The sequence below is a fragment of the Streptomyces anulatus genome (assembly GCF_014650675.1).
Taxonomy (GTDB): Bacteria; Actinomycetota; Actinomycetes; order Streptomycetales; family Streptomycetaceae; genus Streptomyces; species Streptomyces anulatus.
Map to the genome: position 1 here is coordinate 227,056 of NZ_BMVK01000006.1, position 115,343 is coordinate 342,398.

97 protein-coding genes, 1 tRNA gene and 3 pseudogenes (1 of these 101 running past the window's edge) are annotated in these 115,343 nt (G+C 71.1%); 38 read left to right on the forward strand and 63 right to left on the reverse strand.

Annotation, left to right across the window (positions count from 1 at the left end):
• The 8 genes and pseudogenes from IE272_RS17485 to IE272_RS17515 all read left to right on the forward strand — a co-directional run.
• A protein-coding gene (locus tag IE272_RS17485) for a hypothetical protein (RefSeq protein ID WP_190007229.1) crosses the window boundary here: on the forward strand, positions 1-865 show its 3' portion. The gene continues 1,280 nt to the left of window position 1, outside the view; 865 of the gene's 2,145 nt are visible here — the last part of the coding sequence; its start codon lies beyond the left edge, outside the window; the stop codon is at positions 863-865.
• A 26-nt stretch (positions 866-891) separates the two neighbouring features.
• Entirely contained in the window at positions 892-2,517 is a 1,626-nt protein-coding gene (locus IE272_RS17490; RefSeq protein ID WP_190007230.1) for a class I SAM-dependent DNA methyltransferase, read from the forward strand.
• Positions 2,510-3,688 carry a restriction endonuclease subunit S gene (locus IE272_RS17495; protein ID WP_190007231.1) on the forward strand — a complete coding sequence of 393 codons (1,179 nt, stop codon included), beginning with the start codon at positions 2,510-2,512 and terminating at the stop codon, positions 3,686-3,688. Before IE272_RS17490 ends, IE272_RS17495 begins: the two co-directional genes overlap by 8 nt.
• The gene (locus IE272_RS17500; protein ID WP_190007232.1) at positions 3,685-6,957 is read left to right on the forward strand and encodes a type I restriction endonuclease subunit R; all 3,273 of its coding nucleotides are present in this window, start codon (positions 3,685-3,687) and stop codon (positions 6,955-6,957) included. The genes IE272_RS17495 and IE272_RS17500 overlap by 4 nt, the downstream gene beginning before the upstream one ends.
• Positions 6,958-7,100: 143 nt before the next feature.
• Positions 7,101-10,358 (forward strand): hypothetical protein, encoded by a 3,258-nt coding sequence (locus IE272_RS17505; protein ID WP_190007233.1) that lies wholly within the window; start codon positions 7,101-7,103, stop codon positions 10,356-10,358.
• A gap of 165 nt (positions 10,359-10,523) precedes the next feature.
• Positions 10,524-10,839 (forward strand): annotated as a pseudogene (locus tag IE272_RS38730) (haloacid dehalogenase); the annotation flags it as partial.
• A gap of 224 nt (positions 10,840-11,063) precedes the next feature.
• Positions 11,064-11,324 (forward strand): helix-turn-helix transcriptional regulator, encoded by a 261-nt coding sequence (locus IE272_RS17510; RefSeq protein WP_229897334.1) that lies wholly within the window; start codon positions 11,064-11,066, stop codon positions 11,322-11,324.
• 1,490 nt (positions 11,325-12,814) lie between these two features.
• Positions 12,815-12,937 (forward strand): annotated as a pseudogene (locus tag IE272_RS17515) (3-hydroxyacyl-CoA dehydrogenase family protein); the annotation flags it as partial.
• 89 nt (positions 12,938-13,026) lie between these two features.
• Here the strand turns inward: IE272_RS17515 and IE272_RS17520 are convergent.
• The 9 genes from IE272_RS17520 to infC all read right to left on the reverse strand — a co-directional run bounded on the left by IE272_RS17520 (position 13,027) and on the right by infC (position 23,032).
• A complete protein-coding gene (locus tag IE272_RS17520; protein WP_032793900.1) occupies positions 13,027-13,557 on the reverse strand; it encodes an NUDIX domain-containing protein in 531 nt (176 codons plus the stop codon).
• A gap of 86 nt (positions 13,558-13,643) precedes the next feature.
• A complete protein-coding gene (locus IE272_RS17525) occupies positions 13,644-14,993 on the reverse strand; it encodes an NsdA family TPR-like regulatory protein (RefSeq protein WP_190007234.1) in 1,350 nt (449 codons plus the stop codon).
• Between the two features lie 417 nt (positions 14,994-15,410).
• Entirely contained in the window at positions 15,411-17,924 is a 2,514-nt protein-coding gene (gene pheT / locus IE272_RS17530) for a phenylalanine--tRNA ligase subunit beta (RefSeq protein WP_190007235.1), read from the reverse strand.
• Positions 17,924-19,063, reverse strand: coding sequence for a phenylalanine--tRNA ligase subunit alpha (pheS, locus tag IE272_RS17535; protein ID WP_050359452.1), 1,140 nt, complete (start codon positions 19,061-19,063; stop codon positions 17,924-17,926). The genes pheT and pheS overlap by 1 nt, the downstream gene beginning before the upstream one ends.
• Positions 19,064-19,179: 116 nt before the next feature.
• Entirely contained in the window at positions 19,180-20,358 is a 1,179-nt protein-coding gene (locus IE272_RS17540) for a sensor histidine kinase (protein WP_050359453.1), read from the reverse strand.
• A gap of 172 nt (positions 20,359-20,530) precedes the next feature.
• Entirely contained in the window at positions 20,531-21,376 is an 846-nt protein-coding gene (locus IE272_RS17545; protein WP_050359454.1) for a TrmH family RNA methyltransferase, read from the reverse strand.
• Positions 21,377-21,509: 133 nt separating this feature from the next.
• The gene (gene rplT, locus IE272_RS17550; RefSeq protein ID WP_007457565.1) at positions 21,510-21,893 is read right to left on the reverse strand and encodes a 50S ribosomal protein L20; all 384 of its coding nucleotides are present in this window, start codon (positions 21,891-21,893) and stop codon (positions 21,510-21,512) included.
• Positions 21,894-22,000: 107 nt separating this feature from the next.
• Complete coding sequence (gene rpmI, locus IE272_RS17555) at positions 22,001-22,195, reverse strand: 50S ribosomal protein L35 (protein ID WP_003970213.1); 195 nt, start codon at positions 22,193-22,195, stop codon at positions 22,001-22,003.
• Positions 22,196-22,315: 120 nt separating this feature from the next.
• A complete protein-coding gene (gene infC, locus IE272_RS17560) occupies positions 22,316-23,032 on the reverse strand; it encodes a translation initiation factor IF-3 (RefSeq protein WP_190007303.1) in 717 nt (238 codons plus the stop codon).
• A 370-nt stretch (positions 23,033-23,402) separates the two neighbouring features.
• Here infC and IE272_RS17565 point away from each other — a divergent pair, with 370 nt between their 5' ends.
• The gene (locus IE272_RS17565) at positions 23,403-23,765 is read left to right on the forward strand and encodes a DUF1844 domain-containing protein (RefSeq protein ID WP_018959482.1); all 363 of its coding nucleotides are present in this window, start codon (positions 23,403-23,405) and stop codon (positions 23,763-23,765) included.
• Between the two features lie 88 nt (positions 23,766-23,853).
• On the opposite strand, the gene IE272_RS17570 is transcribed toward IE272_RS17565, so the two are convergent.
• From IE272_RS17570 to IE272_RS17580, 3 genes are all read right to left on the reverse strand, one after another.
• Complete coding sequence (locus tag IE272_RS17570) at positions 23,854-24,567, reverse strand: MIP family channel protein (protein ID WP_050359455.1); 714 nt, start codon at positions 24,565-24,567, stop codon at positions 23,854-23,856.
• 117 nt (positions 24,568-24,684) lie between these two features.
• Positions 24,685-25,413 (reverse strand): SseB family protein, encoded by a 729-nt coding sequence (locus tag IE272_RS17575; protein ID WP_056703151.1) that lies wholly within the window; start codon positions 25,411-25,413, stop codon positions 24,685-24,687.
• A gap of 96 nt (positions 25,414-25,509) precedes the next feature.
• Positions 25,510-26,115 carry a TetR/AcrR family transcriptional regulator gene (locus IE272_RS17580; RefSeq protein WP_190007236.1) on the reverse strand — a complete coding sequence of 202 codons (606 nt, stop codon included), beginning with the start codon at positions 26,113-26,115 and terminating at the stop codon, positions 25,510-25,512.
• A 65-nt stretch (positions 26,116-26,180) separates the two neighbouring features.
• Between IE272_RS17580 and IE272_RS17585 the strand changes: the two genes are divergently transcribed.
• A complete protein-coding gene (locus IE272_RS17585) occupies positions 26,181-27,131 on the forward strand; it encodes a DMT family transporter (protein WP_190007237.1) in 951 nt (316 codons plus the stop codon).
• Positions 27,132-27,162: 31 nt separating this feature from the next.
• On the opposite strand, the gene mycP is transcribed toward IE272_RS17585, so the two are convergent.
• A complete protein-coding gene (mycP, locus tag IE272_RS17590; protein WP_190007238.1) occupies positions 27,163-28,347 on the reverse strand; it encodes a type VII secretion-associated serine protease mycosin in 1,185 nt (394 codons plus the stop codon).
• A complete protein-coding gene (locus IE272_RS17595; protein ID WP_056703143.1) occupies positions 28,344-29,165 on the reverse strand; it encodes a hypothetical protein in 822 nt (273 codons plus the stop codon). Before IE272_RS17595 ends, mycP begins: the two co-directional genes overlap by 4 nt.
• Positions 29,166-30,512: 1,347 nt before the next feature.
• Here IE272_RS17595 and IE272_RS17600 point away from each other — a divergent pair.
• On the forward strand, positions 30,513-31,715 hold the full coding sequence (locus tag IE272_RS17600) for an amino acid deaminase/aldolase (protein WP_057661714.1): 1,203 nt from the start codon (positions 30,513-30,515) through the stop codon (positions 31,713-31,715).
• Positions 31,716-31,742: 27 nt separating this feature from the next.
• On the opposite strand, the gene IE272_RS17605 is transcribed toward IE272_RS17600, so the two are convergent.
• Positions 31,743-32,708, reverse strand: a complete 966-nt coding sequence (locus IE272_RS17605) for a DUF2510 domain-containing protein (protein WP_190007240.1) — start codon at positions 32,706-32,708, stop codon at positions 31,743-31,745.
• A gap of 49 nt (positions 32,709-32,757) precedes the next feature.
• Entirely contained in the window at positions 32,758-33,693 is a 936-nt protein-coding gene (locus IE272_RS17610; RefSeq protein WP_050359463.1) for a LysR family transcriptional regulator, read from the reverse strand.
• 70 nt (positions 33,694-33,763) lie between these two features.
• Between IE272_RS17610 and IE272_RS17615 the strand changes: the two genes are divergently transcribed.
• On the forward strand, positions 33,764-34,969 hold the full coding sequence (locus IE272_RS17615; RefSeq protein ID WP_190007241.1) for a TDT family transporter: 1,206 nt from the start codon (positions 33,764-33,766) through the stop codon (positions 34,967-34,969).
• On the opposite strand, the gene IE272_RS17620 is transcribed toward IE272_RS17615, so the two are convergent.
• The 4 genes from IE272_RS17620 to IE272_RS17635 form a co-directional block, all read right to left on the reverse strand.
• On the reverse strand, positions 34,908-35,618 hold the full coding sequence (locus IE272_RS17620) for a helical backbone metal receptor (RefSeq protein ID WP_190007242.1): 711 nt from the start codon (positions 35,616-35,618) through the stop codon (positions 34,908-34,910). The genes IE272_RS17615 and IE272_RS17620 overlap by 62 nt on opposite strands.
• Positions 35,619-35,822: 204 nt before the next feature.
• Positions 35,823-36,368, reverse strand: coding sequence for a helix-turn-helix domain-containing protein (locus IE272_RS17625; RefSeq protein ID WP_050359465.1), 546 nt, complete (start codon positions 36,366-36,368; stop codon positions 35,823-35,825).
• A 163-nt stretch (positions 36,369-36,531) separates the two neighbouring features.
• Positions 36,532-39,153 carry an ABC transporter permease/substrate binding protein gene (locus tag IE272_RS17630; RefSeq protein WP_190007243.1) on the reverse strand — a complete coding sequence of 874 codons (2,622 nt, stop codon included), beginning with the start codon at positions 39,151-39,153 and terminating at the stop codon, positions 36,532-36,534.
• Positions 39,146-40,222, reverse strand: coding sequence for a quaternary amine ABC transporter ATP-binding protein (locus tag IE272_RS17635; RefSeq protein ID WP_190007244.1), 1,077 nt, complete (start codon positions 40,220-40,222; stop codon positions 39,146-39,148). Before IE272_RS17635 ends, IE272_RS17630 begins: the two co-directional genes overlap by 8 nt.
• A gap of 319 nt (positions 40,223-40,541) precedes the next feature.
• On the opposite strand from IE272_RS17635, the gene IE272_RS17640 reads away from it, so the two are divergent.
• Complete coding sequence (locus tag IE272_RS17640; RefSeq protein ID WP_032794038.1) at positions 40,542-41,450, forward strand: 5'-3' exonuclease; 909 nt, start codon at positions 40,542-40,544, stop codon at positions 41,448-41,450.
• Between the two features lie 51 nt (positions 41,451-41,501).
• Positions 41,502-42,353 (forward strand): siderophore-interacting protein, encoded by an 852-nt coding sequence (locus IE272_RS17645; protein ID WP_190007245.1) that lies wholly within the window; start codon positions 41,502-41,504, stop codon positions 42,351-42,353.
• A gap of 271 nt (positions 42,354-42,624) precedes the next feature.
• Here the strand turns inward: IE272_RS17645 and IE272_RS17650 are convergent, their stop codons facing one another.
• Complete coding sequence (locus IE272_RS17650; RefSeq protein ID WP_190007246.1) at positions 42,625-43,386, reverse strand: MerR family transcriptional regulator; 762 nt, start codon at positions 43,384-43,386, stop codon at positions 42,625-42,627.
• A 115-nt stretch (positions 43,387-43,501) separates the two neighbouring features.
• Between IE272_RS17650 and IE272_RS17655 the strand changes: the two genes are divergently transcribed.
• The 5 genes from IE272_RS17655 to IE272_RS17675 all read left to right on the forward strand — a co-directional run bounded on the left by IE272_RS17655 (position 43,502) and on the right by IE272_RS17675 (position 47,763).
• Entirely contained in the window at positions 43,502-44,467 is a 966-nt protein-coding gene (locus tag IE272_RS17655) for a hypothetical protein (protein ID WP_073745390.1), read from the forward strand.
• Positions 44,464-44,901 carry an ABA4-like family protein gene (locus tag IE272_RS17660; protein WP_007458008.1) on the forward strand — a complete coding sequence of 146 codons (438 nt, stop codon included), beginning with the start codon at positions 44,464-44,466 and terminating at the stop codon, positions 44,899-44,901. The genes IE272_RS17655 and IE272_RS17660 overlap by 4 nt, the downstream gene beginning before the upstream one ends.
• A 113-nt stretch (positions 44,902-45,014) precedes the next feature.
• Complete coding sequence (locus tag IE272_RS17665) at positions 45,015-45,599, forward strand: sigma-70 family RNA polymerase sigma factor (protein WP_032794045.1); 585 nt, start codon at positions 45,015-45,017, stop codon at positions 45,597-45,599.
• Positions 45,596-46,348, forward strand: a complete 753-nt coding sequence (locus tag IE272_RS17670; RefSeq protein ID WP_190007247.1) for an anti-sigma factor — start codon at positions 45,596-45,598, stop codon at positions 46,346-46,348. The genes IE272_RS17665 and IE272_RS17670 overlap by 4 nt, the downstream gene beginning before the upstream one ends.
• Before the next feature lie 47 nt (positions 46,349-46,395).
• Positions 46,396-47,763: a cryptochrome/photolyase family protein gene (locus IE272_RS17675; RefSeq protein WP_190007248.1), complete on the forward strand. Its 1,368-nt coding sequence runs from the start codon at positions 46,396-46,398 to the stop codon at positions 47,761-47,763.
• Positions 47,764-47,834: 71 nt separating this feature from the next.
• Here the strand turns inward: IE272_RS17675 and IE272_RS17680 are convergent, their stop codons facing one another.
• From IE272_RS17680 to IE272_RS17700, 5 genes are read right to left on the reverse strand one after another with little or no spacing between them, the layout of a single operon-like run.
• Complete coding sequence (locus tag IE272_RS17680; protein ID WP_057661730.1) at positions 47,835-48,638, reverse strand: DUF1295 domain-containing protein; 804 nt, start codon at positions 48,636-48,638, stop codon at positions 47,835-47,837.
• On the reverse strand, positions 48,635-49,987 hold the full coding sequence (locus IE272_RS17685) for a class I SAM-dependent methyltransferase (RefSeq protein ID WP_190007249.1): 1,353 nt from the start codon (positions 49,985-49,987) through the stop codon (positions 48,635-48,637). The genes IE272_RS17680 and IE272_RS17685 overlap by 4 nt, the downstream gene beginning before the upstream one ends.
• On the reverse strand, positions 49,984-51,249 hold the full coding sequence (locus IE272_RS17690; protein WP_050359475.1) for an SAM-dependent methyltransferase: 1,266 nt from the start codon (positions 51,247-51,249) through the stop codon (positions 49,984-49,986). The genes IE272_RS17685 and IE272_RS17690 overlap by 4 nt, the downstream gene beginning before the upstream one ends.
• A complete protein-coding gene (locus IE272_RS17695; protein WP_190007250.1) occupies positions 51,246-51,968 on the reverse strand; it encodes a DUF1365 domain-containing protein in 723 nt (240 codons plus the stop codon). Before IE272_RS17695 ends, IE272_RS17690 begins: the two co-directional genes overlap by 4 nt.
• Positions 51,965-53,266 (reverse strand): NAD(P)/FAD-dependent oxidoreductase, encoded by a 1,302-nt coding sequence (locus IE272_RS17700; protein WP_190007251.1) that lies wholly within the window; start codon positions 53,264-53,266, stop codon positions 51,965-51,967. Before IE272_RS17700 ends, IE272_RS17695 begins: the two co-directional genes overlap by 4 nt.
• A gap of 310 nt (positions 53,267-53,576) precedes the next feature.
• Between IE272_RS17700 and IE272_RS17705 the strand changes: the two genes are divergently transcribed.
• The 3 genes from IE272_RS17705 to IE272_RS17715 all read left to right on the forward strand — a co-directional run bounded on the left by IE272_RS17705 (position 53,577) and on the right by IE272_RS17715 (position 55,866).
• Complete coding sequence (locus tag IE272_RS17705; protein ID WP_073745408.1) at positions 53,577-54,224, forward strand: fasciclin domain-containing protein; 648 nt, start codon at positions 53,577-53,579, stop codon at positions 54,222-54,224.
• A 115-nt stretch (positions 54,225-54,339) separates the two neighbouring features.
• Positions 54,340-55,299, forward strand: coding sequence for an ADP-ribosylglycohydrolase family protein (locus IE272_RS17710; protein ID WP_190007252.1), 960 nt, complete (start codon positions 54,340-54,342; stop codon positions 55,297-55,299).
• A 129-nt stretch (positions 55,300-55,428) separates the two neighbouring features.
• Positions 55,429-55,866 (forward strand): SPW repeat protein, encoded by a 438-nt coding sequence (locus IE272_RS17715; protein ID WP_073960257.1) that lies wholly within the window; start codon positions 55,429-55,431, stop codon positions 55,864-55,866.
• Positions 55,867-56,069: 203 nt separating this feature from the next.
• On the opposite strand, the gene IE272_RS17720 is transcribed toward IE272_RS17715, so the two are convergent.
• From IE272_RS17720 to IE272_RS17775, 12 genes are all read right to left on the reverse strand, one after another.
• On the reverse strand, positions 56,070-58,910 hold the full coding sequence (locus IE272_RS17720; protein ID WP_190007253.1) for a DEAD/DEAH box helicase: 2,841 nt from the start codon (positions 58,908-58,910) through the stop codon (positions 56,070-56,072).
• A 45-nt stretch (positions 58,911-58,955) separates the two neighbouring features.
• Positions 58,956-59,897, reverse strand: a complete 942-nt coding sequence (locus tag IE272_RS17725; protein ID WP_190007254.1) for a diacylglycerol kinase — start codon at positions 59,895-59,897, stop codon at positions 58,956-58,958.
• A gap of 19 nt (positions 59,898-59,916) precedes the next feature.
• Positions 59,917-60,882 (reverse strand): twin-arginine translocase subunit TatC, encoded by a 966-nt coding sequence (gene tatC / locus IE272_RS17730; protein ID WP_050359482.1) that lies wholly within the window; start codon positions 60,880-60,882, stop codon positions 59,917-59,919.
• 51 nt (positions 60,883-60,933) lie between these two features.
• Positions 60,934-61,230 carry a Sec-independent protein translocase subunit TatA gene (tatA, locus tag IE272_RS17735; RefSeq protein ID WP_007458039.1) on the reverse strand — a complete coding sequence of 99 codons (297 nt, stop codon included), beginning with the start codon at positions 61,228-61,230 and terminating at the stop codon, positions 60,934-60,936.
• Positions 61,231-61,448: 218 nt separating this feature from the next.
• Entirely contained in the window at positions 61,449-61,646 is a 198-nt protein-coding gene (locus IE272_RS17740; protein ID WP_007458041.1) for a hypothetical protein, read from the reverse strand.
• An 84-nt stretch (positions 61,647-61,730) separates the two neighbouring features.
• A complete protein-coding gene (locus IE272_RS17745) occupies positions 61,731-62,042 on the reverse strand; it encodes a hypothetical protein (protein ID WP_179890713.1) in 312 nt (103 codons plus the stop codon).
• Between the two features lie 22 nt (positions 62,043-62,064).
• The gene (locus tag IE272_RS17750; RefSeq protein WP_007458045.1) at positions 62,065-63,021 is read right to left on the reverse strand and encodes a helix-turn-helix transcriptional regulator; all 957 of its coding nucleotides are present in this window, start codon (positions 63,019-63,021) and stop codon (positions 62,065-62,067) included.
• Positions 63,022-63,034: 13 nt separating this feature from the next.
• Positions 63,035-63,988 (reverse strand): helix-turn-helix transcriptional regulator, encoded by a 954-nt coding sequence (locus tag IE272_RS17755; RefSeq protein WP_007458047.1) that lies wholly within the window; start codon positions 63,986-63,988, stop codon positions 63,035-63,037.
• 162 nt (positions 63,989-64,150) lie between these two features.
• On the reverse strand, positions 64,151-64,525 hold the full coding sequence (locus IE272_RS17760; protein ID WP_050359483.1) for an FKBP-type peptidyl-prolyl cis-trans isomerase: 375 nt from the start codon (positions 64,523-64,525) through the stop codon (positions 64,151-64,153).
• Positions 64,526-64,568: 43 nt separating this feature from the next.
• A complete protein-coding gene (locus IE272_RS17765; protein WP_050359484.1) occupies positions 64,569-65,507 on the reverse strand; it encodes an FKBP-type peptidyl-prolyl cis-trans isomerase in 939 nt (312 codons plus the stop codon).
• 149 nt (positions 65,508-65,656) lie between these two features.
• Positions 65,657-67,018, reverse strand: a complete 1,362-nt coding sequence (pafA, locus tag IE272_RS17770) for a Pup--protein ligase (protein ID WP_032794056.1) — start codon at positions 67,016-67,018, stop codon at positions 65,657-65,659.
• 9 nt (positions 67,019-67,027) lie between these two features.
• Positions 67,028-68,287: an MFS transporter gene (locus tag IE272_RS17775; RefSeq protein WP_056703099.1), complete on the reverse strand. Its 1,260-nt coding sequence runs from the start codon at positions 68,285-68,287 to the stop codon at positions 67,028-67,030.
• A gap of 135 nt (positions 68,288-68,422) precedes the next feature.
• Between IE272_RS17775 and IE272_RS17780 the strand changes: the two genes are divergently transcribed.
• Positions 68,423-69,457, forward strand: a complete 1,035-nt coding sequence (locus IE272_RS17780) for a LacI family DNA-binding transcriptional regulator (protein ID WP_050359486.1) — start codon at positions 68,423-68,425, stop codon at positions 69,455-69,457.
• A 54-nt stretch (positions 69,458-69,511) separates the two neighbouring features.
• Here the strand turns inward: IE272_RS17780 and prcA are convergent, their stop codons facing one another.
• The 6 genes and pseudogenes from prcA to arc all read right to left on the reverse strand — a co-directional run bounded on the left by prcA (position 69,512) and on the right by arc (position 75,393).
• Positions 69,512-70,324: a proteasome subunit alpha gene (gene prcA, locus IE272_RS17785; protein WP_050359487.1), complete on the reverse strand. Its 813-nt coding sequence runs from the start codon at positions 70,322-70,324 to the stop codon at positions 69,512-69,514.
• A gap of 56 nt (positions 70,325-70,380) precedes the next feature.
• Positions 70,381-71,226, reverse strand: coding sequence for a proteasome subunit beta (prcB, locus tag IE272_RS17790; RefSeq protein ID WP_026290809.1), 846 nt, complete (start codon positions 71,224-71,226; stop codon positions 70,381-70,383).
• A pseudogene (locus IE272_RS17795) lies at positions 71,178-71,370 on the reverse strand (endonuclease domain-containing protein); the annotation flags it as partial. The gene prcB and the pseudogene IE272_RS17795, both read right to left, overlap by 49 nt.
• Positions 71,371-71,530: 160 nt before the next feature.
• A complete protein-coding gene (locus tag IE272_RS17800; protein ID WP_003970166.1) occupies positions 71,531-71,749 on the reverse strand; it encodes a ubiquitin-like protein Pup in 219 nt (72 codons plus the stop codon).
• Positions 71,750-71,879: 130 nt separating this feature from the next.
• The gene (dop, locus tag IE272_RS17805; RefSeq protein WP_190007255.1) at positions 71,880-73,391 is read right to left on the reverse strand and encodes a depupylase/deamidase Dop; all 1,512 of its coding nucleotides are present in this window, start codon (positions 73,389-73,391) and stop codon (positions 71,880-71,882) included.
• A 235-nt stretch (positions 73,392-73,626) separates the two neighbouring features.
• Entirely contained in the window at positions 73,627-75,393 is a 1,767-nt protein-coding gene (arc, locus tag IE272_RS17810) for a proteasome ATPase (protein ID WP_032794065.1), read from the reverse strand.
• A 240-nt stretch (positions 75,394-75,633) separates the two neighbouring features.
• Here arc and IE272_RS17815 point away from each other — a divergent pair, with 240 nt between their 5' ends.
• A complete protein-coding gene (locus tag IE272_RS17815) occupies positions 75,634-75,945 on the forward strand; it encodes a ferredoxin (RefSeq protein ID WP_050359489.1) in 312 nt (103 codons plus the stop codon).
• Positions 75,946-75,997: 52 nt separating this feature from the next.
• Here IE272_RS17815 and IE272_RS17820 read toward each other — a convergent pair whose 3' ends face one another.
• The 3 genes from IE272_RS17820 to IE272_RS17830 all read right to left on the reverse strand — a co-directional run bounded on the left by IE272_RS17820 (position 75,998) and on the right by IE272_RS17830 (position 79,002).
• A complete protein-coding gene (locus IE272_RS17820) occupies positions 75,998-76,579 on the reverse strand; it encodes a hypothetical protein (RefSeq protein WP_056703096.1) in 582 nt (193 codons plus the stop codon).
• A 181-nt stretch (positions 76,580-76,760) separates the two neighbouring features.
• On the reverse strand, positions 76,761-77,678 hold the full coding sequence (locus IE272_RS17825; protein ID WP_050359490.1) for a tRNA (adenine-N1)-methyltransferase: 918 nt from the start codon (positions 77,676-77,678) through the stop codon (positions 76,761-76,763).
• A 73-nt stretch (positions 77,679-77,751) separates the two neighbouring features.
• Positions 77,752-79,002, reverse strand: coding sequence for a site-2 protease family protein (locus tag IE272_RS17830; protein WP_050359491.1), 1,251 nt, complete (start codon positions 79,000-79,002; stop codon positions 77,752-77,754).
• Positions 79,003-79,179: 177 nt separating this feature from the next.
• On the opposite strand from IE272_RS17830, the gene IE272_RS17835 reads away from it, so the two are divergent.
• Complete coding sequence (locus IE272_RS17835; RefSeq protein WP_229897335.1) at positions 79,180-80,025, forward strand: RecB family exonuclease; 846 nt, start codon at positions 79,180-79,182, stop codon at positions 80,023-80,025.
• Positions 80,026-80,034: 9 nt separating this feature from the next.
• Complete coding sequence (locus tag IE272_RS17840; RefSeq protein WP_003970158.1) at positions 80,035-80,706, forward strand: response regulator; 672 nt, start codon at positions 80,035-80,037, stop codon at positions 80,704-80,706.
• 90 nt (positions 80,707-80,796) lie between these two features.
• Here the strand turns inward: IE272_RS17840 and IE272_RS17845 are convergent, their stop codons facing one another.
• The 3 genes from IE272_RS17845 to metH form a co-directional block, all read right to left on the reverse strand.
• Positions 80,797-82,395 carry an ABC transporter substrate-binding protein gene (locus tag IE272_RS17845; RefSeq protein WP_050359492.1) on the reverse strand — a complete coding sequence of 533 codons (1,599 nt, stop codon included), beginning with the start codon at positions 82,393-82,395 and terminating at the stop codon, positions 80,797-80,799.
• A 322-nt stretch (positions 82,396-82,717) separates the two neighbouring features.
• Positions 82,718-83,428: an HAD family hydrolase gene (locus IE272_RS17850; RefSeq protein ID WP_050359493.1), complete on the reverse strand. Its 711-nt coding sequence runs from the start codon at positions 83,426-83,428 to the stop codon at positions 82,718-82,720.
• A gap of 145 nt (positions 83,429-83,573) precedes the next feature.
• Entirely contained in the window at positions 83,574-87,086 is a 3,513-nt protein-coding gene (gene metH, locus IE272_RS17855; protein WP_050359494.1) for a methionine synthase, read from the reverse strand.
• A gap of 239 nt (positions 87,087-87,325) precedes the next feature.
• On the opposite strand from metH, the gene IE272_RS17860 reads away from it, so the two are divergent.
• The 6 genes from IE272_RS17860 (at position 87,326) to IE272_RS17885 (ending at position 94,994) form a co-directional block, all read left to right on the forward strand.
• Positions 87,326-88,090 carry an IclR family transcriptional regulator gene (locus tag IE272_RS17860; protein ID WP_032752890.1) on the forward strand — a complete coding sequence of 255 codons (765 nt, stop codon included), beginning with the start codon at positions 87,326-87,328 and terminating at the stop codon, positions 88,088-88,090.
• A 406-nt stretch (positions 88,091-88,496) separates the two neighbouring features.
• A complete protein-coding gene (locus tag IE272_RS17865) occupies positions 88,497-89,288 on the forward strand; it encodes an MIP/aquaporin family protein (RefSeq protein WP_007455801.1) in 792 nt (263 codons plus the stop codon).
• A 44-nt stretch (positions 89,289-89,332) separates the two neighbouring features.
• Positions 89,333-90,877: a glycerol kinase GlpK gene (glpK, locus tag IE272_RS17870; protein ID WP_007455803.1), complete on the forward strand. Its 1,545-nt coding sequence runs from the start codon at positions 89,333-89,335 to the stop codon at positions 90,875-90,877.
• Positions 90,878-90,891: 14 nt separating this feature from the next.
• Positions 90,892-92,502 carry a glycerol-3-phosphate dehydrogenase/oxidase gene (locus tag IE272_RS17875; RefSeq protein ID WP_050359495.1) on the forward strand — a complete coding sequence of 537 codons (1,611 nt, stop codon included), beginning with the start codon at positions 90,892-90,894 and terminating at the stop codon, positions 92,500-92,502.
• Positions 92,503-92,645: 143 nt separating this feature from the next.
• A complete protein-coding gene (locus IE272_RS17880; protein ID WP_190007257.1) occupies positions 92,646-93,704 on the forward strand; it encodes an LLM class flavin-dependent oxidoreductase in 1,059 nt (352 codons plus the stop codon).
• 237 nt (positions 93,705-93,941) lie between these two features.
• Positions 93,942-94,994: a PAC2 family protein gene (locus tag IE272_RS17885; protein ID WP_050359496.1), complete on the forward strand. Its 1,053-nt coding sequence runs from the start codon at positions 93,942-93,944 to the stop codon at positions 94,992-94,994.
• An 80-nt stretch (positions 94,995-95,074) separates the two neighbouring features.
• On the opposite strand, the gene IE272_RS17890 is transcribed toward IE272_RS17885, so the two are convergent.
• The 5 genes from IE272_RS17890 to IE272_RS17910 form a co-directional block, all read right to left on the reverse strand.
• Entirely contained in the window at positions 95,075-98,140 is a 3,066-nt protein-coding gene (locus IE272_RS17890; RefSeq protein WP_190007258.1) for an NPCBM/NEW2 domain-containing protein, read from the reverse strand.
• 124 nt (positions 98,141-98,264) lie between these two features.
• The gene (gene mshC / locus IE272_RS17895; RefSeq protein WP_050359498.1) at positions 98,265-99,494 is read right to left on the reverse strand and encodes a cysteine--1-D-myo-inosityl 2-amino-2-deoxy-alpha-D-glucopyranoside ligase; all 1,230 of its coding nucleotides are present in this window, start codon (positions 99,492-99,494) and stop codon (positions 98,265-98,267) included.
• A gap of 122 nt (positions 99,495-99,616) precedes the next feature.
• Positions 99,617-100,456, reverse strand: coding sequence for an SCO1664 family protein (locus IE272_RS17900; RefSeq protein ID WP_057661748.1), 840 nt, complete (start codon positions 100,454-100,456; stop codon positions 99,617-99,619).
• Positions 100,420-101,010 (reverse strand): DUF3090 domain-containing protein, encoded by a 591-nt coding sequence (locus IE272_RS17905; protein ID WP_032793426.1) that lies wholly within the window; start codon positions 101,008-101,010, stop codon positions 100,420-100,422. Before IE272_RS17905 ends, IE272_RS17900 begins: the two co-directional genes overlap by 37 nt.
• Positions 101,011-101,080: 70 nt before the next feature.
• Positions 101,081-101,803 carry a histidine phosphatase family protein gene (locus IE272_RS17910; RefSeq protein ID WP_056703081.1) on the reverse strand — a complete coding sequence of 241 codons (723 nt, stop codon included), beginning with the start codon at positions 101,801-101,803 and terminating at the stop codon, positions 101,081-101,083.
• A 215-nt stretch (positions 101,804-102,018) separates the two neighbouring features.
• Between IE272_RS17910 and IE272_RS17915 the strand changes: the two genes are divergently transcribed.
• The gene (locus tag IE272_RS17915; protein ID WP_050359501.1) at positions 102,019-103,011 is read left to right on the forward strand and encodes a magnesium and cobalt transport protein CorA; all 993 of its coding nucleotides are present in this window, start codon (positions 102,019-102,021) and stop codon (positions 103,009-103,011) included.
• A 28-nt stretch (positions 103,012-103,039) separates the two neighbouring features.
• On the opposite strand, the gene IE272_RS17920 is transcribed toward IE272_RS17915, so the two are convergent.
• Both IE272_RS17920 and IE272_RS17925 read right to left on the reverse strand, forming a co-directional pair.
• On the reverse strand, positions 103,040-103,828 hold the full coding sequence (locus IE272_RS17920) for a hypothetical protein (RefSeq protein ID WP_050359502.1): 789 nt from the start codon (positions 103,826-103,828) through the stop codon (positions 103,040-103,042).
• Between the two features lie 226 nt (positions 103,829-104,054).
• A complete protein-coding gene (locus IE272_RS17925; protein WP_007455828.1) occupies positions 104,055-105,104 on the reverse strand; it encodes an LLM class F420-dependent oxidoreductase in 1,050 nt (349 codons plus the stop codon).
• Between the two features lie 138 nt (positions 105,105-105,242).
• Here IE272_RS17925 and IE272_RS17930 point away from each other — a divergent pair, with 138 nt between their 5' ends.
• On the forward strand, positions 105,243-106,226 hold the full coding sequence (locus tag IE272_RS17930; protein ID WP_050359503.1) for an aldo/keto reductase: 984 nt from the start codon (positions 105,243-105,245) through the stop codon (positions 106,224-106,226).
• On the forward strand, positions 106,223-108,574 hold the full coding sequence (locus IE272_RS17935) for a helix-hairpin-helix domain-containing protein (protein WP_190007259.1): 2,352 nt from the start codon (positions 106,223-106,225) through the stop codon (positions 108,572-108,574). The genes IE272_RS17930 and IE272_RS17935 overlap by 4 nt, the downstream gene beginning before the upstream one ends.
• Before the next feature lie 88 nt (positions 108,575-108,662).
• Here the strand turns inward: IE272_RS17935 and IE272_RS17940 are convergent, their stop codons facing one another.
• Positions 108,663-109,328, reverse strand: a complete 666-nt coding sequence (locus tag IE272_RS17940) for a hypothetical protein (protein WP_190007260.1) — start codon at positions 109,326-109,328, stop codon at positions 108,663-108,665.
• Between the two features lie 47 nt (positions 109,329-109,375).
• Here IE272_RS17940 and IE272_RS17945 point away from each other — a divergent pair, with 47 nt between their 5' ends.
• Positions 109,376-109,564: a DUF5703 family protein gene (locus tag IE272_RS17945; RefSeq protein ID WP_003970138.1), complete on the forward strand. Its 189-nt coding sequence runs from the start codon at positions 109,376-109,378 to the stop codon at positions 109,562-109,564.
• 70 nt (positions 109,565-109,634) lie between these two features.
• Here the strand turns inward: IE272_RS17945 and IE272_RS39220 are convergent, their stop codons facing one another.
• From IE272_RS39220 to IE272_RS17960, 3 genes are all read right to left on the reverse strand, one after another.
• Positions 109,635-110,444: a chaplin gene (locus tag IE272_RS39220; protein WP_056703075.1), complete on the reverse strand. Its 810-nt coding sequence runs from the start codon at positions 110,442-110,444 to the stop codon at positions 109,635-109,637.
• 139 nt (positions 110,445-110,583) lie between these two features.
• A complete protein-coding gene (chpH, locus tag IE272_RS17955; RefSeq protein ID WP_003970136.1) occupies positions 110,584-110,817 on the reverse strand; it encodes a chaplin ChpH in 234 nt (77 codons plus the stop codon).
• 153 nt (positions 110,818-110,970) lie between these two features.
• Positions 110,971-112,305 (reverse strand): M20/M25/M40 family metallo-hydrolase, encoded by a 1,335-nt coding sequence (locus IE272_RS17960; RefSeq protein ID WP_056703072.1) that lies wholly within the window; start codon positions 112,303-112,305, stop codon positions 110,971-110,973.
• 183 nt (positions 112,306-112,488) lie between these two features.
• On the opposite strand from IE272_RS17960, the gene IE272_RS17965 reads away from it, so the two are divergent.
• Positions 112,489-112,576, forward strand: a tRNA-Leu gene (locus IE272_RS17965).
• A gap of 62 nt (positions 112,577-112,638) precedes the next feature.
• A complete protein-coding gene (locus tag IE272_RS17970; protein WP_190007261.1) occupies positions 112,639-113,577 on the forward strand; it encodes an RluA family pseudouridine synthase in 939 nt (312 codons plus the stop codon).
• A 12-nt stretch (positions 113,578-113,589) separates the two neighbouring features.
• Here IE272_RS17970 and IE272_RS17975 read toward each other — a convergent pair whose 3' ends face one another.
• Both IE272_RS17975 and IE272_RS17980 read right to left on the reverse strand, forming a co-directional pair.
• The gene (locus tag IE272_RS17975; protein ID WP_007448769.1) at positions 113,590-114,219 is read right to left on the reverse strand and encodes an MBL fold metallo-hydrolase; all 630 of its coding nucleotides are present in this window, start codon (positions 114,217-114,219) and stop codon (positions 113,590-113,592) included.
• Positions 114,219-115,304 (reverse strand): S-(hydroxymethyl)mycothiol dehydrogenase, encoded by a 1,086-nt coding sequence (locus IE272_RS17980; protein WP_007448768.1) that lies wholly within the window; start codon positions 115,302-115,304, stop codon positions 114,219-114,221. Before IE272_RS17980 ends, IE272_RS17975 begins: the two co-directional genes overlap by 1 nt.
• Positions 115,305-115,343: the final 39 nt, after the last annotated feature.

The window sequence follows — 115,343 nt, forward strand, 5'->3', positions numbered from 1 at the left end:
GAGAGCCGACGGACGCCACGAGCCCCGCAACGGCGAGATCCTCGCCGCGACCGGACTCCGTGACCGGCCCGGCACCGCCTTCGCCCCCCAGCACCGCACGGCCGCCCGTCGCTATACGCGCGCGGTCGTGGAGCGTCCGGCCCGTATCTCGGACCTGGAACTGCGTCTGGCCCAGCTCGCCGACAAGACGCGCCTCGAACTCTCCCTCACGGCCGAGCTCAAGGCGCACGCCGTCCTGCGTCCCGAGGAGCGTCCTTTCCGGCGCACGAGTGTGTCGGTCCTCGTCAAGCAGCGACGTCTGCGTCGCCTGCCCGGTCACCGCATCGCCTCGGAGCATCTGACCGTCGACGGCCACTACCCCGTGCTGACCCCCGACGAGATCACCTTCGGCGCCGGAGGAGCCCGCCGTATCGATCGAGGAGTGCTCCTCACCGCCTACGAGCACGCCGAGTTCACCCAGCCCGGCGACGTGGTGGTCACAGCCACCCCGTCGTTCGGCGCGTGCGTGGACGAAGAGGGCCTGTCGGTGGTCGGCTTCCCGGCGCGCGTGCTGCGGGTACGGCCCGACGCCGACCGCCCCGTACGGCCGCGCGTCCTCGCCGCGCTGCTCCGGGCCGCCGCGGCGGAGTACGCGCGGGTCGGTGGAGCGGTCCGGGCGGCCCGCCGCATCGAGGACCTCCCCATCCCCGACCTGGACCAGGAGGAAGCCGACCGGTACGAGGCCCTCCTCGCCGAGATCAGCCGCCGCACTGCCCTGCTCCGGCAGCAGACCGCGGCTCTGGACGACCTTGCCGCGCTGACCGCCGCCGGCCTCACCGACGGCACCCTTACGCTCATCGAACCGCCCGCATCCTTCCGTTCCTGACCTCTCTCAAGGAGACCCGAGACCCCATGCCCCCCCGGCAGAAGAAGCCCGTCGACCAGGTGGAACTGTTCACCGCCTCGACCGCGAAAGAGATCCAGGCCATCCTCTGGAAGGCCGCCGACAAGCTGCGCGGCTCCATGGACGCCGCCCAGTACAAGGAGTTCGTCCTCGGCCTGATCTTCCTCAAGTACATCTCCGACGCCTTCGACGAGCGCCGCGAGCAGCTCGCCAAGGAGCTCGCCGACGACGGGATCTCCGAGGATCGCCTCGCGGAGTTCCTGGAGGACCAGGACGAGTACACCGGCCACAACGTCTTCTGGGTCCCCGAGACCGCCCGCTGGTCTTGGATCGCGGCCAATGCCAAGAGCAAGGGCGTCGGTCTCCTCCTCGACGAGGCCATGGACGTCATCATGCGGGCGAACCCCTCGCTGACCGCCGTCCTCCCGAAGATCTTCAACCGGGACAACGTCGACCAGAAGCGGCTGGCCGAGCTCGTCGACCTCATCAGCGACGCCCGCTTCGGCGGCGGCAACGACGACAAGCCGGCCCAGGACGTGCTCGGCGAGGTCTACGAGTACTTCCTCGGTAACTTCGCCCGCGCGGAGGGCAAGCGCGGCGGTGAGTTCTACACGCCGAGCAGCGTGGTCCGTCTCATCGTCGAGATCCTGGAACCGTACGAGGGCCGGGTGTACGACCCGGCCTGCGGCTCCGGCGGCATGTTCGTCCAGGCTGGCAAATTCATCGAGTCGCACCGCGGTCGCGGCCACAAGTCCGACATCGCGGTTTACGGTCAGGAGCTCAACGAGCGAACCTGGCGACTGGCCAAGATGAACCTCGCCATCCACGGCATCGACGGCGACCTGTCCTCCCGCTGGGGCGACACCTTCGACCAGGACCGACACCCGGACCTCAAGGCCGACTTCGTCATGGCCAACCCTCCGTTCAACATCAAGGACTGGTCGAGAAACGAGAACGACCCGCGCTGGAAGTACGGGGTCCCGCCGAAGGCCAACGCGAACTACGCATGGCTCCAGCACATCCTTAGCAAGCTTGGCGAACGCGGCACAGGCGGCGTCGTTCTCGCGAACGGCTCGATGAGCAGCCAGCAGAGCGGCGAGGGCGAGATCCGGCGCGCGATGGTCGACGCCGACCAGGTGGCGTGCATGGTGGCCCTGCCGTCTCAGCTGTTCCGTACGACCCAGATCCCAGCCTGCCTGTGGTTCCTGGCCAAGGACAAGGGCCCGCAGGGACCGAAGCGCCTGGCCGACCGTCGCGGGGAGATCCTCTTCATCGACGCGCGTGGCTTGGGCGAGATGGTCGACCGCACGGAGCGCGACCTGACGGCAGCCGACCTCGCGAAGATCGCGGATACGTATCACGCATGGCGCGGGACCCACTCGGCGCGCGAGGAAGCGCTGCCGTACGCGGATGATCCGGGATTCTGCGTCTCGGCTGACCTGGCAACAGTTCGTGAGCATGGCTATGTGCTGACGCCAGGACGGTACGTGGGAGCCGTCGACGTGGAAGAAGAAGATGCGGAGGCGGTCGCGGAGAGGATCGCGAAGCTGACGGAGGAGTTGTACGGGCTCTTCGACCAGTCGGACGAATTGGCTAACACGGTCCGCGAGCAGCTGGGAGCGTTGGATGTCTGAGTGGTCGAATTATACTGTTGGCGAGGTAGCCAAAGTATTCGATGGCCCACACGCCACACCCAAGAAAACGACCGAAGGCCCTTGGTTTCTTAGCATCTCCAGCTTGGTTGAAGGGCGGCTCGTCTTGTCGGAGTCGGCCCATCTCTCCGAGGAAGACTTTGCTAAGTGGACTCGCCGGGTGACTCCGGAGCCGGGCGACATCCTTTTTTCGTACGAGACACGTCTCGGTGAAGCCGCCCTCATGCCTACGGGCGTACAAGCGTGCCTGGGACGACGCATGGGGCTACTCCGACCTAATCGGTCGCTTGTGGTTCCCCAATTTCTTCTCTACACCTATTTGGCTCCAGCATTCCAGGAGACTATCAAAGCCCGAAGGATTCACGGGGCTACAGTCGACAGAATCCCTCTCGTTGATTTGCCATCGTGGCCACTAATTCTCCCGGGGGTGCCGGAACAAAAGGCCATTGTCGCCGCGCTTGGAGCACTAGACGGAAAAATTTCCGTCAACGAGCGCATCGCGTCCACGGCCGAGGAACTAATACTGACTACCGCGTCAAGCGTGCGCTGGGATCGCCGTGTTCGACTTGAGGAGATCTGCTCGTTGGAAAAAGAGCAGTCCTCTCCACAGGAGATGAGTGTGGACATCGTGGAACACTACAGCCTCCCGGCTTTCGATGCGGGAAGAGGTGCGGAACGCGTATCACCGGCTACCATCAAGAGCAATAAGTTCTTGGTCAAGAGGGCCGCCGTCCTCCTTTCTAAACTAAACCCGGAAATTCCTCGCGTCTGGAATATTAAACCTGCTCCGAATATTCCCGCCCTGGCTTCAACTGAATTCTTGGTTCTGACACCAAAATCCGGATTGTCGACACATGGCCTCTGGTCCGTGGCAGCGCAACCCGATTTCCGCACTGCGCTGGCATCAAAAGTTACGGGAACCTCAAAGAGCCATCAACGGGTTCGCCCTGCCGAAGCGCTCTCAACAGAGGTGGTAGATCCGCGTCAGTTTGGAGAAGATGGGCGGAAAATCGAAGTTCTGGCTCACAGAGCAGAACTTGCCCGTAGGGAGAACCGTGCCCTCGCCACCCTTCGCGACACCCTCCTCCCCCAGCTCATGTCCGGCCGCCTTCGCGTCAGAGACGCCGAGAAGATTGTCGAGGATCACGCATGACGCCCCACGGTGAGCACGAGTACGGCACGGACAACTTCCGCCCGCTGGAGATCGACTGGGAGCACCTCGCACTCGAAGAGCTGCTGGAGCTCGACTGGCCGAAGGCCGAGGGCAACGAGTTCGCGCCCGGTTCCGGTCACCGCTCATCCTGGGACGACCTGATCCTCTACTCCGATCTCCGCGAGGCGATCGAGCGGCTGAACCCCGCCCTCTTCCCCGACGCCGTGCGCGACGCCGTCGCGACCGCCGCGACGCCGGCCTCCCAGGACGCGTACGAGGAGAACCGGACCGCGCACGGCTTCCTGACCGGCGGCATCCGCTCCGTCTCCTACGTCGACGCCCTCGGCGCCGAGCACAACCCGACGATTCGTATCGTCGACCTCGACGACGCGGACGCCAACACCTACCGCGCTGTCCGCCAGGTCACCGTCATTGACGGCGAGCGGAACCGTCGCTTCGACCTCGTCCTCTATGTCAACGGCCTGCCGCTCGCCGTCATCGAGCTGAAGCGGGCCGGCGACGAGGACGCCACCCTTGAGACCGCGCACGCGCAGATCAGCCGGTACGCCGAGGAGTTCCCGACCGCGTTCCGGTACAACGCGGTGGTCGTCCTCTCGGACGGGATAACCGCCAAGTACGGCACCCCGTTCACGCCGTACGAGCACTTCGCGCCGTGGAACACCGACGAGTTCGGTGCCCGCGTGGAGACGCTGGAGAGCGACGGCCTGGCCGAGACGGGGCAATCCCTAGCGCTGCACGGGCTCTTCGCGCAGCCCAGGTTCCTCTCGCTCGTGAAGTCCTTCATCAACTTCGTGCCCGCCAAGCGCATGAAGCGGATCGCCAAGCCCCACCAGTACTTCGCGGTCACCCGCGCCGCCGACGCCGTCCGCGACGCCGCGGCCAGTGACGGCAGAGCCGGCGTGGTCTGGCACACCCAGGGCTCGGGCAAGTCCGAGGAGATGGTGCTGACGACGAACCTCGTCAGCCGGGATCCGCTCCTGCACAATCCCACCGTCGTGGTCATCACCGACCGGAACGACCTCGACGACCAGTTGTACTCCACCTTCCTGGAGAGCGAGGTCCTGCCCGAGGGCCCTCGGCAGATCACCACCCGCGCCGAGCTGCGCGAGGAACTCGCCGCCAAGCGCACCGGCGGCATCCTCTTCACCACGCTCCAGAAGTTCGGCAGGACCAAGCAGGAGAAGGAGTCGGGAACCGACCACCCGCTCCTCTCCGACCGGCGAAACATCGTCGTCGTCGTCGACGAGGCCCACCGCAGCCACTACGACAACCTCGACGGCTACGCCCGCCACCTGCGCGACGCGCTCCCGCACGCTACGCTCCTCGCCTTCACCGGCACCCCGATCTCCGAGGCCGACCGTGACACCCGCGATGTCTTCGGCGACTACATCGATGTGTACGACCTCAAGCGGGCGGCCGACGACGGCGCGACCGTGAAGGTCTACCACGAGAGCCGCGTCGTCCAGCTCGTCCTCGACCGGGACGTCGATCCCACCACCATCGACGCCGAGGCCGACCGCATCACCGACGGCCTGGACGACACCGAGCGCCAGCGCGTCGAGCAGCTCGTCGCCACGATGAACGCGATGTACGGCGCGCCGGCCCGTATCCGCGATCTGACCGCCGACCTGGTCGAGCACTGGGAGGCCCGCCGCGAGCGCATGAAGGCGTTCGTCGGGGTATCCGAGGAGCCCGGTGGCGCGGCCGGCAAGGCGATGATCGTCTGTGCCACCCGTGACATCTGCGTCAGCGTGTACGACGCCCTGCGCGAGCTGCGTCCCGAGTGGCACAGCGACGAGGTCGACAAGGGCTCCATGAAGATCGTCTTCTCCTCGGACTCCCGCAAGGATCCCGAACGCCTGCGCACCCACGCCCTGCGCGGCTCCCAGCGCAAGGCCGTCATCAACCGGGCCAAGGACCCCGACGACGCGCTGGAACTCCTCATCGTCAACAACATGCTCCTGACCGGCTTCGATGCCCCGCCGATCCACACCATGTACCTGGACCGCCCTCTCAAGGGCGCCAACCTGATGCAGGCCCTGGCCCGGGTCAACCGGCGCTTCCGCTCGAAGCAAGACGGCCTCCTCGTCGGCTACGCCCCGCTCACCGAGAACCTCCAGCGTGCGATCGCCGAGTACTCCGAGCCCGACCAGGAAGACCGGACACTCGGTCAGGACATCGACCGGGCGCTGGACGAGCTGCGCAACGAGTACGAGATTCTCGACGGCATCCTGCACGGCTGGGACTGGCGTGGCCGTCTCGCCAAGCCCTCCCAGCGGGCGTTCATCGAAGCGGCCCTCAGCACCGCGAACCACCTCCGCGACCCGCGCACACCCGGCAACAACCCGGAGACACTCGACAACCCCAACGAGACCCTGAGCCGCCGCTTCCGCGAGCACGCCCACCGCTTGGAGCGCTTCTTCGCGCTCGCCGGCTCCTCCGCCGACATCGGCTCCCGGTTCCCGGACCAGCCGCAGTGGAAGCGAGACATCCAGTTCCTCGTCGAGGTCCGCGCCTACATGGCCAAGCTCGACGCCATGGACCGCGAGGCACGCGGCCTGCCGGTGGCCCGCGACGTCGCCCTGTACCTCGCCCAGCTGACCTCGGCCGTCGTCGAGACCGGCGGGGTGACCGACCTCTTCGCCGAGGCCGGCCTGGAGACGGCCGACCTGACCCACCTCAACGACGCCCTCGTCGCCCAGCTCCAGAAGAGCGACACGCCGCACCTGGCCGCCGAAGCGCTGCGTCGCCTCGTCGAGCAGAAGATGCGCGAGGTCACCCGGCACAACATCGTCCGGCAGACCGCGTTCTCCGACCGCCTCCAGGACCTCATGGTCAAGTACATGCGGCAGCAGCTCACCAGCGCGGAAATCATCGCCAAGCTGGTCGAGATGGCCAAGGAAATCGCGAACGACGCGAAGCGCGGCGACCAGTTCGACCCTCGCCTGAGCAACGACGAACTCGCTTTCTACGACGCCGTCGCCGACCTCGGCTCCGCGCGTGAACTGATGGGCGACGAGGTTCTCTCCGGCATTGCCCGCGATCTCGTCGTCCAGATCCGCAAGAATCTCAAGCCCGACTGGATCGCCCGCGAGCCGGTCCGCGCCAAGCTCCGCAGCACCATCAAGCGCCTCCTGGCCAGGCACGGCTACCCGCCGGCCCAGGCCCCCGCGGCTATCGACCTCGTCCTGAAGCAGATGGAGCACTTCGCCAACGAGTGGGCCGCCGACGGAACCGCCGGCGCCTGACGTCCTGGCCGAAGCGCCCGTCCTCCTTCGAGGCCGCCGCCGGGACCAGGTGGTACGGGCTTCCCGACGCCGTACCACACGTGCTCTCGCGACGACCGCCCTGATCTCCACGAACCGCACGAGCTGCCGCCGGAGGAACGCAGATGCCCCAGATCGACACCCGACTCATACAGACAGCGGTCATGGGCGGCAAGGACGGCGATCGCCCCGTGATCCTCCCTGAGGAGGCACACAACCTCGACGAGTTCCGCCGTCAGTACGGCCAGACGAACTTCTGGTGCGGCACGCTCCTGGGCGGCTGCGGCGAGAAGCTGATGACCAAGAGGTACGAGACCAAGGTCTGCCACTTCGCCCACCACCCGGACCGCTACGGCACCAGCGCCGAGTGCCACAGGACCTCCGAAGGTGCCGACGGCGCCGACCACCTGTTCATCAAGCAGCACGTGAAGAACTGGCTCACCGGACAGGGCCACGCAGCCGAAGCATCTCTCCGCACCCTTGGCACGGGACCTGGCGACGCCGTCGATTTCTGGCTGCGGGCGACGGAGCAACACCTGCGCTTCGAGCTCCGGCCCGAGGACTACCGAAGGTGGCGCAAGGCCGCTGAGAGCCTGGGTGCCCGCGAAGGACATGTGGAGTGGGTCTTCGGACCAGAGAGCACGATCACCCACGACATGGTCGCGCGCCAGGGATACGCGCTGCGGGTGCGATGTGAGACGAAGGGGACCGACCGGCGGGTTCTCATCGGAACCGTCACCGCGGACCGGCCGGTCGTGTGGGAACCTCTCGCCACGTGCCGGATGACCAGAGACGGCATGGTGACCCCGGCCCTGGAAAATCTGCGTTCCGCCGGAAAGATACGTGTCGGCGGTATGCGCAACGCCCCGCTCCCCACGAGTCTCCCCATGACCGGAGCCCAAATCGTTTTCGCTGTCGACGGCGAGGCAGCGGAACCAACAAATTCGCCGTTCGAGGAGAAGGGCCGCCGTCTCTACGCCGGTTACTTGAAGCCCACCGCCAAACGGATCATCCGGGGACTGCTCTCACTCCCCGCCGACACGCCGCCGCCGTCCGACGACTTCGTCTACCAGCTCTCCGGTGCCGTACGTCTCCTGCTCACCGACCCCATCGGGACCGCGCAGGCTTACTGGGCGATCCGAGCCGACGTGGTAACGCAGCTGAACGGCCTGGACGCGGAGCGCACCGGATTGTGGCGCCCGAGCGTCGCGCTCGACGCGCCTGTCTCTGCGCCCGCCCCCGCGCAGCGGCAAGCCAGCGAGGAGAGGCCCCCTGCCGCTTCTGCACAACAAATAAGAGGTGGTGTACGCAGTCGGCAGGCGACGGCTCTCCGTAAAGGGTTAGTCATGGTCGCACGTCGGGGCGGTACGACCACATGGCAACAACTCGCCCAACGGATCGACCCTGGGCTGCGTCATCTCTCTGACAACTCACTGCGCAATCTGCTCGTGGAAGCAGATCACCCGGTGAGCGAGAACGCGGTGCCCCTGAGCGTCCTGGTCCTGACACCCGGAGGGCAGAAGAAGTTGCCTTACCTGAGTGCGGTTCTACGGGCCCTCGGTATCGATGCCCCCGTGTCTGAAGCCGAGCTTCAGCGATGGAGTACGGAAGCGATTCGCCGGATCCACACCTCCTACGAGCATCGCAACACCTCGCCCCTGAAGGCGGAATCTCCCTCCGTCTCCCCCATTACCACGCGTCTGCCGAATGAAGCCAATCGGGAAGACGCGAACCAGAAGCTGCGGCTCCTGCGCGAGAAGATCGAGGAGGTGCGCCAAATCGCAGCTCGTGGGGAAGGAGATCGGGCGGCACGCCTCACCACTTCCCTCAAAGCTGGGGAGACCCATCTCCATCACTACACCGACGCCTGCAAAGACGCCCACGCACTCCGCCGATGGCGCGAGACCAGCAGGCAGTTGCTGCGCAATCTTGAAGACTTGGTCGGCCAAGCCTCTGCGCTTCAAGCTTCAGCCGTTCATCCTTCTACTCCCGCACCACCTGCCGCCCCTCACCCGCCGGAGCGGCCCGAGTCTCCTCCGACCGAACATCTCGAGGCGGCGCACAGCACGGATCAGTCGGCATCGCTTCTGCCGCGAATGAGTGAATCCTTCATCGCAGCCAAGGCGTCCGGGGACGTCACCTCTGTACGCCGCATCGAGAGGGAGGCGATTGCTCTCGCCGGCAGCAAGGCGTCCGCACAGACGAAGCTGCGGGCACGAGTCCTGAGCGACGAGATGCGCACCTGGATCAAGGCACGGGAGTCCGAGGAAGCGCTTGAATCCATGCGCACAGTCTTCGAGACCTTGCCCTCCCCTGGCGATCCCAGGGAAGCGGCGCGGCTCCGGAGCGCCCTGGAACATGTCAACGCCCTTCGCCAGCTGTCTTCCGAAGCGCTGACGCAGGACCTCTCAGACAGCTTCAGCGATCTCGAACATCGTTTGCACGCTGCGCAGACGGCCGCGGAGCAATCGGCCCAGCCTGCCCCGGCGGGGGTAAAAGCGGAGAGGTTGAAGGACAACGGCAGCGATCAGAATGTGGCACTCGCCGATTTCACCTGGCTGGTCAGCGAGATCGAGGCAGCGCGGGAGGCAGACGACCTCGAGTCGGTCGAAGCCGCGCGCAGACTCGCCGGCCCGCTGTACGCACGCCACCTCTCTCCGGAGGACCGGGAGCGGTTCACTCCGTTCATGCGAGAAGTCAAAGCTTGGTGCGGCGCGCACCGGTCACGCCCCGAAACCGTGCCCGTGCTGAAGGCGATCAGGCAGTTGTTCACGAAATTGGACATGGCCCGTAGCACGGCGACGGTGTCGGAGATCGGGCTCGTACTCGACACGGTGCGAGAACTGCGGCACAAGATGGACGCACCCCTACCCTCAGCGGATGAAAAGCGCCTCGTGCGTTGGGAAGCGCGTCTGCGGCAACGATCGCTCAGAGAGCGAACTACGGCCCTTCGTGAGGCCGCGCCGGACCGTACGTCCAGACGGCGTCCCGGCGCCGTCGCTGGCCAGGCTTCATCGCGGCCAGAACGGTTGTCTCTCGCGGCGATCGAGCGGCTGGCCGCTCCGGCCCGTGAGGTCCTGATGGACGCCGCTCGCGCAGGAGGTGCGGTTCTGACCTGGGGAGACCTGCGAGCGCGGCTGAAGGAGCCGCTGCCCCATCTACACCCCGATGACCAGGGTGAACTCCTTGTCGCGGTCGACCGGGACACGCCACAGGATGAGCCGTTGCTGACCACGCTGATGGCGAGTGCGGACATCTCGCAGCACTGGCTGTATCCGCACGTCCGGTTCAGCCTCCACCGTCCGCGGATCCCCGAAGAGGAGCTGGCGGCCCACTGGGCGCGGGAGGTCCTGAAGCTCCGGCAGATCTGGCGGCATCGGTAGGCCAGGGCCGGGGTGTTCCCCTCTCAGCCACGGGAACGGACTTGGCTCAAGGACGGCCCGATGCTGCGTGTCGTCCTGAGCGCCAGTTCGTTCCGGCGGCCGTCTCCCACCGGGGGGGCGGCCCGCGCGTCGGGCCAGGTTTCGGCCGACAAATATGAACGCCCCATGATTCGTGCGGTGGTCTTCGACGTCGGTGAGCGTCTGATGGACGCGACACGGGAGTATGGGACGTGGGCGGACTGGCTGGGGATGTATCAGCGCACACGCGTTCACAGCAGTGCTCACGCGCGGGCTGGACTACCGGAAGGTGTTCCAGGAGCTCCGGCCCGGCTTCGATCCCAACGCCGAGCGCGAGACGCGCGCCGCGGCAGGGCAGCCCGAGTACCCCGACGTCCGCAACAGCCCCGCCGCCCTGCGCGCGGACGGGCTGTGGCTGGGCATCGCCGGTGCCCAGGTGGAACGACCCGCCGGTCTCCTCCGTGGCCGAGCGGCCGGCGGCGATCCAAGGCGCGGAAAACGGCTGAGTTCGCCAGGGCCCAGGCGTAACGATGCTGGGCAGGACTTTGCTCGCCGCCTGGGCGAAGCATGTGAACCGCATCGAACTAGAAATATGAGACCCCCGCTTACCACAAAAGCACGGTACGCCCAAACCGTGACTCGTCAGGGACTCTTGCAGTCGGTCGATTCGACAGGCAGGTGCGCACCATGGACGAGAGCAAGAACTGCATGCCGGAAATGGCATTCCTCACATTGCACAAGGCGGTGGTCTATCTCGGCATCTCTCCCAACAACCTCTACGTGTGGCGCCATCGCCGACAAGGGCCGCCCAGCTTCCAGATGGGCCGACGCGTGATGTACAGGATTTCCGCGCTTGACGAGTGGGTGGACCGGCAGGAAATGGCGGACTCTCGATCGAATCCTGCCTTGAATCCGCTGAACTGCAAGCCGCTGCGTCGCACATCGTGACGTCCACGGCAGCACAGAGCATCGACTCCAAACCGACATCAATTCCTACTGCCACAGCGGGATATGACCTGTCGCGAAGAAGCGTTCCCAACACCGTCAAGCACCCGGAACGCATCATTAGCACAGGTAGGAGGCCCTCATGGCAGGCTACATCGAGGATCGTTGGCTCAAGAAGAGGCCGGACAAGGCGACCGGCAAGCGCGAGCGTACTTCCATGTGGGGGAAGGGGAAGCGGTACCGAGTCAAGGGCATTCCTGGTATTCAGGACAGGTCCTTCGAAACAAGCGAAGACGCCAAGCGCTGGCTCGCTGAGGCTCAGACGGACTCCAGCAGGGGCGACTTCGTCGACCCACGGAATGGTGCCATCTTGCTCGCCGATTACATCACCGACCACTGGTGGCCCAGTCGAACGGATGAGCCGTCAACTGCGGGCCCCATGCGGAGCCGGATCTGGAACCACCTGATTCCCCTGCTCGGCTCGTATCCTCTGCGCGAGATCGACGCCTCGGCCCTTCGCCGGTTCAGGGCCGACCTGCTCTCTCGAGTCGAGGAGTCTTCTGCCGAGATCATATGGATACACCTCACCACCATCCTGAATGCCGCAGTTGATGACAAGCGCCTGCTGAAGAGCCCCGTCGCTGCCCACCGATCGATCAAGCGGCCCAAGCCGGTCGGCAAGAAGGCGAAAGCGTGGTCTCGAACCACGGTCGACGCGGTGCGGGACGGACTACAGGAGCGGTACCGAATCGCCGTGGACCTCGGGCTCGCACTCGGAGTTCGCCAAGGCGAGGCGCTCGGCCTCGCGGAAGAGGACTTCGACTACGGGGCGGAGGGGGTCCACATACGGCGCCAGCTCCGCTGGGACGGGAAAGGGCGGCCGTACTTCTGCCTCCCCAAGGGCCGAAAGACCCGTGATGTTCCCCTTCCCCCGAACCTCGCCCGCCGCGTTCGGCTCCACTTCCAGCTCTTCCCACCGGTCGAGTGCACCCTGCCGTGGCGTAATCCTGAGACGCCGGCGACCGAGTTGGAAGAGCGTCAGCGCAAGCCGATCACCGTGCGACTCGTGCTGAGCACCTCCCACGGACTTCGTATCACTCCCGGGACTTGGAACGAGCGCAGCTGGAAGCCCGCTCTCGTAGCCGCAGGGGTCCTGCGCCAGGTCGGCGAGAAGGCGGAGAGTTACGGTTCCCGCGTCCGACTCCACCCCGTCTACGAGCGCTCACGGCCGGACATGTTCCACGTCCTGCGCCACACCTTCGCGAGCGTGCAGTTGGAAGCCGGCGAGTCCATCGTGAGCGTGGCGACCTGGCTGGGGCATTCCTCCCCGAAGGTCACGCTCGACTACTACGCTCACTTCATGCCTGGCGCGGGCTGGCCGCGATGGACACATGGCTCGTCTGATGCAGGATCGAAAGTCCCTGGAAAGTCCCTGGCGCTGGCAAAGCCGCCTCGCAACCGACGAAAGCGCAGGTCACAGGGATGTACGCGGCGCCGACCAGTTGTACGCCGAGTACAAGGAGCCGCTGTACGCCGCTCCCCCGCTGCTCCAGCGGATGGTCGACGCGGGCCGCCTCGGCCGCAAGACCGGCTCGGGCTTCTACCCGTACGCCTGAACCTCCCCTTTCGTATCGCTGTCAGGAGCCGGTCCCGGTCACCCCGGGGCCGGCTCCTCGCGTGTACAGGACGCCGGTACGGGGCCGGGTCAGCCCAGTCTCAGGTGGTGCAGCATCAGCAGGGCCGCCGCCATGTTCGCGGCGGGCACCTCGCCCCGGGCGATCATGTCCGGGACCACCTTGAGCGGTATCCACTCGCGGCGCGAGGACTCGAAGCCGTCCTGCGGGGGGCCGGTCCAGTGCGCCTCGTCGGACCAGTACAGGTGGTGGCGGGCGTCGGTGAGGCCGTTCGACGGTTCCACGGTGAGCAGCGGGCGCAGCTCGCCGGGGCGCCAGCCGGTCTCCTCCTCCATCTCGCGGGCGGCCGCCGCGGCGATGTCCTCGCCGTCCTCGACGACGCCCGCGGCCAGTTCCCACCCCCAGCTGTCGGTGATGAACCGGTGTCGCCAGAGCAGCAGCACCTCGTTCGCCTCGTTGACGACGGTGGCGGCCGCGACGGGTCGCAACCGGATGACGAAGTGGTCGAGGTGGCTGCCGTCGGGGAGCTGGACGTCCGCCAGATTCACCCGGAACCACGGGTTCTGATACACATTCTGTTCGCTTAAGTTCGTCCACTGCACGGTTCTGCCGCCTTTCGACATGTTGGGGTCAACATGCCAGCAGGCTCGGTTGTCAGGGGGAACGAACGACGGGGCGTCGGCAGAGCTCACAGAGGCACGCGGAGCGCCTCGTCGATGAGGTCGGTGGTCCCCACCGCGTCGGAGCAGCCGCTCGCGGCCAGTTCGCGCCGGACCTGCCGCAGCCGGTCGCGCAGCCGCTGGGACTCCATTCCCCGGGCCCTCATCGCCATTTCGGCAGCTGTACCGGCCGCGCGGTCGGGCTCGCCCTGAAGCAGTTCGATATGACTCAACATCGCGAGACGGTGCACGCGCCCCCGGTCGTGCGCCGGGGCGCGCACGGCGGAGGCCGCGTGCTCCCGGGCGGCGGGCAGGTCCCCGAGACCGAGCAGCGCCTCCGCCACCTGGACGTCGACCAGGCCCGGCTGGACGTACCCCGTCTCGTCCGGCTCCCGGCCGGTGTGGATCCGGCCCGCCTGGGCCTCGGCCCGCCCGATGCAGGCCCGGGCGCTCGCCGCGTCGCCGAGCCGGGCGTACGCCTTGGCCTGCATGGCGTGCAGGTCGGCGGCGAGGGCGGGGGTGATGTGATCGCCGGCGGCCCGCAGCGCGGCCTCGGCGAAGGCGATGGAACGGCGGTGGTCGCCGAGGAACAGCGACTGGGTGACCAGCAGGGCGATCACATAGCCGCCGAGCCCCCGGTCGCCGCTGGCCTTGGCGAGCCGCAGCGCCTGGTGGAAGTAGCGCTGGGCGAGTCCATGGGCGTCGGAGTCGTAGGCGCAGATGCCCGCCACCGCCACCAGTCCCGCCGTCGCCCGGTGCAGGCTCCGGCCCAGGGCGTCGCTGTAGCCGCCGCGCAGCAGCGGCGCGGCCTCCGCGTTGAGGAAGCGGACGATCCGGGACCTGGTCGCGATGCCGCCCGTCTTGCGGTACATCTGCTCGTAGTGGTCGCGGGCCGACTTGAGCATCGCTATGTCGGCAGGACCGACCCGGCCCGGTCCCGGCCGCGATACGTCGGTGTCCTCCGGGGGGTTCTCCCACTCCCAGACCGGCATCACCGCCGGAGTGCCGGTGACGGCGGGCACGGTGGCCAGGTGCGGGCGCCGCTGTTCGTCGGAGCGCCACAGGGCGGTGGCCCGCTCGACGAACCCGGAGAGGGAGGCGCCCTCGGCGCCGGTGTCCGCCCCCGGCCCGGCGAAGGCGCCCATCCCGACGTCGTCGAGCCCGACGGCCCGCCCCAGACGCCCGGCCAGCACCTCGCAGATCAGGTCGGGCACCTGCCCGCGCGGGCGCTGGCCCTTGAGCCAGCGGGAGACCGCCGTGTGTTCGTACCGCAGGCTCAGCCCGCGGGTCTGGCCCGCCCGGTTGACGTGACCGGCGAGGCCCGCACGGGACACACCGGCCTCCTCGATCAGGGCTTCGAGCAGGACATTGGGCTCCATCGTCCCCCCAGGTGCGTGTCGCAATGAGCCTAGTGGAGCACGATTCACACGGGGTGTGAACGGAATGCCCGAACCCTCCTGCTGTGCGCTCTGCCGCGCGGCTCCCGGGCTCGGTTGAATGAGCTCCCTCGCAAGAGGCGGCCGGGTCGTCGGCTCCCCCTCGTAACGGCCAACGACCCGCACCCGCGCCGTCCGCGCTGCTGACCTGCCCGACACTCCGAGGCAGCGCGGACGGCGCCCGGACCGCACGGCCCACTGACCGACGACGAAGGAGGGTGGCTGCGGAACGGAGGCCGGAACCGCGTTCCTCCCGGTTCCTGCTCCTGGTCCGGCGTGTGGTCCCTCCGCCGCTCGGCGGGATGGAGAAGGGGCGTATCCGGTGGCCGGATACGCCCCTTCTCAACGCCGTGGCACGGGCTACGCCCCGCGCAGCACCGCGCCCGTACGCTCGGCGGCCAGGGCCACCGCGCTGTCGCGGGCGGCCGACGCCTCCTCGACGGTCAGCGTGCGGTCGGCGGCGCGGAAGCGCAGCGCGTACGCCAGGGACTTGTTGCCCCCGCCGATCTGCTCGCCGGTGAAGACGTCGAACAGCCGCAGCGATTCGAGGAGTTCACCCGCGCCCTCGCGCAGTGCCCGCTCCACGTCGGCGGCCGGGACGTCCCCGGCGACGACGAGCGCGACGTCCTGGGTCGCCACCGGGAAGGTGGAGATCCCCGGCGCCCGGAGCGCCCCGTCGACGGCCCGCTCCAGCACGTCCAGCTCGACCTCCGCGGCACAGGTCCGCTCGGGCAGGTGGAGCGCCTTGATCACGCGCGGGTGCAGTTCGCCCGCGTGTCCGAAGAGGGTCTCCTCGCCGTCCACGGTGACGTACAGCGCGGCGCAGCGGCCCGGGTGCCACGGGGCGTGCCGGTCGGCGCGGACGATGACCTCCACACCGGCCTCCGCGGCGATGGACCGGGCGGCCTCGACCGCGTCCGCCCAGGTCGCCGGGGTGCCCTTGCCCCACCAGCCGGACTGCTCGCGGGCGCCCGCGAGGACGACGGCGGCGCGGCGCGGCTGACGCGGCAGGGCCGCGTCCAGACCGGCGATCTCCTCGTCGGTGGGACGGCGGTCGACGGGGAGCCGGACTGCCGCGGTCTCCTCGCCGGTCGGCCGGAAGACCAGACCGGTCTCGAAGAGCGCCAGGTCGTGGCTGCCGCGGCCGTCGTTGCGCCGCAGGGCGCCGAGGAGGCCCGGCAGCAGCGTGGTGCGCAGCGCCGGCTCCTCGTCGGAGATCGGGTTGACGAGCTTGACCGTGCGGCGACGGGCGTCGTCCGCCTCCAGGCCCAGCTGGTCCAGGACCGCGTCGCCGATGAACGGGTAGCTCAGCGCCTCGACGTACCCGGCTCCGGCCAGCACCCGGCCGATGCGGCGGTGCAGCCGCTGGCGGTCGGTGAGACCGCGGCCCGAGGGGGGCGTCGGCAGGGTGGAGGGCAGGTTCTCGTAGCCCTCCAGCCGGATGACCTCTTCGGCGAGGTCGTTCGGCTCGTTCAGGTCGGGCCGCCACGACGGGACCGTGACGATCAGCTCGTCCTGCCCGTAGACGTCGCAGCCGACCTGCTGGAGGCGGCGGACGACGGTCTCGCGGCCGTACTCCACACCGGCCACCCTGTCCGGGTGGTTCGCCGGCATCGCGATGGTGCGCGGCGCCGACGGGGAGGTGATCTCGGTGACCCCGGCCTCGGCCGTGCCACCCGCGAGGAGGACCAGCAGGTCCACCGTGCGCTGCGCGGCAGCGGCGGCGGCCTGCGGGTCGACGCCGCGCTCGAAGCGCTTGGACGCCTCGGAGGACAGCTTGTGGCGGCGCGCGGTGCGGGCGATCGAGATCGCGTCGAAGTGCGCGGCCTCGATGACGACCTCGGTGGTGAGGGCGTGCTCGCCGTCCGCGTCGGCGATCTCGGTGTTGGCGCCGCCCATGACGCCCGCGAGGCCGATCGGCCCCCGGTCGTCGGTGATGACCAGGTCCTCGGCGTCCAGCACGCGCACGGTGCCGTCCAGCGTGGTGAGCTTCTCGCCCTGCGCGGCGCGGCGCACGCCGATCGTCCCCTCGACCCGGGTGCGGTCGTAGGCGTGCAGGGGCTGACCGAGCTCCAGCATCACGTAGTTGGTGATGTCGACGGCCAGCGAGATGGGCCGCATCCCGGCCTTCTGGAGGCGACGCCGCATCCAGATCGGGGAGCGTGCCTCCGGCTGGAGACCGGTGACGGTGCGCGCGGTGAACCGGTCGCAGCCGATCGGGTCACTGATCTTGACCGGGTAGCCGTACGCGTTCGGCGCGGGCACGTCCAGGAGCGCCGGGTCACGCAGCGGCAGCCCGTACGCGATGGCGGCCTCGCGGGCGACACCGCGCATCGAGAGGCAGTAGCCCCGGTCCGGGGTGACGGCGATGTCGAGGACCTCGTCGATGAGCTGGAGCAGCTCGATCGCGTCGGTGCCGACCTCGTGCTCCGGCGGCAGCACGATGATGCCGTGCGTGCCGTCGTCGCCCATGCCGAGCTCGTCGGTGGAGCAGATCATGCCGTGCGAGGTCTTGCCGTACGTCTTGCGGGCGGCGATCGCGAAGTCGCCGGGCAGGACCGCGCCCGGGAGGACCACGACGACCTTGTCGCCGACCGAGAAGTTACGGGCGCCGCAGACGATCTCCTGCGGTTCGCCGGTGCCGTTGGCCGTGCCGACGTCGACCGTGCAGAAGCGGATGGGCTTCTTGAAGCCCTCCAGCTCCTCGATGGTCAGGACCTGTCCGACGACCAGGGGGCCCTTGAGGCCCGCACCGATCTGCTCGACGGTCTCGACCTCGAGGCCGACGGAGACGAGCTTGGCCTGGACGTCACGGCCGGTCTCCGTCGCCGGCAGGTCGACGTACTCCCGCAGCCAGGAAAGCGGGACGCGCATCAGATCTCCATCCCGAACGGCCGGGTGAACCGGACGTCACCCTCGACCATGTCTCGCATGTCTTCGACGTTGTGGCGGAACATCAGCATCCGTTCGATGCCGAACCCGAAGGCGAATCCGCTGTACTTCTCGGGGTCGACGCCGCAGGCGATGAGCACCTTGGGGTTGACCATGCCGCAGCCGCCGAGCTCGATCCAGCCCTCGCTGCCGCAGGTGCGGCAGGGCCGGTCCGGGTTGCCGACGGACTCGCCGCGGCAGACGTAGCAGACCATGTCCATCTCGGCGGACGGCTCGGTGAACGGGAAGAAGTTCGGCCGCAGCCGGGTCTTCATGTCCGGCCCGAAGAGCGCCTGGACCATGTGGTCGAGGGTGCCCTTGAGGTCGGCCATGGTGAGGCCCTCGTCGACGGCGAGCAGCTCGATCTGGTGGAAGACCGGGGTGTGCGTGGCGTCCAGCTCGTCGGTGCGGTAGACCCGGCCGGGGCAGACCACGTAGACGGGGGGCTTGCGCTCCAGGAGCGAGCGGGCCTGGACCGGCGAGGTGTGCGTACGCAGCACGACGCCGGACTCGTCGCCCTCGGTCGCCTTGCCGTCGGGCGTGGTGCCCTGCACGAAGAAGGTGTCCTGCATCTGGCGGGCCGGGTGGTCGGGCACGAAGTTCAGGGCGTCGAAGTTGAACCACTCCGCCTCGACCTCGGGGCCCTCGGCGATCTCGTAGCCCATGGCCACGAAGACGTCCGCGACGCGCTCCATGATGGTCGTCAGGGGGTGGCGGGCGCCGGCCGGGGTGCGGTCGTAGGGCAGCGTGACGTCCACGGCCTCCTCGACGAGCACCCGGGCGTCCCGCTCGGCCTCCAGCTCCGCCTGGCGGGCGGCGAGCGCCTTGGAGACGGCTCCGCGGGCCTGGCCCACGCGCTTGCCCGCCTCGGCCTTGGCCTGCGGGGGCAGGGCGCCGATCTCGCGGTTGGCGAGGGACAGCGGCGAGGTACCTCCGGTGTGCGCGGTCTTCGCCTGGGCGAGCGCGTCGAGGTCGCCGGCGGCGGCGAAGGCGGCGAACGCCTCGTCCCGCAGGCGCTCGATCTCTTCCGGTTTCAGTGCCTCGACCTCGACTGGGTCGTACGACTTGTTCGGTGCCGACATCTCTTCCCGTGCTTCCGATTGGCTGGTGGCGCGACCCGGCTCGACGACCGCAGGACGCAAAGGTGCCAAAGGTCGAGTCTAAAGGCCGCAGGACGGTCGGGGCGCCCGCGGGCTGCTCACACCAGGTAGGCGGGCATGCTCACGGGCAGAATAAATCGGAACTCGGCTCCGCCGCCGGGCCCCCGGTCGACGGTGATGGTGCCGCCGTGGGCCTCGACGATGCCCTTGACGATGTAGAGGCCCAGGCCGGTGCCGCCGCGCTTGCTCCCCCGCCAGAAGCGGGTGAAGACACGGCCCATCGACTCCTCGGGGATGCCGGGGCCTTCGTCGCTCACGGTGACAGCCGTTCCCGTCTCGTCGTTCGCCCCCGGCGCGGGTGCCGGGGCGATCTCAATGGTGACGGTTCCCTCGCCGTGGCGCACCGCGTTTTCCAGGAGGTTGCCGAGGACCTGGTCGACCTTGTCGGGGTCGGCCCACAGGTCGGGCAGGGGCCCCCGGGCCCGGACGCGGAAGCGGTCGGGCGCCTGGCCTCCCGCGGTGAGGGCCTGGATGTGGCGGGCGACGGCGGCGGTGATGTCGACGGGCTGGCGGCGCAGCTCCAGGCGGCCGGAGTCGATGCGGGAGATGTCGAGCAGCTCGGCGATGAGCCGGGTGACCCGGCCGGCGTCCGCGTCGACGGTCTCCAGCATCAGCCGCTTCTGGTCGTCGGTGAACCTCTCCCACTTGGCGAGCAGGGTGGCGGTGAACCCCTTGACCGAGGTCAGCGGGGAGCGCAGCTCGTGGGCGACGGTGGCGATCAGTTCGGCGTGGCTGCGTTCGGTACGCCGGCGGGCCTCGGTCCCGCGCAGCGACACGACGACCCGGCGCACCGGTCCGGTCGGCCGCTCGCGTACGTAACGGGCGGAGACCAGCACCTCACGGCCGCCGGGCAGCAGCAGGTTGCGCTCGGGCTGGCCGTTGCGGGTGGCGAGACCGCCGTACGGGTCGGTCAGGGCCCACCAGCGCTTCCCCTTGAGGTCCTCCAGCGGGAGGGCGGTCTCCAGGGGGCGGCCGATCGCGTCGGCGCGGGACGTGGCGGTGATCCGGGCGGCGGCGGCGTTGAAGCAGACGACGTGCCCGCTCTCGTCGGCGACGACGAGACCGTCGGGAAGGTCGTCCGGGTCGATACCGGGGACATCCTGGCCGAGGCCGGAGCCGAGGCCGTCCGGACCGGCCGCCGACCCGTCCGGCTTCTCTTCCGCAGCGCGCGGTGCGGTGGTGTGCGCCGGTCGCGGCGAGCTCATGCCGACAGCCATCTTCCCGTATCCCCACCTCTCGAACCGGTGCAGTGGGCCCCCGAGTTCGTCACCCTACTAGTCGTCGGTGAACCGGCGACACCCTGTGGGGGCGCGGAGGGGAGTGCGCCGGTGGGAGGGGCGCGGGAATGGCCGGGATCGTGTGCTGGCGGGCCCCGGGAGCGGCGCGGTGTTACGCGTCGGGGGCGCGCCGGGGGCGCTGCGCGCGGGCGGAGGCGTACAGGCAGACGGCGGCGGCGGTGGCGAGGTTGAGGCTCTCCGCCTTGCCGTGGATGGGGACGCGGACGACGGCGTCGGCGAGCGCGCGGGTCTCCTCGGGGAGCCCCCAGGCCTCGTTGCCGAAGACCCAGGCGGTGGGGCCGCCCATGGTGCCCGCGTCCAGCTCGTCGTCCAGGTCGTCGGCCCCGGCCCCGTCGGCGGCGAGGATGCGCACCCCGGCGTCCCGGAGGCCCTGCACGGCCTGCTCGACGGGGACGCCGACGGCGACGGGCAGGTGGTAGAGCGAACCGACCGAGGCCCGTACGGACTTGGGGTTGTAGAGGTCGACCGAGGCGTCGGTCAGGATCACCGCGTCCGCGCCCGCCGCGTCGGCGCAGCGCAGTACCGTCCCGGCGTTCCCGGGGTCCCGTACGTTGGCCAGAACGGCCACCAGGGTGGGCTTCGCGGCGAGGATCTCCTCGAACGGGGTGTCCAGGAAGCGGCAGACGCCGATGAGTCCCTGCGGGGTGACGGTCTGGGAGACGTCGGCGAGGACGTCGTCGTCGGCCAGGTGCACCCGGGCGCCCGCGGTGTGGGCGGCCTCGACGATGTCGGCGTACCGGTCGGCGGCCTCGGGGGTGGCGAACAGCTCGATGAGGGTCGGCTCGCCGTCGCCGCCCCGGTGGGCGGCGGCCTCGCGTACGGCCTGCGGCCCCTCGGCGATGAACCTGCGCTCCTTGCCGCGGAAGTTGCGGCGGGCCAGCCGGCGGGCGGCGGCGACTCGGGGGGAACGCGGGGAGATCAGTTCGGGGGTGCCCATGGTCGGCGGCGAGCCTCTCTGCGTACGGCTGTGGCGGTGTGGGGTGTCGTCGGCGGGGTGGGTCAACGCACCGGACCCGCAGGCGGCGTGCGCCTGCGGGTCCGGTTCGCTTACCTGGAAGGGGGTGCCTGGATCAGGCGGCCTTCGGGGCGTTGACGTCGCTCGGGAGGGCCTTCTGAGCGACCTCGACGAGGGCGGCGAACGCGTTGGCGTCGTTGACCGCCAGCTCGGCCAGGATCTTGCGGTCCACCTCGATGTTGGCGGCCTTCAGACCCTGGATGAGGCGGTTGTACGTCATGCCGTTCTGGCGGGCAGCGGCGTTGATGCGCTGGATCCACAGCTGACGGAAGTCGCCCTTGCGCTTCTTGCGGTCGTTGTAGTTGTAGACCAGGGAGTGGGTGACCTGCTCCTTGGCCTTGCGGTACAGGCGCGAACGCTGACCGCGGTAGCCCTTGGCCGCTTCGAGAATTGCCCGGCGCTTCTTGTGGGCGTTGACTGCCCGCTTGACGCGTGCCACTTGTTAACTCCTTGTAGCGGGGCCGTGGGTGTCTTCACACGGCCCGGAAACGAATTGGTCCCGGTGTGATCGAGGTCGTGCCTCCGGGGCGAACCGGAGGCCGAGCCTCACTTGCCGAGAAGCTTCTTGATCTTCTTGGCGTCGGCCGGAGCCACGACGACCGTGCCGGTCAGCGAGCGGGTCTTCTTGGACGACTTGTGCTCGAGCAGGTGGCGCTTGCCGGCCCTCTCGCGGAGCACCTTGCCGGAGCCGGTGATCTTGAAGCGCTTGCTGGCACCGCTGTGCGTCTTGTTCTTCGGCATCGCGCCGTTCTCTCCTCGTCAGTGGCGCCCCTCACGGTGCGGGGCACCGGACTGCAGGGGCGTCAGATCTCTATGGGATTCCGGGGGGACCCGGGGCCGCCTGGATGGCAGCCCCTGAGGTCACGCCTCGGAAGGTGTCTCGGCCGGAGCCTCGACCGCTTCGGCCGGAGCCTCGACGGTGTCGCCCTCGGACGGAGCGTCGGTCGTGCCCTGACGCTCGGCCTTGCGGGCGGCCTGGGCCTCACGGGCCTCGGCCATGGCTTCGGTCTTCTTCTTGTGCGGGCCCAGAACCATGATCATGTTCCGGCCGTCCTGCTTCGGGTTGGACTCGATGAAGCCCAGGTCCTCCACGTCCGAAGCGAGACGCTGGAGCAGTCGGAAGCCCAGCTCGGGGCGGGACTGCTCACGACCACGGAACATGATCGTGATCTTGACCTTGTCGCCCTGCTTGAGGAACCGGACGACGTGACCCTTCTTGGTGTCATAGTCGTGCGGGTCGATCTTCGGCCGGAGCTTCATCTCCTTGATGACCGTGTGCGCCTGGTTCTTGCGCGCTTCACGGGCCTTCATGGCCGACTCGTACTTGAACTTCCCGTAGTCCATGAGCTTGCACACGGGCGGACGGGCTGTCGCCGCCACCTCGACCAGGTCGAGGTCATACTCCTGTGCGAGTTCCAGGGCCTTGGCAAGCGGAACAATCCCGACCTGCTCACCGCTGGGACCGACAAGTCGGACCTCGGGAACGCGAATCCGGTCGTTGATGCGGGGCTCGGCGCTGATGGATCCTCCTCGGTAGCACCACGCGACCGCCTGGCGGACAGCCGCGTAACGTCTTATAACGTCAAGACCAACCGAGCCGGAACCGCAAAAATGCCCCGGACGGGACACAGGCGGGGCTCCAGGAACTACCGGAACACCGCCGCGGTCAACCGCGGGGCGCATCGGACGGCTCCATCGTCCGTACGGAACGATGGGGACCGTCTGACCGGTGACCCGCCGTCCGGTGAGGACGGTCAGGTGGGAGATCGGAGCCTCCACTTGTGGGCCGGGCACATAGATGTCCGGCCGGTCGTTACACAAGGTTAGCAGCCCGGCCCCGGGCGCGCTAATCCTGTGTCTCCCCCGGTATCGCCTCTCCGTCCGCCCCGTCCGGCCCCGAAGGGCTCCCGCGCGCGGGAGGGCGGTGGCCTGGCCTTATCGTGTGGGCATGAGTGACGCGACCCCCAGCAGTGAGAACCCCGGCTTCGACGACATGGCCCGCGACATCGCGGAGGTCCCCGCGGTCGAGGTGATCGTGACGGTCGCCGTCAACCTGATGAGCGCAGCCGCCGTGAAGCTCGGCCTCACCGAGGAGGGTGAGGAGCACAAGGACCTCGACGAGGCCCGCAAGCTGGTCCAGGCGCTGGCCGGGCTGCTGGACGCGAGCGCCACGGAGATCAGCACCTTCCACGCCTCGCCGCTGCGCGACGGCCTGAAGTCCCTCCAGCTCGCCTTCCGCGAGGCCTCGCTGGTGCCGGACGAGCCCGGCCACGGCCCCGGCGAGAAGTACACCGGCCCGGTCTACGGCTAGCCGCCGCCCCTTCCCCGTACGCCAGGAAGCCCGCCGTCCCCCCTTGGGGCGGCGGGCTTCCGCGCGTGCGGCCGGCCGGAGCGGTTCCTCAGATGGCGTCCTCGGTCTCCGCGGGCAGGACGTTGGGGTAGGGGTGGGTGAGCCGGTGGGCGTAGGCGGCGATCGCTCCGCCGACCAGGGGCGCGACGATGAACAGCCAGAGCTGGGAGAGGGCGGCGCCGCCCGCGAAGAGCGCCGGGCCGAAGCTGCGCGCGGGGTTGACCGACGTGCCGGTCAGCGGGATGCCCACCAGGTGGATCGCGGCGAGCGCCAGACCGATGGGCAGCCCGTCGAAGCCGGTGACCGCCACCTTGTGGGTCACCGCGAGGACCACGTAGACGAGCAGGAACGTCAGGACCACCTCGGCGAGGAACGCGCCGCCGATGTTGATGCCGACGGCCGACCGGTCGTCGTAGCCGTTGGTGCCGAACTCGCCGCTGGTCTCCAGACCCGGGATCTGCTTCGCCAGCAGGAACAGCAGGGCCGAGCCGACGATCGCGCCGAGGAACTGGGCCACCCAGCGCTCGACGGCCGTACGGATGTCGATCCGGCCGGCCACATACATGCCCAGCGTCACCGCGGGATTGACATGGCAGCCGGAGATCGGGCCGAGCGCGTAGGCCAGTGCGAGGAGGGTGAAGCCGAAGGTGAGGGCGATGCCCACCGTGCCGAGGTACTCGACGGCGACCACCGCGGACCCCACGGCGAAGAACACCAGCAGCAGGGTGCCGAGGAACTCTGACGCCACGATCCGCTTCTGCATGGAACCACCTCGCGAGCTTGATCGGTTGGTCGGATTTATCCGAATTCCCGACAATTCTCACGGCGGCGGGCGCTTCGCGCGCGTCGGACCGGGACCGGCCCGGAACGGCCCGGGACGTCAGCGGGCGAAGAGGGGCTCCCCCGGTGTGGCCGTGCCGGCCGGGAGAACGGCCAGGTCGAGCCCGCTCACCAGCCGGGCCCGCAGCACCTCGCTGACCGACAGCGCGTGGGCGATGCGGCGGGCCGCGTCGGCGGGCACGGCGTCCGGGGCGAGGACGAGCGCGAGGGTGCCGTCCGCGCTGCCGGGCCCGAGGTGGGCGCGGACCACGGCGGGGTCGGCGGCCACGGCCTCCCGTACGGCCTCGATGACGGCGGGGTCCTGGAGCGGGTCGGTGCTGGTGCGGTTCTCGGCGAGGGCCAGGAGGGCCTGCCCGCTCAGCTCGAAGGCGACGGGCCCGGCGAGGTCCAGCACGACGGTGTCGGCCTTCTCGTGGGCGGCGGCCTGGAGGGCCTGGTGCAGCGGTACGGCGACGGGGCGCGCCTCCGGGTCCCAGAGCGCCAGCGCCGCGGTCGAGGTGAAGGCGGGGAGCGCGCGCCGGTCGCCGGCCCGGAGGGTGGGCACGGCCATGTCGCTGGTCTTCTCACGCCGGAGCCCGTTCTCGTCCTCCTCGACCTCACCGAGCACGGCGACGACGGGGACCAGGAGCCGGGCGTCGCGCAGGGCCGTGAGGACCGGGCCGACGGCGCTCCGGTCGCGGGACCACGCGTCCAGGGCGCTGGTCAGGGCGGGGGACGCCGAGCCGTCGTCGTCGGAGAAACCGGGGTCCGGGATGTTCTTGAGCTCCACGGGACGAGGGTAGTGCCTGGGGTCCCGCCGCCCGCCCGCAGGTGGGGCCGGGCGCGGCGCCGACGCTCCGGCCGCCGTCGGGAGCCGGGTGCGGGCTCAGCGTTCCGCCGCCTCGGCCAGCAGGGCTTCCGCCTCGTCGCGGGCATGGGCGACGGGGTCGGGGAAGACCTTCAGACCGTGGGCGACCAAGGCCCCTTCGTGCAGCAGCATGAGCGTCCGGCCCAGCCGGTCGGCGGCGTCGGGACCGAGGCCCTCGACGTCCCGGGCGAGCCGGGTGAACAGGTCCAGCATCCACTGCTTCTGGCCGGTGATGACCGCGTGCGCCGGGTGGGCCGGGTCGCTGATCTCCGCATGCGCGTTGACCATGCTGCAGCCCTTGGAGCCGTTGTCCGACATCCAGGCGCGCGAGGCGTCGAAGACGGCCCGGATCCGGGCGCGCGGCGCGGACGGCGCGGCGTCCAGGCGCTCGGCGAGGAAGGCACGCCAGCGTTCGTCGCGGTCGGCGAGGTACTCCACGACGATCTGCTCCTTGGAGCCGAATCGGTCGTAGAGGGTCTTCTTGGTCACCCCGGCCTCGGCGGCGATCAGGTCCACCCCGACGGCATGCATGCCCCGGTCGTAGAAGAGCCGCCCGGCGGCCGTCAGGGCCCGTCGCGCGGCAGGGGTCATGGTGATCCGTCGCAACTCCTCCGAAGTGCCCATGGCCACGAGTATACCGATCTGTATAGTCGAGAGCAGGTATACCGATCTGTATAGCGAGGTGCGTCATGAACGTCCTGCTCCCGGTCGCCTTCGTCCTGTGCTGGAGTTCCGGGTTCATCGGGGCCAAGCTCGGCGCCGGCGGCGCGTCCGCCCTCACGGTCCTGATGTGGCGGTTCCTGCCGCTGACGGTCGTCCTGGCCGTGGTCGCGGTGACCGTCGCGCGGGCCTCCTGGCGGGGCCTGGGGGTACGGGACGTGGCCCGGCAGGTCGTAATCGGCGCGCTGTCGCAGAGCGGCTATCTGCTGACCGTCTACTACGCGATCCAGCTCGGGGTCTCCACGGGCACCACGGCCCTGATCGACGGGGTCCAGCCCCTGGTGGCGGGGGCGCTGGCAGGGCCGCTGCTGCGGAGTCACGTCACCGCCCGGCAGTGGCTCGGCCTGTGCCTGGGGGTGAGCGGGGTCGTCGTGGTCACGACGGCCGACGCCTCGGCCGCCGCCGGGGTGGCCGGGTGGGCCTACGCCCTGCCGTTCATCGGCATGCTGTCGCTGGTGGCGGCCACCTTCCTGGAGAGCCGTTCCGCCACCCGGGTGGCCCCTTCGGTGTCGCTGACCGTCCACTGCGCCGCCAGCACCGTGATCTTCACCGCGCTCGCCGTCGGCACGGGGACCGCGCTGCCGCCCGCCGAGCTCGCCTTCTGGGGCGCGGTCGGCTGGCTGGTGGTGCTGTCCACCTTCGGCGGGTACGGGCTGTACTGGCTGATCCTGAGGCGCTCGGGCGTCACCGCGGTCAACACGCTCATGTTCCTGATGGCCCCCGTCACGGCGGTCTGGGGAGCCCTGATGTTCGGGGAGCCGTTCGGCACCCGGACCGTGCTCGGCCTGGCCCTCGGCCTGGTGGCGGTGGTCGTGGTGCACTGCGGGGCTGCCCCGCGCGGCGACGGGCACGCCGGTGGTCCGGCTCGGGATCCGGCCGCCCGCGGGCGGACGGACGCGGTGTCGGGGGCGGCCCGGTGAGACGGTGCGGGCCGGTCGGGGCGCGGTGCGCTCAGCGGCGGCCGGGGGCGCCGTTCCGGCCGCGCCACAGGACGACGGCGACGGCCAGCAGCGCCGCGCCGAGGCCGCCGGCGAGCGGGGCGGCCCAGTTGGCCGTCGCGTCGGCGGTACGGGCCGGGGCCGGGCCCTCGCCGAAGTAACGCCCCCGGTGTCCCGCCGGGGCGGCCTTGGCGTCCAGGTCGGCCGGGCGCAGCCGGGTGCCCGCCTCGATGGCCTCCGCCGGGTCGACGATGCCGTAGCCGCGGGCGTCGTCGCGGCCCTCGGCGGGGGCGTCGCGGGCGGTGTCGGCGAGGAGCTTCTTGATCTGGGCCGGGTCGAGGCCGGGGTGGGCGGCACGGACCAGGGCGACCGCGCCGGAGACGAACGCGGCGGCGGCCGAGGTGCCCCACTCGATGTAGTAGTGCCCGTCCGGGTTGGCGACCACGATGTCGTCGCCGGGGGCGCTGACGGTGGCGTACCAGCGGCGGGTGGAGAACGAGGCGTGCGTGCCGTACTCGTCGACGGCGGCGACCGCGATCACTCCGGGGTAGGCGGCGGGGTAGGAGATCCGGTCCCCCTTCTCGCCGCCGTTGCCCGCCGACGCGACCACCGGGACGCCCTTGGACAGGGCGTACTGGATGGCCGCGTCCTCGCCGGGGTCGGGGTGGGCGGACTTGCTGTCGTCGCCCAGGGAGAGGTTGATGACGTCGGCGCCGTTGTCCGCGGCCCAGCGGATGCCGTCGGCGAGGGCGGTGCCGCGGGACTTGCGGGCCTTGGCGCGGGCCGGGTCCTTGGACTCCAGGATGACCCGGACCGGCAGGATCCGGGCCTCGGGGGCGATGCCGAGGACGCCGTCGGAGCGACCGGGGCCGTTGCCGCGTCCGGCGATGATGCCGGCCATCGCGGTGCCGTGCAGGGCCCAGGAAGAGTCGCCGCGCGCGGCGCCGAAGCCGACGAGGTCCTTGCCGGGGAGCACCTGGCCCGTCAGGTCGGGGTGGGCGTCGTCGACCCCGGTGTCCAGGACGGCGACGGTGACGCCCTGGCCCCGGGTGGTCTTCCAGGCCCGGTCGGTGTGCATGGCGTCCAGGGCCCACTGCTGGTCGCGGATGGCGTCCGCGTGGGCGGGCGCGGCGGGGGTGAGCGCGAGGACGGCGGCGGCGCAGACCGCGGCGATGACGCGGTGGGGGCGTCGGGTCATCGGGGCTGCTCCGTGAGTTCGGCGACGGTCGTGCGCAGTCCGCGCTCCACCCGGTCCGCGATGCCCTTCGCCTCGTGGCCGAGCCCGGCCTGGGCGACGTCCGTCGTGGCTCCCGCGACCATGGCGGCGGGCGCGGGCTGCGGGTCGGCGACGGTGCGCCCGTCCGCGAAGCCGGAGACGGCGAGGACGACGACCGGGATCTCGGTGAGCGGGTTGACCGTCCAGCTGGCGCGCTGCCCGTCGCCGAAGGAGGCCGCGGTCGTGCCCTCGGGAGCGTACGTACGGGGCATGAGGTCCTTGCGCGCGCCGAGCCCCTGCTCGGTGAAACGGGTCCGCAGGGCCTGCATGCCCGGGGCGTCCGCCTCGGTGAAGACCAGGCCGACGGTGGTGACGGCGGAGCGGGTTGCGTCGGTGTAGGTGGCGCGCACCAGCCGTTCGCAGCCGACGGAGCGGAGCGTGGTCAGGAGCAGCGGGTCGAGCCCGTCCTTGCAGGTGCTGTCGGCGGCGACGGCGATCCGGGTCCAGGTGCGGTGGGTGCCGCCGGGCCCCGCGCCCTTGCCCTGGAGGGTGCGCGGGAACAGCGTGTCGACCGGGACGCTGTGCCAGGCGCTGCGTGCGGCGGTGTACGGGTTCCGGGTGGTCTCGGCCGAGGAGTCGCCGGTCAGCCAGGCTCCGGTGGCCGCCCCGCCGATCAGTCCGAGGCCGAGCACGACGCAGGCGGCGGCCGCGACGGTACGCCACCGCTGGCGGGGCCGGACCGGGCGCAGCCGGGTGGTGGTCTCGGCAGGGGTCTCCGGGTAGCCGTAGCGGACCGGCATCTGGTAACCGCCCGGGGGCGGCGGAACGGCTCCCGGCGCGGGCGTCAGGTCGACGGCCCCGACGGGCCTGCGCCGAGTGGCGGCCGGCGGACCGGGAAACACCGGGCTCGCGGCACCCGCGGGGTGCGGGCCCGGGGACGCCGGGTTCGGGCCCGTGGCGGGCGGGTTCGGGCCCGTGGGGGGCGGGCCCGGAGGTGCGGGGCGTGCGGAACCCGCCGAGGGCGGGCCCGGGTGCGTGGGGGGTGCGGAGGGCGGCGCGGACGCGGGCGTCCCGCCAGGTACGGGCCGCTGGGCCGGCGGTGCCTGCGGGACGGGAGGAGCCGGTGGGGCCACCCCGGCGGAAGGGGCAGGCGCGGCCGGGGCAGGAGTTGCCGGGCGGGCCGGGTGGGGTGGCGGATTCTTCCGGGCCTGCGGGACGGAGCGGCGCGGCGCGGCCTGCTGGGCCGGTGCGGCCGGTGGGGCTGCAGCGGCCTGCGGGGCGGAAGCTGCCTGCGGGGTGGGGGCTGCCGGTCGGGCGGAAGCGGTCGGACCGATCGGCGGGGCCTGTTGGGCCGACGGCGCCGGCGCGGCGGGGGCACCCTGCGGAGCGGCTGCCGGGCGGGCCTGCTGGGCCGGTGCGGCAGGGCGGGTCGGCGGAGCCTGCCTGGGCGAGTAGGCCTGCAGGGCCGACGGGGCCGGCGCGGCAGGAGCACCCTGCGGGGCGGAAGCGGCCGGCCGGACAGGTGCGGCAGGACGGGTCGGCGAGACCTGCGGGACCGGTGCGGCAGCACCCTGCGGAGCAACTACCTGGCGGGCCTGCTGAGGCGGTGCGCCCGAGCTGGCCGACGAGGCCTGCGGGGCCGAGGCAGCCGGTGCGGCGGAAGCCCCCTGCGGGGCGGAAGCGGCAGGACGGGTCGGCGGGAGCTGCTGGGGCGACGGCGACGGTGTCGACGCGGCCGGGGCACCCTGCGGAGCGGCTGCCGGGCGGGTCTGCGGGGACGGTGCGGCCGGCGGAGTCTGCGCGGCCGGTGCGGTCGAAGCCCCCTGCGGAGCGGCTGTCGGCCGAACCTGCTCGGGCGGTGCGGTCTGTGAGGTGGGCGAGGAAGCGGGGGCCGCGGGCGTCGCGGGCGGGGTGGTCGGGCGGGGCGGCACAGGGGTGCGCTGTGCTTCGGTACTCATCCGGCCCCCTGCTTACACGTCCTCGTACCGACCACGGATCACCGCCGCTGACAGGCCCGTTGGTGCTCGCGTGCACGTCACTCTACGGGCTGCGGGCGGGCGGCGGGGAACGGGACGCCCCGGTCGGCGGAGGATCTGTCCCGATCGTCCCCCTACCCAGCCGTAGCGGCACTCTGGCAAGCTGCGGCCATGACTGCCCGCGCCGCTGACCGGACCCGCTACAACCGGGCCACCGCCCATCTCGACGCCCCGATCGCGATCGTCGATCTTGAGGCGTTCGACGCCAACGCCGACGATCTGGTGCGGCGAGCGGCCGGGAAGCCGGTCCGGGTGGCGAGCAAATCGGTGCGGTGCCGGGCCCTGCTGGAGCGGGTGCTCGCGCGTCCCGGGTTCGCCGGGATCATGTCGTACACGCTGGCGGAGTCGCTGTGGCTGGCGCGGGCCGGGTTCGACGACGTCCTGCTGGCCTATCCGTCGGCCGACCGGTCCGCGTTCGCCGAGCTGGCCGCCGATCCCAAGCTCGCCGGCGCCGTGACCGTGATGGTCGACGACCACGCGCAGCTGGAGCTGATCGACGCTTCCCGGGCGGGCGGGCGGGAGGAGATCCGGGTCTGCCTGGAGCTGGACACCTCGCTGCGGATGCTGGGCGGCCGGGTCCGGATCGGGGCGCTGCGCTCGCCGCTGCGATCCCCCGCGCAGCTCGCCGAGCTGGCCCGCTCGGTGGCCCGCAGGCCGGGCTTCCGGCTGGTGGGCCTGATGGCGTACGAGGGGCATGTCGCCGGGGTCGGCGACGCGCTGGCGGGGCGGCCGCTGCGGTCCCGGGCGATCCGGCTGATGCAGTCGGCCGCCCGCAGGGAGCTGGCGGTGCGCCGGGCGGAGGTGGTGCGGGCGGTCCGGGCGGTCGCACCGGACCTGGAGTTCGTGAACGGCGGCGGCACGGGCAGTGTGCAGCACACGGCGGCCGAGACCGCGGTGACGGAGATCGCGGCCGGTTCGGGGCTGTACGTGCCCCGGCTGTTCGACAACTACACGTCGTTCACCGGCCGGCCTGCGGCCCTGTTCGCGCAGCCGGTGGTGCGCCGGCCCGGCGTGGGCGTGGTGACGGTGCTCGGGGGCGGCTATCCGGCGTCCGGCGCGGCCGGCGCCGACCGCTCGCCGGTGCCGTATCTGCCGGAGGGGCTGCGCTACGACGCGCAGGAGGGCGCGGGCGAGGTGCAGACGCCGCTGCTCGGCTCCCCCGCCGACGACCTGCTGATCGGCGACAAGGTCTGGTTCCGGCACGCCAAGGCCGGGGAACTGTGCGAGCGCTTCGACGCGCTGCACCTGATCGAGGGCGACCGGGTCACGGCGAGCGTTCCGACGTACCGGGGCGAGGGGCAGACCTTCCTCTGACCCCGGGCCGGCAGGAAACGCGAGGCTTCAGGGGCCGATGGATGCTCCCACGCCACCGCTCGTCGCGCTGTCGCCGAGCGGGCGGATGCCCCGGGTGATCGTGTCCATCAGGGACAGCGGCAGGCCGGGGACCCCGGCGTCGAAGGCGAACCGGACGATCACCGGTGTCTCGGTGCCCACCGAGGAGGGGAAGGCGAGGGACTGCACGAACCCGCCGGGCCCCTTGCCGGTGGTGACCTGCCAGCGCACCAGGTAGCCGGTGCGGCCGGCGACGGTCAGCTCCTGGGCCTTGAGCACCTTGTTGGACGTGATGCCGCCGTGGGTGCGCCGGCCGAGGTCGTCCTCCTCGTAGGCCTTGTCGGCCGCGGTGACGATGTCGGCCTCGGCCAGGGTTCTGGCATCGGTCTCGCCGCCCCGGGCGGTGCGGGTGGTGACCGTGCCGTGGTAGCAGAACGACGCGCCTCCGGGGCAGTCGTAGGACTGCTCGGTGCGGATGGTGGGGGCGTCGTCGGAGGTGCTCTCCGGCTTCTCCCAGCCCTGGGGCACCGGCAGGGTGATCCCGTTGAGCTGGTCGACGAGGACGGCGGGGTCCTCGTCCGGGTCGGCCTCGGCGGAGGACGAGGCGGTGGCCGTGGGGGCGGTGACGGGGGCCGGGGAGGAAGCGGTCGTCGTCGGAGCCGCCGGCGTACCGCCCTCGTCGCGGCCCAGCAGCACGGCGCCGGCGACGGCCGCGCCCAGGACCAGCACCCCGGAGAGCGTGATCGCCAGGACCTTCGTCCGGCTGCCCCCGCCGGATCCGTCGTTCGGACCGCGCTGGTGCGGGAGCGGAAGCGACGGCGGGCCGAACGCCGCGGGTGCGGGCGGCTGTTCCGGTGCGGCGTGGGCGGCGGCGAGCGGGCGGGTGTGCACGGTCCAGGCCGTGCCGTCCCACCAGCGCTCGAAGCCGGGTGCGCCCGTGTCCGGGTACCAGCCGGGCGGCGTCGCGAAGCTCATGCCCCCACTCTAGGGTCCGGCTCCGACACGGCGGCCGGGGTTCGCGGGGTCAGGCATCGCGTCCGGTCAGGGACAGCAGATCGCGGGCAGGACCGGTGGGGCGGTGGCCCCCGGGCCAGACGGCGCGCAGTTGGCGGCGCAGCCGTACACCCGCGATGGGGACCTTGACGAGGCGGCGGGACGACAGTTCCTCGCCGAGGGCGAGTTCGCTCAGGACGCAGGGTCCCGCGCCGCTCTCCGCGGCGCCCTTGACCGCCGTGGTGGAGGAGAGTTCCAGCAGGGGCTGCGCCAGCCCGCCGTGCACGGCGAGCGCCGCGTCCAGGACCTGGCGGGTGCCGGAGCCGTGCTCGCGCAGGATCAGCGGGGTGGCGGCGAGTTCGGCGGGCTGCAGCGGGGTGCGGCGGCGGGCCCAGGGGTGGCTGGGGGCGACCACGACGACGAGGCGGTCGTGGGCGATGACGGTGCCGTCGAGGCCCTCCGGTATCGACAGGCCCTCGACGAAGCCGAGGTCGGCCTCGCCGGTGACCAGGCGGCGGGCGACGGCCGCGGAGTTGCCGACCAGGAGCGAGACCGCGGTGTCCGGCCGCTCCCCGCGCAGGGCGATCAGCCAGCCCGGCAGCAGGTATTCGGCGATCGTCATGCTGGCGGCGACCCGCAGCCGGGAGTCGCGGCGGTCGCGCAGCGCCTGTGCGCCGGCGTCGAAGGCCTCCGCCGCCTCGACGACCCTGCGCGCCCAGTCGGTGACCAGCGCGCCCGCGTCGGTGAGCCGGGAGCCGCGCGGGGAGCGGTCCAGGAGGGCGACGCCGAGCTGTCGCTCCATGGACCGGACACGGCTGGAGGCGGCGGGCTGGGTGATGCCGACGTCCCGGGCGGCCCGCCCGAGGCTGCCGTGCCGGGCGACGGCGAGGAGCAGTTCCAGCGCCCCGAGGTCGGGGACCCGGTGGGAGAGGGGAACGTGGGGTGCGTGTGCGTCGTCGCCGGCCATAAAGCCAGCTTATGACCTCATAGGAACGGAGTCCCTGGTGGGCGGGGGGCCGTCCGCGAAGAATCGTGGCATGGCCATCTTTCCGCAGACCCGGACCGCCGCCCCGCCGCCCTCGGCCGCTCCGTCCCCGCGCCCGGAGTCCCCGCGCCCGGCAGCGGTGGCGTCTTCCGGCTCGACGCGGCTGCCGTTCCTCCGGCACATCGGCCCGAACTGGTACGCGAGCGTCATGGGCACCGCGATCGTCGCGAGCGCCGGCGCGATGCTTCCGGTGGACGTTCCCGGGCTGCGCGCCGCGTGCACCGTCGTCTGGGCGCTGTCGGCCCTGCTGCTCCTGGCCGTCCTCACCGCGCGGGCCGGACACTGGCTCTGCCACCGCGACCAGGCCTGCGCCCATCTGCTGGACCCGGCCGTCGCCCCGTTCTACGGCTGTCTGTCGATGGCGCTGATGGCCGTCGGCGGGGCCACCCTGACGGTGGGCCAGGACGTGGTGGGCGCGCGGGCGGCGCTCGCGGTGGACGTGGTGCTGTTCGTCGCGGGCACGGTGATCGGTCTGGTGGCCGCGGTCGTGGTGCCGTATCTGATGGTCGTACGCCACCGTCCCGCACCCGGGACCGCGTCGCCGGTCTGGCTGCTGCCGCTGGTCGCCCCGATGGTGTCGGCGTCCCAGGGCGCGCTGCTGGTGCCCCATGTCTCCGCCGGGCAGGGGCGCGAGGCGCTGCTGCTGGCCTGCTACGCGATGTTCGGCCTGTCGCTGCTGGCCACGCTGGTGGTGCTGCCGCTGGTCTTCTCCCGGCTGGTCCACCACGGTCCGCTGCCGCTCGCGCTGACCCCGACGCTGTTTCTGGTGCTGGGGCCGCTCGGGCAGTCGACGACCGCGGTCAACCAGCTGGCCGACGCCGCCCCCGGGGCGGTCGGGGCCCCCTACGCCTCCGCGTTCGGCGCGTTCGCCGTGCTGTACGGGGTGCCGGTGATGGGCTTCGCGCTGCTGTGGCTGGCCCTGGCGACCGCGATGGTGGTGCGGGCCGCGCGGAACGGGATGGGGTTCGCGATGACGTGGTGGGCGTTCACCTTCCCCGTCGGCACGTGTGTGACGGGCGCGGCGGGTCTGGCGCGGCACACCGGTCTCGACGCGCTGACCTGGCTGGCGGTCGCGCTGTACGTGGCCCTGGTCGCGGCGTGGGCGGCGGCCGGGACGCGGACGGCGCTCGGGGTCGTCAGCGGAGCGCTGACGGCAGCACCCGTGCCGCCTCGGCCAGCGACGGCCCGTACCACGTGAGCAGCCGCCCGTCGACGAGTGCGGCGGGCAGGGCGGGGAAGGCCTCGGGCCCGTCGTCCGCGGTGAAGCGATAGGGCTCGTCGGGCAGCACGATCAGCTCGGCCCCGGAGGCGTTCAGTTCGTCGAGCGGGATGCGCGGGTAGCGCTCGGCGTGGTCGGCGTACACGTTGCGGACGCCGAGGCGGGCGAGAAGGTCGCCGGCGAAGGTGTCGTGGCCGAGAACCATCCAGGGCCTTCGCCAGATCGGTACGGCGGCGGGGCGCGGCCTCCCGGAGGGCGCGGGCAGCGCGGCCCAGGCGGCCTCGGCCTCGTCCAGCCAGCGGGGCCGGACGAGCCCGCAGCCGTCGACGAGGACGCGGTGCAGTTCGGCGAGGGCCTGATCCAGGGTGCGGACCTCGGTGACCAGGACGTCGAGCCCGGCCGCCCGGAGCGCGTCGAGGTCGGGGGCCCGGTTCTCCTCCTCGTTGGCAATCACGAGGTCGGGGGCGAGGGCGGTGATCGCTGCCACGTCCGGGTTCTTCGTGCCGCCGATGCGGGCGGCGGTGAGGTCCGCGGGGTGCGTGCACCAGTCGGTGACCCCGACGAGCAGCCCGGGTGCGGTGACGGCGACGGCCTCGGTGAGCGAGGGGACCAGGGAGACGACGCGCACGGACGGGCCTTTCGCGGAGAAAGAGGAGGAGGGGGCGGGGGCGGGGTTCGCCACCGGACGGACTCGCCACGGGGTGGGCCCGCCACGGGACGGGCTCGGCCCTGTACGGACTCGGCCCCGGCGTACGGGCCCGGCCCCGTACGGGCTCGCCGCCGGGCGGACTCGCCACCGTACGGACTCGGCCCCGTACGGACTGCGTACAGCTCAGCGGCGCGAGTCGAACGTGGCGTCGATGTGTTCGGCCACCGCGACGACCAGGAGCCGGGTGCCGGGCACGGTGGCGCGCCAGCGGTGGCGGACGCCGCCGGAGAGGAACAGGGTGTCGCCGTGCTCCAGGCGGTGGACCTGGCCTTCGGCCTCGACGTCGACGGCGCCCTCGACGACGTACATCAGTTCGTCGTTGCGGTGCTGGAACTCGCGCCCGAGGTCCGGTTCGCCGCTGAACTCCAGGGCGCTGAGCTGATGCCTGCCGCGCACCAGGCGGCGTACGCCCTCGCCGTCCTCGGCCCGCACGACGTCCACGGCGCGCGCGGAGTCGGCGGCGGCCCGCAGCCGCCCGGTGGTGGTCTCCAGCGCATCGGCGACCCGGTCGAGGGAACGGGCGCTGGGGCGGGCGCGCTCGTTCTCGATCTGGCTGAGGAAGGGCACGGAGAGGCCGCTGCGCGACGCGACCGCGGCCAGCGTGAGTCCCAGGGTTCTGCGCCGTCGGCGGACGGCGGCGCCCACCCGCGGTGTGTCCTTGTCGTCCATGTCCCGGCTCCCTCCCGCCTACGCCATCCTCCCGGTTGCCAGCACCTTACGCACATGGTTGCGCACGACGTCCGGTAAACGACCCCCGGGCAGCCGGAAGGGGTGGCCCCGCCCGAAGGCGGGGGCCACCCCTTTCGACCTGTGCTTTCGTGCCCGTGGGCCCCTACTGGGGCGCCACGGTGTCCGCGATGCCCGGGTTGTCGTCCATCCAGGCCTTCACGGCTTCCTCCTCGTGACCCACGCCGCGCTTCTGGATCTCGTTCTCCAGTCCGCCGAGCTGCTCCTCGGTGAGCTTGAAGTCCTTGAACCACTTCGTCAGCTGCGGGTACTGCTTCGGGAACTCCTTGGAGGCGATGGTGTGCAGCCGGTCGCCCTCACCGAACGCCTTCTTCGGGTCCTTCAGCTTGGTCATGCCGTACTCGTTGTACGCCCAGTGCGGGGTCCAGAGCAGGACCGCGATGGGCTCCTTCTTGGCGTACGCGCGCTTCAGCTCGGCCAGCATGCCGGGCGTGGAGGAGTCGAGGACCTCGTACTCCTTGTCCAGGCCGTAACTCGGCAGAACGTTCTTCTTGAGGTTCTCCATGGTGGCGGTGCCGGGCTCGATGCCGACGATCCGGCCCTTGAAGTCGGAGCCCTTGCCCTTGAGGTCGTCGAGGGTCTTGACGTCCTTGACGTAGTCGGGGACGGCGACCTCGATGGAGGTCGGCCCGTACCAGGAGCCGATATCGGTCAGCTTGTCGCCGTACTTGTCCCAGTAATTCTTCTGGGTGTACGGCAGCCAGCCGTCGAACTGCACGTCGATCTGGCCGCGTGACATCGCGGCGTACATCGGGCCGACCTCGAACTGCTTGAGGTTGATCTTGTAGCCGCGCTCCTCCAGGACCGCCTTCCACAGGTACGTGGCGGCGATGTCCTCCTCCCAGGGGAACCAGGCGACCTCGACGGCACGGTCACGCTCGTCCTTGCCGCCGTCGGCCTTGGCGTCCTTCGGGACCGGGGACCACTTGTCGGCAACGCCCGGGTTGTCCTTCAGCCAGGTGCGGACGGCTTCCTGCTCCTTGCCGGAGCCGGACTTCTGGATCTGGGCCTCAAGGCTGGTGAGCTGCTTCTCGCTCATCTTGAAGTCCTTGAGCCACTTGCTGACCACGGGGTTCTCGGCGGAGAAGCCCTTGCGCGCCAGGGTGTGGACGCCGTCGCCCTTGCCCCAGAGACCCTTGGGGTCCTTGAGCTTGGTGAGGTCGTACTCGTTGTACGCCCAGTGCGGCGACCAGAGCGGAACGACGATCGGCTCCTTCTTGGCGTACGCGCGCTTCAGCTCGGCCAGCATGGACGGCGTGGAGCCGTCGATGAGCTTGTACTCCTTGTCCAGGCCGTAGCCCGGCAGCAGCTTGTCCTTGAGCAGGCCCATCTCGCCGGCGCTCGGCTCGATGCCGACGATCCGGCCCTTGAACTCGGACGCCCGGCCCTTCAGGTCGTCCATGGTCTGGACGTCCTTCATGTACGCGGGGACGGCGAGCTCCAGCGAGGTCGGGGCGTACCACGCGCCGAGGTCCTCCAGGCGGTCCTTGTACTTCGCCCAGTAGCTGGCGTGGGTGACCGGCAGCCAGGAGTCGGTCTGGAAGTCGATCTGCCCGTTGGCCATACCGGTGTACAGCGCGCCGGCCTCGTACTGCTTGACGTCGACCTCGAAGCCGCGCTGCTCCAGCATCTCCTTCCAGAGGAACGTGGAGGCGATGCCCTCGTCCCACGGGATGTAGCCGATGCTGACCTTCTTGCCGTCGCCGATCTGCGCGGCCTTGCCCGCGGTGTCGTCCTTGGAGCCGCCGAACATGCTCATGCTGCCCGCGACGAGCGCGAGGACGACGATGCCGACGGCCGCGATGCGGGGCTGCGGACGGTAGGTCCAGATCTTCCAGCCGTCCGCCATGGCCTGGGCCTTGGCGACCGCGCGGCGGCCCAGCGGGGAGACCTCGGTGCCCAGCGCGCCGGTCATCCGGTCCAGGTACATGGCAAGGATGACGATGGAGATGCCCGCCTCGAAGCCGAGGCCGACGTCGACGTTGCCGATGGCGCGGTAGACGGAGCCGCCGAGGCCGCCGCCGCCGACCATGCCCGCGATGACGACCATGGACAGGCCGAGCATGATGACCTGGTTGATTCCGGCCATGATCGTGGGCAGGGCGAGCGGCAGCTGAACGCGCAGCAGGGTGTTGCGCGAGGTGGTGCCGAAGGCCTCGGCCGCCTCGACGAGTTCGCCGTCGACCTGGCGGATGCCGAGTTCGGTCATCCGGACGCCCGGGGGCAGCGCGAAGATGATGGTGGCGATGATGCCGGGGACCACGCCGACGCCGAAGAAGATGACCCCGGGGATCAGGTAGACCATGGCGGGCATGGTCTGCATGAAGTCCAGGACCGGCCGGGTGATCGCGCTGACCGTCCTGGACCGCGAGGCCCAGATGCCCAGCGGCACGGCGATGACCAGGGTGACCAGGGTCGCGACGAGCACCAGGGTGAGGGTGTCCATCGCTTCGTCCCACAGTTCGACGGAGTCGATGAGGGCGAACCCGACGAAGGTGAGCAGTGCCGCGGGCAGGCCGCGCAGCCACCAGGCGATGACGGCGACGATGCCCGCGAAGAGCAGCGGCGCGGGGGCGGACAGGACGGCGGCTATGCCGTCGAACATGCCGCTGACGATGGAGCTGATGGCGTCGAAGAGCCAGGCGAGGTGGGTCTGCAGCCAGTCGACCGCGGAGTCGACCCATTCGCCGAGGGGGAGCCTAAACACTGGCCACCTTCTTCACGCCGTCCGCTGCCGCGGACTCGGTGTCGCGGGGGGCCTCGGCCGGGGTCATCGGCTCGCCGAGGACGGCGAGCAGCCGGGAGCTGGGGACGACGCCGACGAGCTTGCCCTTGGCGTCGGTCACGGCGACCGGGTTCGAGCTCTGCGAGCAGGGCGTGAACAGGTCGATGATCGGCGTGGACTCCGGGACCGTGGCGGGGGCCGCGGCCAGCACGTCCTGCGAGGTGCGCAGTTCCTTGCCGTCCGACGCCTTCGTGCCCATCACGGTGTGCGCCTCGGCCATGATCGCGCCCGCGGTGAGCACCCGGGAGCGGTCGACATCCTGGGTGAAGGAGGCGACGTAGTCGTTGGCCGGGGTGACGAGGATGTCCTCGGCGGTGCCGAGCTGGACGATCTCTCCGTCGCGCATGACGGCGATCCGGTCGCCCAGGCGCATGGCCTCGTTGAGGTCGTGGGTGATGAAGACGATGGTCTTCTTCAGGCGCTTCTGGAGCTCCAGGAGCTGGTCCTGCATGTCACGGCGGATCAGCGGGTCGAGCGCGCTGAAGGACTCGTCCATGAGCAGCAGGTCGGCGTCGGTGGCCAGCGCGCGGGCGAGGCCCACGCGCTGCTGCATACCGCCGGACAGCTCGTCGGGCCAGGACTTCTCCCAGCCTTCGAGGCCGGTCATCCGCAGCGCCTCGGCGGCGCGCACCTCGCGGGCCTCACGCGCCACGCCCTGGACCTCCAGGCCGTACGCGGCGTTCTCCAGGACGCTCCGGTGGGGGAAGAGCGCGAAGTGCTGGAACACCATGCTGATCTTGGTGGAGCGGACGTGCCGCAGCTCGCGGGGGCTCAGGGCGGTCAGGTCCTGGCCGTCGAACAGCACCCGGCCCGCGGTGGGGTCGAGCAGACCGTTGAGCATCCGCAGCAGGGTGGACTTGCCCGAGCCGGACAACCCCATGACGACGAAGATCTGCCCCGGCTCCACGGTGAACGAGGCGTCGATCACCGCTGCGGTCGTTCCCTCGGCGCGCAACTCGTCGCGGTCGGAGCCGCTCTCGAGCTTCCGCACTGCTTCATCGGGTCGTCTTCCGAAGACTTTGTACAAGTGTTCGGCTTGCAGCCTGGACACATACACCTCACGCGTTGAACCGAAAACGGTCTGCCACCCCCTCCGGCAGACCGTGGAGCGGTGCGGGTTCTGTCCGCGTGGCACATGCACTAGTTGAAAATGCGACGTGGTTCGCTCCGATGGCGCGCCTGCCCTCGCTTACACAGCCCAAACACAACAGTGACCCAGGTCACCGACCTGCGACGGAGCGATAGTAAGCGGTTACCCGGAGCGACTGTGGGTGCGGTGGGGCATCATCGGGTCTGTGACGCGACGCCTGATGCTCCTCGACACCGCCTCCCTCTACTTCCGCGCCTACTTCGGCGTGCCCGATTCGGTGCGCGCGCCGGACGGTACGCCGGTGAACGCCGTGCGCGGCCTCCTCGACTTCATCGGCCGCCTGGTGCAGGACCATCGGCCGGACGATCTGGTCGCCTGCTGGGACAACGACTGGCGTCCGCAGTGGCGGGTCGACCTGATCCCGACCTACAAGGCGCACCGGGTCGCCGAGGAGACGCCCGCCGGACAGACGGACGAGGAGGAGATCCCCGACACGCTGTCCCCGCAGGTCCCGATCATCGAGGACGTGCTGGCGGCGCTCGGGATCGCCCGGGTCGGCGTCACGCCGTACGAGGCGGACGACGTCATCGGCACCCTCACGGGGCGGGCGACCGGGCCGGTGGACATCGTCACGGGCGACCGCGACCTGTATCAGCTGGTCGACGACGCCCGCCAGGTGCGCGTGCTCTACCCGCTCAAGGGCGTCGGCACCCTCCAGGTGACCGACGAGGCGTGGCTGCGCGAGAAGTACGGCGTGGACGGCGCGGGCTACGTCGACCTGGCGCTGCTCCGGGGCGACCCGAGCGACGGGCTCCCGGGCGTCCCCGGCATCGGCGAGAAGACGGCGGCGAAGCTGCTGGACGCGTACGGCGACCTCGCCGGGATCATGGCGGCGGTGGACGACCCGAAGGCGAAGCTGACCCCGTCGCAGCGCAAGCGGCTGGACGAGTCGCGCGCCTATGTCGCCGTCGCGCCGAAGGTGGTCCGGGTGGCCGGGGACGTCCCCCTGCCCGACTTCGATCCGTCACTGCCGCGCGAGCCGCGCGACCCGGCCGCCCTGGAGGCGCTGGCGGAGCAGTGGGGGCTCGGCGGAGCACTTCAGCGACTCCTGACCACCCTTCAGCACTGAGGTGTTAACTTAGGCATACCTAAGCTCACGTTTCGAACCAGGGAGTACCTCGTGGCAGAGCGGCCGGCCCGGCAGGGACCCACGGCTCAGGGGGCGCAGGTCGTGCGCACCGAGCAGATCACCCCGCACATGGTCCGGGTGGTCCTCGGCGGCGAAGGGCTCGCGGACTTCACCCTCTCCGGCTTCACCGACCACTACATCAAGCTGTGCTTCGCGCCCGAGGGCGCGGACTACGCGCACCCGTTCGACATGGCCGCGATCCGGGAGCGGTACCCGCGCGAGCTGTGGCCCACCACCCGTACGTACACGGTGCGCTCGTGGGACCCGGTCGCCCGGGAGATGGCCGTCGACTTCGTCGTGCACGGCGACGCGGGCCTCGCGGGTCCGTGGGCGCAGCGGGCCCGGGTGGGCGAGCAGGTGACCTTCCTCGGCCCCGGCGGCGGTTACGGCCCCGAGGCGTCGGCGGACTGGCATCTGCTGGTCGGCGACGAGAGCGCGCTGCCGGCGATCGCGGCGGCGCTGGAGCAGATGCCGTCGGGTGCGCTGGTGCACGCCTTCGTGGAGGTGTCGGACGCCTCCGAGGAGCAGAAGATCGTGACGCCCGACGGGGTGGCCGTGACCTGGCTGCACCGCGGCGACCGGCCCGTCGGCGAGCTGCTGACCGCCGCCGTGAAGGGGCTGGACTTCCCGGAGGGCCAGGTCCAGGCCTTCGTGCACGGGGAGGCGGGCTTCGTGAAGGAGATCCGCCGGTATCTGCGCATGGAGCGCGAGATCCCGCTGTCGCAGCTGTCGATCTCGGGCTACTGGCGTCTCGGCCAGAACGACGACGCCTGGCGCGCCGTGAAGCGCGAGTGGAACGAGCAGGTGGAGCGGGAGCAGGAGAGCGGCACGACCGCCGCGTAGCACCCACCCCGGCGTCGGCCCCGCCCGGAGCCACCGGGCCACCGGCCGGACCCCGCCTCGGTCGCCGGGGCAGCCCCGGTCACCCCGGTCACCCCGGTCACCCCGGTCGCCCCGGCGAGCAGACCACCGGACCCCGTCCACCGCACTGCGGCGGGCGGGGTCCGCGCGTCGGGGGTGCGACGGACGGGCCCCGGCGCGGCCCGCACTCCGGGGCCGCCACGCACGCCCACCGGGTCGCCCACCGGCCCGCCCACCGGGTCCACCCCCGGCTTCAGGCGTCCGGAGGGCCCGCCTCCGGACCACCGGTACCGGCACCGCCCCCGCCCTTGCGCTCGTCCCCGCCCCCACGCCCGCCCCCGTCCTCAGCGCCGGAGCCCTCCCGCTCGACCGGGCCGGAGAGGTACTCAGGGGACTCGAAGCGGCGGAAGGACACATCGATGTGCGCCAGCCTCCGCAGCGCGCCGAACATCGCCTCGCCGAGGACGGTCCCGACGACGACGCTCTCGACCAGGTCCTCGCGGGCCACCCGCCGCTGTACGTAGTCGAGGTCGGCGCGGGCGACCGGCTCGGCGGCATCCGCGTAGACGTCCAGCAGGTCGATGTATCCGCCGTGCCCGGCCCTGCGCAGCGCGGACAGCACTCCCGCCAGCGACTCGGCGGCGGGACCCCGCTCGTCGGCCTGCCAGTCGCGCCGCCGCAGCAGTGCCGCCACCTCCTCCCGCGCGTCCTCCAGTTCGGGACCCGCCCCCTCCTCGCCGGCCGGCGTGACGCCGTCCGCCGCGACGCCGAGCACCTTGTGCACGGGCTGTTCGGGGTCGTCCATCGCTTCCAGGACCTCGCCGATGGCGGCGAGCGAGAGGCCGCCGACGTCCAGCAGCGCCCGGATCAGGCGCAGCCTGCGCTCATGTCCGGGGCTGTAGTGCGCCTGGTTCGGGCTGGTCAACTCCCCTGCCGACAGAAGCCCTTCACGTAGGTAGTACTTGATCGTCGGTACCGGAACCCCGGACCTGCGACTCAATTCACCGATGCGCACCGCGTGTTCGCCCTTTCGCCCTTGCCAGAAACCGCACTCATCATAGATAGTCCCTCTATCGGATAGCGGACAGTGCGACTATCCATACAGATCACATCATCACAGGGGGTCTCTCATGTCGTCATGGCGTTCCTGGCATCGCCCATTAGTCGTCTTCTCCGCCGCGATGGCCATTCTGGCCCTCGTTTCCGCCGTGGGCCTCGTGGTCGACGACCGGGTCCTGGTGGGCGCGCCGATCTGGGCGAAGCCGTTCAAGTTCGCCGTGTCCTTCGCCGCGTACTGCCTGACCCTGGCCTGGATGCTGACCCACCTCACCCGGGGGGTGCGGACCGGCCGGTGGGCGGGGCACGTCGTCGTGCTGACGAGCCTGGGCGAGATGGTGCTGATCACGGTGCAGGTCGTCCGGGGCCGGCGCAGCCACTTCAACTCCGCCACTCCCCTCGACGCGGCGCTGTGGGACGCGATGGGGCAGACCGTCGTCGTCCTGTGGGCGGCGACCCTGGTGATAGCCGTCCTGCTGCTGCGCACCCGTATCGCCGACCGGGCAACGGCCCTGGCCATCCGGGGCGGGGTGCTGATCGCCCTGGCCGGCGCGGCCCTCGGCTTCCTGATGACGCTGCCGAGCGAGAGCCAGCGGGCAGCGGGCAACCTCGACACCGCCGACATCATCGGCGCGCACTCCGTGGGCGTACCGGACGGCGGCCCGGCCATGCCGCTGACCGGCTGGTCGACGACCGGCGGCGATCTGCGGGCCCCGCACTTCGTGGGCATGCACGCCCTCCAACTGCTGCCGCTCCTCCTGATCGCCCTGGTGCTCCTCGCGCCCCGCTTCGCCCGGCTGCGTGACGCCGGGGTGCGGCTGCGTCTCGTGCGGGTCGCCGTGGGCGGCTACGCAGCGCTCGTCGCGCTCATCACCTGGCAGGCGCTCCGGGGCCAGCCCCTGATCCACCCGGACGGGGCCACGCTGGCCGCCGCCGGAGTCCTCCTCGCGGCGGTGGCGTGCGGGGCATGGAGCGCGTTGCGCCCGGCCGCCCCCGCCCGCCCGTCCCGCACCGCCGACCGCAAGGAGCCCGTGGCATGACCGGCGCACTCTTCGAGATCACGTTCTATCTGGCCGCCCCGTTCTGGCTGCTGATGATCTTCGCCCCCACCTGGTCCGGCACCGCCCGCGTCGTCGCCTCACCGCTGACCGTGCTGCCCGTGCTCGCCGTTTACGTCGTCATGGCCGTGCCGGTGTTCCCGGAGCTCTGGACGGCGGTGAGCAGTCCGGACATCGACACCTTCCGTGATCTGACGGCTCTGGCCGGCGGAGCGGGGGCCATCTGGGCGCAGGTGATCGCCTGGGACCTGCTGCTCGGGCAGTGGATGTACCTCCAGAGCCGGAAGCTGGGGCTCTCGCCGCTGCTGATGGGGCCGCTGCTGGTCCTGACGATCCTGCTGTCGCCGTTCGGGCTGCTGATCTTCCTCGCCGTGCGCGCCGTCCGCCTGCGACGACGCGCGACGCCCGCCGGCTGAGTCGCGCCCTCCCGGGGCCCCGTCTGGAAAGATCGCGGGCATCCGACCAATCCGTACGGTCCTCGGCTCCGAATCACTGCCGGAAGCGACGATCGGCCCGGGAGGAAACCCGCGTGAAGGAAGCCGTACACATCAGTGGGGTGCCCGCACCAGGCCCCGATCTCCAGGAACTCCTGGTGCGGGTGGCGCGGGGCGACCAGGACGCGTTCGCCGGGGTGTACGACGCGGTGAGCGGACCCGTGCTCGGCCTGGTGCGCAGCGTGCTCCGCGATCCGGCCCAGTCGGAGGAAGTGGCGCAGGAGGTGCTGGTGGAGGTGTGGCGCACGGCGCCGCGCTTCCGGGCCTCCCGGGGCAGCGCGATGAACTGGGTGCTGACCGTGGCCCACCACCGGGCCGTCGACCGGGTCCGCTCGGCCGAGTCCGCTGCCGCCCGGGAGCACAAGGCGGCGCTGCTGGACCGGACGCCCGCCTTCGACGAGGTGTCGGAACAGGTCGAGAGCCGGTTGGAGAGAGAACAGGTACGGCGTTGTATGCGCACCCTGTCCGAGCTGCAACGGGAGTCGGTGACCCTGGCCTACTACCGGGGCCTGACCTACCGTGAGGTCTCCGAGCTGCTCGCCGTGCCGCTGGGCACCATCAAGACACGACTCCGCGACGGCCTCATCCGCCTCCGCGACTGCCTGGGGGTGAGCGCATGAACACGGCCGAACTGCACACGCTGACCGGGGCCTACGCCCTGCATGCGCTGCCGGATCCCGAACGGCAGGCCTTCGAGCGGCATCTGGAGGACTGCGAGGCCTGCACCCAGGAGGTGCGGGAGCTGTCGGCCACCGCCGCCCGGCTCGGCCTCGCCGTCGCCGAGACCCCGCCGCGTGAGCTGCGCGAGCGGGTGCTGCGGGAGATCGCGACCGTACGCCAGGAGGCTCCGGCGCACGGCGGACGGGAGCGGACCGGCGGGGGCGGACGCACCGGTCGGTGGTACGCCTACGCGCTCGCCGCCTGTGTCGCCGCGGCCGCCGCGTTCGGCGGGGTAGCGGTCTGGCAGAACCAGGTGGCGCAGGACGCGCGGCAGGAGGCGGACCTGGCTCAGCGGCAGAACGAGCAGTTGGCCCAGGTGCTCTCCGCCCCGGACGCCAAGACCACTTCGGCCGAGCTGACCGGTGGCGCGCACGGCACCGTCGTCGTCTCGCGGAGCCAGAACCGTGCGGTGTTCCTGGCCTCGGGGATGGACCGGCCGCCGAGCGGCAAGGTCTACCAGATCTGGTTCAACGACGAGGGCACGATGCGCTCGGCCGGTCTGATGGACCCGAAGGCGAGCGACGACGCGGTCCTGCTGAACGGGCCGGTGGACCGGGCGTCCGGCATGGGCATCACGCTCGAACCCGCCGGCGGATCGGCCGAACCGACCTCGGAGCCGGTGGCGCTGATGGACTTCCCGACCGCCTGACCCTCACCCACGAATCACCCACGAACCATGCGAGGAGCGCCCGTTCCATGAGTGTCGCGGTGGTGCTGTTCACCTCCGATCTGCGTCTGCACGACAACCCGGTGCTGCGTGCCGCCCTGCGGGACGCGGACGAGGTCGTCCCGTTGTTCGTCCGGGACGACGCCGTCCACCGCGCCGGGTTCGACGCGCCCAACCGGCTGGCCTTCCTGGCGGACTGCCTGGCCGACCTGGACGCCGGACTCCGCCACCGGGGCGGCCGGCTGGTCGTGCGCCGGGGCGAGGCGGCCGCTGCCGTGAGGCGGGTGGCCGAGGAGACCGGGGCGGCCTCCGTGCACGTCGCCGCCGGGGTCAGCCGGTACGCGGCGCGGCGCGAGGAACGTATCCGGGAGGCTCTCGCGGGCACCGGGTGCGAGCTGCGCGCCCATGACGCGGTGGTCACCGCACTCGCTCCGGGCCGGGTGGTCCCGACAGGCGGCAAGGACCACTTCGCGGTGTTCACCCCGTACTTCCGCCGTTGGGAGGCGGAGGGAGTACGGGGCACACTGACCGCTCCCCGCACGGTGCGGGTGCCGGACGGTGTGGCGAGCGATCCGCTCCCGGACCGGGACACCGTCAAGAACCTCTCCCCCGGTCTCGCCCGGGGCGGCGAGGACGCGGGCCGCAAGCTGGTGACGTCCTGGCTGAACGGGCCGATGGCCGACTACGAGGCCGGCCACGACGACCTGGCCGGGGACGCGACGTCCCGGCTCTCCCCCCATCTGCACTTCGGTACGGTCTCCGCCGCCGAACTGGTGCACCGCGCGCGGGAGAAGGGCGGGCCCGGCGGCGAGGCGTTCGTACGGCAACTGGCCTGGCGCGACTTCCACCACCAGGTCCTCGCGGCCCGCCCCGACGCCTCCTGGTCCGACTACCGGCCGCGCCGGGACCGCTGGCGCTCCGACGAGGACGAGATCGACGCCTGGAGGACCGGGCGGACGGGGTATCCGCTGGTGGACGCGGCGATGCGGCAGCTGGCGCACGAGGGCTGGATGCACAACCGGGGCCGGATGCTGGCCGCGAGCTTCCTCACCAAGACGCTGTACGTGGACTGGCGGGTGGGCGCCCGGCACTTCCTGGACCTGCTGGTCGACGGCGACGTGGCGAACAACCAGCTCAACTGGCAGTGGGTGGCGGGCACCGGGACGGACACCCGGCCCAACCGGGTGCTCAATCCGGTGATCCAGGGCAAGCGCTTCGATCCGCGCGGTGCCTACGTACGGCGCTGGGTGCCGGAGCTGGCGGAACTGGAGGGGGCCGCGATCCACGAGCCCTGGAAGCTTCAGGGCCTGGACCGCGCGGGCCTGGACTACCCGGACCCGGTGGTGGACCTGGCCGAGGCGCGGTCCCGCTTCGAGCGCGCCCGCGGCCTGGACTGACCGTACGACGGCACGACGCACGAGGAGGGCCCCGTTCCGCAGACCGCGGAACGGGGCCCTCCTCGATGTGCTCAGGTCCGGCGCGGCGGCCGGGGGAAGAAGCCGCTCGTCCGCGCCACGTACGCGTCGAACCCGGGCCGGTCCGCCATATGACGCTCCAGCAGGGCCGCCCCGCTGCCCCGGGTCAGCAGGAAACTCATCACCAGGGGGGCGACGACGGTGGCGGCAGCGGCGGCCGGGGCCTGGCAGACGAAGAGGAAGAGGCCCCACCAGACGCAGAAGTCGCCGAAGTAGTTCGGGTGGCGGGTCCAGGACCACAGCCCCCGGTCCATGATCTTCCCCTGGTTGGCGGGGTCGGCCTTGAACCGGGCGAGCTGCGCGTCGCCGATCGCCTCGAAGGCCAGACCGACCGCCCACAGGACCACGCCCGCCCAGGCCCACCAGGCCAACGGCGCGGTGAGGTACTGCGCGGCCTGCACCGGGAGCGAGACCAGCCAGACCAGCGCGCCCTGGAGCAGATACACCTTGCGCAGGGCGTAGAGGTTCGGGTTGCCGGGAGCCTTGGCCAGCATCTTCGCGTAGCGCGGATCCTCGCCGTGGCCCCGGCCGCGCCGCCCGATGTGGATCGCGAGGCGCAGCCCCCAGATCACGGTCAGCGCGGTCACCAGGAGCCGTCGGCCGTCGTCGCCGTCGCCCGCCGACAGGCCGTAGGAGACCAGGGCGACGGCGGCGAACCCGATGCCCCAGGCGACGTCGACGATCCGGTGCATGCCCTTCTTCAGGGCGACGGCGAAGGTGACGAGCATGACGCCGAGCGCGGCGACGGCCGCGCCCGCGAGCCCGCTGGCGAACGCGGACCAGACGAAGCCGCTCACGGGCTCTCCTCCGGGGCGGCCGACGCGTACCAGTCGCGCCGGGTGGCCGGCATCGCGGCGGAGCCGACCGGGTCGGGCCGTACGGAGAGGATCTGGTCGACGCCCATCCGGCGTTCCTCGAACGCGAGGGCGCCGCCGACGAGGTAGAGCCGCCACACCCGCGCGGTCTCCTCCCCCACCAGCGCGACGAACTCCGCCCAGCGCTCCTCCAGGGTGCGACGCCAGGCCTCCACCGTCCGGACGTAGTGCTCGCGCAGCGATTCGACGTCACGCACCTCGAGACCGGCGCCCTCCAGCAGGGCGACGGTCTCGCCGAGCGGCCGCATGTGCATGTCGGGGGCGATGTAGGACTCGATGAACGCGCCGCCGCCCGGCGCGGTCGTCCCCCGGGACATCTGCTGGACCATGGCCCGGCCCCGCGGCCGCAGCGCGTCGTGGAGGATCGCGGTGAACGCCGGGTACTCGGCGTCCCCGACGTGCTCGCCCATCTCGATGGTCGACACGGCGTCGTACGCGCCCCGGGTCTCCGGTCGCCCCGCGATGTCCCGGTAGTCGATGTTCAGCACCTCGACGAGCTCGCCGAGGCCGCGTGCGGTGACCTGCTCCCGTACGTACGCGGCCTGTTCGGCGGCGAGGGTGACGGCGGTGACGCGGACGCCGTGGTGCTCGGCCGCGTACAGGGTCAGCGAACCCCAGCCGCAGCCGATGTCCAGCAGCCGTGCGCCGGGCCGCAGTCCGAGCTTGCGGCAGATCAGCTCCAGCTTGTCGCGCTGCGCGTCGGCGGGGCCGTAGCCGGGCGCGTCGCTGGTCCAGTAGCCGCAGGAGTACGCCATCGTCTCGTCGAGGAGCAGGGCGTAGAAGGCGTTGGACAGGTCGTAGTGGTGGCTGATCGCCGCCCGGTCGCGGGCCTTGCTGTGCAGGGTCCCGCGGAGTCCTGCGCGGGCGGCGGGGACCGGCGGCCGGGGGCCGACGGCGCCGAGGCGCAGGGCGAGGCCCGCCGCCCTGAGCCGGTCCGCGAGGGCGGGCTCGGGCGGGGTGAGGCCGCGGTCGCGCGCGGCGCGGCGCATGGCGCGCAGCCCGTCACCGAGGTCGGTGTCGAGGTCGATGTCGCCGGTGATGTAGGCCTCGGCGAGGCCGAGTTCGCCCGGCTCCCACAACAGCCGGCGCAGCGCTCTGCGGGTCCGCACATGGACGGTGGGGACGTCCCTGGGCCCGGTCTCGCTGCCGTCCCACATCCGTACCCGGACCGGCGGCGGGCCGCCGAGGAACCGCTCGATCAGCGGTTCGACGCGCTGGGCGGCACCGGTCGGGGTGCGCCGGGCGGGGGGCTTGGGTGCGGTCGTGGTCACGCGGTCTCCTCGCGGGTCAGCAGCAGTTGCTGCACATCGAGATAGCCGGAGCGGAAGCCCGCTTCGGAGTAGGCGAGATAGAAGGTCCACATCCGGCGGAAGACGGCGTCGAAGCCGAGGGCGTCGACCTCGGACGCCCGCTCGGTGAACCTTTCCCGCCACAGCCGGAGCGTCTCGGCGTAGTGCGCGCCGAAGCGGATGCGCTGCGTGGTGCGCAGGCGGGTGTGGCCGGTGGTGATCCGCTCCACGGCCTCGGTGGAGGGCAGGAGTCCGCCGGGGAAGATGTACTTCTGGATCCAGGTGTACGTCGAGCGGCTGGCGCGCAGCCGGTCGTCGGGCATGGTGATGGCCTGGAGGGCGATCCGGCCGCCGGGGGCGAGCAGCCGGTCCAGGGTCGCGAAGTACACCGGCCAGAACTCCTCTCCGACCGCCTCGACCATCTCGACGCTGACGATGGCGTCGTAGTCGCCGGTGACGTGGCGGTAGTCGCTGAGCCGCACCTCCACGCGGTCGGCGTACCCGGCCTCGCGGATCCGGGCGCGGGCCAGTTCGCGCTGTTCGGCGGAGAGGGTGACGGTGACGACCCGGGCGCCGCGGGCCGCCGCGCGGACGGCGAGTTCGCCCCAGCCGGTGCCGATCTCCAGGAGGCGGGTGCCCTCGGTCACTCCGGCGGCGTCCAGCAGCCGGTCGATCTTGCGGTGCTGGGCGGCGGGCAGCAGGTCGTGTTCGGCGGGGAAGCCGCGGAAGACGGCGGAGGAGTACGAGAGCGTCTCGTCGAGGAAGAGGGCGAACAGCTCGTTCGACAGGTCGTAGTGGTGGCTGATGTTGTCCCGGGAGCCTTCGGGGGTGTTCAGCTGCGTGGCGGGCCTGCGCAGCGCCCAGATGCCTCGCAGGCGTTGCAGCGACCGGGGGACGAGGTCGGCTGCGTTGTCGGCGAGCACGGTCAGCACGCCGACGAGGTCGGGCGCGTCCCACTCCCCCGCCATGTAGGACTCGCCGAAGCCGATGAGTCCGCTCGCGCCGATCCGCCGGAAGAAGGCGTCGGGGTCGTGGATGTCCATGAGCGGCCCGCCGAGGCCGATGTCCTCCCGGCCCGCGAGGCGGGCGCGCAGGGGAAGCCGGCCGAGCGCGTGGCGGACGATGCGTTCGGCGACGGCGCTCCGGGCGCGGGAGACCCGGGGCAGGGTGACGATGTCGGGCCAGCGCTCCGGGTCGGTCCCGGGGGTGTGTTCTGCCGGCAGCGCGGAGGTGGGCGCGGTCACTGCATGCCTTCCTTTGGACGGTGCGGGGGACGGGGTTGCACGGGGAGCCCGCGAAGGTAGAGCCGGATGCCGTGCAGGCGGATCGCGGCGGAGACGAGGAGGGTGGACAGCGGGTGGCGCAGGGCGAGGCGCACCAGCTCCCGGGGGCCGGCGGGCCGCCGGTCGCCCCGTACGGTCGCGGTGAACGGGCGGGCCCCGTCGCGCTCCAGATGGATGCTCAGGTCGAGCCGGGGCCCGGGCTCCGGCAGCCGCATCCGGTAGCCGCCGTCGACGGGGAAGAACGGCGAGACGTAGAACTCCTTCTCCGTCACGGCCCGGTCGTCCCCGTCGGGGCGCAGCAGGTAGCCGTGCCGTCCGCCGTAGGTGTTGTGCACCTCGGCGACGACGCAGAGGGGGCTGCCGTCGGCGCGGTGGCACCAGTAGACGGTGATCGGGTTGAAGACGTGTCCGAGGACCCGGGCCTGAGTGAGCATGGTGACGGTGCCGTCGCCGAGCTCGACGTCCCGGGCCCGCAGGAAGCGCTCCAGCCCGGCCCGGATGGTGGGTGCGGTGCCGCCGAAGTGGTCGCGGGGGTCGAACCGGGCCAGCGGCCGCAGGAGGCGCGGCAGCCGGGGCGGCCGGTCGGGGTCGATGAGCCACAGATACGTACGGTGCCGGAACGCGTACGTCGTCGGCCGGTTCCGTACGTGCGTGATGGTGCACGGATAGAGGGCGTTCACCACCTCACCCCCAGGGCCGCCGCGGCCTCGACGCCCGAACGGCAGCCGTCCTCGTGGAACCCCCAGCCGTGGTACGCCCCCGCGTAGGCGGTGACGGGACCGGACAGGGCCGGCAGCCGGTCCTGGGCCTCGACGGATTCGGGGGTGTAGACGGGGTGCTCGTAGACCATGCGGGCGCGCACGGAGGCGGGGTCGACCCGGTCGGAGCCGTTCAGCGTGACGACGAAGGTCTCGGGCGCGTCGAGCCGCTGGAGCCGGGTCATGTCGTAGCTGACGGTGACGCGGTCGGCGTCGGCGGCGCACGAGGGCATCAGGTAGTTCCAGGAGGCCCTGGCGCCCCGGGCGCGCGGCAGCAGCGTGGTGTCCGTGTGCAGCAGCGTCGGGTTGCGGGAGTAGCGGAACGCGCCGAGCGTGCCGCGCTCGGCGTCGGTCGGGTCGGTGAGCAGCCGCAGCGCCTGGTCGGGGTGGGTGGCGATGACGACGGAGTCGTACGGGGTTGTCGTGCCGTCCTCGGTGGTGACCTCGACGCCGTCCGCGTGCCGGGTGATCGCGCGTACCGGGGTCGCGGTGTGCACGGCGTCGAGCTGCTTGACGACGCGGTCGACATAGCTGCGGGACCCGCCGGTGACGGTGCGCCAGACCGGGGAGTCACCGATGGTGAGCATGCCGTGGTGGGCGAGGAACCGGAAGAGGTAGCGGGCCGGGTAGCGCAGGGCGGTGACCGGGTCGCAGGACCAGACGGCGGAGACCATGGGCGTGAGGAAGTGGGCGTGGAAGTAGGGCGAGAAGCGCCCGCGCCGGGCGAACTCCCCGAGCGTCATTCCGCTCGTCCCGCTCGCCCCGTTCTTCCCACTCGTCCCGCTCTCCGGCAGTTCCAGCAGGGCGCGCGCCGCACGGTGGAAGCGCGGCACCTCGGCGAGCATCCGCAGATAGGGGCCGCGCACGGCGGAGCGCGGCTGCGCGAAGAGCCCGGCGGGGCCACGCGCCCCCGCGTACTCCAGGCCGCAGCCCTCGCACCTCACGGACATCGACATCTCGGACTCCTGGGTGGCGACGCCCAGTTCGTCGAAGAGCCGCAGCAGACGGGGATAGGTCCGCCGGTTGTGCACGATGAACCCGGAGTCGACACGGTGCACCCGTCCGTCGGACGCACCCAGGTCGTGCGTGTGGGCGTGGCCTCCGACACGGTCCTCCGCCTCGTACAGCGTCACCTCGTGGGCGTTCCGGAGAACGTGGGCGGCGGTCAGTCCCGCCACTCCTGATCCGACCACGGCCGTCCGCCGTCGTTCCCCTGCCATTCCGGCTCCCTCCGGTTCTTCCACTCGGTCGGAGCCCTGTCGGAGTGCTCCTCGCCCTCCATTCGTAGCCGGTGGCCGCATGGATTGGTCGACAGGTGGATCTACTCCGAACGAGTGAATGAGGGCCCGGGACCAATCCACCGGCCGACCGGCGCCGAACCCCTTGTGTGAGAGCGGACCGGAACGAGTCGCGGATGGACGGGGCACTCCTGCCCCGGCAGTCCCGCTCGCCACATGGACCGCTCCCCCTACGACTCCTCTTCCTCTTCTCTGTCCCTTCGCACAAGACCTTCGATCCAGGAGAAACGCCATGAACACGCTCCTCTTCCGCCGCGCAGCCGTCGCCGTGTCCGCAGCCGCCGTACTGCCGCTGGCACTGACCGCCTGCTCGTCGGACGACTCCTCCAAGGACTCGGCCGCAGGCTCGACGCCCAGCGCGTCCGCCCCGGCGAGCCCCTCGGCCGACGAGTCGGCGACCATGGACGAGCCGTTCGGCCCGGCCTGTTCGTCGGTGCCGAAGGAAGGCGCGGGCTCGTTCGACGGCATGGCGAAGGACCCGGTCGCCACGGCCGCCTCGAACAATGAGGAGCTGTCGACGCTGGTGGCCGCCGTGAAGCAGGCGGGCCTGGTCGACACGCTCAACAACGCGGAGAACATCACGGTGTTCGCCCCGACCAACGACGCCTTCGCCAAGATCCCGAAGGCCGACCTGGACGCACTGCTGGCGAACAAGGCCGAGCTCACCAAGGTGCTCACCTACCACGTGGTGGGCGAGAAGCTGACGCCGCAGCAGCTGGAGAAGGGCTCCTTCGACACGCTGGAGAAGAGCAAGCTGACGACGGCCGGCTCGGGCGTCGAGTACACCGTGAACGACTCCTCGAAGGTCGTCTGCGGCAACGTCCCGACCGCCAACGCGACGGTCTACATCGTCGACACGGTCCTGATGCCCCCGAAGTAGCATCCACCCCGGTCCCCCACGGACGAGGGGCGGGGAGCCGCGGTACGCCGCGACTCCCCGCCCCTCGTCGTGCGGTGCAATGCCCTGAGGGCGGTCCCGCCCTTAGCCTGACGGTATGACGCACCGTGAATCCGTGGCCCGCGCCGACCGCGTGGCCGGAGCCGTGGTCGGGTCCGCCGTCGGGGACGCGCTCGGCGCCCCGTTCGAGTTCGGCCCCGCCGGAGTGTTCACCGCCCGCTTCCCGGACGGCGTCGGGGCGCTGTGCGGGGGCGGCGGCTGGGACCCTGGCGAGGCGACGGACGACACGCAGATGGCCGTGCTGGTCGGGGAGTCGCTGCTGGAGCGGGGCGGCCCGGACCTGCCGGACGTGTTCGACCGGTTCCGGCGGTGGGCCGCGGGCGGGCCGAAGGACATCGGCCTCCAGACCGAGGACGTGCTGACCAACGGCGAGCCGTGGGACCTGGCGGCGGCCCTGCACTTCCAGATCAACGGGCGGGCCGCGGGCAACGGTTCACTGATGCGGGCGACCACATCGGCGGTGTACTTCGCCCACGCGGGCCGCACGGCGACGATGGAGGCGGCCCGCCGGATCGCGGCGCTGACCCACGGCGACCGGGCGGCCTGGGAGGGCACCGCGGTCTTCCACGAGCTGATCCGGGTCGCGCTGGCGGGCGGGGACCCGCTCGCCGCCCTCCCCGGCACGCTGGCCGAGGTGCACGCCGACCACCGGGCCCGCTGGGCGACGGTGCTGGCGCCCGACTGGCACCCCGGCCTGGCGACCGAGTTCAACGGGGCGGTGTGGCCCTGCCTGGGCACGGCGCTCTGGGCGCTGCGCACCACGGACACCTTCGAGCGGGCCCTGGCGGCCGCCGTCGACGTGGGCGGGGACACCGACACGGTGGCAGCCGTGACGGGTGGCCTGGCAGGAGCGGTCCACGGCATCGGCGCTGTCCCCGCCCGCTGGACCGAGCCCCTGCACGTACCCCTGCCCGGCTACGGGGACCGCCGCCTGACCACGGGGGACCTTCTCACCCTGGCCGCCCGGCTGGACTCCGAAGGCCCCCGGAGGTCCTGAGAATCTCTTCCAGCAATACCGCCGGAAAAGTACACATAAGTGCCAGATAAGAGCACTATGGGGATGAGAGTGCCTGCCGCATCCATCCGCACGGCGGCGGGGCCCGCACGACGAAGGAGACGAGATCTCATGAGCAACGTCTCACACGCGAGGAGTGACATATCGGGCCACCCCGATGCCTCCGAAATGCGTGCGCGGTACGACCGGGTGATGGGCGGTCGCGATGTGGCGCTGGTGGACGCGCCGGTGTTCCTCGTCGGCCTCTACTGCGCCGTTTCCCCGTGGGTGCTCCACTTCACGGCCAGCCAGCCGGCCCTGGTCACGCACAACCTGGTCATGGGCATCGCCATCGCGGTGCTGGCTCTCGGCTTCACCGCGATGCCGGAGCGCATGTACGGCCTGAGCTGGGCGATCTGCGCCATGGGTGCGTGGATCATCGTGTCGACCTGGGTGGTGGGCAGCAGCCCGGACGCCGGGATCGTGATCAACAACATCATCGTCGGCGGCTTGACCGTACTGCTGGGCATGGTCTGCGCAGGAGCAGCGGCCAGAACCCGCAAGACCTGACCCCGCCGCACCCCGACAGCCCCGCCCCTCAGCCCCGGGCCTTCCAGCCCTCCGGCGCTTGAGGAGCGGGGTCCCGGGCGGAGCATCCGAGCCCGTCCTCCCCAGCCCCTCCGGCGCTTGAGGAGCGGGGTCCGGGGCGGAGCCCCGGTTTCGGGAAGGGGCGGGCAGGGGAAAAGCCCGCCGCAGGCGCACCCCCGCCGACGTCAGCCGACGGAGCTGTACGCCACCACCCCCCGCAACACCGCATCCACCGCCTTGCGCGCATTCTTCGCCACAGAACTCGCGCCCTCCCCCGCATCCCGAGGAGCCGCCGCAGCCACCTGCCCCAGCACATCGATCACCTGCTTGCACCACCGCACGAAGTCCCCCGCCGGCATCTCCGCCTCACGCAGCACCTCGTCCAGCGTCCGGCCGGAGGCCCACATGTAGACCGCCCAGGCGAAACCGAGATCGGGCTCGCGCTGCCCGACCCCTTCCGTCTGGTTGATCTTGAAGTCCTCCTCCAGGGCGTCCAGCCGCCCCCAGATCCGCACCATCTCGCCCATGGCGACCTTGGCAGGACCGGACGGCAGCTTCGGCGCGACGGCGTCATCGGCCTGCCGCGCCTCGTACACCAGCGCCGAGACGCACGCGGCGAGTTCGGCGGGGTTGAGCCCCTCCCACACGCCCTCCCGCAGGCACTCGCTGGCGAGCAGATCCAGCTCCCCGTACAGCCGGGCCAGCCGCCGCCCGTTCGCGGTGACCTCGTTGCCCCGGAGGTAGTCCAGCTCGGTGAGGAGCGCGACGATCCGGTCGAAGGTCCGGGCGATCGTGTTCGTCCGCCCCTCGATCCGCTTCTCCAGCTGCCGGGTGTCCCGCTGCAGCCGGTGGTAGCGCTCGGCCCACCGCGCGTGGTCCTCCCGCTCGTCGCACCCGTGGCACGGGTGGGCGCGCAGCTCGGTCCGCAGTCGGCTGATCTCACGGTCGTCGGCGGCCGGCGCCCGCCCCTTGCGGTGCCGGTCGGGCACGATGTGCCCGGCCTTCGTCCGCAGCGCGGAGGCCAGATCACGCCGGGACTGCGGCGAGCGCGGGTTGAACGACTTCGGGACGCGCATCCGGTCCAGCGCCTCCACCGGCACCGGGAAGTCCATCGAGGCCAGCCGCTTGACCTGCCGCTCCGCGGTCAGCACGAGCGGACGCGGCCCGTCGTGGTGGTCGAACCCGCGGTGCCCGTTGGCCCGCCCGGCGGGCAGCCCCGGATCCAGCACCAGGGCGAGACCCGCGAACTTCCCCGTCGGCACATGGATGACATCGCCCGGCTTCAGCTTCTCCAGCGAGGAGGCCGCCGCCGCCCGCCGCTGCGCCGCGCCCTGCTTGGCCAGCTCGGTCTCGCGGTCCTTGAGGTCGCGCCGCAGGCGCGCGTACTCCTCGAAGTCGCCGAGGTGGCAGGTCATGCCCTCCTTGTAGCCCTCCAGGCCCTCCTCGTTGCGCTGGACCTGCCGGGAGATCCCGACGACGGACTTGTCCGCCTGGAACTGGGCGAACGAGGTCTCCAGCAGCTCGCGCGAGCGGTGCCGCCCGAACTGCTGCACCAGGTTGACCGCCATGTTGTACGAGGGGCGGAAGCTGGAGCGCAGCGGATACGTACGCGTGCCCGCGAGGCCGGCCAGCGCCGTCGGGTCCATGCCGCGCTGCCACAGGACCACCGCGTGGCCCTCGACGTCGATGCCGCGGCGTCCGGCCCGGCCGGTGAGCTGGGTGTACTCGCCGGGGGTGATGTCGGCGTGCTGCTCGCCGTTCCACTTGACGAGCTTCTCCAGCACCACGGAACGCGCGGGCATGTTGATGCCGAGCGCCAGCGTCTCGGTGGCGAAGACGGCCTTCACCAGGCCGCGGACGAACAGCTCCTCGACGACTTCCTTGAACGTCGGAAGCATGCCCGCGTGGTGCGCGGCGATGCCCCGCTCCAGGCCTTCGAGCCACTCGTAGTAGCCCAGGACGTGCAGGTCCTCGCCGGGGATGGACGCGGTCCGCTCCTCGACGATCTCCCGGACCAGCCGGCGCTTGTCCTCGTCGTTGAGCCGCAGACCTGCGTACAGGCACTGCTGGACAGCGGCCTCGCAGCCGGCCCGGCTGAAGATGAAGGTGATGGCGGGCAGCAGGCCCTCGTTGTCCAGCCGATCGATGACCTCGGGCCGGCCGGGCGTCCAGATCCGGCCGCGCTGACGCCTCTCGCGCTCGCGGTCGGCCTCGCGCACCATCTTGCCCCGGCGGCGGTCACGGGGGTTGTAGACGTTCTGGCTCTCCTGCCGGGCGAGACGGACCAGGTCCGGGTTGACCTCACGCCGTCCGGCGCCGCGCCCCCCGTGGTCGGTCGCCTCCTCGAAGAGGTCGTACATCTTGCGGCCGGCCATCACGTGCTGCCAGAGCGGCACGGGACGGTGCTCGGAGACGATCACCTCGGTGTCGCCGCGCACGGTGTCCAGCCAGTCGCCGAACTCCTCCGCGTTGGAGACGGTCGCCGACAGGGAGACCAGCGTCACCGACTCCGGGAGGTGGATGATCACTTCCTCCCACACCGCGCCCCGGAAGCGGTCGGAGAGGTAGTGCACCTCGTCCATGACCACATAGCCGAGGCCGGACAGCGACTGGGAGCCCGCGTACAGCATGTTCCGCAGGACCTCGGTGGTCATCACGACCACCGGCGCCTCGGAGTTGACGCTGTTGTCGCCGGTCAGCAGGCCGACCTTGTCGGCGCCGTACCGCTTGACCAGATCGGCGAACTTCTGGTTGGAGAGCGCCTTGATCGGTGTCGTGTAGAAACACTTGCGGCCCTGTTCCAGGGCCAGATGCACGGCGAACTCGCCGACGATCGTCTTGCCCGACCCGGTGGGGGCCGCGACCAGCACCCCCTTGCCCGCCTCCAGTGCCCGGCAGGCCTCGATCTGGAACGGGTCCAGACCGAACTCGTACATCTCGCGGAAGGGCCCGAGGGCCGTCGCCATCTCGGCCGCACGGACCTGAGAAGCCTGGTATCGCTCAGCTGGTGAGAGGTCCTCTGTCATCTTGCTTACGAGCCTACCCGCCACCTCTGACACTCAGCCCGATCTTTAATCGCCCACGGCCGTTCCCTCGCCCGGGGCCCGGCCGGCGCCTGCTCGGCGCCCGGTGAGCACCCGCACGGCGCCCGGTACGCAGGTGGCGGTGAGCGGCAGCGCGCCCAGCGGTTCACCGTCCGCGTACGCCGTGACCCCGGCCGCCGCCAGCTCGATCGAGGAGACCCGGTGCACGGTGACGGCGGGGTGGCCCAGGTGCGTGCCCCTGTAGACCTTCGGGAAGACCTTGAGGAGCGTGGTGCGGCTGCACCGCCCCACCACGGTCACGTCGAAGAGCCCGTCGTCCATCTCCGCCCCGGCGCAGATCCGCATGCCCCCGCCGTACGTGGTTCCGTTGCCCACCGCGATGAGGGTGGCCTCGATCTCGGTGGGCTCTCCCCCGTCGAGCCGGATCCGGTACGGGATCGGCCGGAAGGCGGCGAGTTCGGCGAGGATCGCGAGGTCGTACTTGAAGCGGCCGCCGACGAAGCGCATCCGGTTGCCCCGGTCGTTGACCCGGGAGTCGAAGCCGGAGGCGAGGACGGAGCCGAACCAGCGGTCCCCGACCCGTCCGAGGTCGATGTCGCGGTGACCGCCCTCCTTGAGCGCCCGCGCGGCCAGCCGTCCGGCGGCGACCGGGTCGCGTATCGGCAGACCCAGCGCGCGGGCGAAGTCGTTGCCGGTGCCGACGGCGACGACCCCGAGCGGGGTGGCGGTCCCGGCGACGGCCTGGAGGGCGAGGGACATCAGCCCGTCCCCGCCCACGGCTATCAGCGCCCCGGTCCCCGCCGCGACGGCCTCGCGGGCCCGGCGCAGGGCGTCGTCGGCATCCTCGCCCAGCACCGTACGGACGGAGAATCCGGCGTCCCGCAACGCGGAAGCGGCCGGCTGCGCGGCGTGCGCGCCCCGGCCGCTTCCTGCGGTGGGATTGACGAAGAGGGTGATCTCGCTGGTCACCCTTCCGGACCCTACAAGGTCAGGTGATGTCGTCGTAACCATTCAGCCGGTGCGACCCGGGTCCGTCCGCCTCGCCGGACGCCTGCCCCGGGAGTGCCGGGCGGGAGCCGGACACGTTCTCGATGCTGCCGATGGGCTCGGGCGTCAGATCGAGGTCGGAGGCCTCGTCGTCGCTGAGCTCGGCGTCGGGGTTGTTGCGGTTGCGCCGTTTGTCGTTCAGCAGGGAGAAGCCGACGGCGATGAAGTAGAGCACCGCGAGCGGTCCGGCGAGAAGCAGCATGGAGACCGGTTCGCCACCGGGGGTCGCGATCGCCGCGAACGCGGTGAGGCCCACGATCATCCCGCGCCACCAGCCGAGCATCCGTTTGCCGGTGACGACACCCGTCATGTTCAGCGCGATGAGCAGCAGAGGCAGTTCGAAGGCGATACCGAAGACGATCACCATGCGGACCAGCAGATCCAGATAACTGTCGAGCTCGATCTGGTTCTGCACGTTCTCGGGGCTGAACCCGAGCATGATCTCGGCGGTCTGCGGCAGGATCGCGTACGCGAGGTAGCCGCCGGAGAGGAAGAGGGGCGCGCCCACGACGGCGAAGGCGTAGGCATAGCGCTTCTCGCCCTGGTGCAGCCCCGGGGCGACGAAGGCCCACAGCTGGTACAGCCAGACCGGCGTGGCCAGCAGGACACCGGACATCAGAGCGACCTTGAGGGCGTTGGTGAACGGCGCCAGCAGGGTGTTGGTCTTCAGCAACGCGCAGGGCTTGCCGTTGACGGCGACGACCACGCCGTCCTTGCACCCGACGGATTCGAGCAGGGGGCGCAGAAGGAAGTCGTAGATGTCCTTCTGGAAGAACGCCGCGACGATCGTCACCACGACGATCGCCAGCACGGCCTTCAGCAGCCGGTTACGCAGCTCACGCAGGTGATCGAGGAGAGGCATCCGCCCCTCGTCGTCCTTCTCCTGCTTGCGGGCAGACTTGAGCAACCCACTTCCCTCGTCTCGTGCGGCGGCTGTCGGCGGAGCGCGTCAGCTGTGTCAGCTCTGGGTGGTGGGCTTGGCCTCGCTGACCGGGCGGGAACTGGTGACGTCTCCCGGAGCGGCCTGGATGGTGCGCGCGGTGCTGGACTGCGGGGGCGTCGGGTCCTCGACGGTCTCCGTCGTGGGCGTCGCGGTCGCCGCGTCGTCCTTCTTCATGGCCTTGGCCTCGCTCTTGAGGATGCGGGCCGACTTGCCGAGCGAGCGCGCCATGTCGGGAAGCTTCTTGGCACCGAAGAGCAGCAGGATGACAGCGATGATCAGAACGATCTCGAGGGGCTTCAGATTGCCGATCATGTGCGACTTCCTTCTCACTGAGGCGGCTGGAGGGTGGGCTCGCTACCCGTTCGACCGGGCATACGTCCGATCGTTGCGCTTGGCAGCGATCGTAACCCGCAGGGGTAAACGCGAGGCAATGCCCGTGCGTACTCCCGATTGCGACCCGCACCTCCCTGCCTGGGCCGACCCATGCAGCGTACCCTCCGGTGCTGTCGAACATCAGGCCCCCCGGCCCGCTATCGCAGGCCTTCACCGGTGGCCGCGAGGCGGGTGGCCGCCCGTTCGAGGTCCTCCGACGCCCGGTTGATCCGCTCCGTGGTGACCGTGACCTGTCGGCCGAGACGCTGGGCCTCGACGAAGACCTTGATGCCGAGCACACCGAGCACGGCGATGCCCAGGAATCCGAGGGCGATGGCGAGCATGGGCCAGAACATACGGCAGTCCCTCTTCCTACGGGCTTTCCACGAGGCTTCCGACGGGCGCTGCGGTCCGGTCGGGGGCGCTGCGGCCGGGGGGCGCTACAGGGCGGTGTGCAGGCGCAGTGTCCGTACGCCGCCGCCGGTGAGCAGTTCGATGATGCGCTCCCCGGCGGGCTTGCGGACCGAGGCGCCGCACTCGGGGCAGGTGAAGGTGTAGAAGGTGGTGCGGCTGGTGGCGCCGATCGCGAGGCGCAGTGCCGCGGCGGCCAGCTCGAAGCGCCCGCGGCAGTCGGGGCAGGCGGCCCGGAAGCGTACGGCGGCGGGTACCGGCACGGTGACGGGTCCGGTGCCGGGCAGGGGCGCCGGGCGGATCCCGGAGGCGGCGGCCGGAAACAGGGGCGTCCGGTTCATCGTTGTCTCCCCTCCTCGGGTCTCAGACCGCGTCCTCGTAGGCGGCGAGCGCCTCGCGGGCGGCCTCGCGGGCGCTGTCCGCGAGTTCCGGCGGGGTGACGATGCGGCCGTCGCCGCCGAGGCGCAGGGCGAGCCGGCGCAGGGAGGCCGGGTCCGGGGTGCGCAGGGTGATCCGCAGGCCGCCGTCGGGGAGTTCCTCGGCGGAGTCGTGCGGGTAGTACTCGGCGACCCAGCGGCCGCCGGTGCCGACCTCGATGACGACTTCCGGGTCCTCGGCGGCCGGCTGGACGAGCCCTGCGGACAGGTCGCGCAGCTCCAGCTCGGGCGGGGCGGCGGGGGCGTCGAGGAGGCGGATCTCGGCGACCCGGTCCAGCCGGAAGGTCCGGCGGGCCTCGGAGAGCCGGCACCAGCCCTCCATATAGGTGTGGCCGACGGCGAAGAGCCGGATCGGGTCGACCTCGCGCTCGGTGAGTTCGTCGCGGGCGGGCGAGTAGTAGCGCAGCCAGAGGCGACGGCGCTCGGAGATGGCCCGGTCGACGTCGGCGAAGACGCCGCCCTCCGCCTCGAAGGTCACCGAGAGCCGGGAGCTGGCCGCCCCCGACTCGCCCGCGGCCGTCTCCAGCTTGGCGGTCGCCCGGACGAGGGCGAGCCGGTCGCTCTCGCGCAGGCCGGGGAGGGTGGCGACGGCGCGGGCGGCGACGAGCAGCGCGGTGGCCTCGTCGGCGGCGAGGCGGAGCGGCTCGGCGACGTCGTCGGGGTTGTGCCACCAGATCCGGTCGCCGTCGGTGTCGATGTCGAGGAGGTCGCCACCGCGGAAGCTGGTGCCGCACATGGGCAGAACGTCGAGGTCCGAGATCAGCTCGTCCTCGGTGATCCCGAAGGCCCGCGCCACGTCCTGGACGTGGGCTCCGGGGCGTTCCCGCAGATACGTCACCAGGGACAGCATCCGCCGGGTCTGGTCGATCGCGTTCGTGGCCATCGTTTCCCTGCCCCTAGTCCTTGGCCACGGCGCGGAGCCGGTCCACCACATCGGCCCGCAGATCGGCGGGTTCCTCCACGACGACGTCCGGGCCGAACTCGACGAGCCAGGCGTCGAGGCCGTGCCCGTACGGGATCTCCAGCTCGTCCCAGCCGTCGCCGCGTTCCCTCACGGCTATCGCGCGTGACCGCAGCGGGTAGCCGGCTCCGGCGCGGAGCCTGATCCGGGCGGTACGGGTCGCGGTCTCGCCGGCCCAGCTCTCGACGGTCTCGCGGACGGTGACCACGTCGGGCACCTCGGCGCTGAAGGCCCCGGCGCGGGAGCGGACCTTGCCGGTGATGCGGGAGAGCCGGAAGACGCGTTCGGCGCCGCGTTCACGGTCCCAGCCGGCGAGGTACCAGTGGCCGCGCCAGCATTCGAGGGTCCAGGGTTCGACCTGGCGCTGCTCGGGGCGGGCGGAGTTGGCCTTGCGGTAGTCGAAGGTGACGGGGCGACGGTCGCGGCAGGCCAGCATGAGGGGCTCGAACGCGGCCTCGTGGACGGGGATGCGGGGTTCGAGGGCGCTGTGGACCTCGTAGGCGTCCTCGGTCTCCGGCATGCCCGCGGCCCGCAGCTTCTGGAGGGCGCCGCTGGCGGCTCCGGCGAGGCGGGCCTGCTGCCAGACCTTGGCGGCGAGGCCGAGGGCCGCGGCCTCCTCGGCGTCCAGGGTGATGGGGGGCAGCCGGTTACTGTCGCGGCGGGCCAGGTATCCGGTGTCGCCGTCGAGGTTCTCGACGGTCTCGATGACGAGGCCGAGCTCGCGCAGATCGTCCTTGTCGCGCTCGAACATCCGGTTGAAGGAGTCGTCGGAGCCCGCTTCGAGATAGGCCTCGATGGATCCGCGGAGCTCGCGCTTGCTGAGCGGGCGCCGGGTTCCCAGCAGGCACAGCGCGAGGTTCATCAACCGCTCGGCCTTGGCAATCGCCATCGACGCCCTTTCTCTTGTTGCTCTACGACCGTCGACCGTACCGCCCCGGGGGGTGGGGACCAAAAGGCGGGCCGCCGACCGGACAGCGGTGAAAGGCCCGTCGGACAGCGATGAGGGCCCCTGCCGTACGGCAGGGGCCCTCACACGTACCAGCGGAACGGATCAGACCGCGACGAGGTCGCAGACGAAGATCAGCGTCTCGCCCGGGGCGATCTTGCCGCCGCCGGCGCCGCGGTCGCCGTAGGCGAGGTGCGCGGGGATGATCAGCTCACGGCGACCGCCGACCTTCATGCCCTGCACGCCCTGGTCCCAGCCGGAGATGACCTGACCGGCACCGAGCTGGAACTGCAGCGGGGTGCCGCGGTTCCAGGAGGCGTCGAACTCCTCGCCGGTGGAGAAGGCCACGCCCACGTAGTGGACGGAGACGGTCTGGCCGGCCTGGGCCACCGGGCCGTCGCCCTCCCAGATGTCCTTGATCGCCAGGTCGGCCGGCGGCTCGCCACCCGGGAAGTCGACCTCGGGCTTCTCGATGCTCACTGAACTGCTCCTCTAAATGATGAACTGGACAACCGGGACAGTCTTACACCTTGGCGAGGATGTCCACGGCGAAGACCAGGGTGGAGTTCTTCGGGATGGCCTGCTGCTGCTGGTCACCGAAGGCCTGGTCCGGCGGGATGACGAGCAGCACCCGGCTGCCGACCTTCTTGTCGATCAGGCCGTTCTTCAGGCCCTTGAGGGTCACCTGGGACAGCGGGAAGGTCTGGGTCTTGCCCGTGGTGTACGTGTTGTCGAACTCCTTGGCGCCCTTCCAGATCATGCCGACGTAGTTCACGACGACGCTGTCGGACTCCTTGACGACCTCGCCGTCGGACTCCAGGACGTAGTTGGAGACGAGCTTCTTCGGCGGGTCGCTCTTGGGGATGGTGACCGTCGGGGCCTTGCCGTCGGTCTTCACGCCGACCTTGGGCAGGTCGACGTTGTCCTGGGCGACCTCGGTGCCCTTGGCGGAGGCCGGGATCTGGGTGGCCTTCAGGATGTCGACGACGAACACGAGCGTGGCGTTGGGCTTGATGTCGCCCTGGCCCTGCTCGCCGTAGCCGAGCTCGGGCGGGATGACCAGCTCGACGCGGCTGCCGACCTTCTGGCCGACCAGGCCCTTGTCCCAGCCCTGGATGACCATTCCGGCGCCGAGCGTCAGATCGAAGGGCTGCTTGCGGTCGAAGCTGTTGTCGAACGGCTTGGTGGAGTCCCACGCCTGGCCGAGGTAGTTGACCTGGATCGCGTCGCCGTTCTTGAGCTTCGCGCCGTCCCCCTCGCTGATGACGTCGGTCTTCAGCTCCTTGGGCGGGTCACCCTCACCCTTGGAGAGGGTGGGCTTCTCGCCGAACTTGGCGCCCGCGGTGATCGCGGGGACGCCGTTCTTGGACGAGGCGGAGTCGGAGGCCTTGTCGTCGCTGCCGCACGCCACTGCCGAAAGCAGCAGGAGGGGGGCGACGAGAAGGCCGGCAATTCGGCGCACTGGTTCCTCAGATCTCAGGGGACACGGTGAATCGGTCCCGCAACACTCTAGGCCCTTTGATTCGGTTGGGGCCGGACCCCGCACGGACGGCCCCGGCCCCCAGGACCGGTGGGTCCTGGGGGCCGGGGCCGTACTGCGGTGACGTCGGCTCACATGCCGGCGATCAGCTTCTCCACCCGCTCGTCCACGGAACGGAAGGGGTCCTTGCACAGCACCGTGCGCTGCGCCTGGTCGTTGAGCTTGAGGTGGACCCAGTCGACGGTGAAGTCCCGTCGCTGCTCCTGGGCCCGCCGGATGAAGTCGCCGCGCAGCCGTGCCCGGGTGGTCTGCGGGGGCACCGACTTGCCCTCGAAGATCTTCATGTCGTTGCAGATGCGGGCGGTCTGCCCCTTGCGCTCCAGGAGGTAGAAGAGGCCTCGGCGGCGGTGGATGTCGTGGTAGGCGAGGTCTATCTGGGCGACCCGCGGATTCGACATGGTCATGTTGTGCTTGGCCCGGTACCGCTCGATGAGCTTGTACTTCATGACCCAGTCGATCTCGGTGTCGATCCGGTCGAGGTCCTCGGCCTCGATCGCGTCCAGGGTGCGGCCCCACAGCTCCAGGACCTGGTCGACGGTGCCGGTGCGGATGCCCCGGCGCTCGACGAAGTCCACGGCCTTCTCGTAGTACTCCCGCTGGACCTCGATGGCCGAGGCCTCGCGGCCACTGGCCAGGCGTACCTTGCGCTGCCCCGTGAGGTCGTGGCTGACCTCGCGGATCGCCCGGATCGGGTTCTCCAGGGTCAGGTCGCGCATCACGGTGCCCGCCTCGATCATGCGGAGCACCAGGTCGGTGGCGCCGACCTTGAGCAGCATGGTCGTCTCGGACATGTTCGAGTCACCGACGATGACGTGGAGGCGGCGGTACCGCTCGGCGTCGGCGTGGGGTTCGTCGCGGGTGTTGATGATCGGCCGGGAGCGGGTGGTCGCGGAGCTGACGCCCTCCCAGATGTGCTCGGCACGCTGGCTGACGCAGTAGACCGCGCCGCGCGGGGTCTGGAGCACCTTGCCCGCACCGCAGATCAGCTGCCTGGTGACGAGGAACGGAATGAGGATGTCCGCGAGCCGGGAGAATTCTCCGTGGCGGGCTACGAGGTAGTTCTCGTGGCAGCCGTAGGAGTTTCCCGCCGAGTCGGTGTTGTTCTTGAAGAGATAGACGTCGCCCGCGATTCCCTCCTCGTGCAGGCGGCGTTCGGCGTCGACGAGCAGGCCTTCGAGAATGCGCTCGCCCGCCTTGTCGTGCGTGACCAGTTCGGTCACGTTGTCGCATTCGGGGGTTGCATATTCCGGATGCGATCCCACGTCGAGGTAGAGGCGGGCGCCGTTCCGCAGAAAGACATTGCTGCTGCGGCCCCATGACACAACACGGCGGAAGAGGTAGCGCGCCACTTCGTCAGGTGACAGTCGGCGCTGTCCCCTGAACGTGCACGTGACGCCGTACTCGTTCTCCAGCCCGAAAATGCGGCGGTCCATGACTGAACATTACGCCTTATGGCCTGAGCTGAAACCGGGTTCGACGGCCCCGTTTCGATCATTTTCCGATCCCGTCACGACGGCGGGCGTACGGGAGGGAGCCGCGAGGACCCTCCCCGTGCTCAGCAGGACCACCAGGGCGGCCACTCCCCCGGCCCCCGCGACGGCGAAGCTCCAGGCGGTCGAGCCGAGTTCGACGGCCGGTCCCGCGACGGCCGTGCCGGCTGCCGCGCCTACGCCGAACGTGGTGACGAGCCAGGAGAACGCCTCGGTCACCGTGCCGCGCGGGGCGTGCCGGTCGACCACGATGAAGGAGCAGGCGATGGCCGGTGCGAGGAACACTCCGGCGAGGGCGGCGAGAGCGGTCATGACGGGCACCGAGGGGGTGAGCGTCAGCGGCAGATAGCCCAGCGCCAGCAGCCCGACGATGTACCGCAGCCGCCTCTCGGGCGCACCGGCCCACTGCCGCGCCCCGTAGGCCAGGCCGCCGATCAGCGCGCCGAGGCCGAGTGCGGCCATCAGCCAGCCGTACACCGATTCCCGGCCGTGGTCGTCCGCGTACGCCACCCCGGCCACCGTGATGGAGCCGAGGGCGAGCCCGACGAAGAAGAACGTGCCGAGCAGGGCGAGGAGTCCGGGCGAGCGCAGGGCGCCGAGCCAGTGCGCCTCGCGGGGTGCGGAGCGCCAGGTGCGCGAGGGTTCGGACAGGACGACCGAGAGGGCGCCGAGGACGCCGATCGCGTTGATGACGAGCAGGGCGGCGGCCGGCGACCAGAGCGAGACGAGCACCGTCACCAGGAGCGGGCCGACGGTGAACATGATCTCCTGCGCCACGGCGTCCATGGCGTAGGCCCGGTGCACCTGGCCCTCGCCCTTGAGGACGCTGGGCCACAGGGCCCGCAGGCCGCCCTCCAGCGGCGGTGTGGCGACTCCGGCGACGATGACGGCGAGGTAGGCCAGCGGGAGCGAGGAGAGGCCGGTGAGGGCCAGCAGGGACATGCCGAGCGCGGAGACCACGGCGGCCGGGAGCTGGACGCGCGGCTGCCCGTAGAGGTCCACCGCCCGGCCGAGCAGCGGCTGCCCGACGGCGGTGGCCAGTCCGTAGGCCGCGGCGAGCGCGCCGGCCAGCGTGTAGCTGCCGCCCTCCGCCCGGGTGAACAGCACGATCGCGATGTGCGCGGTGCCGTTGGGCAGCCGCCCGACGAGGGTGCCCGTCAGCAGCCGGGCGGCATGCCGCGCCCGGAGGATGTCCAGATATCCCGCGGCCATTTCCGCCCCTCTCCGCCCCGACCGGCTGTGCCGCCCCCGAGGTGTTACGTATAACGTCGAGGTTCATACGTACCATGTGCGCAGTTCGCGGGTCCACCTCGCGGCGTTACGGAAACATCCCGCACGGAGGCACGAGTGACCAGCGCGCAGCAGCCCGTCCCCGCCCGGCCCACCAGCCGCGACGTGGCCCGTGCGGCGGGCGTCTCCCAGGCGACGGTCTCCCTGGTCCTCGGCGAGAAGTGGCAGGGCAGGGTGTCCCGGGCCACGGCCCAGCGGGTCCGGGACACGGCGGCGGAGATCGGCTACCGGCCCAACCTGGCGGCCCGCAGTCTGCGGCTCGGCCGCACCAGGACCGCGCTGCTGGTGGTGCCCGCGCTCACCAACGAGTTCTTCGCGCGGGTGTACGCCGGGGCCGCGGCGCTCGCCGCCGAGCACGACTTCGGCGTGGTGCTCTACCCCTCGCCCGACGGCACGGGCCCGGCCCGGGACCCGTTCGCCTCGGCCCGCGCCGCGCTCGACGGGGTCATCGCGTCCTCGATGGCCGCCGACGCGCTGGGCGCGCTGCACGGGGCGGATCTGCCGCTGGTGATGCTGGACAGCGACCCCTCGGACACCGGGCCCGCCGCCCATGTGAACCTCGACATCGTCGACGGGATGCGGCAGGTGACGGACCATCTGCTGGGGCTCGGCCACCGCCGCTTCCTGCATCTGGCGTCCGCCGTGGACACCTGGACGTTCGCCGTGCGCGCCGGGGCGCTGCACGACGCGCTGGGAGCGGCGGAGGGCACGACGGTGCGCACGGTGCGCGCCCCGCTGGACGTACGGGCGGGGCGCGAGGCTGCCGAACTGGCTCTGTCGGCCCCCGGGGACCGGCCCACCGCGATCGTCTGCGACGACGACATTCTGGCCGCCGGCGCCTGCAAGGCGGCCCGCAGGCTCGGCCTGCGGGTGCCGGACGAACTGTCGGTCACCGGCTTCGACGATCTGGCGCTGGCCACCGCGCTGGAGCCGGAGCTGACCACGGTGCGGCTGCCGGCGGAGCAGGTCGGGGAGCGGGGCATGGAGGCCCTGCTCGCGGTGCTGGACGGCCGCCCCGTCGAGCAGGGCGGACTGCCGGTCCGGCTCGTCGTACGCGGCTCCACGGCGCCGCCGCCCACCGCCCGCGCATGACGGTGCCCCCGGGCCGGAGCCCGGGGGCAGAGCGCCCCGAAGGGCGCCGCTCGCCTACTTGTCCGTCTCCTCCGTGGAGCCGGGGGTGCTGTCGGTGCTGTTGGCGCTGTCCGTGCTGTCGGTGTCCTCGGTGTCGGACGGGGCGTCCGTCGGCGTGCTGCCGGCGGCTTCCGTGTCCAGCAGCCGCGCCAGCTGGCGGCCGACGATCCGCTTGAACTTGCGCTGCTGGGGGCGGGTGCGGTCCAGGACCGCGACCTCCAGCCGCTCCGCGGGGATCTCCCGCTCGCCGCCGCCCGGCTCCCGCGAGAGCGCCTGGACGGCCAGCTTGAGCGCCTCGGCCAGCGTCATGCCGTCGCGGTGGCGCTGGTCGAGGAAGCTGCTGATCTGTTCGGAGTTGCCGCCGACCGCGACCGAGCCGTGCTCGTCCACGATCGAACCGTCGTGCGGCAGCCGGTAGATCTGGTCGCCCTCGGCCGCGCTGCCGACCTCGGCGACCACCAGCTCCACCTCGTACGGCTTCTCGGCCGCGCTGGAGAAGATGGTGCCGAGCGTCTGGGCGTAGACGTTGGCCAGCCCACGGGCCGTCACATCGTCCCGGTCGTAGGTGTATCCGCGCAGATCGGCGTAGCGCACGCCGCCGATGCGGAGGTTCTCGTACTCGTTGTACTTGCCGGCGGCCGCGAAGCCGATCCGGTCATAGATCTCGCTGAACTTGTGGAGTGCACGGGACGGGTTCTCGCCGACGAACACAATGCCGTCGGCGTACTGCAGCACAACGAGGCTGCGACCACGGGCGATGCCCTTGCGGGCGTATTCCGCCCGGTCGGCCATGGCCTGCTGGGGTGAGACATAGAACGGCGTCGACACCGGCTATCCGTCCCTTTCTGTCAGTGACGAGTGCGTCTGGAGGCTAGGGGTCCGGATCAGAGCAGCGCGGCGCGCGGGCCGTCGGGCTGCTCGAGTCGGCGTTCCAGGATGGAGCGCGCGATCTCGGAGGACTCCTGGTCGTTCAGCCTCCGGAAGCCTTCGTCGGTGATGACGGTGACGATCGGGTAGATGCGGCGGGCCACGTCCGGGCCGCCGGTCGCCGAGTCGTCGTCCGCTGCGTCGTACAGCGCCTGCACGACCAGGGTGAGGGCCTGCTGCTCCGTCAGGTCCTCGCGGTAGAGCTTCTTCATCGCGTTGCGGGCGAAGATCGACCCGGAGCCGGTGGCCGCGTAGCCGCTCTCCTCGGTGCGGCCGCCGGTGACGTCGTAGGAGAAGATGCGGCCCTTCTCGCGGTCGACGTCGTAGCCGGCGAAGAGGGGCACGACGGCGAGGCCCTGCATGGCCATGGCGAGGTTGCTGCGGATCATGGTGGAGAGGCGGTTGGCCTTGCCCTCCAGGGAGAGCTGGGCGCCCTCGACCTTCTCGAAGTGCTCCAGCTCCAGCTGGAACAGCTTGACCATCTCCACAGCCAGTCCCGCGGTGCCGGCGATGCCCACCGCGGAGTACTCGTCGGCCGGGAAGACCTTCTGCATGTCGCGCGACGCGATCATGTTGCCCATGGTGGCGCGCCGGTCGCCGGCCAGGACCACGCCACCGGGGAAGGACGCCGAGACGATGGTCGTCCCGTGCGGCGCCTCGATGGCCCCCTGGAGCGGCGGCAGACTCCGGTTGCCCGGGAGCATCTCGGGCGACTGGTCGGACAGGAAGTCCATGAACGAGGACGAACCCGGCGTCAGGAAGGCAGCTGGTAGACGCCCGGTGCTACGAGTGTTGGCTTCCACGCGTTTCCCTCCAGGTATGCGATGGCCCTGCGCAAGAGAGTCAGGATCATCCCCCAACTTGCCGATGGCCGAATTGCAGTTGAAGCAAGTACGTACGCCACGGACCCTACCCGCCCGGCGGGAGTGATCCACATGTTCGGCGGGGGTTATCCGCACCGATCCGGCGGGACCGGGAACCGGCCCCCCGACCGGTGGGCGGGGTGACGACGAACGCCGTGGCGAACGCCGTCACCCCTCTTCCCCGTTGTCGGCGCAGGTGTCCGCGCGAGCGCCCGGAAGACTCCCGGGCGTTCACACTGGTGGACTACTGTCCACCCTTCTGAACGAAGGAACGGACGAAATCTTCGGCGTTCTCTTCGAGCACATCGTCGATCTCGTCCAGGACCGAGTCGACGTCGTCGCTCAGCTTCTCCTGGCGCTCCGCGAGGTCCTCGGACGCCTGCGCGTCCTGCGCCTGCTCCTCGACCTCCTCGGTGGAACGTGTCGCCTTCTGCTGTCCGCCGCCGGTGTCCTTGGTCGCCATGTAGCTCACCCCGCTCGGTTCGAAGCAATCGAAGCTCTTGATCAGACCCTACCCACGAGGTCCGACATTTGACCCGGTAGTTGATTCAACGCCCGCGCCTCAGGTGATTGATTCCCAGCCCGGAGGCCTTTCAGCCGCCCGACAGGGCCCGGACCAGCTCTTCCGCCGTCCGGCAGCGGTCCAGCAGGTCCTTGACGTGTTCCTTAGTGCCGCGCAGCGGTTCCATGGTGGGCACCCGCTGCAGGGAATCGCGGTCCGGCAGGTCGAAGATCACCGAGTCCCACGAGGCTGCCGCCACGTCGTCGGCGTACTGCTCCAGGCAGCGGCCCCGGAAGTAGGCCCTGGTGTCCTCCGGGGGCTTCGTACGGGCCCTGGTGACCTCGTCCTCGTCCAGGAGGCGCTTCATCTTCCCGCGGGCCGCCAGGCGGTTGTAGAGCCCCTTGTCGGGCCGTACGTCCGCGTACTGGAGATCCACCAGATGCAGCCGGGGGGCGTCCCAGTCCAGCGCGTCGCGGCGGCGGTAGCCCTCCATCAGCTCCCGCTTGGCGATCCAGTCCAGCTCGCCCGCCAGGCTCATCGGATCGGTCTCCAGCCGGTTGAGGGTGTCCTCCCAGCGGGTCAGGATGTCCTTGGTCTGCTCGTCGGCGTCCGCGCCGTACCGCTCGTCGACGTACTTGCGGGCCAGCTCGAAGTACTCCATCTGGAGCTGGACCGCGGTGAGCGTCCGGCCGCTGCGGAGCGTGATCGGCTGCCGGAGGTCCGGGTCGTGGGAGACCTGGTGCAGGGTGCGCACGGGCTGGTCGACCGCGAGGTCGACGTTGATGAAGGCGTCCTCGATCATGGACAGCACCAGGGACGTGGTGCCGAGCTTGAGATAGGTGGAGATCTCCGAGAGGTTGGCGTCGCCGATGATCACATGGAGCCGGCGGTACTTCTCGGCGTCCGAGTGCGGCTCGTCCCGGGTGTTGATGATGGGGCGCTTGAGCGTCGTCTCCAGGCCGACCTCGACCTCGAAGTAGTCGGCGCGCTGGCTGATCTGGAAGCCGTGCTCGTTGCCGTCCTGGCCGATGCCTACCCGGCCCGCGCCCGTGACGACCTGGCGCGAGACGAAGAACGGCGTCAGATGGCGCACGATGTCCGAGAACGGCGTCTCCCGCTGCATGAGGTAGTTCTCGTGCGTGCCGTAGGAGGCGCCCTTGTTGTCGGTGTTGTTCTTGTAGAGGTGGATCGGCTGCGCGCCCGGGATGGCGGCCGCCCGCTCCGCGGCCTCCGCCATGATCCGTTCGCCGGCCTTGTCCCAGAGCACCGCGTCACGCGGATTGGTGATCTCCGGGGAGCTGTATTCGGGGTGCGCGTGGTCGACGTACAGCCGGGCGCCGTTGGTGAGGATGACATTGGCCAGGCCGATGTCCTCGTCGGTCAGCTGGCTGGAGTCGGCGGTCTCCCGGGCGAGGTCGAAGCCTCGCGCGTCACGCAGCGGGTTCTCCTCCTCGAAGTCCCAGCGGGCGCGTCGCGCCCGGTGCATCGCCGCCGCGTAGGCGTTGACGATCTGGGACGAGGTGAGCATGGCATTGGCGTTGGGGTGGCCGGGGACGGAGATCCCGTATTCCGTCTCGATGCCCATTACTCGCCGTACGGTCATGCGGCCCTCCTTGCCCGGCGCCGGCCCCCTCCGGGGACGACGCTCAAGTACCGCTGCTGTGTCCGGTGCGTGTGCGGTGCCCGTCACCGCACTGCGCGACTCGGCGGTACCGCAGAGCCTAGAGCGCCTCTGCGCCGGTGGGGAGCTCCATTACGACATTGCTCCGGCCAGGCCGGAACGGGGGAATGAAACCGGCTGCGGAGGCCCCTGGGGGCTTCCGCAGCCGGTCCGCGTATTACAGGTACTGGCCGGTATTGGCCACCGTATCGATGGAGCGTCCGGTGTCCGCGCCCTGCTTTCCGGTGACGAGTGTGCGGATGAAGACGATCCGCTCACCCTTCTTGCCGGAAATCCTGGCCCAGTCGTCCGGGTTGGTCGTGTTCGGCAGGTCCTCGTTCTCCTTGAACTCGTCCACGCAGGCCTGCAGGAGATGAGCGACCCGCAGCCCCTTCTGGCCCTGTTCCAGGAATGCCTTGATGGCCATTTTCTTTGCCCGGTCGACGATGTTCTGAATCATCGCGCCGGAGTTGAAGTCCTTGAAGTACAGGACTTCCTTGTCGCCGTTCGCGTACGTGACCTCGAGGAAGCGGTTCTCCTCGGACTCCGTGTACATCCGCTCCACGACGGACTGGATCATGGCGTGGGCGGCGGCCGGCCGGGAGCCGGTGTGCTCGGCCAGATCGTCCGCGTGCAGCGGGAGCCCCGGGGTCAGGTACTTCGCGAAGATGTCCTTCGCCGCCTCGGCGTCCGGACGCTCGATCTTGATCTTCACATCGAGACGGCCGGGGCGCAGGATGGCGGGGTCGATCATGTCCTCGCGGTTGGAGGCGCCGATGACGATGACGTTCTCCAGGCCCTCCACCCCGTCGATCTCGGCGAGCAGCTGCGGGACGATGGTGTTCTCCACGTCCGAGCTGACGCCGCTGCCGCGGGTGCGGAAGAGGGACTCCATCTCGTCGAAGAAGACGATGACGGGGGTACCCTCGCTCGCCTTCTCCCTCGCACGCTGGAAGACCAGACGGATGTGCCGCTCGGTCTCGCCGACGTACTTGTTGAGGAGTTCGGGGCCCTTGATATTGAGGAAGTAGCTCTTCCCCGTGGGCTGCCCGGTGACCTCGGCGACCTTCTTGGCGAGCGAATTGGCGACGGCCTTGGCGATGAGGGTCTTGCCACAGCCGGGCGGACCGTAGAGCAGGATGCCCTTCGGCGGGCGGAGCTCGTGCTCCTTGAAGAGGTCGGGGTGCAGGTACGGAAGCTCGACCGCGTCGCGGATCAGCTCGATCTGGTCGCCCAGGCCGCCGATCTTGTCGTAGTCGATGTCCGGGACCTCTTCGAGGACGAGCTCCTCGACCTCGCTCTTGGGGACCACCTCGTAGACGTAACCCGACCTGGAGTCCAGGAGCAGGGCGTCGCCGGAGCGGATGGTGATGTCCAGCAGCGGCTCGGCGAGCCGCACCACCCTCTCCTCGTCGGTGTGCCCGACCACCAGGGCGCGCTCGCCGTCCTCGAGGATCTCCTTGAGGGTGACGATGTCCCCGGCCCGCTCGAACTCCATGGCCTCGACCACGTTGAGCGCTTCGTTGAGCATGACCTCCTGGCCACGCCGGAGGTCCTCGAGCTCGACACTGGGGCTGACGTTCACCCGGAGCTTGCGGCCCCCGGTGAAGATGTCGCAGGTGCCGTCCTCGTTGGCCTGCAGGAAGACACCGAAGCCGGCCGGCGGCTGCGCGAGCCGGTCGACCTCCTCCTTGAGGGCCACGATCTGGTCACGCGCCTCGCGGAGCGTGTTGGCGAGCCGCTCGTTCTGTGCGGACACGCCTGCCAGGTTCGTCTGCATCTCGACGATCCGCTCTTCGAGAATCCTCGTATGACGCGGAGAGTCGGCGAGCTTACGTCGCAGGACGGCGATTTCCTGCTCGAGATAGGCAACCTGGCCGGCTGGGTCTTCTGACCCTCGCGCGGGCCGGATGCCGCGGTTGATGTCGTCGTCGTGGGCTGCCACGGTCCTCACCTCCTCCATGGGGAGCTGGACGCTTCCTGACCCTACCTGGGTGGGTGGTGATTGAAACCCCTAGATCACAAAGACTGCGGGGCGTGTCCGATCTTCACCCTTGCGCTCTCCCTCACGTCAAGGGAATACCCACCCTTCGGCATCGGAAAGCCGCCGGTTGTATCGTCGAACTGTTCAACACCCGTCAGGGCTGGCTCCAATTGGTTCAGATACGCAGGAACGGCAGGACACATGACCGTGCAGCAGGACTCGCCGGGCGACAGTGACACGCAGGACCTGGAGGTCTGGATCGACCAGGACCTCTGTACGGGCGACGGCATCTGTGTGCAGTACGCCCCCGATGTCTTCGAGCTGGACATCGACGGCCTGGCGTATGTGAAGAGCGGCGACGACGAGCTCCTGCAGAACCCGGGAGCGACCACTCCGGTGCCGCTGCCGCTCCTCCAGGACGTCGTCGATTCGGCCAAGGAGTGCCCCGGGGACTGCATCCACGTGCGGCGCGTCAAGGACAGCGTCGAGGTGTACGGACCCGACGCCGAATAGCCGGTACCGGGGGGCTCGCGCCCGACGCCGGGCGGCGTGCCCGCGAGCGCGCTCAGACGCTGCGCGCGAGGTCCCCGGAGGTGCGGACGAACGCCTGCCCCTTCCACCGCCAGGAGGCCTGTTCCTCCTGGTCGGGGCAGCAGCGGGGGACGTCGAGCGAGGAATAGCCGAGCAGGGTCGCGGAGACGACGCCGTCGCGTACGGCGAAGTCCCCGACCGTCTTTCTGTCAGCGGGGTCCACCAGGGTCGCCACGACCCGGGGTGCGGCCCCGCTGCCCCGTGTCAGGACGTAGATGCCGCCGGGCGGGGTGCCCGATCCGGCGGCGCAGTGCACCACGGCGACGGTTTCCGGCCGCCCGTCGCCGTCGAGGTCCCCGGAGGCCTTCTTCGCGACGGTCGTCCCGGCGCCGCCGCACTCCAGCGGGAACTCCACGCCGGCCGGGTCCGGGGCGGGCGCGGGGGCGCCGTGCTGTGTGGTGGTCCGCTGCTCGGGGGCCGTGGCGGTGGCGGTGGCCGTACGGGGCTGGAGCAGCCCGGCGAGCGCGACGACCCCGGCCATCGCCGCGGCCGTGGCGAGCCAGTGCATCGGCTTGGCGGCGGTGTGGGCGAGATCCGGGAGCGCGGGGGTCTGCACGCGGTATGTCTCCTGATGGTTCCTGGAAGCCCGGTGAGGGGGTGGGGACACCTCCGAGGGGTGGCCAGCATCGTGCCACACCTCACACCGGGGCGGAACGGCGGGGGCAACGAAAAGGCGCCGCCGCGCAGTTCCCCGGTCGGTCGGGGAACTGCGCGGCGGCGCCGGTGCGTTGGACGGGTCAGCCTCGCTCGGCGGCGGAGCCTCCGCGGCTCTGGCTGCCGGGTCCGTCGTAGTCCTCGCCGTAGGCGCCCTTGGACGGGCGGCGGCGGCGCAGCGGCGGCTCGACGCCGTCCGCGAGGCGGCGGGCGGTGACCAGGAAGCCGGTGTGGCCGATCATCCGGTGGTCGGGGCGGACGGCGAGGCCCTCCACGTGCCAGTTGCGGATCATCGACTCCCAGGGCTGCGGTTCGGCGAAGCAGCCGATCTCGCGGATGGACTCGACGGTGCGCGAGAGCTGGGTGGTGGTGGCCACGTAGGCGCAGAGGATGCCGCCGGGCACCAGGGCCTTGGAGACGGCCTCCAGGCACTCCCAGGGGGCGAGCATGTCCAGCACGACGCGGTCGACGTCGGTGTCGGAGAGGTTGTCCTGGAGGTCGCCGACGGTCAGCTGCCAGGCCGGGTGCGGGGAGCCGAAGTAGCGCTCGACGTTCTGCTGGGCGATCTCGGCGAAGTCCTCGCGGCGCTCGTAGGAGTGCAGCATGCCCTGCTCGCCGATGGCGCGCAGCAGGAAGGTGCTGAGCGAGCCGGATCCGACCCCGGCCTCCACGACGCGGGCGCCGGGGAAGATGTCGGCGAAGGCCAGGATCTGGCCCGCGTCCTTGGGGTAGACCACGGCGGCGCCGCGGGGCATGGACAGGACGTAGTCGGGGAGCAGGGGGCGCAGCGCGAGATAGGCGACGTTTCCCGTGGTGCGGACAACACTGCCCTCGGGAGCACCGATCAGCTCGTCGTGCGGGAAAGAACCCTTGTGGGTGTGGAAGTTCTTTCCGGCTTCGAGCGTGAAGGTGTAGTGGCGGCCCTTGGGGTCGGTGAGCTGTACCTGGTCCCCGACCTTGAAGGGCCCACGTCGGCGGGCGGCACCGGTCGGTTCAGACATGTGACCAGCCTACCGGTGATTCCGGGCCCTCCGACCGCCCGGCCGGTGCGGTGACGGGCCCGCGGCCGGGTGCTCAGGCGCCGGGGCGGGCCATGGCCTTGACGAAGGCGCGCTCCACGTCGGCGGTGGAGAGGACTCCGTAGATCTCGCCGGTCTCCTCGACGACCAGGTATTCGGTGGCGGGGGTGGCCTTGAGCCGGTCCAGGAGGGCTTCGCCGGCCAGTTCCGCGGGGATCCTCATGCCGTCGGTGAGGTCCTGGGCGAGGCCGCTGACGGCGACCCAGGGGCGGCGGTGCTCGGGGACGCCGACGATGGCGGCCTCGCGGACGACGCCCTTGGGGTTGCCCTGTCCGTCGACGACGACCAGGGCGCGGGCGCCCGCCTCGTTGGCCCGGCGCAGCGCTTCGGAGAGCGGGGTGGCGGACTCGACGGGGACGGCGCGGCGGGTCAGGGTGCGGGCCCGGAGGTCGGGCAGGTGCTCGCGGAGGCGGGCCATGCGCAGGCTGTTCCCGGCGCCGGTCCAGATGATGCCGGCGAGGATCGCGGCGAGGAGCGCGTCCATGACGGTCTCGACCCCGCCGATGTCCTGGGCGGTTCCGCCCAGCGCTCCGGTGTGGGTGAGCAGCGGCAGTCCGACGAGGACGACGACGGCGAGGCCCCGGCCGACCCAGGCGGCGGCGATGGTGCCGCTCATGGGCTTGCCGGTGATCTTCCAGACGACGGCGCGGAGCATCCGGCCGCCGTCCAGGGGCAGGCCGGGCAGCAGGTTGAAGGCGGCCACGATGAGGTTGGAGATCATCAGGCCCGCGAGCAGGACGCCGGGGACCGTGCCGGGCTCGACGAACTGCATCGCGCCGTAGAAGACGCCGCCCAGGACCAGGGACAGGAGCGGTCCGACGAAGGCGAGGACGAACTCGCGGCCGGGCGTCTCGCTCTCCTTCTCGATCTCCGAGACGCCACCGAAGAACTGGAGCTGGATGCGGCGGACCGGGAGCTTGTAGCGCAGTGCGGCGACCGTGTGGGCCAGTTCGTGGACGAGCACGGAGGCGTAGAAGGCGATGGCGAAGAACAGGGCGACGAGGTAGCGGGCGGCGCCCAGCTCGGGCAGCACGCGGTCGAGCTGGCCGCCGAACACCCAGGTGATCAGCGCGGCGACGACGAACCAGCTGGGGGCGACGTAGACGGGCACGCCGAAGGGCCGGCCCATGAGCAGACCGCCGCCCGGCTCGGCGGGGCGTTTCGGCTTGCCGTTGTCGGGATCGGTGCCGGGGGCCGTTCCCCCTGCGCCGGGCTGCGGCCGCCCGCTGTCGCCGCTGTCGTCCACGGGGTCCCTTCGGTTCGGTGAGTGGCGTTTGCCACGATCATGCAGTGTGCGAGGGTCTGCCGTCGATGGTATGCCGCTCGCTGTCAGTGGCGGGCCGTAGGGTCTGGAGACATGACTTCCGTGCCGCGGCCGCCCCAGCCGCCTTCGTCCCTGTCGCCGTCGCGGGCGAGCGATTTCATGCAGTGTCCCTTGCTCTACCGCTTCCGGGTCATCGACAAGCTGCCGGAGAAGCCCAGCGAGGCGGCTACCCGCGGCACGCTGGTCCATGCGGTGCTGGAGCGGCTCTTCGACGCCCCGGCTGCCGACCGGACGGCGCCTCGGGCGCGGGCGCTGATTCCCGGCCAGTGGGACCGGCTGCTGGAGTCGAAGCCGGAGCTGGCCGGGCTGTTCGCCGGGGACGTCGAGGGCGAGCGCCTGACGCGCTGGCTGGGTGAGGCGGAGCGGCTGGTGGACCGGTGGTTCTCGCTGGAGGACCCGACGCGTCTGGAGCCGGCGGAGCGCGAGCTGTTCGTCGAGACGGAGCTGGAGTCGGGGCTGCGGCTGCGCGGGGTGATCGACCGGGTGGACGTCGCGCCGAGCGGCGAGGTCCGGATCGTCGACTACAAGACGGGGAAGGCGCCCCGGCCGGAGTATTCCGAGGGTCCGCTGTTCCAGATGACGTTCTACGCGCTGGTGATCTGGCGGCTGAAGGGCGTCGTGCCGCGCCGCCTCCAGCTGGTCTACCTGGGCAGCGGGGACGTGCTGACGTACGACCCGGTGGTGGCGGACCTGGAGCGGGTGGAGCGCAAGCTGCTGGCGCTGTGGGACGCGATCTCGCTGGCGACGGAGACCGGTGACTGGCGGCCCCGGCCGACGAAGCTGTGCGGCTGGTGCGACCACCAGGCGGTGTGTCCGGAATTCGGCGGGACTCCCCCGGTATACCCGCTGTCGGTCCGCCCTGCGGCTTCGGGTGAGGATGGCCAGGGCAGAATGGGACCGGTCCAGGCCGAGGCCGGCCGTGCCGTGGCCCTTGAGGGCCCTTAAGGAGTTCCTGTGGCGATCCGCGTCCTTCTGGTCGATGACCAGCCTCTGCTGCGCACCGGTTTCCGGATGATTCTGGAGGCCGAAGGCGATCTGGCGGTGGTCGGTGAGGCCGGTGACGGTCTGCAGGCCATCGATCAGGTGCGGGCGCTGCAGCCCGATGTGGTGCTGATGGACATCCGGATGCCGCGGATGGACGGGGTGGAGGCGACCCGTCAGATCACCGGCCCCGGGAAGGACGGCCCGGCGAAGGTGCTGGTGCTGACCACTTTCGATCTCGACGAGTACGTGGTGGAGGCGCTGCGTGCGGGGGCGAGCGGCTTCCTGCTGAAGGACGCTCCGGCGGCCGAGCTGGTGCAGGCGATCCGGGTGGTGGCGGCGGGCGAGGCGATGCTCGCGCCGAGCATCACGCGACGGTTGCTGGACAAGTACGCGGATCATCTGCCGTCCGGCGAGGACCCGGTGCCGGACGCCCTGCACACGCTGACGGACCGTGAGGTCGAGGTGCTGAAGCTGGTGGCGCGGGGCCTGTCGAACGCGGAGATCGCGGCGGATCTGTTCGTCAGCGAGACGACGGTCAAGACGCATGTGGGTCATGTGCTCACGAAGTTGGGCCTGCGGGACCGGGTGCAGGCCGCGGTGTACGCGTACGAGAGCGGGCTGGTGCGCCCCGGCGCGCAGTAGCGGCCCGCCCACGCACACGGAGAAGCCGTCCGGCCCGTCCCCCTCCTCGGAACAGGAGGGGGACGGGCCGGACGGCTTTCCGGTCAGGTCTCAGACGTTGGGCCGGTTGAGCTCCCAGAGCTGAAGCTCGGAGGTGGCGCTGACGGACCGCTCCACCCCGGCGATCCCGTCGCGGGAGGCCACGTACTGCTTGCCCTGCCAGATCGGCAGCACCGGCACATCGTCGGCGACGATGTCCTGGAGCTTCTCGTAGGTGGCGGCGGCGGCCGTGCGGTCGGTCTCGCGGCGGGACTCCGGGATGAGGACCCTCTGCGCCTCGCGCGACCGGTAGGGCGAGTTGAGGAAGTTGTTCTCGTCCAGGAAGGGCGCGGTGTAGTTGTCCGGGTCCGGGAAGTCGGGGAACCAGCCCATGCCGTAGGCCGCGTAGTCGCCGCGCTTCTGCTCGGGGCGGTACTTCGACCACTCCTCGCCCTGGACGGAGACGTCGAAGAGGCCCGAGCGGTTCAGCTGCTGCTGGATCGCCTTGAACTCCTCGGCGGTGGCCGGACCGTAGTGGTCGCTGGTGTAGTGCAGGGTGAACTTCACCGGCGTCTTGATCCCGGCGCCGCGGAGGATCGCCGCGGCCTTGGCGGTGCTGGGCTCGCCGTACTTGTTGAAGAAGGCGTTGGTGTGTCCGGCGATGCTGGACGGGATCAGCGAGTAGAGCGGTTCGGCGGTGGTGCCGTACACCTTGCCCGCGATCTCGCCCCGGTCGACGATCTGCGCCATGGCCTGCCGGACGGACTTGTTGACCACGGGGTCCTTGGTGTTGAACCCGACGTAGCTGATGGCCAGGCCGGGCAGCTCGGTGAGCTCGATGCCCTCCTTCGGCTCCACGAGCATGTCGCGGGCCTGCTGGGGTGACATCGCCCGGGTCATCAGGTGGATCTTCTCGTCGTCGAGCGCCTTGCCCATGGCCCCGGCGTCGGGGAAGAGGTCCATCTCGACGTGGTCGTTGAGGACCTTCAGCTCACCCTTGTACGAGGGGTTCCTGTCGAAGGCGATCTTGACGACCCGGCCGTCCTCGACCTGCGGCTTCATGGTGTACGGGCCGGAGCCGTTCACCTGGAAGCCGGCGCGTCCCTCCTTCGCCGGGTACTGCGCCTTCGGGACGATGCCGGCGGCGGGGGTGGCGAGCTTGTACGGGAAGGTCGCGTCGGGCGTGTTCAGGTGGAAGATCACCTGGTCGTCGCCCTTGGTCTCGATCATGTCGATGTTGGCGAGCAGTCCGACCGGTCCGCTGTCCGCGTCGATGTCGATGACGCGCTGGATGGAGTGCTTCACGTCCTCGGCGGTGACGGGCGTCCCGTCGGCGAACGTGAGGCCCGCCCGCAGGGTGCAGCGGTAGCTCTCGTTCGCGGTGTCGGTGAAGGTGCAGCTGCGGGCGGCCTCGGGCACCGGCTCGCCGCCGCCGTTGGGCACCGTGGTCAGGGTCTGCACGGTCTGCCGCAGGACGTTCCAGACGCCCGCTTCGTAGCCGATGGCCGGGTCGAGCGGCGCGGGGTTCTCCTCGGAGGCCACGAGCTGATCCGTGGTGCCGACGACGATGGCTCCCTTGCCACCGGCGCCGCTGTCCGTGCTGCCGCAGGCGGCGAGCACGGGGGCGAGCAGGCCGACGACGGCCGGCAGCACCAGGGTCTTGCGGTTCATCTGGACGTTCTCCCTCATCCCGGCAGGTGAGGAATCAAAGCTAGTAGCCGCGGGTGGCCCGCCCGACCGTCCAGCGGGCGGCTCCCGCTCCCCGGGCGACTGGAGGGGGCGACATACATCCACCATTGCGGACAGCTCACCCGATCCCGGCGGCCCGTCGAGGGCCTGCGGGTGAGGAAGGTCACCCGTCAGGCCTCTTCACATATGCACCCCGCAGCTGATCCACATCCATGGAACGTTGCCGGAACGCACACGGGGACAAGCAGAAAATCCGCTGTTCGTTCACAAGTGCGCGGCCGGTCGGGTGCGCGCCCGGTGCGGGTCAGCCCGTTCCGCCCGCTTGGGTGATGAGCTTGCGCAGGAAGGCGAGGTCGACCTCTTCGAGGGAGCCGACGACCACGCGTCCGGCCGCGGGCGCGATCGGGGCGACGGACGGCACGGCGACGACCCGGCAGCCGGCGGCCTCGGCGGCGGCCACGCCGGTCGCGGTGTCCTCGATGACCGCGCAGCGCCAGGGGTCGGCGCCGAAGCCCGCGGCCGCGGTGAGGTAGGGCTCGGGGTGGGGCTTGGTCCGGGTGACCTCGTCCCCGGCGACGGTGAGCGCGAAGTGGTGGCGGCCCACCGATTCCAGCACCCGGTCGATGATCCGGCGGTGGGAGGCGGAGACGAGCGCGGTGGGCACCTCGTACGCGGCGAGCTCGGCGAGCAGCCGCTCGGCCCCCGGCATCAGCGGCACCCCGCGCTCGATGCGCTTCTCGAACCCGTCGTTGAGCAGCACGGTCAGCTCCTCCAGCCGGATGTCGGCGCCGGTGACGTCGATGAGGTAGCCGGCGCTGCGGGTCATCGGACCGCCGACGACCACGTCCCGCCAGGACTCGTCCAGCCGGTGCCCGAGTCCGGCGAAGACCTCCTTCTCGACGTCCCACCAGAAGCCCTCGGTATCGACCAGGGTTCCGTCCATGTCGAGAAGGACCGCCTGCAGGGCGGCGCCTTCGGCCGTGCGGGTCAAGGACGCGGGGACCGTACTGGTCATCCGGCACACCTTCCGTAAGGGACGAGAAGGCCGGCCGCCATTCCCGGAAAAACGGGAGGGCGACCGGCCTGCACTGGACCGACCAGTGTACGACGTGTCCGGCCGCGGTGCGCGAAGGGCGCGAGGCCGCGGCGGAAACACCGGGCTACCGCGCGTTGAAGTACTTCGCCTCGGGGTGGTGGATGACGATGGCGTCGGTGGACTGTTCCGGGTGGAGCTGGAACTCCTCGGAGAGGTGCACGCCGATCCGCTCCGGCTGCAGGAGGTCGGCGATCTTCGCCCGGTCCTCCAGGTCCGGGCACGCCCCGTAACCGAGCGAGAACCGCGCGCCTCGGTACTTCAGCGCGAACATGTCCTCGACGTCCGCCGGGTCCTCGCCCGCGAAGCCGAGCTCGCTGCGGACCCGGGCGTGCCAGTACTCGGCGAGCGCCTCGGCGAGCTGGACGGACAGCCCGTGCAGCTCCAGGTAGTCGCGGTAGGAGTTGGCGGCGAACAGCTCGGCGGTGGCCTCGCCGATCCGGGAGCCGACCGTGACGATCTGGAGGCCGATGACGTCGATCTCGCCGGACTCCTCGGGGCGGAAGAAGTCGGCGAGGCAGAGGCGGCGGCCCCGGCGCTGGCGCGGGAAGGTGAAGCGGGTGCGCTCGGAGCCGTCGTCGTTGAGGAGGACCAGGTCGTCGCCCTTGGAGACGCAGGGGAAGTAGCCGTAGACGACGGCCGCTTCCAGGAGGTTGTTGGACTGGAGGTGGTCGAGCCAGCCGCGCAGGTGCGGGCGTCCCTCGGTCTCCACCAGCTCCTCGTACGTCGGTCCGTCGCCGGTCCGGGCCTGCTTGAGGCCCCACTGGCCCTTGAACAGCGCGCCCTCGTCGAGCCAGGAGGCGTAGTCCTTGAGCGGGATGCCCTTGATGACGCGGGTGCCCCGGAACGGCGGCTCGGGAATGGGGTTGGTGATGGAGACGTCCGAGCGCACCGAGCCCTCGGGCTCCTCGACCTCCAGCACGGCCACATCCTTCTTGGGGACCCGGCGCTGCTTCAGTTCGGGCAGGGCCGCACCGGGCACTCCGCGCTTGACGCCGATGAGCGCGTCCATGAGGCGCAGGCCCTCGAAAGCGTCCCGGGCGTAGCGGACCTCGCCCTCGTAGATCTCGTGCAGGTCCTGTTCGACGTAGGCCCGGGTCAGCGCGGCGCCACCGAGGATCACCGGGAAGTCGGCGGCCATCTTGCGCTGGTTGAGCTCCTGGAGGTTCTCCTTCATGATCACCGTCGACTTCACCAGGAGGCCGGACATGCCGATCACGTCGGCGCGGTGCTCCTCGGCGGCTTCCAGGATCGCGGAGACGGGCTGCTTGATGCCGAGGTTGACGACGTTGTAGCCGTTGTTGGAGAGGATGATGTCGACGAGGTTCTTGCCGATGTCGTGGACGTCGCCGCGGACGGTGGCGAGCACGATGGTGCCCTTGCCGTCGTCGTCGGTCTTCTCCATGTGCGGCTCCAGATGGGCCACCGCGCTCTTCATGACCTCGGCCGACTGGAGGACGAACGGCAGCTGCATCTGGCCGGAGCCGAACAGCTCGCCGACCACCTTCATGCCTTCCAGCAGCGTGTTGTTGACGATGTCGAGGGCCGGGGTGTCCTGGAGGGCCTCGTCGAGGTCGGCCTCCAGGCCGTTCTTCTCGCCGTCGATGATGCGGCGCTGGAGGCGCTCGTCCAGCGGGAGGGCCATCAGCTCCTCGGCCTTGCCCGCCTTCATCGACTTCATGTTGACGCCCTCGAAGAGCTCCATGAGCTTCTGGAGGGGGTCGTAGCCCTCGGCGCGGCGGTCGTAGATCAGGTCGAGGGCGACCTTGACCTGCTCCTCCTCCAGCCGGGCGATCGGCAGGATCTTGGAGGCGTGCACGATCGCGGAGTCCAGGCCCGCCTTGACGCACTCGTCGAGGAAGACGGAGTTCAGCACGACCCGGGCGGCCGGGTTCAGGCCGAAGGAGATGTTGGAGAGGCCCAGCGTGGTCTGGACGTCCGGGTGGCGCTTCTTCAGCTCACGGATCGCCCCGATGGTGGCGATGCCGTCGCCCCGGGACTCCTCCTGGCCGGTGCAGATGGTGAAGGTCAGGGTGTCGATGAGGATGTCGGACTCGTGGATGCCCCAGTTGGTGGTGAGGTCCTCGATCAGCCGCTCGGCGATGGCGACCTTGTGCTCGATCGTGCGGGCCTGCCCCTCCTCGTCGATCGTCAGGGCGATCAGCGCGGCGCCGTGCTCGGAGGCCAGGGCGCTGACCTGCGCGAAGCGGGACTCGGGGCCGTCGCCGTCCTCGTAGTTGACCGAGTTCAGCACGGCCCGGCCGCCGAGCTTCTCCAGGCCGGCGCGCAGGACGGGCAGCTCGGTGGAGTCCAGCACGATCGGGAGGGTGGAGGCGGTCGCGAAGCGGCCGGCCAGCTCCGCCATGTCGGCGACGCCGTCACGGCCCACGTAGTCGACGCAGAGGTCGAGCATGTGCGCGCCCTCGCGGATCTGGTCGCGGGCCATCTCCACGCAGTCGTCCCAGCGGGCCTCCAGCATGGCCTCGCGGAACTTCTTGGAGCCGTTGGCGTTGGTGCGCTCCCCGATCGCCAGGTAGGCGGTGTCCTGCCGGAAGGGGATGGTCTGGTAGAGCGAGGCCGCGCCGGGCTCGGGGCGCGGGTCCCGCTCGGTCGGCGTGAGCCCCCGGGTGCGCTCGACGACGGCCCGCAGGTGCTCCGGAGTCGTACCGCAGCAGCCGCCGATGAGGGAGAGGCCGTAGTCCCGGACGAAGTTCTCCTGGGAGTCGGCGAGACCGTCGGGGCCGAGCGGGAAGTGCGCGCCGTCCTTGGTGAGGACGGGCAGGCCGGCGTTGGGCATGCACATCAGGGGCGTACGGGAGTGGCGGGCGAGGTAGCGCAGGTGCTCGCTCATCTCGTCCGGGCCGGTCGAGCAGTTCAGGCCGATCAGGTCGATGCCCAGCGGCTCCAGGGCCGTCAGGGCGGCGCCGATCTCGGAGCCCAGCAGCATGACGCCGGTCGTCTCGAAGGCGAGGGAGCAGATCAGCGGCACGTGGACGCCGAGGGCGTCCATCGCCCGGCGCGCTCCGATGATGCTGGACTTGGTCTGCAGCAGGTCCTGGGTGGTCTCGACGATCAGGGCGTCGGAGCCGCCCGCGAGGAGGCCCTCGGCGTTCTTCTGGTAGCCGTCGCGCAGGACGTCGTAGGTGATGTGGCCGAGCGAGGGCAGCTTGGTGCCGGGGCCGATCGAGCCGAGGACCCAGCGCTGGCGTCCGTCCTTCGCCGCGAACTCGTCCGCGACCTCGCGGGCGATCCGGGCGCCGGACTCGGAGAGCTCGACGATCCGGTCGGCGATCTCGTACTCGTTCGCGGCGGAGTGGTTCGCGCCGAAGGTGTTGGTCTCGACGCAGTCGACGCCGACCGCGAAGTACTCCTCGTGGACCGAGCGCACGATGTCGGGCCGGGTGATGTTCAGGATCTCGTTGCAGCCTTCGAGGTTCTCGAAGTCCTCCAGCGTGGGGTCCTGTGCCTGGAGCATGGTGCCCATCGCCCCGTCGGCCACCACCACACGGGTGGCGAGTGCCTCTCGGAGTGCGTCTGCGCGGGTCCGGCTGTCGGCGGCGGATGTCGGCAACGAGGCCATGGATGATCTCCCAGGGATGCGACGGCTGTCGGCTTTGCGTCCTTCTTGGGGAAGGCGCACCTCGCCAGCGTAGCCGGACGCCGCCCGGGACCGTAGGTGCGTCCATGGGACGGACTGCATGCTGTGCGGGTGCGGCACGGGCGGTCCGGTGGCGGAGACTTTCCCCCGGAGTCCGACGAAGGTCGGCATCGACCGATAGTGTTCAGCATTGTCGAACCGAGGTGGAGGAGTACGGCGCGATGGCCAAGAACATCCAGTCGCTGGAGCGGGCGGCCGCGATGCTGCGTCTGCTGGCGGGCGGCGAGCGCCGGCTCGGGCTCTCCGACATCGCCTCCTCGCTGGGGCTGGCCAAGGGCACCGCGCACGGCATTCTGCGCACGCTCCAGCTGGAGGGCTTCGTCGAGCAGGACGCGGCGTCGGGGCGCTACCAGCTGGGCGCGGAGCTGCTGCGGCTGGGCAACAGCTATCTGGACGTCCACGAGCTGCGGGCGCGCGCCCTCGTCTGGACGGACGACCTGGCCCGCTCCAGCGGCGAGAGCGTCCACCTCGGAGTGCTGCACCAGCACGGCGTGCTGATCGTCCACCACGTCTTCCGGCCCGACGACAGCCGCCAGGTGCTGGAGGTCGGGGCCATGCAGCCGCTGCACTCCACGGCGCTGGGCAAGGTGCTGTCCGCGTACGACCCGGTGGCCCACAGCGAGGTCATGGAGGCGGAGCGCCGCTCCTTCACCGGGCGCACCGTCACCGCCGCCGACGCCTTCGAGTCGATGCTCGACCTGATCCGGGCCCAGGGCTGGGCCGCCGACGCGGAGGAGACCTGGGAGGGCGTGGCCGCGGTGGCCGCCCCGATCCACGACCGGCGCAGGATGCCCGTCGGGGCGGTGGCCGTGACCGGCGCGGTGGAACGGGTGGCCCCGGGCGGGACGCTGCGCCCCGAGCTGATCGCGGCCGTACGCGACTGCGCCCGCGCGGTCTCCCGGGATCTGGGCGCCGGCCGCTTCTGACGGCCCGCACGGCCCGCCCCGCCCGCTCGCTCGCTGCACCGTCGGCCCCTCCCCCGCCCCGTACACCACCCGTGCCCGCCGCGGCCGCCCGGCGCCGGGCGGTCGCCCGCTCACGCCCCGGCGCGCCCCGGCCCGGACGCGCCCGTCGCGGTAACGATCGCGTCGCGCACCGAGTCGTGGACCACAGAACCCTTGACGCTTCCTTCACTCGGGGGAAACACTGCCGTTCAACGGTCGGCATTGTCGAACGCCTAACGGCAATACGCGTTAGGGTGTGACAGTGCCAAGGGCCGGTCAAGCCCTTACAGGTGGGCTGCCCACGCTTCGTGGATACCCATCTGGGGCGCGGAACACCGGCGGGACCGGTGCTTCGCTCTCCCCTGGACGAAGGACAAAGGAGTCGCGGGTGTCCAGCTCCGACATTTTCATCGGCGAGACCATAGGTACCGCCGTACTCATCCTGCTCGGCGGCGGTGTCTGTGCCGCCGTCACGCTGAAGAGCTCGAAGGCCCGGAACGCGGGCTGGCTGGCCATCACCTTCGGGTGGGGTTTCGCCGTGCTGACCGGCGCCTATCTCGCCGGCGGCGTATCGGGCGCCCACCTCAATCCCGCGGTCACGGTCGGCCTCGCCATCGAGGGCGGCACCGCGTGGGGCGACGTTCCCCTCTACCTCGGCTCGCAGCTGCTCGGCGCGATGATCGGCGCCCTGCTGGTCTGGGCGGTCTACTACGGCCAGTTCCACGCCCACCTCACCGACCCGGAGATCGTCGGGACCAAGTCCACCGACGAGGGCATGGTCGACCAGACCGCCGCCCCGAAGGCGGGCCCGGTCCTCGGGATCTTCTCCACCGGTCCGGAGATCCGCAACGGCGTGCAGAACGTCATCACCGAGATCATCGCCACCGCCGTGCTGGTCCTGGCGATCCTGACCCAGGGCCTGAACGGCGACGGCACCGGCCTCGGCACGCTCGGCGCACTGATCACCGCCCTGGTCGTCGTCGGTATCGGCCTCTCGCTCGGCGGCCCGACCGGCTACGCCATCAACCCGGTCCGCGACCTCGGTCCGCGCATCGTGCACTCCCTGCTGCCGCTGCCGAACAAGGGTGGTTCGGACTGGGGCTACGCGTGGGTACCCATCGTGGGTCCGCTCGTCGGCGGCGCACTCGCCGGCGGGCTCTACAACCTCGCCTTCGCCTAGTCCGAGCCGTACCTCTTCATTTCACAGACTTCCGGGAGCACACCGTGACCGACGCACACACCACCGGCACCCACGGCACCGGGCCGTTCATCGCGGCCATCGACCAGGGCACCACCTCCAGCCGCTGCATCGTCTTCGACAAGGACGGCCGGATCGTCTCCGTCGACCAGAAGGAGCACGAGCAGATCTTCCCGAAGCCGGGCTGGGTCGAGCACGACGCGACCGAGATCTGGGAGAACGTCCAGGAGGTCGTCGCCGGGGCCATCGTCAAGGCCGGCATCACCTCCGCCGACGTCAAGGCGATCGGCATCACCAACCAGCGCGAGACCACGCTGATGTGGGACAAGAACACCGGCGAGCCGGTGCACAATGCGCTGGTCTGGCAGGACACCCGCACCGACGCGCTCTGCAAGGAGCTCGGCCGCAACGTGGGCCAGGACCGGTTCCGCCGCGAGACCGGGCTGCCGCTCGCCTCGTACTTCGCCGGCCCCAAGGTCCGCTGGCTGCTCGACAACGTCGAGGGGCTGCGCGAGCGCGCCGAGGCCGGCGACATCCTCTTCGGCACCATGGACTCCTGGGTCATCTGGAACCTGACCGGCGGCACCGACGGCGGGGTGCATGTCACCGACGTCACCAACGCCTCGCGCACCCTCCTGATGAACCTGCACACCATGGCGTGGGACGAGAAGATCCTCCACTCCATCGGCATCCCGGCTGCGGTGCTCCCCGAGATCCGCTCCTCCGCCGAGGTCTACGGCCACGCCAAGGGCGGCATCCTCGACGGCATCCCGGTCGCCTCCGCGCTCGGCGACCAGCAGGCGGCGCTCTTCGGCCAGACCTGTTTCGCCGAGGGCGAGGCCAAGTCCACGTACGGCACCGGCACCTTCATGCTGATGAACACCGGCTCCACCCCGGTGAACTCGTACAACGGGCTGCTCACCACCGTCGGCTACCAGATCGGCGACCAGCCCCCGGTGTACGCGCTGGAGGGCTCCATCGCGGTCACCGGCTCGCTGGTGCAGTGGATGCGCGACCAGATGGGCCTGATCAAGTCGGCCGCCGAGATCGAGACGCTGGCCTCCTCGGTCGAGGACAACGGCGGCGCGTACTTCGTGCCCGCCTTCTCCGGTCTCTTCGCCCCCTACTGGCGTCCCGACGCCCGCGGGGTGATCACCGGTCTCACCCGCTACGTCACCAAGGCGCACATCGCCCGTGCCGTCCTGGAGGCCACCGCCTGGCAGACCCGCGAGATCAGCGACGCCATGACGAAGGACTCCGGCGTCGAGCTGACCGCGCTCAAGGTCGACGGCGGCATGACGTCCAACAACCTGCTGATGCAGACGCTCGCCGACTTCCTGGACGCGCCCGTGGTGCGCCCCATGGTCGCCGAGACCACCTGCCTCGGCGCCGCCTACGCCGCCGGTCTCGCCGTCGGCTTCTGGCCGGACACCGACGCGCTGCGCGCCAACTGGCGCCGGGCCGCCGAGTGGACACCCCGCATGGACGCGGACACCCGTGCCCGCGAGTACAAGAGCTGGCTCAAGGCCGTCGAACGGACCATGGGCTGGATCGAGGACGAAGAAAGCTGACGAGGAGCATCACCATGACCACCCTGCAGAGCGTTCCCGCCCTCGGAACGCACCCGGCCTCCGGCTCGCTGCCGAGCCGCGCCGAGACCCGGGAGCAGCTGTCCCGGGCCACGTACGACCTCCTGGTCATCGGCGGCGGCATCCTGGGCATCTCCACCGCCTGGCATGCCGCGCAGTCCGGGCTGCGGGTGGCTCTGGTGGACGCCGGCGACTTCGCCGGCGCCACCTCCTCCGCCTCCTCCAAGCTTCTCCACGGCGGTCTGCGCTACCTCCAGACCGGTGCGGTCAAGCTGGTCGCGGAGAACCACTTCGAGCGCCGCGCGGTCTCCCGCGAGGTGGCCCCGCACCTGGCCAACCCGCTCACCTTCTACCTGCCGGTCTACAAGGGCGGCCCGCACGGCGCGGCCAAGCTCGGCGCGGGCGTCTTCGCCTACTCCGCGCTCTCCGCGTTCGGCGACGGCGTCGGCCATGTGATCAGCCCGGCCAAGGCGCAGCGCGACGTCCCCGAGCTGCGCACCGACAACCTGAAGGCCGTCGCGGTCTACGGCGACGACCAGATGAACGACGCCCGTATGGCCCTGATGACGGTCCGCGCGGCCGTCGACGCGGGCGCGGTCGTCCTGAACCACGCGGCCGTCACCGGGCTGCGCTTCACCCGGGGCCGGGTCACCGGCGCCGACCTGAAGGACAGCGCGGACGGCACCGAGTTCGGCGTCACCGCCCGGCTCGTGCTGAACGCCACCGGCCCCTGGGTCGACCACCTGCGGAAGATGGAGGACCCGAACGCGGCCCCCTCCATCCGGCTGTCCAAGGGCGCGCACCTGGTCCTCAAGCGGACCCGCCCGTGGCGGGCGGCGCTGGCCACCCCGATCGACAAGTACCGGATCACGTTCGCCCTGCCGTGGGAGGACATGCTGCTCCTCGGCACGACGGACGAGGAGTACGAGGGCGACCCGGCCGATGTCGCGGTGACCGAGGCGGACACCGCGCAGATCCTCGACGAGGCGGCGTTCTCGATCAAGGACCAGCAGCTGTCGCGCGATCTGATCACGTACTCCTTCGCGGGTCTGCGGGTGCTGCCCGGCGGCCCCGGCGACACGTCCAAGGCCAAGCGCGAGACGGTCGTGACGGAGGGCCGCGGCGGCATGCTGTCGGTCGCCGGCGGCAAGTGGACGACGTTCCGCCACATCGGCCGCACCGTGATGAACAAGCTGGCCGCCCTGCCGGGGCACCCGCTGGCCGAGGACATGGAGCCGATGAACCGGCTGCCGAGGAAGCTGCCGCTGCCCGGTATCGCCAACCCGAACGCGGTGGCGCACCGGCTGCTGATCGACGGCGGGACGCCCGGCCCCCGGATGGCGCCGGACACCGCCCGGCACCTGGCCACGCACTACGGCTCGCTCGCCTTCGACATCGCCCGCCTGGCGAACGAGAGCCCGGAACTGGCCGAGCGCGTCCACCCGGACGCCCCGGAGATCTGGGCCCAGGTCGCCTACGCCCGGGACCACGAGTGGGCCGAGACGGCGGACGACGTGCTGCGCCGCCGGACCACGCTGACGATCCGGGGCCTGGCGACGGACGACGTCCGCGACGGCGTCGAGAAGCTGCTGGCCGACCGGGACTGACCCGTTCCCCACGGGTCCGCCGTGGACGAGCGACGGGGGCGGCTTCCCGCGGGAGCCGCCCCCGTCGGCGTGCGCGAGCTCCCCGGCGCACGCGCCACACTCCCGCCATACGCCCGCAACGTGCCGCAGGGACAGTGGAGTTCATGAGATTCTCCGTGCTCTCCCTGATCGGCCACGAGCCGCACCCGCTCACCGGTGAACTCCTCCCGGCCGCCGACCGGTTCGAGGAAGTGATCGACACGGCCGCGGTGGCGGAGCGGCTCGGCTTCGACGCCTACTCCGTCGGCGAACGGCACGCCGGGGCCTTCCTCTCCTCCAGTCCGAACGTGGTGCTGGGCGCGATCGCGGCCCGTACGAGCACCATCCGGCTGCTCACCGGGGTGACCGTGGTCGCGATCCTCGACCCGGTCCGGGTGGCGGAGGACTTCGCGACGCTCGACCAGATATCCCGGGGCCGGCTCGAACTGGTCATCGGCAAGGGCGCGGAGGCGGGCCACTTCGACCTGTTCGGGCTCGACGAGGCACGGCAGTGGGACCTCCAGAAGGAGAAGTACGAGCTGCTGCGGAGGCTGTGGAGCGAGGAGGGCGTCGACTGGGAGGGCGAGTTCCGGCCGCCGTTGAAGAACGTGACGACGGTGCCGCGCCCGTACGCGGGCGTGCCGCGCGTCTGGCACGGCTCGGCGACCAGCCTCAACTCCCCCGAGCTGGCGGCCAAGCACGGCGATCCGCTGTTCACCGCGAACGCCATCCAGCCGCGCGAGGCGTACGCCAGGCTCATCGCCCACTACCGGGAGCGGTTCGAGGCGTACGGGCACGATCCCGCGGACGCCGAGGTGGCGGCAGGATCGGGCGGACTGCTCATCGCCGACAGCTCGCAGGCTGCGGTGGCGCGGTACAAGGACCTGTACGAGGCGCGGGTGCGGCAGACCTTCAAACCGCATCTGGCGGGCAAGGCCGGCTACAACACGCCGTTCCGCACGATCGAGGAGGCGATCGAGGGCGGCCCGCAGCTGATCGGCAGCCCGCAGCAGATCATCGACAAGATCCTCGGCTGGCACGAGGTCTACCGCCACGACCTCCAGTCGATCACCGTGGACGGTTTCGGGCTGGACCGGCCCGAGCAGTTGGAGACGCTCCAGCGGTTCGCGGAGGAGATCGCGCCGGTGGTGCGGCGGGAGGCGCCGTCCCCGCGACGGCGCTGACGCGGAGCCGGCTCGCCGCGCTACCGGCGCGGAGCGGCCGGCCGCCGTGTCGTGGGGCGTGACGCACCGATGTCGTGGGGGCATGACGCACCGAGTCGGGGGGCATGATGCACTGATCCGCCCGATGATCCACTCGCGGTGGCAGGGTTCACCCGGCCGTGCAAGAGGGCTGCGGCAGGGGGCCCCGGAAGCCGTAAGGTTGCTCCGTACGTATGGAGACATCGGAAGGAGGCCCGGGTGATCGAGCTCGAGTCGGTGCCCGAGCTGATCGACCCGGTCATGGTGGCCGCGTTCGAAGGCTGGAACGACGCCGGGGACGCCGCCTCCACAGCGGTCGGTCATCTGGACCGGGAGTGGAAGGGCGAGGTGTTCGCGGCGCTGGACGCCGAGGACTACTACGACTTCCAGGTCAACCGGCCCACGGTGTGGCTGGACGGCGGGACGCGGAAGATCACCTGGCCGACGACGCGGCTGTCCGTGGTGCGGGTCGGCGGGGAGAAGCCGCGGGACCTGGTCCTGGTGCGCGGCATCGAACCGTCGATGCGCTGGCGGTCGTTCTGCAACGAGATCCTGGGCTTCGCCCATGAGCTGGGCGTCGAAATGGTCGTCATCCTGGGCGCGTTGCTCGGCGACACCCCGCACACCCGGCCGGTGCCGGTGAGCGGGGTCACCTCGGACGCGGATCTGGCGCGGACGATGGACCTGGAGGAGACGCGGTACGAGGGCCCCACGGGCATCGTCGGGGTCCTCCAGGAGGCGTGCACGCACGCCGGGGTGCCCGCGGTCAGCCTGTGGGCGGCGGTCCCGCACTATGTGTCGCAGCCGCCGAACCCCAAGGCGACGCTGGCCCTGCTGAACCGTCTTGAGGACCTGATCGGGCTGCGCATCCCGCTGGGCGAACTGCCCGAGGACGCACGGGCCTGGCAGCTCGGTGTGGACCAGTTGGCCTCGGAGGACAGCGAGGTCGCCGAGTACGTGCAGACGCTGGAGGAGGCGCGGGACACCGCGGAGCTTCCCGAGGCGTCCGGCGAGGCAATCGCCCGGGAGTTCGAGCGCTATCTGCGCCGGCGGGACGGCGGCCCCGGGCAGGGGCCGGGCGGTCATGCGACGGAGAGCGGGGACGTGCCGTATCTGCGCGATCCCGCCGGCGGCCGCACCCGCCCTCCGAAGCCGCCGCGTCCGGAGACGGGGCGGGGCAAGGCCCCCGACGACAAGGGGGCCAAGGGTCCTGACGAAGCGCCGGGGGACGACCCCGGCGAAGGCTCCGGGGACACTCCCGACCAGGGCTGACCGCACGACGGGAGCGAACCGCGGGGCGCCGCACGGGAGACGATCCCGTGCGGCGCCCCGTTGGTGTGTCCGGGTACGGCTCAGGCGCAGTGGAACCTCGCCGCGGCCCAGTCGCCATGGTCCCCCGTCTTGGACCCGTTGGTGTCGGTGACCTTCAGCCGCACCTGGCGTACGCCGTCGAGCTTCACGTCCACCGGCAGGGTCGCCGATGCGCCGGTCAGCTTCGGAGAGGTCCACAGCACCTTGCCGTCGCCCTCCACGGAGAACGCGACCTCCCCGTAGCCGTTGATCTCGTCGTCGATCCCGACATCGGCGGTGAACGCGGTGCAGCGGCCGCCGAGATGGATGGCGATGCCGGAGTCCGCGTGGGTGCCGATGCCCTTCTCGTACGTCGTTCCCGCGAGCGTCAGCGTCTTCCCGTCGCTCGCGCCCGACTCCCCGTTGGACCGGTCGCGTTCGGCCGGGCCGTAGCCGTTGGTCTCGGAGAGCCAGACGAGGTCGCTCGCCCAGGCCTCCCCCTCGGGCGGCGGGGGCATGACGGAGACCGCGAGCCGCTGCTGACTCGTGCGGTCGTCGCCGGCGGCCCGGTAGCGGGCGAGGGCCGTCAGCGTGGTCTCGCGCACCCCGGCGTCCCCGGCGGGGGTGACCGCCACCTCGACCCGGCGGGTGGCGCCCGCCGGGATCCGCCCGGGGACCTTCGCCGTGACGGCCTTCCAGCCCTCGGGGACCCGGAGGGAGACCGTGGTGTCGGTGAGGGCGGAGCTGCCCGCCGTCACGTCGACCTGGACCGTGCCGGGCGTGCCCGCTCCGGCCTCCTGGCCCGTGGGGGCGGTGAGGGAGGCGGCCGCCGAGGCCTTCTTGCCGCCGACTGCGCTGGTGCCCAGCAGCTTCACCGTGAACTTCTCGGCGGTGCTCAGGGGCGCGGTCCTCACGTGCACCACGCCGCCCCGGTCGTCGCGGTCGTACCACCAGCCCTGCCGGGCCTTCTCGTACGCGCTCTTCGAGGTGAGGCGGGGCAGCGTCCGGTCCAGCTTCACCTCGCGCGGCTCGGAGCCGGTGTGGACGGTGAACTCGTAGGGCCGCTCGGTCTGCTGGCCGGTGAAGCTCCCCCGGCTCGCGTTGATCGTGACGGAGACGTCGCCGGCGCCGCGCTCGGGGGCCCGGACGTCGGCGCGCTGGGTGGCGTACGCGCCGTCCCGGTGCTGCCGGGTGACGCCGTCGTCCTCGTACAGGGTGAAGGAGGTGTCGCCCTGCGGGTAGACGTCCCAGGCCAGCGGGGAGTCGGCGGTGCGGTCGCGGTAGGAGCGGATGCCCGGCCACATCGGGACGGCCGCGCCCGCCTTCACGAAGAGCGGCAGGGTGTCGAGCGGGGCGTTGTAGGTGTCGATGGTGGTGGGGCCCTCGTAGGTGCGGCCGCTCCAGTAGTCGATCCAGGTGCCCTCGGGGAGGTAGATGTCCTTGCGCTCGGTGGTGTCCTGGTAGACGGGTGCGACGAGGAAATGCTCGCCGGAGAGGAATTCGTACTTCGCGGCCTCCGTCGACGCCTTCGGGTCGTCCGGGTATTCGAGGACCAGCGGGCGGACCATGCCGACGCCGGTCTTGGTGGCCTCGTGGGCGTAGGAGTACTGGTAGGGGAGCAGCGACTCCTTGAGCTTGAGGTAGTCGCGGTTGATCGAGGTGTACGGCTCCCCGTGGCGCCAGGGCTGCTTGTCCGTGGCGGCCCAGCCGTCCATGGTCATCGTGGTGCCGAGGAACATCTTCCACTGGAGGTCGCGGGTGTACGTCTTGGCGCTGCCGCCGAAGATCCCGTCGACGTCACCGGTGGTGTAGGCGAGGCCGGACATCGTGGCGCCCGCGTAGGTGGGGATCTGCCAGCGGATGTACTCCCAGGTGCCGGACTGGTCGCCGGACCACTGGACTCCGCAGCGCTGCGCGCCCGCCCAGCTCTCGGGGGCCCAGGTGAATCCTCGGGCGTCGCTGTTGTCCTCGATGCCCCGGTAGGCGTCCTTGCAGCCGTCGAGGGCGAACTTGTAGCCCTCGCCGACCCAGGCGACGTCCAGTTTGGCGACCCGCTGTCCGGCCTTCACCTGGGCGGCGAGGTTCTCGATGCCGTCCTCGGTCCACAGCCCCAGTGCCATGTTGCGGTCCTTCAGTCCCTGGGCGGTCTCCTCCAGGTCCTCGTAGCCGCAGCCGTAGCCGTCGTTGACGAGCATCCAGCCGTTGGGCATGTCGTTCTCGACGTAGCCGTCGGCGACCTTCAGCGAGTCCAGGGTGCGGCGCTCGCCCCGGTTGGCGTTGTGGAGGTAGCAGTCGGCGTCGCCGATCTCCATGCCGTAGACGGGCGGCAGGAAGGGCTTGCCGGTGAGGTCGGTGTACTGGCCGATGACGTCCTTGGCGGCGTCGGTCCCCTCGCCCGCGAAGTAGTAGGCGTCGAAGCGCTGTTCCTTCGCGCCGGTGGTCACCGGGTCGGTGAACGCGTAGGTGTTGGGCGCGTAGGTGTTGCGGAAGACCCCGTAGCCGGCCGAGGAGAGGTAGAACGGGACGGAGTTGGGGTGGCCGCCGTCGTCCCAGTTGTAGTCGACGGCGACCTCGACGGTCTTGTCACGGTGGGAGGTGTTGCCTCGGCCGTTCTGCATCCCGGCCCCGTAGAACTGCTCCCCCGCTCCCCGGGCGAGCGTCTGGACGGTCTGCTCGCCGGTCCAGCTCAGGCCCTTCGCCTCGGACCAGACGCGGCTGCCGTCCGCCCGGTGCAGGGCGAAGCGCAGCGGCTTCTTGTAGGCCCGCAGGGTGACCTCGCCGGTCGACAGGTCGTAGCGGTCGCCGCGGTCCTTCCATCGGGTGCGGGGCGGCTCGCCCTGCGGCAGGACGATGTCGTCGCCGGTGGGATCGGTGAATTTCCCGTCGGGGGCGAGCTCGATGCGGAAGGTCTCCTCCGATACGAAGCTGACCCGGGCCTCGGCCTGTCCGGCGGTCAGCCGGTACACCGCCCCGTCCGCACCGAATCCGGTCACGTTCCCGACCGTGGTGGTCTCCGTGCTCGCCGGCGGGGCCTCGTCGGCGTGGGCCCCGCCTGGCCCCGCGAGGACCGCCGACAGCCCGAGCAGCGCAGCAACCGCTGCCACTCTCATGCGCGTTAATGTTTGCATAGTGAGCTTTTAGCGCAACTTCGAGCACGTGACCATGGACAAAAAGGAACCGGCCCCGAACTTCGTGGAGAAGTCCGGGACCGGTCCGGATGATCGGATCGGACGGCGGAAGCCGCGCTCCGTCCTACAGTGCGACCCCCAGCAGGGCGTCGACCGTACGCGAGACGACGCCGGGCGCACCCTCGTCCGTGCCGCCCTCCGCACCCTGGAGCGCGGCCCAGCGGTCCACCGCGGCGAGCGCCGAAGGGCTGTCCAGGTCGTCCGCGAGGGCCTCACGGACCTCCTCGACCAGCGCGTCGGCGGACGGCCCGTCGGGGCGCGAGACGGCGGCCCGCCAGCGCGCGAGGCGCTCGACGGCGTCGGCCAGCACCTGGTCGGTCCACTCCCAGTCGGAGCGGTAGTGGCGGGAGAGCAGGGCGAGCCGGAGGGCCGCCGGGTCCACGCCGTCGCGGCGCAGCGTCGAGACGAAGACCAGGTTGCCGCGCGATTTGGACATCTTCTCGCCGTCCAGGCCGACCATTCCGGCGTGGACGTACGCCTTGGCGAACGGGTGCTCGCCGGTCAGCGCCTGGGCGTGGGAGGCGCCCATCTCGTGGTGCGGGAAGGCGAGGTCGGAGCCGCCGCCCTGGATGTCGAAGCCCATGCCGAGGTGGTCGAGCGCGATGGCGACGCATTCGATGTGCCACCCCGGGCGGCCCTCGCCCAGGGAGGCCCCGTCCCAGCTCGGCTCGCCCGGACGGGCGGCCATCCAGAGCATCGGGTCGAGGGGGTTCTTCTTGCCGGGGCGCTCCGGGTCGCCGCCGCGCTCGGCGGAGAGCAGCCGCATCGCCTCGGCGTCGAGGCCGGAGACCTCGCCGAAGTGCGGGTCGACGTCGACGGAGAAGTAGACGTCGCCGTCCAGGTCGTAGGCGGCGCCCGCGTCCCGGAGGCGTTCGACGAGGGGCACGATGCCCGGTATCGCCTCGACCGCACCGATGTAGTGCTGCGGGGGCAGCATCCGCAGGGCGGTCATGTCCTCGCGGAAGAGCGCCGTCTCGCGCTCCGCGAGCTCGGTCCAGTCCTGACCGTCGCGCACGGCCCGCTCCAGCAGCGGATCGTCCACGTCGGTCACGTTCTGGACATAGTGAACCTGCCGCTTGGTGTCGAGCCACACGCGCTGAACGAGGTCGAACGCGTTGTAGGTCGCCGCATGACCCATATGGGTCGCGTCGTACGGCGTGATGCCGCAGACATAGATGCGGGCGACGGGACCGGGGTCAAGGGTGATCCGTCCGCCGGTCGCGGTGTCGTGGATCCGAAGGTCGCGGCCCTTGCCAGGCAGGGCGGGGACCTCAGAAGCGGGCCAGGCATGCATGTCATGAGCGTAACCGGACGATGCTTCCGGATACGAACCGGCTCCGGAAACCTGTCCGAAGAGGCCCTCTTGCGTGAAACCTCTGGCGGGCGGTAGAAGCCGACCCCGGCGCGGAGGACCTCCTACACCGGCGGCCAGGGAATGGGCGGCCACTGGCCGCTCGGCTGCGGGTGCACAGCGCTCTTGGCCAAGACGGCGACCCGCTCCCGCAGGGCCTCCAGTTCGGCCGGTGTGATGAGTTCGGCCATCCGGGTGGCGAGGGCGGTCCCCGGCGCCAGCTCACCGGCGAGCCGGCCCAGCACCGCCAGCGCCTCCTCGGTCAACGGCTCGCCCGCCCAGCCCCAGAGCAGGGTCCGCAGCTTGTCGTCCGCGTTGAAGGTGACCCCGTGGTCGATGCCGAAGAGCCGTCCGCCGGGGGCGGGCAGCAGGTGCCCGCCCTTGCGGTCACCGTTGTTGATCACCGCGTCCAGGACGGCGAGCCGCCGCAGCCGGACGTCGTCGGCGTGCACCAGCAGCGCGGTCTTCCCCTCCCCCACGTCCGCGAAGCCCACGGCCTTCCAACCGTCACCGGGCTCCTCGTCCTCGACGAGCGCCAGCAACGGGGGCGCGTCCTCCGCGGACCCGGGGCCGTCGATCCAGAGCTGGCACATGCCCTGCCCGTACGGCCCCTCCCGCAGCACGGTCGGCGGCACGAGGTCCCAGCCGGTCGCCCGGGAGATCTCGTACGCGGCGACCTCCCGCTGGGCGAGGGTCCCGTCGGGGAAGTCCCACAGCGGCTGCTCCCCCGCGACCGGCTTGTACGCGCAGGTGCGCTCCTCGCCCTCGTACGCCACCGTGCAGTGCAGCACCGCGTTGGACGCCCCGCCGACCTGTCCGAGGACGGTGATCGTGCCCTCGGTGAGCAGGGTGAGCAGCTCGGTGTCCGTCAGGCTCCGCGACGGTATCCGTTCTGGCGCGGGCATACGTGTCCTTCCGGGTCGAGCGGCAGGCTGCACAGCGGACACGGCGGGCGGCCGGCGTTGACGACGTCCAGGGCCCGCTTGGCGAAGGCGCGGGCCTGGGCGCCGCTGAGCCGGACGCGGAGCATCGGCGGGCCGTTCTCCTCGTCCTGGAGGAGCTTCTCCTCGGCCTCCGCGAGGTCGTCCTCGGAGTCGGCGTCGAGTTCGACGAGTGCCTGCGCCTCGACGATCATGCGCTGTTCCTCGCCGTCCCAGGCCAGGGCCATGGTGCCGACCCGGAACTCCTCCTCGACGGGAACGTCGAGCGGCGCGGTGTCGGAGACGTCGGTGGGGGCCACGGCGGGCACCGGGGAGTTGCCCCCGGTACGGCGCACGACCTCGTCGAGCAGTTCGTCGATCCGCTCGGCGAGAGCGGTGACCTGGGTCTTCTCCAGGGCCACGCTGGTGACCCGGCCCTGGGAGGACGCCTGCAGGAAAAACGTACGGCGGCCAGGCAGCCCGACCGTACCGGCCACGAATCGGTCCGGTGGATCGTAGAGGAACACCTGACGGGACACGTCCTGCTCCCTTGAGCTTGGATGGTGGTTGGGCGGCGCTACGGCGCGTCCACCCTACTGCCCGGAGCGATCACGGCGCGCCCGCGCCGCCCCCGACCGTCGCGTCCGCCGAGCCGTCGTCCACGGGGGACGCGGCGGCGTCCGCCCCGACGGACTGCTCACGGGGGGCCAGGGAGGCGAGATCGCCGGTGTCGCCGAGCCTCAGGAGGAAGGGGCGCAGCCGGGTGTAGCGGATCGCGGTGACCGAACAGGGGTCGACGTGGACGCGCTGGAAGAGGTCCAGGTGCATCCCCAACGCGTCGGCGACGAGGGACTTGATGATGTCGCCGTGCGAGCACATGACGTAGGTGGCGTCCTCGCCGTGCTCCGCCTCGACCCGGTCGTTCCAGTCGCGTACGGCGTCAACGGCGCGGGCCTGCATCGCGCGCATCGACTCGCCGCCCGGGAAGGCCGCGGCGGAGGGGTGCTGCTGGACGACGGACATCAGCGGCTCGTCGGCGAGTTCGGCCAGCTTCCGTCCCGACCAGTGGCCGTAGTCGCACTCGCTGATGCGGTCCTCGATGTGCAGGGGCAGACCGGGGCGGGCGTCGAGGAGCGGCTGCAGCGTCTGCCGGCAGCGCTCCAGGGGGCTGCTGACGGCGAGGACCGGGACCACGGCGGAAAGCCGCGCGGGCAGGGCCGCGGCCTGTTCGGCGCCGCGTTCGTCGAGGAGGACGCCGGGGGTGCGGCCCGCGAGCACTCCGGCGGTGTTGGCGGTGGAGCGTCCGTGGCGTACGAGGATCAGCGTGGGCATACCCGCCAGCGTAGGGGGTGCCTTGTCGATCAGGCCGGGCCAGGGAGCGGGGTCTGGTGCCGTGCATCGCAAGGCGGAGGAGGGAGTCATGGCGGAGCCATGGCGACCGACGACAACGCGGCGAGGCGCGGCACCAGGGCACGCGAGCCCGGCCTGATCGACAAGGCACCCCCTGGTGGACGGCGAAGGTGCGCGAGGGGCGGTCACGGGGAAGAATGCCCGCCGTGATCGTGGACTGTGCCATCTACCGGGACGGGCGCCGCACCGAACGGCCCGACGACTTCTCCGACGCGCTGGACGAGGCGCGGGCTTCCCGGGACGCGTTCCTGTGGATCGGGCTGCACGAGCCGACGGAGGAGGAGTTCGACCTCGTACGCGACGAGTTCGGGCTGCACCCGCTGGCCGTGGAGGACGCGCTGCGGGCGCACCAGCGCCCCAAGCTGGAGGTGTACGACGACTCCCTGTTCGCGGTCCTCAAGCCGGTCGTCTACGAGCCCGAGAGCGACACGGTCAGCGCCGACGAGCTGATGGTCTTCATAGGCGACTCGTTCGTGGTGACGGTCCGGCACGGCGAGGGCGCCCCGCTGGCGGCCGTGCGCCGCAGGCTGGAGGCCGAGCCCGAGGTGCTCAAGCACGGCCCCACAGCGGTGCTGTACGCGGTCAGCGACGCCGTCGTGGACCACTACATGGACGTGTCCGGTGAGCTCCAGCTCGACCTGGAGGAGCTGGAGGCGCAGGTCTTCGCCCCGAGCGGCGGCGACTCGAAGAACACCGCGGCCCGGATCTACACCTTCAAGCGGCAGGTGCTGGAGTTCCGCCGGGCGGCCGGGCCGCTGACCGCTCCGATGGCCCGGCTGGCGGGGGCGGGCGTGCCGTTCGTCCACGAGCACGCGCAGCCGTTCTTCCGGGACGTGGCCGACCACCTGACCCGCGCCAACGAGCAGGTGGAAGGGCTGGACCGGCTGCTCTCGGACATCCTGTCGGCCCATCTGGCCCAGATGGGCGTGCGGCAGAACGACGACATGCGCAAGATCTCCGCCTGGGCGGCCATGGCCGCCGTCCCGACGATGGTGGCGGGCGTCTACGGCATGAACTTCGACCACATGCCGGAGCTGCACTGGGTGTGGACCTACCCGGCGGTGGTCGCGTCGATGGGCTGCGCCGTGTTCGGTCTCCACCGGCTGTTCAAGCGGCGCGGCTGGCTCTGAGCGCCCGGCGACCGCGAGCCGTGCGCGCTCAGGCGTATTCGTGTTCCGGTGCGGCGGGGCTGCCCAGCGCGTCCCGCCGCCGCGGCATCTCCAGGCTCACCATGCGCCGCCAGCCGACGAGGCGCTCGTACGCGTACACGGCGTGGATGCCCGCGGCGAGAACGGCCGCCCTGGGCCGCGACCAGCCGAGCACCCGGCCCATGTTGGCCATCACGGCGAGGCTGACGTCGCGGTAGACCCGGATCTCGGCCAGGGCGCACTCGCGCATGATCCGCTGGATGGTCCGGCCGTGCCCGGCGCGGGCGAGGCGGAGGAGTTCCTCGTGGCAGTAGGCGAGGTGGTTGTCCTCGTCGTGGGAGATCATCTTCACCGCGCGGCCGATGTCGGGGTGGTCGGCGAAGTACCGGCGCAGCAGGCGCATCTGCTCGGAGGCACGCTGCTCGGTGACGCGGCTGTGGGCCAGATAGGTGATGATGTCGCGCTCGGTGAGCCGCTCCTCGCCGCGCAGCCGGGAGTGCGCGAGGCCGATGCCCTGCTGTTCCAGGAGCATCGTGTAGTCGGTCTCCGGCGGGACCTCGACGGGCGGCAGCCCGCGCTTCTTCAGGAGCGCGTTGAAGATCCGGCCGTGCTTGTCCTCGTCGGCGCCGTGCCGGACGATCTTGGGAGCCAGGTCGCGGCTGCCCTCCGGAACGAGGGCGGCGATCCGGGCGTTCTCCCAGCCGCCCTGGGCCTCGCCGCTCGCGGCGATGGAACAGAAGAGCCGGTAGGACTCGTCGTCGTCCAGGATCTCCTGGAACAGGGTCTGCGCTGAGAGCATGACGGCCACCTCCGTACCCGTTGCCCGCGGAATCGAGCTCCGCGGAGCAGTAGTGCGCAGGAAGAGTCAAATGCGCCTCGGGGCGGTCGGCAACCGGAACGGCCGGCGGGCGGCGCCCGGCGCGGTGGCGTAACCCCTGGGCGCGCGGCGCGTTGTTCCGGGTGACGGCCGTGGCGGGGAGGACCCCCGAGCCCCCACCACGGCCGTAGTGCTGTCCCGGGATCCGTCAGGCGAGTCCGGAGCGCTCCAGGGCGTCCGTGCCGGCGCGCAGGGCGGTGAGCCGCTCCTCCAGGGTGAAGCCGGCCGGGGCGAGGTTCAGCGTGGTGACCCCGGCGGCGGCGTAGGCCTGCATCCGCTCGGCGATCCGCTCCACGGGGCCGAGCAGCGCGGTCTGGTCGATCAGCTGGTGCGGCACGGCGGCGGCGGCGCCCGCCTTGTCCCCGCCGAGGTACTTGTCCTGGATCTCGGCGGCCTCCTTCTCGTATCCCATGCGCTGGGCGAGCTGGTTGTAGAAGTTCTGCTTCCGGCTGCCCATGCCGCCGACGTACAGCGCGGTGTACGGGCGGAACATGTCGGCGAGGCCGGTCACGTCGTCGCCGACGGCGAGCGGCAGGGTCGGGCTGACGTCGAAGCCCTCCATCGTCTTCCCGGCCTTCTCCCGGCCCGCGCGCAGCGGCTGGATCGCGGTCTCCTCCAGGTGCTCGGCGGAGGGGAAGATCAGCAGGGCGCCGTCCGCGATCTCGCCGGTCTGCTCCAGGTTCTTGGGGCCGATCGCGGCGATGTAGAGCGGGATGTGCTCGCGCTGGGGGTGCACGGTGAGCTTGATCGGCTTGCCCGGACCGCCGGGGAGCGGCAGCGTCCAGTGCGCTCCCTCGTACGACACGCGCTCGCGGGTCATGGCCTTGCGGACGATCTCCACGTACTCCCGGGTGCGGGCCAGCGGCTTGTCGAACTTCACGCCGTACCAGCCCTCGGAGACCTGCGGGCCGGAGACTCCGAGGCCGAGGCGGAAGCGGCCGCCGGACAGCGAGTCGAGGGTGGCGGCGGTCATCGCCGTCATGGTGGGCTGGCGGGCCGGGATCTGCATGATCGCGGAGCCGACGTCGATCGACTCGGTCTGGGCCGCGACCCAGGTCAGCACGGTCGGGGCGTCGGAGCCGTAGGCCTCGGCCGCCCAGCAGACGTCGTAGCCGAGCCGGTCGGCCTCCTGCGCGACGGCGAGGTTGTCGCCGTCCATGCCGGCGCCCCAGTAACCGAGATTGATGCCGAGCCGCATAACCGCTCCCCTTACTGATCAGTAACGTCCCTTTCTCCGGACTCTAGCGCGGGTGACGGAGATCCGGCAGGCCCGGCGGACCTCCGGTTGTCCCCAGGCCTCCACCCGGTGGGGCCATGGCCAGTAATCTCAGCGCCCATGGAGCAGAGGCATCTCGGCCGTACCGGCCTTCGCGTGTCCCGGATCGGGCTCGGCACCCTCACCTGGGGCCGGGACACGGACGAGCACGACGCCGCCGACCAGCTCAAGGCCTTCTGGGACGCGGGCGGCACCCTGGTGGACACCGCCGACGTGTACGGGGGCGGCGAGGCCGAATATCTGCTCGGGCGGCTCGTCGGGAGCCTGGTCCCCCGTCAGGATCTGGTCATCGCCACGAAGGCGGGCAACGTCCCGGACCCCTATCGCCGCTTCAACGGTTCGCGCGGGCACCTCCTGGCCGCTCTGGACGCCTCCCTGGAGCGGCTCGGCACGGACTACGTGGACCTGTGGCAGGTCCACGCCTTCGACCCGGCGACCCCGCTGGAGGAGACCCTCCAGGCGGTGGACCTGGCCGTGTCCTCCGGCCGCGTCCGGTACGCGGGGGTGTCGAACTTCTGCGGCTGGCAGCTGGCGAAGGCCGCCACCTGGCAGCTCGCCGCGCCCGGGGTGCGGACCCGGCTGGCCAGTACGCAGATGGAGTACTCGCTGCTCCAGCGGGGCATCGAGCGCGAGGTGCTGCCCGCCGCGCTGGACCTCGGGATCGGGCTGCTGCCGTCCTCGCCGCTGGGGCGCGGCGTGCTCACCGGCAAGTACCGCCAGGGCACCCCGTCCGACTCCCGGGGCGCGTCCGAGCGGCTCGCCCCGTTCGTCGAGCCGTATCTCGACGACGCGGCGGCCCGCATCACCGACGCCGTGGCGACGGCGGCGGACGGACTGGCGACGAGTCCGCTCCAGGTGGCGCTGGCCTGGGTCCGGGACCGGCCGGGAGTGGCCGCGCCGATCGTCGGTGCGCGCAACGCCGGGCAGCTCGCGGAGGCTTTGTCAGTGGAGGCGCTTAGTCTTCCCTACGAGATCTGCCAGGCGCTCGACGATGTGTCGGCGCCCGTGCACCGCTATCCCGACCAGGACTGGAGCACGCTGTGACTGCGCTTCCCGGGGAGACCCCCGGCACCGTCGGCACGGACACACCACAGGACACCGTGTCCCCGCCGGAGGCCGGTGCCGAAGGCCCCGAGCACGCCGAAGCGCCCGATGCGTCCGATGCGTCCGATGCACCCGACGCCTCTGGTACGCCCGACCCGTCCGATGTACCTGACGCACCTGACGCCTCCGAAGGCGGCGAGTCGTCGGACACTCCGGCGGACGCGGACGACGACGCGAAGGGCGACGCGGAGGACGCGGAGGCCGAGGCGGGCGCCGACGCCGCGCCCGCCGCAGCGGCGCCCGCCGCCGAGCTCTCGGAGGCGCAGGCCGAGCTGGCCGCCCAGCGCGAGCTGCGGGAGCGGATCGAGAAGCGCAAGGCGGAGAAGGCCGCGCCCATCGCCGCCGGTACGGGTCTGAGCGGCACGGCAGCCGGTCTGCTCGCGGCCGTCCGGGCCGTGGAGAGCGGCGAGAAGTCGGGCACCGCGTTCTTCGACCGGCCCGCCGCGACCCCGGCCTCCCGGCGTCCCGCACCGGCCGCCGCACAGCCGACCCGGACCCCCGCGCCCGAGGCCGCCCCCACGGCGCGGACCGCCACGCCTGAGGCCCTGGACGCGGTGCGCGCGGTGCTCACGGAGGGCGGGGCCCCCGAGGCGCTGGCCCGCCCGGCCGTCGGCGCGCTCGGCGAGCAGGCGGCCGAGCTGCTGCGCACCGACCCCTGGCGGTTGCTGGCCGTGCCCGGCGTGCGGCCGGAACAGGCCGACGGCTTCGCGCGGGCCCTGCTGGGCGCCGACTGCGGCCCGGACGACGGCCGCAGGACGGCGGCCCTGGTCGGCTGGCTGCTGGAGCGCGCCGCCCTCCAGGGCCACACGGCACTGGACGCCGACGCCGTACGGACGGCGCTCGCCGAGCGTGCGGTCGGCGATCCGGACGCGGCGGTGCGGGACGCCGTCGAGGAGGGCGTCGCCCTGGTCTTCCAGGAGGGCGACGAGCCCTCGGCGGACGACCCCGGAGCGGCGGACTCGGACGGCGAAGCGGACGAAGCGGGCGACGCGGACGTGGCCCGGGAGCCGGTCCAGGTGCTGCTGGGCCTGGACCGCTACGCCCTCGCCGAGGAGAGCCTCGCCGACGGCCTGGCCCGGCTCGTCAACGCCTGTGAGAAGGCCGCCGACTGGGCGGAGGCGGCCGCCTCCGCCCCCAGCCCGTCGGCCGCCGAACTGATCCGTACGGCCGCCGCTGCCGGACTGGTCGCGCACAGCGGCGGCGAGGCGGCCCGGGCCGAGCCCGCCGCCCTGATCGCGGCGGCGCGCGGCCTGGGGCTGCGGGCCCTGGGCGCCACCCACAGCGAGGACGGCCGCCGACGGCTCGCGGCGGCCACCGGTGATCCGGACACGGCGGTCACGCTGTCCGGGCTGCTGTCCGGTGCGCAGGGCCCCGGCCGGGACGAGGACGGGGCGCTGGCCCTGGACCTGCTGGTCGTGCTGGACGCCCCGCAGCTGGACGTGGAGGGCGCTGCGGTCCTGGTCGAGGCGTTGGCCGACGGCGCCCGGCTGGTGCTGAGCGGCGACCCGGGCGTGCTGGGCTCCGCGGGCGCCGGGCGGGTGTTCGCCGATGTGCTGGCCTCCCACGCCTGCCCGCAGGTCGTCTCCCGGACCCCGGACCCCGGGCCGATCGGCGAGCTGGTCTCCGGCATCGGCATCGGCGAGCTGAACCAGGTCGACGCCCCGGGCAAGGAGGTGGTGATCGTCCCGGTCCGCGACGCGGGCGAGGCCGTCCACCGCACCGTGCAGCTGGTCGCGGACTCGGTGCCCCGGGCGTTCGGCATCCCCGCCGAGGAGACCCAGGTGATCACCGTGGGCCATGGCGGGGCCGCCGGGACCAGGGCGCTGAACGAGGCGCTGAAGCAGCGGCTCAACCCGGGCCCCGGCCGGTTCGGCGGTTTCGACCCGGGCGACCGCGTGGTCCATGTGCCCGCGCCCGGCCGGGCGGTGCCCGGGGTGGTGCTCTCGGCCGACGCCGAGGGGCTGCGGCTGGACTGCGGGGGCGTCCCCGTCGTCGTACCGCAGGAGCGGGTGGAGTCGTCGGTGCGGCACGGCTGGGCCCTCAGCGCCCATCAGGCGGCCGGGATGCGCTGGCCCGCCGCGGTCGTGGTGCTGCCGGGCGACGCCGCGCAGGGGCTGAGCAGGCCGTGGGTGTACACCGCGTTCGGCCGGGGCGAGCGGCATCTGTCGGTCGTGCACGGGGTGGACCAGGCACTCCCGCACGCGGTGGCGCAGGTTCCGGCCCAGGAGCGGACGACACGGCTGCGCCCGTTGCTGGAGGCGCTCCCGACGTCCGACGCGGCGTCCTGAGCGGAGCTGATCCGGACAGCGGTGGGGCCCCGGCGCACTGTGCGCCGGGGCCCCACCGTCACGTCCGGTGCGGGAGGAGGAGAAGGGGTCAGCGGCCGCCCACCACGGGGCCGGCGAAGTCCTCGTCCGACTCGTCCTCCTCGTCGAAGACCGCGCTGACGTCGAAGCGGCAGACCACCAGCTCGGGGTCGGCGTCCTCGAACGGGGCGCCGAGCCACTCCCCCGGCTCCGGCGGCGCTTCCCCGGCCGAGACCCAGAGGGTGGAGTCGCCCTCCTCCAGGCCGAATTCCTTGTGCCGGGAGGCGATCTCGTCCGGTTCGTACTCGCCGAAGAGCACGCCGAGCGCGGCGTGGACGCTGGTGCCGACCACCGGGGCCGTGTCCTGTCCGCCGCCCGGACCGGCGTCGAGGTCGGCGAGGCGCTGAGCCTGTACGAGCAGGCGCGGGGGCTCCGCGACCACGTAGTCGCGCCGGATCAGCACGCTGAGCGCGCTGGGCTCCGCCGGCCCGGCGTAGGGAGGCAGGGAGTCGTCCGCGCCCGGGATCTCGAAGGGGGTGACTTCGTCGTAGCGCTCGTAGAGGAGTTCGTCGTAGACCTCGGCGGCAGCGGCAAGGGCGTTGAACGCGTCGTACACGGCGGGGTCGTCGTCCCCGGTACGGCGTTCGACCGCGTCGAGGTGACGGTCGATCGCGGCTTTGACCGCCTCGGCGGCGGCACGTACCTCGGCAGCGGTGGGCTGCGCAGCATCAGACATAGTGCAGACGCTATCCGTACCGGGGCTCTGCCCGCACAATAGATGCGATGCCGGAATACGAATTCGTCGACGTGTACGTGCCGCGCGGGGTCTCCCGCAAGGAAGCGGCCCGACTCCTGACCGACCACGCCGAGTACGGACACTGGGAACTGGACCGCCTGACGCTCCGCAGGGACGGCAGCCGCAGGGTGCGGCTGCGCAGACGGATCATCCGTCAGCTACGGGCCACCTGGTGACATGGAGCGGGCCCCGCGATCGCGGGGCCCGCTCTCCTGTCCGGGCTGCGCCGTGCTGTGCTCGCCCGGATCAGGCGGCGCTGCGCGAGCGGCGGTAGAGAACCGATCCCGCACCGGCGAGCAGCAGTCCGGCACTGGCCGGGATGAGCAGTTCGAGCCCGCCCCCACCGGTCTGCGCGAGCTGCTCCTCGGGGAAGTGCTGGGGCTCGGGGGCGTTCGGCTCGGGCGGCTGGTTGGCCGGCGGGACGACCGGCTTCTCCGGCGTGACCGGGGGCTTCTCCGGCTGCTCGGGCGGCGGGGGCGGAACCTCTGCGTCGTTGGAGCAGCTGTTGCCGAAGACCGGGTTCAGCAGACCGACGATGGTGACGCTGTTCCCGCAGAGGTTCACGGGGATGTCGATCGGCGCTTGGACCGAGTTGCCGGAGAGGATGCCGGGCGAACCCTGGGCGATCCCCTCGGCCGTGGCGCCGCCGCCCGGGGCCCGGTGACGGCCGGTGCCGGGCTCGGAGTGCCGGTCCGACGCGTCGGTGTGCCCGTCCGAGGCGGTGGTGTCGCCGGCCTGGGCGCCGTTTCCGGAGCCGCCCGGGACCGAGCGCTCCTGGGGAGCCGAGCGGTTCCCGGAGTGGTCGGATTCTGCTGATCCGTTTCCGCAGTCGTTACCGAAGACGGGGTTCAGCAGACCGCCGACACTGATGGAGTTGCCGCAGACGTTGACCGGGATGTCGATCGGGGCCTGGACCGAGTTGCCGGACAGCACGCCCGGCGAGCCGGCGGCGGTACCGGCCGCCCCGGAGTCGGCGTGGGCGTATCCGCCGCTCAGCGCGAGCACTCCGCCCGCAGCCGCCATGGTGATCAGGCCTTTACGAGTGACCTGTCGCATAGGTTCGTTTCCTGCCTTCTGGCTTCCGAAAAACCCCCGGACATGACCGTGCGGGAGTCGAATGCCGAACGGTCCCGGAGTGCATGGAGTGCACTCCGGGACCGGTCGAGCTCAAACCCTTACGGGTTGACGTTCAACGTCAGGCGTTGACGCAGGTGTTGCCGAAGGCGGGGTTCAGCAGACCGATCACGGAGACCGTGTTGCCGCACACGTTGATCGGCACGTGGACCGGAACCTGGACGACGTTGCCGGAGAGCACGCCGGGGCTGCCGATGGCAGCACCCTGGGCACCCGCGTCGGCGGAAGCCATGCCCGCACCCGCGAGAACGAGGCCACCCGTAGCAGCCGCAACTGCGACGACCTTCTTGATCATGATTCCTCCTAGTTGGAAAATGCGGTCCCAGCCGCGGACCGCAAACCTTGTAACGAGGAGGATTTGGCGGGGCTACGTGTGAACGGCTCGTTTCACTCGTTCGGACATGTCCGCACAGGTGGACGAATCGACGGGGAATCGGTCGGAGAGCGGTCAGGAGTGGTCGATGAACCGGTCGAGCACCCGCACGCCGAACTGCAGACCGTCCACCGGGACCCGCTCGTCGACACCGTGGAACATGCCCGCGAAGTCCAGCTCCGGCGGCAGCTTCAGCGGGGCGAATCCGAAGCCCCGGATGCCCAGGTCGTCGAAGGACTTGGCGTCGGTGCCGGCCGAGAGCATGTACGGCACGGCACGGGCGATGGGGTCCTCGGCGACCAGCGCGGTCTGCATGGCGTCGACCAGCGCGCCGTCGAACGTGGTCTCCAGGGCCTTGTCCGCGTGCACGTCCTCGCGCCGGACGTTGGGCCCGAGGATCCGGTCCAGGTCCGCCAGGAACTCCTCCTCGTACCCCGGCAGGTAGCGGCCGTCGACGTGGGCGGTCGCCTGGCCCGGGATGACGTTGACCTTGTAGCCGGCGCCGAGCTGCGTGGGGTTGGCGGTGTTCTGGAGGGAGGCGCCGATGAGCTTGGCGATGCCGCCCAGCTTGGCGAGCGTCTCGTCCATGTTCTCCGGGTCCAGCTCGGTGCCCAGCGCGTCGGAGAGCTCGTCCAGGAAGTGCCGCAGCGTCTTAGTGACCCGCACCGGGAACTTGTGCCGGCCCAGCCGCCCGACCGCCTCGGACAGCTCCGTGATGGCGTTGTCCTTGTGGATCATCGAACCGTGCCCGGCGGTGCCGTCCACGGTCAGCTTCATCCAGTGCATGCCCTTCTGGGCCGTCTCCACCAGATACAGCCGCAGGTTCTCGTTGACGGTGAAGGAGAAGCCGCCGACCTCGCTGATCGCCTCGGTGACGCCCTCGAAGAGCCCGGGGTGGTTGTCGACGAGGTAGCGCGCCCCGTACGTCCCGCCGGCCTCCTCGTCCGCGAGGAAGGCGAGCACGATGTCGCGCGGGGGCTTGCGGCCGGTGCGCATGCGCTCCCGGACGACCGCGAGGGTCATCGCGTCCATGTCCTTCATGTCGACCGCGCCCCGGCCCCAGACGCAGCCGTCCGCGATCTCCCCCGAGAACGGGTCGTGCGTCCAGTCCGCCGCGTTGGCCGGGACGACGTCGGTGTGCCCGTGGATGAGGAGCGCCGGGCGGGAGGGGTCCTCGCCCTCGATCCGGGCGACCGTGGAGGCCCGCCCCTTGTGCGACTCGAAGATCTGCGGCTCCAGGCCGACCTCCGCGAGCTTCTCCGCGACGTACTCGGCCGCGAGCCGCTCACCGGGGCCGGAGTGGTCGCCGTAGTTGCTGGTGTCGATCCGGATCAGGTCACGACAGAGGTCGACGACCTCCCTCTCGGCGTTGCCGCCGGTGACGGCCTTGCCCGTGCTGCTCTCGCTCACGCTGGTTCCTTCCACTGTCGCTGTGGTGCTCCCCCTCATCCTCCCGCGCCCACGGCCTGCGCCCAAGGGCGCGCACCCCCCGTCACGCACCGTTCACAGCCATCGGGGCGTGATCGAGCACCCTCGAATGTTTGCTATGGTTTTCCACGTCGGAACGGGCACGGCCCGCGAGACAGACACCTTGTCCGGGTGGCGGAATGGCAGACGCGCTAGCTTGAGGTGCTAGTGCCCTTTATCGGGCGTGGGGGTTCAAGTCCCCCCTCGGACACCAGCAGGAGCCCCACTTCGGTGGGGCTCTTTTGCGTCACCGGGCGACCACGGAGAGGGGCGACGATGCGGGGTCGCAGGAAGCCGCCTCCCGCTCCGCTCCCCCAGCGGCACGGGATCGACGCGGTACGGGTGCGGTTGCCGGAGGATCCCGGAGGGCACTGGGCATGCGTCGGGGAGCATCTGGTCGCGCGGTTCGGCGGGGCGATCGGGGTGGACCGGGTGGCGGAGATGCTGGCGGCCGGGCGGTTCGTGGGGGCCGACGGGGTCGCCGTGCGGGGCGACGAGCCGTACGCCGCGGGGCGGTGTCTCTGGTTCCACCGGGACTTCGCGCCGGAGGAACCGGTGCCGTTCCCGGTCGGCGTCGTGTACCGGGACGAGCGTCTCGTCGTCGCGGACAAGCCGCACTTCCTGGCGACCATGCCCCGGGGGCGGCACATCACCGAGACCGCGGTGGCCCGGCTGCGGCGGGAGCTGGACCTGCCCGCCCTGCAGCCGGCGCACCGGCTGGACCGGCTGACCGCGGGGCTCGTGCTGTTCGTGGTGCGGCCCGAGGACCGGGGCGCGTACCAGACGCTGTTCCGGGACCGGCTGGTGCGCAAGGAGTACGAGGCGGTGGCCCCGTACGACCCCGGGGTGGCACTCCCCCGGACCGTGCGCAGCCGGATCGTGAAGGAGCGCGGGGTGCTCGCCGCCCGCGAGGAGCCGGGCGAGGCGAACAGTGAGAGCCGGGTGGAGCTGGTGGAGCACCGGGGCGGGGTCGGGCGCTACCGGCTGCTGCCCGCCACCGGGCGGACGCATCAGTTGCGGGTCCATATGAACGCGCTGGGGTTGCCGATCGTCCACGATCCGCTGTATCCGGTGGTGGAGGGGGAAGCGGCCGCCGACGACTTCTCGCGGCCGTTGCAGTTGCTGGCCCGTGTGCTGGAGTTCACCGATCCGGTCGGCGGGGAGCCGCGCCGCTTCGTGAGCGGGCTGCGGCTCTCCGCCTGGCCGGAGGGGTGAGGCGCGCGGCCCTCAGTGGCCGCGCTTGATCCACTCGTCGAGCTGCGGGGCTTCCGCGCCGATGGAGGTGGGGTCTCCGTGGCCGGTGCGCACGGCGGTGTCGCCGGGGAGGGTGAGCAGCCGGTCCCTGATCGAGTCGATGATCGTGGGGAACGACGAGAAGGAGCGGCCGGTGGCGCCGGGGCCGCCCTGGAAGAGGGTGTCGCCGGTGAAGACCGTGGCCAGCTCGGGGGCGTACAGGCAGACCGCGCCGGGGGCGTGGCCCGGGGTGTGCAGGACCGTGAGCGTGGTGCCCGCCACGGTCAGTTCCTGGCCGTCCGAGAGGGTGCCGTCGGGGGTGCGGTCCGGGTGGGTCTGCTGCCAGAGCGGCAGGTCGTCCGGGTGGAGCAGGATCGGGGCGCCGGTGGCGTCCGCGAGGGCGGGGGCGGCGTCGATGTGGTCGTTGTGCGCGTGGGTGCAGACGATGGCGCGCAGCGTCCGGCCGCCGAGCGCGGCCTCGATGGCGGCGGCGTCGTGGGCGGCGTCGATGACGATTGCCTCGGTGTCGTCGCCGACGATCCAGACGTTGTTGTCGACGTCCCACTCGCCGCCGTCGAGGGCGAAGGTGCCGGAGGTGACCAGGTGGTCGATGCGGGCGGTCATCAGAAGACCACCACCGAGCGGAGGACGTCGCCGTCGTGCATCCGGGCGAAGGCCTGCTCGATGTCGCCCAGGCCGATGGTCTCGGTGACGAAGGCGGCGAGGTCGAGGCGGCCCTGCTGGTGGAGGTCGACGAGCATCGGGAAGTCGCGGGAGGGCAGGCAGTCGCCGTACCAGGAGGACTTGAGCGAGCCGCCGCGGCCGAAGACGTCCAGGAGCGGCAGTTCGAGCTTCATGTCCGGGGTGGGGACGCCGACGAGGACGACCGTTCCGGCGAGGTCGCGGGCGTAGAAGGCCTGCTGGTAGGTCTCCGGGCGGCCGACGGCCTCGATGACGACGTCGGCGCCGTTGCCGTCGGTGAGGGCGCGGATGGCCTCGACCGGGTCGGTGGAGCGGGAGTTGACGGTGTGGGTGGCGCCCATCTTCTTCGCCGTCTCCAGCTTGCGGTCGTCGATGTCGACCGCGATGATCTTCGCCGCGCCGGCCAGCCGGGCTCCGGCGATGGCCGCGTCGCCGACGCCGCCGCAGCCGATGACGGCGACGGAGTCGCCCCGGCCGACCTGGCCGGTGTTGATGGCGGCGCCGATGCCCGCCATGACGCCGCAGCCGAGCAGTCCGGCGACGGCCGGGGAGACCTCGGGGTCGACCTTGGTGCACTGGCCGGAGGCGACGAGGGTCTTCTCGGCGAACGCGCCGATGCCCAGCGCGGGCGACAGCTCCGTGCCGTCGAGCAGCGTCATCTTCTGCTTGGCGTTGTGGGTGTCGAAGCAGTACCAGGGGCGGCCGCGCAGACAGGCGCGGCACTGGCCGCACACGGCACGCCAGTTGAGGACGACGAAGTCGCCGGGGGCGACGTCCGTGACGCCCTCGCCGACCGACTCCACGACGCCCGCCGCCTCATGGCCGAGGAGGAAGGGGAACTCGTCGTTGATGCCGCCCTGCTTGTAGTGCAGGTCGGTGTGGCAGACGCCGCACGCCTGGATCTTCACGACCGCCTCGCCGGGGCCGGGGTCCGGGATCACGATCGTCTCGACCCTGACCGGCTCGTTCTTCCCCGGTGCGATGACCCCTTGCACCTGCTGCGCCATAACCGTGCTCTCCCTGTTCCTGAGCTTTCGCGAAGATCG

Excerpts from the sequence above, each read along its gene's own strand:
- IE272_RS17565 (WP_018959482.1), top strand. The coding sequence starts at position 23,403 with ATGAGTGACGCGACCCCCAGCAGTGAGAACCCCGGCTTCGACGACATG.
- IE272_RS17850 (WP_050359493.1), bottom strand. The coding sequence starts at position 83,428 with ATGACCAGTACGGTCCCCGCGTCCTTGACCCGCACGGCCGAAGGCGCC.
- IE272_RS17640 (WP_032794038.1), top strand. The coding sequence starts at position 40,542 with ATGCTCCTCGACACCGCCTCCCTCTACTTCCGCGCCTACTTCGGCGTG.
- IE272_RS39220 (WP_056703075.1), bottom strand. The coding sequence starts at position 110,444 with ATGCGACAGGTCACTCGTAAAGGCCTGATCACCATGGCGGCTGCGGGC.
- IE272_RS17930 (WP_050359503.1), top strand. The coding sequence starts at position 105,243 with ATGGAGCAGAGGCATCTCGGCCGTACCGGCCTTCGCGTGTCCCGGATC.
- IE272_RS17775 (WP_056703099.1), bottom strand. The coding sequence starts at position 68,287 with ATGGCCGCGGGATATCTGGACATCCTCCGGGCGCGGCATGCCGCCCGG.
- IE272_RS17585 (WP_190007237.1), top strand. The coding sequence starts at position 26,181 with ATGAACGTCCTGCTCCCGGTCGCCTTCGTCCTGTGCTGGAGTTCCGGG.
- mshC (WP_050359498.1), bottom strand. The coding sequence starts at position 99,494 with ATGCATGCCTGGCCCGCTTCTGAGGTCCCCGCCCTGCCTGGCAAGGGC.
- IE272_RS17675 (WP_190007248.1), top strand. The coding sequence starts at position 46,396 with ATGAGTGTCGCGGTGGTGCTGTTCACCTCCGATCTGCGTCTGCACGAC.
- IE272_RS17615 (WP_190007241.1), top strand. The coding sequence starts at position 33,764 with ATGGCCATCTTTCCGCAGACCCGGACCGCCGCCCCGCCGCCCTCGGCC.
- IE272_RS17980 (WP_007448768.1), bottom strand. The coding sequence starts at position 115,304 with ATGGCGCAGCAGGTGCAAGGGGTCATCGCACCGGGGAAGAACGAGCCG.
- pheS (WP_050359452.1), bottom strand. The coding sequence starts at position 19,063 with ATGTCGGCACCGAACAAGTCGTACGACCCAGTCGAGGTCGAGGCACTG.
- IE272_RS17750 (WP_007458045.1), bottom strand. The coding sequence starts at position 63,021 with ATGGCCACGAACGCGATCGACCAGACCCGGCGGATGCTGTCCCTGGTG.
- IE272_RS17815 (WP_050359489.1), top strand. The coding sequence starts at position 75,634 with ATGACCGTGCAGCAGGACTCGCCGGGCGACAGTGACACGCAGGACCTG.
- dop (WP_190007255.1), bottom strand. The coding sequence starts at position 73,391 with ATGACCGTACGGCGAGTAATGGGCATCGAGACGGAATACGGGATCTCC.
- IE272_RS17715 (WP_073960257.1), top strand. The coding sequence starts at position 55,429 with ATGAGCAACGTCTCACACGCGAGGAGTGACATATCGGGCCACCCCGAT.
- IE272_RS17655 (WP_073745390.1), top strand. The coding sequence starts at position 43,502 with ATGTCGTCATGGCGTTCCTGGCATCGCCCATTAGTCGTCTTCTCCGCC.
- IE272_RS17915 (WP_050359501.1), top strand. The coding sequence starts at position 102,019 with ATGCCCGCCGTGATCGTGGACTGTGCCATCTACCGGGACGGGCGCCGC.
- IE272_RS17580 (WP_190007236.1), bottom strand. The coding sequence starts at position 26,115 with ATGGGCACTTCGGAGGAGTTGCGACGGATCACCATGACCCCTGCCGCG.
- IE272_RS17700 (WP_190007251.1), bottom strand. The coding sequence starts at position 53,266 with ATGGCAGGGGAACGACGGCGGACGGCCGTGGTCGGATCAGGAGTGGCG.
- IE272_RS17860 (WP_032752890.1), top strand. The coding sequence starts at position 87,326 with ATGGCCAAGAACATCCAGTCGCTGGAGCGGGCGGCCGCGATGCTGCGT.
- IE272_RS17880 (WP_190007257.1), top strand. The coding sequence starts at position 92,646 with ATGAGATTCTCCGTGCTCTCCCTGATCGGCCACGAGCCGCACCCGCTC.
- IE272_RS17545 (WP_050359454.1), bottom strand. The coding sequence starts at position 21,376 with ATGGGCACCCCCGAACTGATCTCCCCGCGTTCCCCCCGAGTCGCCGCC.
- IE272_RS17525 (WP_190007234.1), bottom strand. The coding sequence starts at position 14,993 with ATGGAGCCCAATGTCCTGCTCGAAGCCCTGATCGAGGAGGCCGGTGTG.
- IE272_RS17720 (WP_190007253.1), bottom strand. The coding sequence starts at position 58,910 with ATGACAGAGGACCTCTCACCAGCTGAGCGATACCAGGCTTCTCAGGTC.
- IE272_RS17540 (WP_050359453.1), bottom strand. The coding sequence starts at position 20,358 with ATGGCTGTCGGCATGAGCTCGCCGCGACCGGCGCACACCACCGCACCG.
- IE272_RS17610 (WP_050359463.1), bottom strand. The coding sequence starts at position 33,693 with ATGGCCGGCGACGACGCACACGCACCCCACGTTCCCCTCTCCCACCGG.
- IE272_RS17710 (WP_190007252.1), top strand. The coding sequence starts at position 54,340 with ATGACGCACCGTGAATCCGTGGCCCGCGCCGACCGCGTGGCCGGAGCC.
- IE272_RS17975 (WP_007448769.1), bottom strand. The coding sequence starts at position 114,219 with ATGACCGCCCGCATCGACCACCTGGTCACCTCCGGCACCTTCGCCCTC.
- IE272_RS17800 (WP_003970166.1), bottom strand. The coding sequence starts at position 71,749 with ATGGCGACCAAGGACACCGGCGGCGGACAGCAGAAGGCGACACGTTCC.
- IE272_RS17670 (WP_190007247.1), top strand. The coding sequence starts at position 45,596 with ATGAACACGGCCGAACTGCACACGCTGACCGGGGCCTACGCCCTGCAT.
- IE272_RS17825 (WP_050359490.1), bottom strand. The coding sequence starts at position 77,678 with ATGTCTGAACCGACCGGTGCCGCCCGCCGACGTGGGCCCTTCAAGGTC.
- IE272_RS17835 (WP_229897335.1), top strand. The coding sequence starts at position 79,180 with ATGCAGTGTCCCTTGCTCTACCGCTTCCGGGTCATCGACAAGCTGCCG.
- IE272_RS17925 (WP_007455828.1), bottom strand. The coding sequence starts at position 105,104 with ATGCGGCTCGGCATCAATCTCGGTTACTGGGGCGCCGGCATGGACGGC.
- IE272_RS17845 (WP_050359492.1), bottom strand. The coding sequence starts at position 82,395 with ATGAACCGCAAGACCCTGGTGCTGCCGGCCGTCGTCGGCCTGCTCGCC.
- IE272_RS17910 (WP_056703081.1), bottom strand. The coding sequence starts at position 101,803 with ATGCCCACGCTGATCCTCGTACGCCACGGACGCTCCACCGCCAACACC.
- IE272_RS17505 (WP_190007233.1), top strand. The coding sequence starts at position 7,101 with ATGCCCCAGATCGACACCCGACTCATACAGACAGCGGTCATGGGCGGC.
- IE272_RS17745 (WP_179890713.1), bottom strand. The coding sequence starts at position 62,042 with ATGAACCGGACGCCCCTGTTTCCGGCCGCCGCCTCCGGGATCCGCCCG.
- IE272_RS17875 (WP_050359495.1), top strand. The coding sequence starts at position 90,892 with ATGACCACCCTGCAGAGCGTTCCCGCCCTCGGAACGCACCCGGCCTCC.
- chpH (WP_003970136.1), bottom strand. The coding sequence starts at position 110,817 with ATGATCAAGAAGGTCGTCGCAGTTGCGGCTGCTACGGGTGGCCTCGTT.
- pheT (WP_190007235.1), bottom strand. The coding sequence starts at position 17,924 with ATGCGCGTCCCGCTTTCCTGGCTGCGGGAGTACGTCGACCTGCCGGCG.
- IE272_RS17570 (WP_050359455.1), bottom strand. The coding sequence starts at position 24,567 with ATGCAGAAGCGGATCGTGGCGTCAGAGTTCCTCGGCACCCTGCTGCTG.
- IE272_RS17660 (WP_007458008.1), top strand. The coding sequence starts at position 44,464 with ATGACCGGCGCACTCTTCGAGATCACGTTCTATCTGGCCGCCCCGTTC.
- IE272_RS17510 (WP_229897334.1), top strand. The coding sequence starts at position 11,064 with ATGGACGAGAGCAAGAACTGCATGCCGGAAATGGCATTCCTCACATTG.
- IE272_RS17625 (WP_050359465.1), bottom strand. The coding sequence starts at position 36,368 with ATGGACGACAAGGACACACCGCGGGTGGGCGCCGCCGTCCGCCGACGG.
- metH (WP_050359494.1), bottom strand. The coding sequence starts at position 87,086 with ATGGCCTCGTTGCCGACATCCGCCGCCGACAGCCGGACCCGCGCAGAC.
- rpmI (WP_003970213.1), bottom strand. The coding sequence starts at position 22,195 with ATGCCGAAGAACAAGACGCACAGCGGTGCCAGCAAGCGCTTCAAGATC.
- IE272_RS17945 (WP_003970138.1), top strand. The coding sequence starts at position 109,376 with ATGCCGGAATACGAATTCGTCGACGTGTACGTGCCGCGCGGGGTCTCC.
- IE272_RS17890 (WP_190007258.1), bottom strand. The coding sequence starts at position 98,140 with ATGCAAACATTAACGCGCATGAGAGTGGCAGCGGTTGCTGCGCTGCTC.
- IE272_RS17595 (WP_056703143.1), bottom strand. The coding sequence starts at position 29,165 with ATGCCGGTCCGCTACGGCTACCCGGAGACCCCTGCCGAGACCACCACC.
- IE272_RS17600 (WP_057661714.1), top strand. The coding sequence starts at position 30,513 with ATGACTGCCCGCGCCGCTGACCGGACCCGCTACAACCGGGCCACCGCC.
- IE272_RS17495 (WP_190007231.1), top strand. The coding sequence starts at position 2,510 with ATGTCTGAGTGGTCGAATTATACTGTTGGCGAGGTAGCCAAAGTATTC.
- pafA (WP_032794056.1), bottom strand. The coding sequence starts at position 67,018 with ATGGACCGCCGCATTTTCGGGCTGGAGAACGAGTACGGCGTCACGTGC.
- mycP (WP_190007238.1), bottom strand. The coding sequence starts at position 28,347 with ATGACCCGACGCCCCCACCGCGTCATCGCCGCGGTCTGCGCCGCCGCC.
- IE272_RS17500 (WP_190007232.1), top strand. The coding sequence starts at position 3,685 with ATGACGCCCCACGGTGAGCACGAGTACGGCACGGACAACTTCCGCCCG.
- IE272_RS17755 (WP_007458047.1), bottom strand. The coding sequence starts at position 63,988 with ATGGCGATTGCCAAGGCCGAGCGGTTGATGAACCTCGCGCTGTGCCTG.
- IE272_RS17940 (WP_190007260.1), bottom strand. The coding sequence starts at position 109,328 with ATGTCTGATGCTGCGCAGCCCACCGCTGCCGAGGTACGTGCCGCCGCC.
- IE272_RS17705 (WP_073745408.1), top strand. The coding sequence starts at position 53,577 with ATGAACACGCTCCTCTTCCGCCGCGCAGCCGTCGCCGTGTCCGCAGCC.
- IE272_RS17920 (WP_050359502.1), bottom strand. The coding sequence starts at position 103,828 with ATGCTCTCAGCGCAGACCCTGTTCCAGGAGATCCTGGACGACGACGAG.
- IE272_RS17490 (WP_190007230.1), top strand. The coding sequence starts at position 892 with ATGCCCCCCCGGCAGAAGAAGCCCGTCGACCAGGTGGAACTGTTCACC.
- IE272_RS17605 (WP_190007240.1), bottom strand. The coding sequence starts at position 32,708 with ATGAGCTTCGCGACGCCGCCCGGCTGGTACCCGGACACGGGCGCACCC.
- IE272_RS17970 (WP_190007261.1), top strand. The coding sequence starts at position 112,639 with ATGCGGGGTCGCAGGAAGCCGCCTCCCGCTCCGCTCCCCCAGCGGCAC.
- tatA (WP_007458039.1), bottom strand. The coding sequence starts at position 61,230 with ATGATCGGCAATCTGAAGCCCCTCGAGATCGTTCTGATCATCGCTGTC.
- IE272_RS17900 (WP_057661748.1), bottom strand. The coding sequence starts at position 100,456 with ATGCCCGCGCCAGAACGGATACCGTCGCGGAGCCTGACGGACACCGAG.
- IE272_RS17740 (WP_007458041.1), bottom strand. The coding sequence starts at position 61,646 with ATGTTCTGGCCCATGCTCGCCATCGCCCTCGGATTCCTGGGCATCGCC.